Here is a 113,923-nt window from a genome sequence, read left to right on the forward strand (position 1 = left end):
ATTACCTGATCGATTGTTAAAGAGCGTCTCGCTTGCTGTCGGGGCCGTGAGGCCTCGCCAGCGCCCTGCGAGGAAGGCGTATTCTACTGAAGCGCCGGAGTTTGTCAACTCTCTTCGAGGCCGCCACCGAAATGACCCTGGCATCGAAGACCGGCCTGGGCCGGCGACCGCAAGCCCGCTTGCGGACTTGCTTTCGAGTGGGGCGCATTCTACCGAATCCGCCGCGGGCGTCAAGTGCGAATTTTACGAAGCGAATCGTAAAACTCAAAGCAAGACAGCCACTTACCACTCTTCCCACCGCCTGCAACGTTGCCCGTCGCCGGCAGCGGATGCGTACTTTACGGGCTGCCCAGTAATGACGCAACCCTTTGCGTCAAAAAAATATAGCTCAGGTTTCTGACAGCAGCCATGACTGCGATCAATTTTCTCACCTTCAGACGCAGGTAACGAGATGCATCAGATGATGAAGAGTTCGACGAATCGATGTACCGGCGTGGCTTCCAGCTGTGCTTGATTGCTGCACAACGAGAATATTCGCTCGCAGCGACCGTCGGGGAAGCGCGTGGCCAGGTTGCGCCGAAACTTCTCCTCTAGCATGGGAATGCCTTCGTCGCGACGTCGTCGATGTCCGAGTGGATACTCCACTTCGACGCACTCCGTAGCGCTGCCGTCGCGGAAGAACACCTGGATGGCGTTGGCGATAGAGCGCTTGTCGGCAGCCAGATAGTCTTGGGTGTAGCGGGGTTCCTCTCTTACTTTCATCTTCCCGCGCAGGGTATCTATCAGCGGATGCTGATGATGAAAATCGTCTTCGTAGTGCTCGGCGGTCAGGTCACCAAAGATGAGCGGCACAGCCACCATGTACTGCAAGCAGTGGTCACGGTCCGCCGGGTTGGCCAGCTTGCCCTCCTTGGAGATGATGCGGATCGCCGACTCATGGGTGGTGATGACGATACGCTCGATCTCATCGAGGCGGTCCTTGACCTGGGGATGCAAGCGCACTGCAGCCTCGCAGGCAGTCTGGGCATGGAATTCTGCCGGGAAGGCGATCTTGAACAGGATGTTTTCCATCACATAGTTGCCGAACTCACGCTGGAAGCGAAACTTCCTCTCCCCTTCAGGTTTGATCGCCTGATCCTTGTTGGTCTTCGAGAAGAGCACGTCGTAGAAGCCCCATTGTGGCGCACTGAGCACCCCGGGTATGCCCATCTCACCACGCAGGGCAATATCGGCCAGGCGCACGCCACGAGAAGTGGCATCTCCCGCCGCCCAGCTCTTGCGTGAGCCGGCGTTGGGCGCATGGCGATAGGTACGCAGACTCTGACCGTCAGCCCAAGCGTGCGACAGAGCCGACATCAGTTGATCCCGACTCGCCCCCATCAGATGGGCGGCCACCGCTGTGGATGCCACCTTGACCAGGACCACATGATCCAGGCCAACCCGGTTGAAGGAGTTTTCGAGCGCTAGCACTCCCTGGATCTCATGAGCCTTGATCATGGCCTCGAGGACGTCGCGCATGGTCAACGGCGCCTCGCCCTGGGCGACTCGCTTTTGCGAGAGGTGATCCGCCACGGCGAGAATGGCACCCAGGTTGTCGGAGGGATGCCCCCACTCGGCGGCAAGCCAGGTGTCGTTATAGTCGAGCCAGCGCACGATGCAGCCGGTATCCCAGGCAGCCTTGACAGGATCCAGGCGGAAGGAGGTGCCCGGCACCCGGGCACCATGGGGCACGACGGTGCCTTCGACGAGCGGCCCCAGGTGCTTGGTGCATTCCGGGAAGCGCAACGCCAACAGGCCACAGCCCAGGGTATCGATGAGACAGTTGCGTGCGGTATCCAGCGCCTCGTCGCTCTCGATCCGATAGTCGAGAACGTAGTCGGCGATCATCTGCAGTTCAGGGTCGTAATCGGGACGGACGTTGCGTTCGACGGTGGCGCTCATGCTCCCTCCTGTCGCAGGCTCGATGTCGTCTCCTCACTATAGAAAACGCCCCAAGCCTTGCGACCCGGGGCGAAGCCTATAAGGCTAATGCCTAGAACGAATCGCCGGGCACACGCACCCAGCCTTCCATCAACACCCGGGCGCTGCGGCTCATCACCGCCTTGGTTGCCGTCCACTGGCCGTTGGGCTGAGAGGCTTCCGCCCCCACTCGCAGCGTGCCCGATGGATGCCCGAAGTGAACCGAGTTGCGTTCGCCGCCGCCCGCCGCCAGGTTGACCAGGGTGCCGGGCACCGCCGCCGCCGTGGCGATGGCGACCGCTGCCGTGCCCATCATGGCGTGGTGCAGCTTGCCCATTGAGAGCGCGCGCACCAACAGGTCGATGTCACTGGCCTTGATCGCCTTGCCGCTCGAAGCGACATAGTCGGACGGCGGCGCAACGAAGGCCACCTTGGGCGTGTGCTGCCGCTCGGCCGCCTCGGCAACGTCAGAGATCAGTCCCATGCACACCGCGGCATGGGCGCGAATCGACTCGAACATCGCCAACGCCCTGGTGTCGCCGTTGATCGCCTCCTGCAGCTCGGTACCGCTGTAGCCAATCGCTTCCGCATTGACGAACACGGTGGGAATACCAGCATTGACCATTGTTGCCGAGAGGGTGCCCACCCCCGGCACCTCGAGTTCGTCGACGAGATTGCCGGTAGGGAACATCGCACCTTCGCCGTCGGCCGGATCCATGAACTCGACCGCCACCTCGGCGGCCGGGAAGGTCACGCCGTCGAGCTCGAAGTCGCCGGTCTCCTGCACCTCGCCGTTCGTGATTGGTACACGCGAAACGATGGTCTTGCCGATGTTGGCCTGCCAGATCCGCACCGTGGCCAGGCCGTTCTCGGGGATTCGCGACGAATCCACCAGGCCATTGCTGATGGCAAAGGGACCCACTGCCGCCGAGAGATTGCCGCAGTTGCCGCTCCAGTCGACAAAGGGCTTGTCGATGGAGACCTGGCCGAACAGGTAGTCGACATCGTGCTCGGGGCTTTCACTCTTCGACAGGATCACCGTCTTGCTCGTGCTGGAGGTGGCCCCGCCCATGCCATCGATCTGCTTCTGATAGGGGTCGGGGCTACCGATAACGCGCAGCAGCAAGGCATCACGGGCCGGGCCGGGCTTGCGTGCCTCCTCGGGCAGGTCGTCCAGACGGAAGAAGACGCCTTTGCTGGTCCCGCCGCGCATATAGGTGGCGGGAATCTTGATTTGAGGGACATGTGCCATGAGGTTCATTTCCTGAAGGGAGGAGCGCCCGGCAAGAACCGGGGCGCTCACATTACGCATGGGTCAGGCCGTCGCTTCGGTTTCGGACTCGAGGAAGTCCTGGGCGAAGCGCTGCAGCACGCCGCCGGCCGAATAAACCGTGACCTCCTCGGCGGTATCCAGGCGGCAGATCACCGGCACCCGATCGACTTCGCCGGTCTTGCGATGGATGACCAGCTCGAGGGTCGCCCGGGGAGCAGGCTTGCCCTCCACGTCATAGGTCTCGGTGCCGTCGAGCTGCAAGGTGTGACGCGTGGTGCCTTCCTCGAACTGCAGCGGCATCACACCCATACCGACCAGGTTGGTGCGGTGGATGCGCTCGAAGCCCTCGGCGACGATCGCCTCCACTCCGGCCAGTGCCACGCCCTTGGCTGCCCAGTCGCGCGAGCTGCCCTGACCGTAGTCGGCCCCGGCGATGACGATCAGCGGCTGGCCGCGCTCCATGTAGGTCTCGATGGCCTCCCACATGCGCGTCACCTTGCCTTCCGGCTCGATGCGCGCCAGCGAGCCCTGGATCACGTCACCGTTGTCATCGCGCACCATCTCGTTGAACAGCTTCGGGTTGGCCAGTGTGGCGCGCTGGGCTGTGAGGTGGTCGCCGCGGTGGGTGGCGTAGGAGTTGAAGTCCTCCTCCGGCAGGCCCATCTTCGCCAGGTACTCGCCCGCCGCGCTGTCCAGCAGGATGGCGTTGGAGGGCGACAGATGGTCGGTGGTGATGTTGTCGGGCAGGATTGCCAGCGGACGCATGCCCTTCAGCGCTCGCTCGCGCGCCATGTTGCCCTCCCAGTAGGGCGGCCGGCGAATGTAGGTACTCTGCGGGCGCCAGTCGTAGAGCGGGCTCTTGGCCTGTTCCACCTCGTCGAGGTTGAACATCGGGATGTAGACCTGCTTGAACTGCTCCGGCTTGACGTACTCGCCAACGATGGCATCGATCTCCTCGTCGCTGGGCCACAGATCCTTGAGCGTGACCGGCTTGCCGTCCTTGTCATAGCCCAACGCGTCCTTCTCGATGTCGAAGCGCACGGTACCGGCAATGGCGTAGGCCACCACCAGCGGTGGCGAGGCGAGGAAGGCCTGCTTGGCATAGGGATGTATGCGTCCGTCGAAATTACGGTTCCCGGAGAGCACCGCCGTGGCGTAGAGGTCGCGGTCGATGATCTCCTGCTGGATCTCCGGGCGCAGCGCGCCGGACATGCCGTTACAGGTGGTGCAGGCATAGGCCACGATGCCGAAACCGAGCTTCTCCAGCTCGGGCAACAGCCCGGCCTCTTCCAGATAGAGACGCGCAACTTTCGACCCTGGAGCGAAGGAGGACTTCACCCACGGCTTGCGCAGGAGGCCCAGTTCGTTGGCCTTCTTGGCCAGCAGCCCCGCCGCCACCACGTTGCGCGGGTTGGAGGTGTTGGTACAGCTGGTGATGGCGGCGATGATCACCGCGCCGTCGGGCATTCGGCCAGCCCTCTCTTCGGCCAGCGCCTGCTCGAGGTTCGTGGCGATGCCGCGCTCGGCCAGCGCCGAGGTCGGCAGACGACGATGCGGGTTGGAGGGGCCGGCTAGGTTGCGCTCGACGCTGGAGAGGTCGAAGGTGAGTACGCGTTCATACTCGGCGCCTTTCAGGTTGTCGGCCCACAGCCCCACGGTCTTGGCATAGTGCTCCACCAGCGCCACCTGCTCCGGTTCGCGTCCGGTGATGGTCAGGTAGTCGAGGGTCTGCTGGTCGATGTAGAACATCGCCGCGGTGGCACCGTACTCCGGCGTCATGTTGGAGATGGTGGCCCGGTCGCCGATGGTCAGGCTCTCCGCACCTTCGCCGAAGAACTCCAGGTAGGCGCCCACCACCCGCTCCTGGCGCAGGAACTCGGTAATGGCCAGCACGATGTCGGTGGCGGTAATGCCCGGCTGACGCTTGCCGGTCAGCTCCACGCCGACGATGTCGGGCAGGCGCATCATCGAGGGACGGCCGAGCATCACGGTCTCGGCTTCGAGCCCGCCGACGCCGATGGCGATCACGCCCAAGCAGTCGATGTGCGGGGTGTGGCTGTCGGTGCCCACGCAGGTATCGGGATATGCCACACCGTCGCGCGCCTGGATCACCGGCGACATTTTCTCCAGGTTGATCTGGTGCATGATGCCGTTGCCGGCAGGGATCACATCGACGTTCTTGAACGCGGTGCGCGTCCAGTCGATGAAGTGAAAGCGATCCTCGTTGCGGCGATCCTCGATGGCACGGTTCTTGTCGAACGCCTGAGGGTCGTCGCCGCCGCACTCCACGGCCAGTGAGTGATCGACGATCAGCTGGGTCGGCACCACCGGATTGACCTTGGCCGGGTCGCCGCCCTTCTCGGCAATGGCATCGCGCAGTCCGGCCAGGTCGACCAGCGCCGTCTGGCCGAGGATGTCGTGGCACACCACCCGCGCCGGGTACCAAGGGAAGTCAAGGTCGCGGCGCCGCTCGATCAGCTGTTTGAGCGCATCGGTCAGCAGTTCCGGCTCGCAGCGGCGCACCAGCTGCTCGGCCAGCACGCGAGAGGTATAGGGAAGCGTGTCGTAGGCACCGGGCTGGAGCTCCTCGACGGCCGCACGCACGTCGAAATAGTCCAGCTCGGTACCGGGAAGCGTTTTACGATATTGAGTGTTCATGTCGACGGTCTTCGCGTGGTAGAGGGTAAAGCAGCGTAAAAGGCGGCCCTCAGGCCGCCTTGGATAGGTAGAAGCTCAGTCGCGCTCCTCGATTGGCACCCACTCGCTCTTCTCCGGGCCGATATAGTCGGCGCTGGGGCGAATGATGCGGTTGTTGGCACGCTGCTCGAAGACATGGGCACACCAGCCGGTCACGCGCGAGCAGACGAAGATCGGAGTGAACAGCTTGGTGGGAATATCCATGAAGTAGTAGGCGCTGGCATGGAAGAAATCGGCGTTGCAGAACAGCTTCTTCTCGCGCCACATGACTTCCTCGACTCGCTCGGATACCGGATAGAGGACCGTGTCGCCCACGTCCTCGGCCAGTTTTTTCGACCACTGCTTGATGATGGCGTTGCGCGGGTCGGATTCGCGATAGATCGCGTGCCCGAAGCCCATGATCTTCTCCTTGCGTTCGAGCATGCCCATGATCTTTTGCTCGGCCTCTTCCGGCGACTGCCAGTTCTCGATCATGTCCATGGCCGCCTCGTTGGCACCGCCGTGCAGCGGGCCACGCAGCGAGCCGATGGCACCGGTCACGCAGGAGTGCATGTCGGAGAGGGTCGAGGCACACACCCGAGCGGTGAAGGTCGAGGCATTGAATTCGTGCTCGGCATACAGGATCAGCGAGACGTTCATCACCCGCGCGTGAAGCTCTGACGGTGCCTCACCGCGCAGCAGATGCAGGAAGTGAGCGCCCACCGACTCGTCGTCGGTCTCGGTCTCGATGCGCACGCCGTCGTGGCTATAACGGTACCAGTAACAGATGATCGAAGGCAGCACAGCGAGCAGTCGGTCGGAGACGTCCTGCTGCTCATCGAAGCTCTCCTCGGTCTCGAGGTTGCCAAGCATCGAGGCGCCGGTGCGCATCACGTCCATGGGATGGGCACTGGCCGGAATCTGCTCGAGCACGGTCTTGAGCGCTGCCGGCAGGCCACGCAGCCCCTTGAGCTTGCTGACGTAGGCATCGAGCTCGGCCTGGTTCGGCAGCTTGCCCTTGAGCAGCAGGTAGGCCACTTCCTCGAAGCGCGCCTTCTCGGCCAGCTCCTTGATATCGAAGCCGCGATAGGTCAGGCCGGAACCGGTCTTGCCGACGGTACACAGGGCCGTACTGCCGGCGCTCTGGCCGCGCAGGCCGGCACCACCGATGGGTTTGTCTGACATGTCGTGTCTCCTTGATATGGCGTGTTGTTGTCGGCGTGACTGGTCGGACTCAGGTGTCCGCGCCTTTTTCGGCAAACAGTGCATCGAGCTTCTGCTCGAAAGCGTGGTAATTGAGGAAGTCGTAGAGCTCGTCGCGGGTCTGCATCAGCTCGACCACGTCACGCTGATGGCCATTGTCGCGGATGCTCTGGTAGACCTTGAGGGCTGCAGCATTCATGGCGCGGAAGGCCGACAGGGGATAGAGCACCATGCGACAGCCCACCTCGGCGAGCTCCTGCTGGCTGAACAGCGGCGTGGCGCCGAACTCGGTGATGTTAGCCAGAATCGGTGCATCGACTCGCTCGCAGAACGCGCGGTAATCGTCCAAGGTATGCACCGCCTCGGCGAAGATGGCATCGGCCCCCGCCTCGATGCAGGCATTGGCACGGTCGATGGCGGCGTCCAGCCCCTCCTTCTGGAAGGCATCGGTACGCGCGATCAGGTAAAAGTCAGCGTCGATGCGTGCATCGGCAGCCGCCTTGATGCGATCGACCATCTCCTGCCTGGAAACGATCTCCTTGTTGGGGCGGTGCCCGCAGCGCTTCTGCGCCACCTGATCCTCGAGGTGCACGGCAGCCACACCGGCGCGCTGCATCTCCTTGACGGTGCGGGCAATGTTGAAGGCTCCGCCCCAGCCGGTGTCGATATCCACCAGCAGTGGCAGGTCAGTAGCGCCACAGATGCGGTGCGCGTCCTGGGCCACGTCATTCATGGTGGTCATGCCCAGGTCGGGTAGGCCGAACGAGGCGTTGGCCACGCCGCCGCCGGACAGGTATATCGCCTGGTGACCGACCCGCTCGGCCATCATCGCGGTGTAGGCGTTGATGGTGCCGACGATGGGCAGCGGACGATTGGCTTCGAGGGCGGCGCGGAAACGAGCGCCGGGGGTGGGTTGCGTCATGGTAGGTTCCTCTGTGATCTGCTCGCTGGCCTCAAGCGGTCGCCTCGGCCTGCTCCTTGAGAATCTCGGCATAGCGGTCGGCCACGTTGGCCCGCGAGGCGCTGACGTGGCGGCGCATCAGCAACTCGGCCAACTCGGCATCGCCCGCTTCGATGGCATCGACGATGCGATGGTGTTCGACGAAGGCGCGCTGAGGCCGGGTGCCGCTGGCACTGAACTGGGTGCGATAGAGCCTGACCAGGTAGTAGAGGTCGTCGCACAGCATCGTCATCAGCATGCGATTATGGCTGCCTAGGACGATGCGGTAGTGGAAGTCCAGGTCGCCCTCGCGCTGATAGTAGGCCTCGCCGCTCTTGAGGTCGGATTGACGCTCATGCAGCGCCAGCACTTCGCGCAAGCCGGCGATTTCCTCGCGGGTCATGTGCTCGGCGGCAAGTCGAGCTGCCATGCTCTCGAGCGCCTCGCGCACATCGAACAGCTCGAGCAGCTCTTTCATCGACAGCTTGACCACCCGCGCCCCGACGTGCGGCACGCGCTCGATCAGGCGGTGAGCTTCCAGGCGGCGCATTGCCTCGCGCAGTGGACCGCGGGAAATTCCGTAGGCCTTCGACAGGCCTGGCTCGGTGATCTTGCTGCCCGGTGCCAGTTCGCCGCGGACGATGGCGTCCTGCAGCTGGTGAAAAACCCGTTCAGCCAAGGTCCGGACTTCAGGAGAGGTTTGTTCTGGAGCAGCTGAGTTCATGATAATTGTCGACAATTGGGGAATAAAGTGACTTTAGACATTGCCTTCCCGTCGGTCAACCACCCATTTACTGGGATGCGCTACGCCTTTGGTTGTAAGCTCTGGGAAAAGCATCTTACTTGCTGTCGACAATCTTGACAGCATTGGTGAAAAAAACCATTAGCAGACCAACGCCTCTCACGACAAAATACACTCTGCCCCCTAGAATGGATGGCCGGTTCTGAAAGGCCCCCTCATGAAAGCCAGACTTCACATTACTCCACTCCCCTATCAGGACGATCCGATCGTCTATTTTGGAGCGCTGCGTCAACGTCCGGGAGCCGTTCTCCTCGATAGCGGAAGACCCGTCGCCTCCGGCGGACGTTACGACATCATCTCGAGTGACCCCGTGTCGCTGCTGTACGTCGACGAGCAAGGCAGCGTTCGGGTCGACGGCATCGTTTGCGATCAGCCCAATCCCTTCGTCGCCCAGCAGGCGTTGCTGGACAGCCTCGCTCTCGAACTCCCCGACAGCGACCTGCCTTTCCTCGCAGGCCTGATCGGATACTGGGGCTACGACCTTGGGCGCGCGCTGGAGCCGGTAGGAGCTTCCACAAACCATACGGTGGGTCTGCCCTCCAGCCGCACCGGGCTCTACGACTGGGCCTTGATCCAGGATCATCGTCAGAAGGAGAGCTGGCTGGTCGCCACGCATGCGAGGCGTGAGCAGGTCTTGGGCTGGCTGGACTCACCCGCTTTCACGGGCCCCGAATTTCAGTTGCAGTCTCCCTTCGCCGGAGAATTGGACCGGGCCGGCTACGCCCGCCGCTTCGCCGCCGTGCAGGAATACATTCGCGCAGGCGACTGCTATCAGATCAATCTGGCGCAGCGCTTCAGCGCACCCTATGTCGGCGATCTATGGTCGGCCTATTTGCGCCTTCGCCAGGCAACGCCGACTCCGTTTGCCGGCTACATGGCGTGGCCATCGGACCGGGGTGAACAAGCCATCCTATCGCTCTCCCCGGAGCGCTTCCTACACTGCCGGAGCGACGGTCATGTCGAAACACGACCGATCAAGGGCACCCGTCCGCGCGGGGCCACACCAGAGGAGGACCGGCATCTGGCCGAGGCGCTGAAGGCCAGCCCCAAGGACCGGGCCGAGAACGTGATGATCGTCGATCTGCTGCGCAACGATTTGGGTCGGGTATGCCGGCCCGGAAGCGTGCGCGTGCCGCAACTGTGCGGTCTGGAAAGCTATGCCAACGTGCATCACCTTGTCAGCGTCGTGTGCGGTGAACTGGAGGCGGGGCGACGCCCTCTGGACCTGTTGGCAGCCGCCTTTCCCGGCGGCTCGATCACCGGGGCGCCCAAGGTGCGAGCGATGCAGATCATCGACGAGCTCGAACCGAGCCGTCGCAGCGTCTACTGCGGCAGCCTCGGTTTTGTCGACGTACGTGGCAACATGGATACCTCGATCGCCATTCGCACGGCATTGGCCGACGGTGAACGCCTTCACCTGTGGGGCGGCGGCGGGCTGGTAGCCGACTCCGAGGTCGAGGCAGAGTACGTCGAGACGCTGGACAAGATTCGCCATCTCATGGCGGCACTGGGCGAGCCAAAGCACAAAGTGGAATAAGAAGAGAAATTTTTCTCTCTTTTGGATATATCAATCCAATGAAACGATATTGGGGGCCGATCCGCTGCCTTTGTTAGGGTATGAGCATGATGCCATCAACGACCCTGGAGCCCCCATGGCAGACCTCGACGCTATCAATCAAGAACTCGGCAACGACCCAGATGCTCTGATTCGCTGGGCCCTGGAGCAAGGCCAGCGCCCCATCGTCACGACCAACTTTCGCCCCTTCGAAGCCGTGATTCTGCACATGGTGACGCGCCATCAGCCCTCGATCCCGGTGGTGTGGATGGACCATGGCTACAATACGGAAGCGACTTATCGCTTCGCCGATGCGCTGGTCCAGCGACTCGACCTAAACCTCATCACCTACCTGCCGAAGCGCACCCGAGCGCACCGCGAGGCGGTGGAAGGCCCCATGCCGGGTATCGATGACTCGCGCCATGATGCCTTCACGCGTGAAGTCAAGCTGGAGCCATTCGAGCGTGCGCTGCGCGAGATGGCTCCGGACGTCTGGTTCACTGCGCTACGCGCCGAGGATACTGCAGAGCGCGCCCGTATGGCGCCCCTCAGCAAGAACGCCGATGGTCTGCTCAAGGTCTCGCCGGTGCTGGGCTGGAGCGCCAAGGACATGTACCAGTACCTGCAGCTGCACGACCTACCCAACGAGTTCGACTACTTTGACCCTACCAAGGTGGAAGAGAAGCGTGAGTGCGGGCTTCACTTGCAGCATTAAGCCTCATGGCAAAGTCGCTGCAGATCGCAAGGGGGCGAGTGAAAACTCGCCCTCTTTGGTTTTCTCGCGATGGAGCGCTCTGGCACAACGGCTTTCCTAGCGCACCGGCAACTCGATGTGCTCGAACAGCTCCGCCTCGTGTCGTGGTCCGGCAGCAAGTGCCGCATCGACCAGGTCGCGCTCGAGGTGGCTGGCAAAACCCTTGACGAAGTCGTACATGTAGCCGCGCATGAAGGTGCCGCGACGAATGCCGATCTTGGTCACCGAGCTTTCGAACAGATGACCCGCTTCGAGGGCGACCAGATCGTCGTCGAGCTCGGGATCGTAGGCCATGTGCGCTACGATGCCGACCCCCAGGCCGAGCCTGACGTAGGTCTTGATCACGTCGGCATCGGCGGCGGTGAGCACCACGTTGGGCGTGAGTCCCTTGGCCCGGAAGGCGTCGTCGAGCTGTGAGCGGCCGGTGAAACCGAATACATAGGTCACGATCGGCTGCTCGGCCAGGCGCTCGAGGGTCAGCCCGCCACTCTCCGCCAAGGCGTGGCCCCGCGGCACCAGCACACAGCGGTTCCAGCGATAGCAAGGCAGCAGCACCAGGTCGGTGAACAGCTCCAGCGACTCGGTGCAGATCGCAAAATCGGCCATACCATCGCTGACCATCTGGGCAATTTGCTTGGGCGTTCCCTGCTGCATGTGCAGCGCCACATCGGGATACTTGCCAGTGAACTCACTGATGACCGGCGGCAGCGCGTAGCGCGCCTGGGTATGGGTCGTGGCAATGGACAGGCTACCCCGGCGTTCGTCACTGTGCTCCTGGGCCACCTGCTTGATGTTGTCGGTGAGACGAAGTACCTGGCCGGCCAGCTCGACGATGGACTCACCGGCCGGAGTGACCCGGGTCAGATGCTTGCCGCTGCGGGCGAAAATTTCTACGCCCAACTCATCTTCCAGCAAACGTATCTGCTTGGAAATGCCGGGCTGCGAAGTGAACAGGCTCTGAGCCGTCGCCGACACGTTGAGGTTGTGGCGGGTCACTTCCCAGACGTAGCGTAGTTGCTGTAGCTTCATGATCGACTTGGCTCCCTTACGCCCGGCAAGACAGAGGCAATGGTGATTAGACAACGCTGGCTAATCACGAAATAGCATAACGTTTAACACGTATTCAGGCCATGGGATCGATGCAAACGAAGCAGCTGGGTATCGCACTTGAGATGACGGCGCTTCGCATCACGAGGCAGATCATTGCCTGCCATTTGCCAGACACCCGGCCGGCGGCTAACATCTGCCGACCGGACATGCCGATGCATGTCACCTGATCCGCTCGATGTAGCGCAACGTAACTGGAGATTCACATGGCCAATAACGTCGATGTCACCAATGCCAACTTCGAGCAGGAAGTCCTCAAGGCAGAGCAACCCGTGCTGCTGAAGTTCTGGGCGCCCTGGTGCGGCCCTTGCAAGGTCATGGCCCCGGTGATCGACGAGGTTGCCGACGAACGCTCCGACAGCCTCAAGGTAGTCAGCATCAATGTCGACGATGCCCCCGAGATCGCTGCCGAGCAGGGTGTGAGAGGCGTTCCCACCGTCATGCTGTTCAAGTCGGGTTCAAAGGTCGCTTCCCTGGTGGGCGCCCAGTCGAAGTCGCAGCTGGTACAGTTCATCGACCAGAACGCCTGAGACGACGGGACCAGACATCATCGTACGCGTCGCCCCGGCTTTGGCCGGGGCGCTTGCGTTTCAGGAGGGAGCGGGCCCGGCTCTGCGTCGAGCGGGAGCGACCTCACTTCATCGACTCCCTCATCGGCAAATGACCGCTTGCCCGGCCCCAGCAGGTCGGCAATCCAGCGCGTCTGCGGGTGGCTGTCCAGGGCGATCTTTAGGGTCATGGTCAGCACCACCGAGAGCAGCATACCGACCACACCCAGCAGCCAACCCCAGACCACCAGCGAAAGGAAGGCGACGAAGGCGGAGAGTCCCAGCGCGCGGCCCATCAGGCGAGGCTCCACCAGATTGCCGAGAACGAAATTGATGACCAGGTAGGCCATGGCCAGAGTGAAAGCCTGCAACAAGCCACCGTCCTGGGCCACCAGCAGCAGCAGAACCGGCGGCAGGGCGGCAATGGCCGAACCGATGTTGGGGATGTAGTTGAGAGCAAAGGCCAGCACGCCCCATAGCAGCGGAAACCCCACCCCCGTCACCAGACAGGCCAGCCATGCCATGACTCCGGTGAGCAAGCTGACGAACGTCTTGACCGCAAGATAGCGCTTGAGCGTCTGACTGAACTCGTGGAAACGTTGCAGGCTGGCTTCCGGATTGTCTAGCGCCTGAGCCACCTTGCGCCGAAAGTTCAGCGTCTCGAACAGCATGAAGATGACCAGCAGCGCGACGACCACGCTCTGCATCAACAGGTTGCCCAGCCCCCCCAGAAAAGCGGTGAGCCAGCCGTCCTCATCCTCGGGCTCGACCAGGCCGGCAAGTGTATCGGGGTTGATGGCCAAGCCCATGGCAGCCAGGCTGTCGAGTATGTTGAGGTAGTGCTCGTAGAGGCGCCCTTCGATGCCCGGTAGTGCCTCGATGAAGGTGCCGAAGGCGTTGACCACCAGCAGGCCGATCAGCGAGAGAAAGCCGCCGATCACCAGCAGGGTCACCACCACCGCCGTACGCAGCCCAAGGCCGCAGCGGTGGAGCCAGTGCACCGGAGACGTGCAGATCACGGCAATGAACAACCCAAGCAGGATCGGGACGATTAGGTCGGCTCCGGCATGAATGCCGGCAATGATCACCACCAGCGCCGCCAGGGCCAGCGTCAAGGTGAGCGGGCGACCGTATCGCACGTTGTCATCGCGGTTAAGCATGCCATCTATCCCTGCTTGGCGTGTCCTGCTTATCATGACCCTTAGCGGGCGAGCACACAAACCTGCCGACACGATGACGATGGAATCCGATACCTTCCGTCATGGGTAGGCACCCTCAGCCCAGTCTGACGCGATCTCGCGTAATTTCGCATGCTTAACGCAAGGAGGCCTACCCAATGCCCTCGATTCGTCTTCATTACCTGCTGCTGGGAGGCCTGTTGGCCGCGATCCCCCTCTCTGCGGCTGCCACCACGAACGAAGAATCCCGCGCCAGATTGGATGTACAGGCCGAAGCCCAGCTCGACGTGGCGCCGGATCGCGCGACGCTGAGTGCGAGACTGTGGGAGCGTACGCCGGCCGTGGCGCGCCACGACGACGATACCGGCCCCGACGCCCTGCGTCAGGCTCGTGATCGACTGGAGGAGCGCGCCGCCTCCCTGATCGCCGCGCTGGAGGAAGCCGGTGTGAAGCGGGACGACATCAGCGCCGGCTCGCTCAGCGTGCAGCCCGAGTATGTTCCCGCCCCGCGGCGCAGCGACGCCGATCAGGAAATGCTGATGCGCACCCGGCTCGAGCGACCCTTCCAGGTCCACGTCGACGACCTGGAACGCCTGCCGCGCTTGCTCGACGCCCTGACCACGGCCGGGGTCAACGTCATGGATGGCATCAGCTACGACCTCGCAGATCGCGATGCCGCCACCGACGAGGCACTGGTCATGGCGCTGGAGAAGGCTCGCCACAAGGCTGAGCTGATGGCGCGCACGATGAACGTCACGCTGGGATCGGTGGTATCGATCAGCGAAACGCGCTCTCCCGTTTACCAGCCGCGCATGATGGCAATGAGCGCTGACGCCAGAGAGAGCGCAGGTCAGGCCGAATACCGTCCCGGCACTATCGTCATCGAGGCGGGCGTCAGCGTCAGCTGGGAGATCGAGAATTGAGGGTGGTGACGCCGCCCAGGTAGGGGCGAAGCGCCTCGGGCACGGTGATGGAGCCGTCGGCGTTCTGGTGGTTCTCCATCACCGCGATTAGGCAGCGCCCTACCGCCAGGCCCGAACCGTTGAGGGTATGCAGCAGCTGGGGTTTCTTCTGCTCGGGATGGCGGAAACGCGCCTGCATGCGCCGTGCCTGGAAATCCTCGCAGTTGGAGACCGAGGAGATCTCGCGGTAGGTCTGCTGGCTCGGCAGCCACACTTCGAGATCGTAGGTCTTGGCCGCGCCGAAGCCCATGTCGCCGGTACATAGCGTGACCACCCGATAGGGTAGTTCCAACGCCTGCAGGATCGCCTCGGCGTGGCCGCGCATCTCTTCGAGCGCCGCGTAGCTTTTCTCGGGCTCTACCAACTGCACCATTTCGACCTTGTCGAACTGGTGTTGACGAATCATGCCGCGGGTGTCGCGGCCGTGGGAGCCCGCCTCACTGCGAAAACACGGCGTATGGGCGGTAAGCTTGAGCGGCAGAGCCTTATGCTCGATGATCTCGTCACGGGCGAAGTTTGTCAGCGGTACCTCGGCAGTGGGGATCAGGTGATAGCGGCGCTCGTCGTCCAGCCGGAACAGATCCTCGCCGAACTTGGGTAACTGTCCGGTGCCGAACAGCGAGGCCTCGTTGACCATGTAAGGGACGTAGCACTCCTCGTAGCCGTGCTCGAGGGTCTGCTTGTCGAGCATGAACTGCGCCAGCGCCCGGTGCAGGCGGGCGATCTGACCACGCATCACGGCAAAGCGCGAGCCGGTCAGCTTGACGGCGAGTTCGAAGTCCAGCTCTCCCTTGAGCGCGCCGAGGTCGACATGGTCGCGCACCTCGAAGTCATATTCACGCGGCGTACCCCAGCGGTGCAGCTCGACGTTATCCTCCTCGCTCTGCCCCACCGGCACGCTGTCGTGGGGCAGGTTGGGAATGCCACTGGCCAGCGCCTCCCACGACTCCTGTACTTCCGCGAGTTGACGCTTGGCGGCATCGAGGCGGTCGCCGAGATCACTCACCTCGTCGAGCAGCGGCTGAATGTCCTCGCCGGATGCCTTGGCCTTGCCGATCGCCTTGGAGCGGGTGTTGCGCTCGCTCTGCAGGGACTCGGTCTCGGTCTGCAACTCGCGACGCCGGGATTCCAGCGCCTCGAGTCGCTCGGTGTCGAGGGCGAAACCCCGTTTGGCCAATCGTTGGGCAACCGTATCGAGGTCGCTGCGCAGCAGTTTGGGATCGAGCATGGCATCCGGTCCGTAACAGTCGGTGAATCGGAAAATCGAGCCGTCCATTGTAGGCAAAAGGCCATGAGGGCGCCACGCGCTCACGGCCCGGGATGCGCACCACCGCCCTCTCGCGGTAAAGTAGCGTCACCCCTGCCGCCCTGCTCTTCGGCGGCATCAAACGACCGAATACGACTAGCCATGATCGCCAGACTGGACACCGCCGCCTCTCCCGTCATTAAGGGTTTGGGCGCGCACTACCTGCGTTTTCTCGAGGCACTGAAGGCCGCCGGGTTCGAGGGTGAGATCGCGCCCGACTACGCCAGCCGCACGGTGCTGGCCACCGACAACTCCATCTACCAGCGCCTGCCCCAGGCGGCGCTGTTTCCGCGTCACGCCGAGGACCTCGAGCGCATTGCGCGGCTTGCCGCCACCCCCGCGCATCGCCAGGTGATCCTCACGCCCCGCGGCGGTGGTACCGGCACCAACGGCCAGTCCCTCACCGACGGCCTGGTGGTGGATGTGTCGCGGCACATGAACAAGATTCTCGAGATCGACGTCGAGAAGCGCCGGGTACGCGTCCAGGCCGGCGTGGTCAAGGATCAGCTCAACGCGGCATTGAAGCCTCATGGGCTGTTCTTCGCCCCCGACCTCTCAACCTCCAACCGCGCCACCATCGGCGGCATGATCTCCACCGACGCCAGCGGACAGGGCAGCTGCGAGTACGGCAAGACCCGCGATCATGTGCTCGAGCTCGACACCGTGCTGCTAGGCGGTGAGCGGCTGGTCAGCCGCCCGGTTGACGACACCGAGCTGGAGGCGCTACGCCATCATCGCGGCGTGATTGGCGACGCCTACCGTACCGCCCACGAGATCATCGACACCCAGCGCGAGCTGATCGCGGCCAAGTTCCCGCCGCTCAACCGCTGCCTGACCGGCTACGATCTGGCGCATCTCAGGGACACGGAAGGTCGTCTCGACATGAACAGCCTGTTGTGCGGCTCCGAAGGTTCGCTCGGACTGCTCAACGAGGCCGTGCTCAACGTACTGCCGATTCCCGGACACTCGACCCTGGTCAACGTGCGCTACGCCGGTTTCATGGACGCCCTGCGCGACGCCAAGGCCTTGATGGGGTCTGAGGCGAAACCCACCTCCATCGAGACGGTGGATGACAGGGTGCTTTTGTTGGCCATGGAGGACTTCGTCTGGGACAGCGTGGCGGAGTTCTTTCCCAGTGAGGCGGCCGTCAACCCTGGCGAGGGCGATACCGCAACGGCCGAACGCCAGACGGTGGCCATTCGCGGCATCAATCTGATCGAGTTCAACGACGACGACCCCGAGCGGCTCGCCCAACGAGTCGCCACTTTCTGCCGCCATCTGGAAGCGGATGAGAGCGTGCCGCGCCTCGGCTACACCCTGGCCGAGGGTCGCACTCAGATCCAGCAGGTCTACGGCATGCGCAAGCGCGCGGTAGGCCTGCTGGGCAATGCCAGGGTCGACGAGAAGGGCGAGAAGCGCCCGATCCCCTTCGTCGAGGACACCGCGGTGCCGCCGGAGCACCTCGCCGACTTCATCGGTGAGTTCCGCGCCGCGCTGGACGCCCGCGGACTCAGCTACGGCATGTTCGGCCACGTCGATGCCGGTGTGCTGCACGTGCGACCGGCCATCGACATGAAGGATCCGCAGCAGGAGCGGCTGATCCGCGAAGTCTCCGATGAGGTCGCCGAGCTGACCCACAAGTATGGCGGTCTGCTATGGGGCGAGCACGGCAAGGGCGTGCGCTCCGAGTACGCGCCCAGGTTCTTCGGCGAACTCTACCCCAGCCTGCAGCGGGTCAAGGCCGCCTTCGACCCGCACAATCAGCTGAACCCGGGCAAGATTGCCACGCCGCTTCCTGTTTCCACCCCACCCGAAACCGTGGGGAGCCTGCCCGACGCCGCGGTAGCCTCCGCGGAGGAGCCGGTGAAGTGGGTAGACCCGGGGCTGCTGACCATCGACGGCGTGCCCACCCGCGGCCAGCTCGACCGCCAGATCGACGAGCGCGTGTGGCAGGCCCATGCCGCCACGGTGTACTGCAACGGCAATGGCGCCTGCTACAACTACGACCCCGACGACGCCATGTGCCCCTCATGGAAGGCGACCCGCGATCGCATCCACTCGCCCAAGGGTCGCGCCAGCCTCGTTCGCGAGTGGCTGCGCCTGCAGGGCAACGCCGGGGTCGACCTGGTGGAACAAGCACAGCAGCAGCGCCACGAGGGGGTCTGGGACTTTCTCAAGCGCCTGCCAACTCGGGTGCGCAACACCTGGCGCCGCCGCGACGAGGCCGATTTCTCCCATGAGGTCTACGACGCCATGGCGGGCTGCCTGGCCTGCAAGTCCTGCGCCGGACAGTGCCCGGTAAAGGTCAACGTACCGGACTCGCGCTCGCAGTTCCTAGAGGCGTACCACGGCCGCTACCTGCGTCCGCTGCGCGACTACCTGATCGGCGGCATGGAGTTCTTCGTGCCCTATCTCGCCCACGCCGCGCCGTTGTACAACGCCGCGCTGAATCAGCGCCTGGTGGACCGGCTATTGACGCAGCACATCGGCCTGGTCGACAGCCCCCGTCTCTCGCGCGCACGGCTGGCCAAGCAGCTGCGTGCCTGGGGCGTCGCCGAGGCCACGCCGATCTCGCTGGGCCTGCTAAGCGAGGCGCAGAAGGCCAGAAGCATGGTGATCGTACAGGACGCCTTCTCCAGCCACTTCGAAGCCGAACTGGTGATGGACATCATCGAGCTGCTCTCGCGTCTGGACATCAAGGTCTTCGTCGCCCCCTATACGGCCAACGGCAAGCCACTGCACGTGCAGGGTTTCCTCGGTGCTTTCGAGCGCACGGCAGCGAAGCAGGCCCGGCGGTTGCGCGCCCTGGCCGAGTTCGGTGTGCCGCTGGTGGGTATCGACCCGGCCATGACCCTCACCTATCGCCAGGAATACTTGAAAGCACTGGGACCCCGCGCCGTGCCCGAAGTGCTGATGTTGCAGGAGTGGCTGGTGGCCCAGGGCCAGCGCCTGGTGCCTCCAGCCCTCGCCCAGGAGCTCAAGAAACTCGACGACCCCAACTTCCGGCTGCTCTCACACTGCACCGAGAAGACCAACGCCCCGGGCAGTCCCAAAGCGTGGCAGCAAGTCTTCGCAGCTTTCGATTTCGAGCTGGAACTCGTCGCCACCGGCTGCTGTGGCATGTCCGGCACCTACGGCCACGAGGCGCGTAACCTCGAGACCTCCAGGACCATCTACGCGCAGTCGTGGCAGCCGGTGGTGGAAGACAAGGCGAACCAGGGCCGGCTGTTGGCCACCGGCTACTCCTGCCGCAGCCAGGCCAAGCGAATCTCCGATCAGGCCCTGCCGCACCCTCTGCAGGGGCTGCTCAGCCACCTGCGTCAGCTAAACTGGTAGACGAGCAAGGGCCGGCGAGGCGCCGCCGGCCTTGCTGGGAAACGAGTCGTACCAGCTTTTACCACGCTGGAAGCTTAGGAGGCTGGATGTCCCGCACCCTGATCCTCATCGGCTTGTGCTTCGTCGCCATTGGTCTATTCTGGCCGTGGCTCTCCAAGCTGCCGCTTGGACAGTTGCCGGGCGACATCGCGATTCGTCGCGAGAACTTCTCGTTCTACTTCCCGATCACCACCATGGTCCTGCTGAGCCTGATCATTAGCGGGCTATTGTGGCTGTTCAACCGCTGAAGCATTTTCTTCCGGGGGACGTCTCACGGGCAGCCAGAGAGTGAAGGTCGTGCCCTCCCCAGGCCGGCTATCGACCTCGATTTGGCCCCCATGCTTCTGCACAATGCCGTAGGAGAGAGACAGGCCGAGACCGGTCCCCTGGCCAACCGGCTTGGTAGTAAAGAAGGGATCGAAGATCCGTGACTGCAGCTCAGTTGGAATGCCAGCCCCGTCATCGGCAAAAGCGAGCCAGACCCGGTCGCCTTCACATCCGGTGCGAAGCGTGATGGTGCCGCGCTCTTCGATTGCCTGGGCCGCGTTGACCAGAAGGTTGAGAAAGACCTGGTTGAGCTGGGCCGGCACGCACTCGACCGCAGGGAGCTGGCCATACTCACGTACGACCGATGCTTTGTACTTGATCTCGTTGGCCGCCACGTTGAGCGTACTCTCGAGGCCCTGATGAAGATCGGCGAATTGCCAATCGGCGGCTCCGGTACGGGAAAAGTCGCGCAGATCCTGAACGATGCGTCGTACGCGAGCCGTGCCGTCGATCGATTCGGCAATCAGCGCCCCCACGTCTTCGCGCAAGTAATCCAATTCGAGCTCGACCTTGAGCTGCGCGATCTGTCCGGAAGCTTCTGGCGTCAATGACGGCTCGACCGCTTCATAGACGTCGACCAGGCGCAGCAGATCCTCGATGTATTGCCTCAGGGTGTTGAGATTGGAATTGACGAATCCGATGGGATTATTGATCTCATGGGCCACGCCCGCGGCAAGTTGGCCGATCGAAGCCAGCTTTTCCGATTGCAGCAGTTGGTTATGCGCCTCCTCCAGCTTGCCGATAAGGATGCGCTGCTCCTCCCTCTCGCGCTCCAGCGCCACGAGGGCCTCGCGCCGCTCGCGAATCTCCCGCGCCATGTCCTCCTGGGCCTGCTGCAGGGCACGGTTGATCTGTTCGTTCTCGCGCAGCGCCGCTTCAAGCTCCCTGGTTCGCGCCCGTACCTGGTCTTCCAGCATCACCGCGGTCTGGAAGAGACTGAAACCCGAGCCCCGGATGCTGGTGCTACGCTCGGCACGATCCATCAGGGCTTGCACCATCTTTTGCAGCTGCTCGGCCTCGATCTGTCGCAGCGGCACCGGCGGGGTCGCGACGGATCCCGGCTCTTGCCTCCCTTGCCAGCCGGGCGAATTCCAGCCACTCGCCGAACCACGCATTTCACCGCGCGTGCCACCGCCAATAACGATGCCGGTCAGCGTCTGGTTCATGTGCACGCCACCGTATTGCTCACCGTAGGTACTGAAGCCGACCGCGTTGTGGCGGCCAAGAACCGCCTCAACCGCTGACTTGGTATTCTTTTGCGTCACCTCCAGATTGCGCAAGATACAGTCGCAGGCGAGAACGAGCTGGGGCGGGCCAAGCTCCTCTCGCAGCTGTGCCATCGTTGTCTCCAGGTCCGAGACCAGGTTCATTCCCTGAGCCACGCGCAGAACCAACCCCTCGTCGATGGCACTGTAGAAGGTCAGGCTGCCGTCCGGCCCGGCCTTCTGTATCGAGCGAACATAGTCGGTGCCATCGATCAGCACCACCACCGGTGCGGCGGCAAAATGGTGCGGCTCCAACTCTTCCACCGTGACGCCGATCAGCTCGGCATAGGCCTGGGCAGCAGGGATGCCATTGATCTCGTGGACGATCCGCTGCTCCGCATCGGCCCGGGTGACCACCAAGCGCTCCTCCAGCGACAGAAAGTGCTGGGTCTTGAACAGGCGAAACGGGAAGTCGGTGTTCAGCAGGGTCAGCACGGCGCTGTCCTGGTGGAAGGCGCCGTCATGGAAAACCCAGGTCTGGGCAAAGCACAGATCATCGCCAGCCGAACCGCCTACCAGTACGATATCGCCCATGGCTGTCTGCAGCGTGCGTGCGACCTGTTCTTCACGCACTGAAAGACCATCAACGAGAAGGAAACCAAAGCTGTTGGCACCACTCGGCTTGGTCGCCCGAGCATCGAGGCTTTGCAAGAGGGCGTCGGTGAAGGCCTGGCCGCGAGCGATGCTGAACTGCTGGAGGGCTTCCAGCCTCCCGGTGACCGCCGTACAGCTGCCAGCCGGGAAACTGACACCGGCGAGCGTGTGGTCGAGGTAACCCAAGGGACCGATTTCACCGGCAGTCGTACAACCCACCACCGGAATGTCGCCGAACAGCCGATTCATCTCGTCAGCCAGTGCGGCCAGGTCGTAGTGGCTGGAGCAGAAGAACAGTACCAGCTCGGTATCGGGCTGAAGTAGCTCCTGATGGAACTCGCGAACGGCAGTGCGGGCATCCTCAGCGCGGGTCTGCATGCTGCGAATCCGGCTCATGGCTGCTTCCTTCATGGATCGTTTTAATCGTTATCGACCCCGGCCGCTGAAAGTTGAGGCCGCTACCCAACGAAAAAGGGCAGCCGACGTGGCTGCCCTTGGGTTCCTGTTTCAATCCGCTCAGTAGAATAGCCGCCGCAGCGCTTCGCCCGGCTCCTGCTCGCGCATGAAGGCCTCGCCAACCAGGAAGCCGTGCACGTCGTGCTCGCGCATGCGCAGCACGTCGGCCTGGGTATGAATGCCGGACTCCGTGACTACGGTGACCTCGGCAGGAAGGCGCGGAAGAAGCTCCAGTGTGGTCTCCAGGCGGGTCTCGAAGGTGTGCAGGTTACGGTTGTTGATGCCCACCAGGCCGATACCGAGCTTGAGCGCACGCTCGAGCTCCAGCGCGTCATGCACCTCGACCAGTACGTCCATGCCCAGAGCCGTCGCCTGCTGGTAGAGATCGGCCATCTGGCTATCGTCAAGCGCGGCGACGATCAGCAGGATGCAGTCGGCGCCGATGGCACGCGCCTCGCTGACCTGATAGCCGTGTACGATGAAGTCCTTGCGGATCACCGGCAGGTCACACGCCTCGCGGGAGGCAATGAGGAAGTCCTCGTGGCCCTGGAAAAAGTCGGCATCGGTCAGCACCGAAAGGCAGGCGGCACCGCCAGCGGCGTAACTCGCGGCAATCTCGGCGGGATTGAAGTCTTCGCGGATGACACCCTTGGAGGGCGAGGCCTTCTTGATCTCGGCGATCACCGCCGGGTCGCCCTCGGCAATGCGCCGGTCGAGGGCGGCGATGAAACCGCGTGGGGCGCTCTGGCGCTGGGCCAGCTCCAGCAGCTCGGCTTCGGACACGGCGCGGCTGCGCTCGGCCACTTCCTCGTCCTTGCGGGCCAGGATGCGGGTGAGAATGGTCGGGGCGTCCTTGGTTGGGCTCATGGTGCTGTCTCGGTGCGGGCGGCGCTGGCCGCGGATGAAGCCGGTAAGCGGCCCATCTTACCTAGCCCCGGCTCGAGTTGGAAAGTCACAGCCCCAAAGTCGTGCATTAAGTGCGAATACCACTTCAGCATGGCACCCATACAGGTGCCCATGCCAGAATCCGCCCATGGACACGTCTCCTTCCTTTATCGGCCCTTTCAGCAACGACTGGCCCTGGGTATCACCTTTGCCTGGCACCCGCCTGATCGTGGCGCGCTTCGACTCCGCGCTCTACGAAGCGCAGACAGGCACGGCGCCCCTTGTAGGTATCCCCCTTCCCCCCCGCCTGCGAGGTGCCATTGCCAAGCGGCGGGCAGAGTATGTCGCTGGGCGCCTTTGCGCCCAGCGAGCACTTTGGCTGCTGGACGGCCGTAGCGCCTGTCCCAGTATGAATGAGGATCGCTCACCCCGCTGGCCCATGGATTGCGTAGGCTCCCTCACTCACAGCGACGGCTGGGCCGCGGCGCTGGTCGCCCACCGGCAAGCCTACCAGGGGCTGGGCCTGGACGCCGAGCGACTGCTGGGTTCCGAGGAGGCCAGGCGGCTGGCCAGACGGGTGCTGACACCGAGGGAGGCCGCTCGTCTGGAACAGTGCGAACCATCGCACGTAGCGCTGATGGTCGGCGCGACATTCTCCCTCAAGGAGAGCCTGTTCAAGGCCCTCTACCCCTTGGTGGGGCGAATGTTTCACTTTCAAGCCGCCGAGCTGGTGGCCTGGCACGGCCTCGGCGCCGTGCGCTTGCGTCTGCTGGAAGACCTGGGCAGCGGCTGGGCGGCAGGCCGGGAGATGTCAGGCATGGTCTGCCTGAGCGGCGGCAGACTCCTCAGCGTGGTAGCACTGCCGGCTACCGAAACGGCGTGAATCATGGCCTTAACAAACAAATCAGCTTGAGACATATTGCCAATCGCACCCACCATGCATACGATAACGATTATCGTATGCATGGAGTGTAGGCCCAATGGCTTCAGTCGCACCGCGCCGACCGCATGTACTGGTTGTCGAGGACGACCGTACGCTGAACGGGCAAATCACCGGGCTGCTGGAGAGCAAGGGATACCGGACTTGCCAATGCTTCGAGGGTGAAGGTGCGCTGCTCTCCGCGTTGGGCCAACATTTCGACCTCATACTGTTGGACGCCATGCTGCCGAAGCTGGACGGCTTTGCGGTGCTCGACCGGCTGCGCAAGACGCGCCAGACCCCGGTGATGATGCTCACCGCCCGCGGCGCGGAAGAGGAACGCATCCTGGGCTACCGCTGCGGCGCCGACGACTACGTGCCCAAGCCATTCGGCTTCACCGAGCTGCTGCTGCGCATCGAGGCCCTGCTGCGCCGCACGTTGGGAGTCACCGACCAGAGAGCCGACCCCGAAGAGCTGACGGTAGGTCCACTGAGACTCGCTCGTGCCAGCCTGGAAGTTCGCCACGACGGCATACCCGTCTCGCTGACCCCGATCCAGTTCCGCCTGCTATGGATGCTGTTACTTCACCAGGGCGAGGTGCTCAGCAAGCCCTATCTTTACCAGTTGGTGCTAGAACGCGAGTTCAGCCGCTATGACCGCAGCCTCGACATGCACCTCAGCCGGGTCCGGCGCAAGCTGGTAACGGCAGGAATGACCGCCGACCGGTTGCAGACGGTACACGGCAAGGGGTACTGCTTCCTGTGACACGACGCCTGTTCTGGAAGCTGTGCGGTCCCCTCACGCTTGGCACCCTGGTCCTGGTCTGGGTAGTCACTTTCCTCGGCTCCGAAACCGAACAGAAGATGAGCTTCATCGCCGAGCCGCACCAGCAGACTCTGAATCAATGGGGAGCGACGGCCGAACGTCTGTATCGCACCGGCGACGAACAGGCCCTGGCCGAGTGGCTGGAGGCATTGCAAATCCGTGAGAACACCTGGGCCGCCGTGGTGCGCTCGGACGTCCAACCCTTGGCGGGAAGCAGGTTGTCCGAGCAGTTTCAGGAGGGTTTCCGGCTGGGACGCCACGTGGAGTGGAAGATACATCTCTACTTCACCGAGAACCCCATCATGGATGTCACCTTCACCGACGGACAAACCCACTTTTTGGTGACCCTGCCCCAGCGCATGCGCCCCGGGACCTACCTGCCGGAGACCAAGCTGCTGCTCAAGGTGGCACTACCACTCGCCGTGCTGGTGCTGCTCGCGGTAGTGATCTACCGCCACCTGATGGGGCCACTGCGCCAACTGGAGCTAGCCACACGCTCCTTCAGCGAGGGCAACCTGGGAGTGCGGGTACGCGCCCTGCTGGGCAAACGCAACGACGAGCTCACCGCCCTGGCGGAGACTTTCGACCGCATGGCCGAGCGCACCGGCGACCTCATTCTCACCCAGCGTCGGCTGATAGCAGACCTCTCTCACGAACTGCGCACCCCGCTGACCCGCATCGACATGGCGGTGAGCTGCGTGGAGGAAGGCATCGACACTCAGCACTTCCTGCCGCGTATCCGCCGCGAATGCCGCCTGATGCGCGACCTGGTGGAGGATGCCCTGACGCTGGCCTGGCTCGAGAACGAACAACCGAGCCTCGATCAGGACAGCCTGGACCTCACCGACCTGCTCGACAGCGTCATCGAAGATGTCCGCTACGAGTACCCCGATCATTGCCTGGAGAGCGACCTTCCCCCTCAGTCGGCGATCAGCGGAAGCAGTCATCGCGCCGTGGCCCAGGCTGTCGAGAACGTGATCCGTAACGCCTGCCACTATACCCCTGTCGGTGGCCACATCCGCATCGGCCTGTGGCCGGACGACGAGGGCTACCGGCTCACCGTCGACGACGAAGGTCCCGGCGTGGCGAGCGACCAGTTGGAACTCATCTTCACGCCTTTTTACCGCACCGACCAGGCCCGTGACGACCGCCCGGACGGCCATGGCCTGGGTCTGCCGCTGGCCCGCCGTCAGGTCGAGGCAGCCGGCGGTTGGGTTCGCGCCGAGAACCGCGCCACGCGTGGCCTGCGCATGACGTTGTGGTTCCCGGCGTCACGTCCGAAGCGGCCATGAAACGCACTTCGTAACAAATGTAAAAGCGGTTCACTTCGGCTTCGAGTTAAACAAGAATGCACTCCAAATAATAACACTTATCACTCACAGGAGCGCAGAAAGAACTCATGAAACATGAATCGCACATCAGCAACACTTGGGCTCGCAACCCATTGTGGCTGGCCATCGCCCTTATCAGCACCTCTACCACTGCCCTGGCCCAGAGCGATCCCCAGCAGCTCGACACGCTACAGGTTACCGCCGAGCGCACCAGCGAAAGCGACCGAAGCGTCGACGCGGACGCACTCGAACGACGCCAGGCTAGCGACCTTCAGGATATCTTTGCCGAACTGCCTGACGTCGCCGTGGGTGGCGGCGCCCCGGCGGCCCAGAAGGTCTATGTGCGCGGCCTGGAAGACACCATGCTCAACGTGACCGTGGACGGCGCCACCCAGTCCGGCAATTTGTTTCACCATCAAGGGCGCCTGCTGGTCGAGCCCGAGCTACTCAAGCAGGTCGATGTCGTGGCTGGTGCCGGCGAGGCAACCAACGGCCCCGGCGCTCTGGGCGGTGCCATTCGCTTCGTGACCAAGGATCCCGAGGATCTACTGCGCCCGGGCCAGAACGTCGGCACACTGCTCAAGGGCGGCTATTTCAGCAATACCGATGGTTACAAGGCCTCCACCTCTCTCTACGGACGCTTGACCGACAACTGGAGCGCCCTGGCCACACTGACCCAGACCAACCACGGCGACTACCAGGACGCCGAAGGTGACACCCAGCCCTATACGGGCACCGAAAGGTTCACAGGCTTCGCCAAGCTGATTGGCCAGCTCACCGACGAACAGCGTGTCCGGTTGAGCTACGAGCGCAGCGAGGACGAAGCGTATCGCCTGCATCGACCCCACTGGCACCCCAGCGCACGCAACGCTCCCCTCGATCAGGAAGTGGTGCGCGAAACCGTGACCGGCCAGTACGGCTTCACCTCCGACACTAATGACTGGCTCGACCTGGACCTGACGCTCTACCACACCGAGGCATCGCTCGAGCATGTCGATGGTCCCTACGGTGACTATATCGGCGCCATGCAGAGCCACGGCGGCGACCTGCGCAATCGCAGCCAGATCGGCGACCTCACCCTGACCTACGGCGTCGACTACCGCAAGGACGAAGCCAGCCTGGGCAGCCCCCTCTACGGCACCGACCGGGAAGAGGGCAGCGTGGTGGGGCTCTACCTGCAGAACCACTATCAGCTGACCGACCGCCTGCGACTCAGTGCCGGCGCACGCCACGACTGGTTCGAGCTGGACGAGCACTTGACCGACAACAGCTTCAGCGAATCCGGCTGGAGCCCCAATCTGGGCCTGCGCTTCGACGCCACCGAACAGCTTACCCTGCACGGCGGCTGGGCACGCGCCATTCGCGGCACCCAGGTCAAGGAACTGTTCGTCCTCGATTACTATCGCAACGCGGAAGATCGCACAAAAGAAGTCGCCGACAACGTCGAGCTGGGCGCCACCTATCGCCAAGGCAACCTCTACCTGGCGGCGGAAGTGTTCGAGACGCGCATCGACGACGTGGTGGGCCAGGTCGAGCGTGGCGTGCTCGGCAACCTGGGCGAACTGAAGTCCCGCGGCTTCAACGCCAGGATCGGCTACGAGTGGGAGCGCCTGGACGCTTCGCTCGCCTATAGTCGGGCCAGACCCGAGATCGACGGCGAGCCGCTCAGCGACGATGACATGGCCATCGGCACCAGCATTGGCGACACCTGGGTGGCCAACGTCAATTTCCAGGCGACCGACGCCATCGACCTGGGCTGGACCGGACGTTTCGCCGAGCGGCTGACCCACGTCGCCGAAGACTACCCGCAGAAGGCCGGCTACGGGGTCAACGACCTCTACGCCAGCTGGCGGCCGCTGGCCGGCGATGAGCTGACGCTGTCGCTGCGGGTCAACAACGTCTTCGACAAGCAGTATTTCGATCACGCCAGCTACGGCGATGCCGGCGACGTCGCTCACGGCCTGCCTGATCCCGGACGCGACATCCGCCTGAGTGCTACCTATCGCTTCTGATCGAGCAGAGCACAACGATAGCGTCGTAACGAGAAGGGGCGCCGCGTGGCGCCCCGATCATCACGAAACCAGCACGCGAGTGAAGTCGGCCAGTTCCTTCATTTTCTCCAGCGGCAGCTTGGAGGCCTGGGCATCCTGGGCCATCATCACTCCCTCCTTGAGGGTGTCGGCGATACCCGCGCAGTAGAGTGCCGCTCCGGCATTGAGGGCGACGATATCGGCCGCCGGTCCCTCACCTATCAGCGCCTCGCGTACCAGGCGCAGGCTGTCCTCGGCGCTGACGACCTTGAGCGGGGCCAGCTCCTGTCGCTCGATGCCGAAGTCTTCGGGCGCGATGGTATAGCAGCGAATCTCGCCGTCCTTGAGCTCCGCCACCTGGGTAGGAGCGTCCAGCGAAATCTCGTCCAGGCCGTCCTCGGCATGCACTACCATGACGTGGCGGCTGCCAAGCTGGCGCAGCACTTCGGCCATCAGCGGCACCAGCTCGGCAGAATAGACGCCCAGTACCTGATTGGGTGCGCCAGCAGGATTGGTCAACGGACCGAGGATGTTGAACAGGGTGCGTACGCCCATCTCGCGACGCGGGCCAATGGCGAAACGCATGGCGGGATGGTGGTTGGGAGCGAACATGAAGCCGACCCCCACCTGCTCGATGCAGCGTGCGACCTGCTCCGGTTTGAGGTCCAGATGGATGCCAGCCATGTCGAACAGGTCAGCGCTGCCGGAAGAGGAGGAGACACTGCGGTTGCCATGCTTGGCCACGTGGGCACCGGCCGCCGCGGCGACGAAGCTCGAGGCGGTCGAGACGTTGAACAGGTTGGCGCCATCGCCACCAGTGCCGACGATGTCCACCACGTTCTCGGCCACCAAGTGCACTCGTTTCATCAGCTCGCGCATGACCTGGGCAGCGGCACCGATCTCCTCGGCGGTTTCCCCCTTCATGGCCAGACCGACCAGCAGGCCGCCAATCTGGGCATCGGTGGCCTCCCCGGTCATGATCTGCTGCATCACCGAGTGGGTGTCGTCGAAGCTCAGGTTATCGTGGCGCATCACCGCGGCGATGGCTTCTCGCATCTGCATGGACAGAAACTCCTCTCTCTTGCGGTTCAGCGGCGCTTCAGGAAATTGGCCAGCAGCTCGTGCCCCTGACGGGTCAGTATCGATTCCGGATGGAACTGCACGCCCTGGATGTCCAGCTCGCGATGACGCAGACCCATGACCAAGCCAGGCGTCACGTCATCTTCATCGGTCCAGGCGGTAACCTCCAGGCAGCTGGGCAGGGTCTCGGCCTCCACCACCAGGGAGTGGTAACGGGTGACCTCGAGCGGATCCTCGAGGCCGGCAAAAACGCCCTGGCCGGTATGGCGAATCCGCGAGGTCTTGCCATGCATCACCTGAGGCGCCCGCACCACCTTGCCGCCATACACCTGGCCGATGGCCTGATGACCCAGGCAGATGCCGAGAATCGGCAGGCGTCCGGCAAAATGTTCGATGGCGGCCAAAGAAATCCCCGCCTCGTTGGGTGTACAGGGGCCCGGCGAGATCACCAGGTGGCTCGGCGCCAGCGCTTCGATCTGGGCCAGCGTGATGGCGTCGTTACGATAGGTCGCCACCTCGGCTCCCAGCTCTCCCAAATACTGCACCACATTGAAGGTGAAGCTGTCGTAGTTGTCGATCATCAGCACGGACATGGCGTAAGGTCCCGTTCAATCTCTGCATTGTTTCGTAGGCTCGGCCAGCCGTGCAGGGCCTGCTTCGGACACAAAAAAGCCGCCCCAACGGCGGCATTTTCTTCAGTCGTCAGCGTGCCGCCCCCTCGCTCAGGAGCGCCACCACTGGATCATGTTCGGCATGTAGGCGTTTGCGTTCATGTCGCAATAGTGCCGTCGTAGCCGCGTGGCTGTCAACGCACGATGGCGGCGAGGCACACCGCAGACGAGCTGGTCGGGCCGCTGGCCAGCCTAGGTTCCAGTCTCTATCATCGGGGCACGTGCGCTACGTAAAAAGGAGATTGACGATGCGCTTTATCCGCCGTGCCTGTACCTGGCTGGCTCTCCCCCTCGCTGCCATGGTCGGCGGCGTTTCGGTCGCAGCCGCCAATCCCAAGGTTGTCGCCAGCTTTTCGATCCTTGGCGATCTGGTCAATCAGGTCGGCGGTAACGATATCGAACTGGTCGTGCTGGCGCCTGCTGGTGCCGAAGTGCACGACTGGGAGCTGACACCGGACAGTTTCATCGCGCTGGAAGATGCCGACCTCATCTTCTACAACGGTTACCAGTTGGAACAGTGGATGCGCCAGGTCCACGCTACCGTAGGCAACCGGGCACCGCTGGTGGCCCTCGCCGAGGCATCGGAGTATTCGACCCAGCCGATCATCACCGGTGAACATACTGGCGAGCCCGATCCTCATCTCTGGATGGACCCGCGTGCCGTGGCGGCCTACCTCCAGGTCATCGCTGACCATCTCGCCGAGTTGCACCCGCCGGCTGCCGATAGCTTCCAAGCCAGAGCCAGTGCCGCCAAGGAGAAGCTCGCCGCGCTGCATGAGGAAGTGGACAACATCCTGGCGCAGATCCCCGAAGAGCAGCGGGTCCTGATAACTACCGAAGCGGCCTTCGTCTACTTCGCCGAGGCCTACGGCTTTCGCCATGACGGCATCTGGGGCAGTAACGCCGAGACGGCGGGCTCGCCTCCTCAGGCCAAGCGCATAGCGGATCTGATCGAAGCGCTGCAGCCGGCTGCCATATTCTGGGAAAGCACCCTGTCGGACCGAGACATTCAGAGACTTACCACCGATAAGGCCATCCCCGCTGTCGCCGGACCGCTCTACGTCGATTCGCTCAGCGAAGCCGATGGCGACGCCTCCAATTACGTGGCCTTGATGCGCCACAATGCCAACCTGATCCGCAGCGCCCTGATGCAGGAAGAGGAAACCGGCCAGGAGAACGCGGACAGCCAAGGGCGGGAAGGCAGCGCGGACAGCGAGTAAAAGCTCGCTTGCCTCAGGTGAGGCGAATTCGCCTTCGATGCGCCAGCCTGCCTCCACCGAGAGAGCGGCCGCCCGGCCCCAGGAGGCGCAGGCGACCAAAGCTCCCTAGAGGTTGTCCAGCCCCTTCTCGGCCATCGCCACGGCGCGGAAGATGGCGCGCCCCTTGTTGAGGGTCTCCTGCCACTCGAGCTCGGGCACCGAGTCGGCGACCACGCCGGCGCCGGCCTGAACGTGCAGCTCGCCATCCTTGATCACCGCGGTGCGGATGGCGATGGCGGTGTCCATGTTGCCGTGCCAGGAGAGATACCCCACCGCGCCGGAATAGATGCCTCGCTTGACCGGTTCCAGCTCGTCGATGATCTCCAGCGCGCGGATCTTGGGTGCACCGGAAAGCGTGCCGGCCGGGAAGGTGGCGCGCAGCACGTCCATGGCGGACAGCCCCGGTTTCAGCTTACCGGTGACGTTAGAGACGATGTGCATGACGTGGGAGTAGCGTTCGACGGCCATCTGGTCGGTCACCTGCACCGACCCCGTTTCGCTGATGCGCCCCACGTCGTTGCGCCCCAGGTCGATCAGCATGAGGTGCTCGGCGATCTCCTTGGGATCGGCCAGCAGCTCGGCCTCGAGCGCGCGGTCCTCCTCTTCGGTCTTGCCGCGCACCCGGGTGCCGGCGATCGGGCGCACGGTGACCTCGCCCTCCTCCAGCCGCGTGAGGATCTCGGGAGACGACCCCACCACATGATGGTCGTCCAGGTTGAAGAAGAACATGTAGGGCGAGGGGTTGAGGCTGCGCAGCGCGCGGTACAGATCGAGCGGCGAGGCCTGGTAGGGGATCGACATGCGCTGCGAAGGCACGCACTGCATCACGTCGCCAGCCAGCACGTACTCTTTGATCTTCTCCACCGCGGCTTTGAAACCAGCCTCGGTGAAACCTGAGGTGAAGTGCCCCTCCTCCACCGCGCTGCGCCCGGTGCCGGGACTGGCGGCCTGCACGCCGGCGCTGCGCAGGCGCCGCTCCAGGCTCTCGAGGCGCGCCACCGCCGTGGCAAAGGCGTCCGGCATGGTCGGATCGGCATGGGTCCATAGCGTCAGCCGCCCCGATAGGTTGTCGAAGACCACCAGCTCGTCGCAGACCATCAGCAGAATGTCCGGCACGCCGAGCGGGTCGGGTTTCTCGACGCCCCGCAGGCGCGGTTCGATGTAGCGGATGGTATCGTAGCCGAAGTAGCCCACCAGGCCGCCGTCGAAGCGCGGCTGGTCGTCGAGGTCGGGCACGCGGAAACGCGCCTGGAACTGCTCGATCCAGCTCAGTGGGTCCTCCACCTCCACGCGCTCGAGGCATTCACCTTGGCGAAAGCGGCTGACAGTGAAGCCGCGCACTTCGATGCGCTCCTGGCACGGCAGCCCGATGATCGAATAGCGCCCCCACTTCTCGCCGCCCTGTACCGATTCGAGCAGGAAGGTCCAGGGTTCGTCGGCCAGCTTGAGATAGGTCGAAAGCGGCGTATCGAGATCGGCCAGGACCTCGCGGGTGACCGGAATACGGTTATAGCCGGCCTCGGCCAGCGCATGGAAACGTTCGGAAGTCATCATGACCGGTTCCTCGGTGTTACGACAGGGACGCAAGGGAAAAGAACGGAGTTAATGCTCTAGCGAGCGTCACCATCGCCAGCCGGCAGGCTGGGCAGCGAACGGCACCGTCGAGGTGGCAGCCAGGAGAAGGCGACCACGTGCAAAGGAGGGGTCATGCAGCATCATGCTGTCCATCGAAGCGTGTCCCGCAGGATAGGCAAACGGAATGAATCCGAGGTCATTGATAGGGTTCGAAAATCGACCCTAAACGAGTTCCGCCAGTGAATCAACCAGCGCATCGGGCCGGCTGTCGCGGACCGGCTCGCCGTGGTTGTAGCCATAGGAAACCGCCAGGGTGCGAAAACCGGCGGCGCGCCCTGCCGCCACGTCGTGACGCGAATCCCCCACCATAAGGCATTGCGAAGGCGGCAGGCCGAATTGCGCCGCCACGTGCAGCAGCGGCGCCGGATCGGGCTTCTTCTGCGGCAGGCTGTCGCCGCCCAGGCAGAGTGCGAAATGGTGCTCGATTCCGAACTGGATCAGGATAGGTCGAATGAAGGCGAACGGCTTGTTGGTGACCAGCGTCAGGACCCAGCCGCCGTCACGCAGGCCATCCAGCGCTTCGCTCACGCCGGGATAGAGCCGTGTGCGCGAGCCGGGATCGCGTCCGTAACATTCGAGAAAGGCCTCGTGGGCACGCCCTAGCAGCGCCTCATCGGGAGGCGCGTTTCGGGCAAAGGCCAGCGCGCGCTCGACGAGCTTCAGCGAACCGTTCCCCACCCAGTCACGCACCCGTGCCTCACCTGCTGCAGGCAGACCGAGCTCGCCCAGGCTGGTATCTACCGCCACCGCCAGGTCGGGCACGGAATCGACCAGGGTGCCATCCAGATCGAAGCTGATCAGGCGAATACCGTTCAAGATGGGATGCATGGTGCCTCCTCGTGGCCCTGCCGTTCCTTCAGCCAGATCCGTTTGCGTGCAGCCGAGAGACGCTTGATCTCGGCCTCGAGCCGCAGCGCGGCGCCGTGACTGCCCACCCGCTCCTGATGCACCAGCACCAATGGCCCGCGCCCGCGCAGAGCCTTGGCCCCACGACCGGCTTCGTGCTGCGTCAAACGCCGTGCGACATCGGTGGTGATGCCGGTATAGAGCCTTCCCTGTCGAGTTTCGACCATATAGAGGAACCACTCGGGTGATGGGTGCTGCATCGCTGTTGACCTATGCCGTCGCCAGTTGCTTGCGAAACGCGCGAATGACGCTGTCGTAGCGGTTCGGGTCACTGTCGCTGCCCGCCTTGAATACCGCCGAGCCGGCAACGAAGGTATCGGCCCCGGCCCGGGCGATCTCAGCGATGTTGTCGACCTTTACCCCGCCATCGATCTCGAGGCGAATATCGAGACCCGACGCATCGATGCGACGTCGCGCCCCACGCAGCTTGTCGAGCGTCGCCGGAATGAAGGACTGGCCACCGAAGCCTGGATTGACGCTCATCAGCAGGATCATGTCGACCTTGTCCATGACGTAGTCGAGGTAGGAGAGCGGCGTGGCGGGATTGAACACCAGCCCAGCCTTGCAGCCACCGCTACGGATCAGCTGCAGCGAACGGTCGATGTGTTCGGAGGCCTCCGGATGGAAGGTGATGTAGCTGGCCCCGGCATCGATGAAGTCGCCGATCAGCCGGTCCACCGGCTTGACCATCAGGTGCGCGTCGATGGGGGCAGTGACCCCGTGCTTGCGCAGCGCCTCGCAGACCATGGGGCCGATGGTCAGGTTGGGGACGTAGTGGTTATCCATGACGTCGAAGTGGACGATGTCGGCCCCGGCGGCCAGTACGTTGTCCACCTCCTCACCCAGCCGGGCGAAATCGGCGGAGAGAATGGATGGGGCTATCAGGAAGTCGCGGTTCGCGTCGCTCATCGGGTCAACCAGTCATCGCACGGAAATAAAGCCGCTATGTTACCAGACCCACTTGTTTCGTGAGCGGAGACGGGCATGTTTCGTCAATGAACCATATAGATAAAAAGAATAAGAGCGGAGATTGTAATTCCACATCAGCAATCATACTCTTGCTAACAAAGTTCCATTTGCCGGAGACACCAATGCGACTTACCTCTCTTCGCCGCACGCTTCTCGCCGCCGCCCTGGGCATTGGTCTGGCGACGCCGGCGCTCGCCGCCGAGCGCGAGCTGCTCAACTCCTCGTACGATATCGCCCGCGAACTGTTCAGCGCGATCAATCCCGAGTTCATCACCCACTGGCAGGCGGAAAACGGCGAGGAGGTCGAGATCCAGCAGTCCCATGGCGGCTCCTCGGCCCAGGCTCGCGCGATTCTCCAGGGACTGCGTGCCGACGTGGTCACCTACAATCAGGTCACCGATGTCCAGGTGCTGGCCGATGCGGGCCTGGTCGCCGAGGACTGGCAGCAGCAGTTGCCCAATAACGCTTCGCCCTACTACTCCACTACCGCCTTCCTCGTGCGCAAGGACAACCCCAAGGGCATCGAGAGCTGGGACGACCTGGTAGAAGAAGGCGTGCAGATCGTCTTTCCCAACCCCAAGACGTCGGGCAACGGTCGCTATACCTACCTGGCCGCCTGGGGCTTCGCCGACCAGGAATACGGGGGCGACGAAGAGCGGGTCCACGACTTCATGCGCACCTTCCTGCGCAACGTGGCGGTGTTCGACACCGGCGGCCGTGGCGCCACCACCAGCTTCATCGAGCGCGGTATCGGTGACGTGCTGATCAGCTTCGAGTCCGAGGTCAACAACATTCGCCAGGAGTACGGCAGCGACGACTATGAAGTCATCGTGCCGCCGGTCAGCATCCTGGCCGAATTCCCGGTGGCGGTCGTCGAGTCCAATGCCGAACGCAACGGCAACCAGGACCTGGCCCAGGCTTACCTGGAGTATCTCTACAGCGAGGAAGCGCAGCGCATGCTGGCCGGCTTCAACTACCGTGTGCATCACGAAGCGGTAGTGGAGGAATTCGCCGAGAACTTCCCCGCAACCGAGCTGCTCACCGTCGAGGAAATCGGTGGAAGCTGGGACGAAGTGATGGACACGCACTTCGGCAGCGGCGGCCTGCTCGACCAGCTGCAGCGCCGCTGATGGCAGCAGCTGAGACACACGCCAAGAGCGAGGTTTCATGAGCACTCGGTCCTTCGCCATCGGTCTCGGCAGCACCCCCAAGCGGGTGCTGCCGGGTTTCGGCTTGTCGCTCGGCATCAGCCTGACCTTCGTCTCGCTGATGCTGCTGCTGCCCATGACCGGGCTGTTCGGCCAACTGGCGGGGCTGAGCCTGGCCGAATACTGGACGATCATCACCAACGACCGGGTGGTGGCAAGCTACGTGGTGACCATCGGCGCCGCCGCCGTGGCGGCCATCGTCAATGCCGCCTTCGGCCTGCTGCTGGCTTGGGTGCTGGTACGCTACGAGTTTCCCGGCAAGCGCCTGCTCGATGCACTGATGGATCTACCCTTCGCGCTGCCTACCGCGGTGGCCGGCATCACCCTGGCCACCCTCTACGCCAGCAACGGCTGGATGGGGCGGCTACTCGAGCCGCTGGGGCTGCAGGTGGCTTATACCTGGGTCGGCATTGCCCTGGCCATGGCCTTCACCAGCATCCCCTTCGTGGTGCGCACGGTGCAGCCGGTACTCGAGGACATGCCCCACGAGATGGACGAGGCCGCACTGACACTCGGCGCTTCGGACATCACCGGTTTTCGCCGGGTGATCCTGCCGCACCTGTGGCCGGCCCTGGTAACCGGTACCGGGCTCGCTTTCGTGCGCTCGCTGGGTGAATTCGGCGCGATCATCTTCATTGCCGGCAACATGCCCTACGAGACCGAGATCACCGCGCTGATGATCTTCGTGCGGCTGCAGGAGTACGACTATGCCGGCGCCTCGGCCATCGCCTCGGTGGTGCTGTTCGCCTCGCTTGCGCTGCTGCTCGTCATCAATATCTGGCAAGGCCGCTTCATCAAGCGCCTGCATGGAGGACACGGTTGATGCAACGGATCGGTGACGCTCCCGCCGTCAGGCGCCTCTTGATCACGGCCGCCGTGCTGCTGGCGGCGCTGTTCCTGCTGCTACCGCTGGTGGCGATCTTCGCCCAGGCCTTTGCCCGGGGCGTCGATGTGTTCTGGGCCAACATCACAAACACCTATACCCTGGCGGCGATCCAGCTGACGTTGGTCATCGCCGTGCTGACGATTCCCGTGTGCCTGGTATTCGGCGTCGCCCTGGCCTGGCTGGTGACCCGTTTCCGCTTTCCGGGGCGGCGCATCCTGCAGACACTGATCGATATTCCTTTCGCTGTCTCACCCGTAGTGGCAGGGCTGGTCTACCTGCTTCTGTATGGCCGAACCGGCTGGCTCGGCAGCTGGCTGGATGGACACGACATCCAACTGATGTTCGCCTGGCCCGGCATCCTGATGGTCACCATCTTCGTCACCTGCCCCTTCGTGGCCCGTGAGCTGATTCCATTGATGCAGGCCCAGGGCTCGCGCGAGGAAGAGGCCGCGGTCACCCTGGGCGCCCCCGGCTGGACCATCTTCCGTCGGGTGACGCTGCCCAACATCCGCTGGGCACTGCTCTACGGCGTGATCCTGACCAACGCCAGGGCGGTGGGCGAATTCGGCGCCGTCTCCGTGGTTTCAGGCGCCATTCGTGGCCAGACCAACACCCTGCCGCTGCACCTGGAGCAGCTCTATCAGGACTACAATACCGTGGGCGCCTTCGCCAGCGCGTCGCTGCTGGCCCTCATCGCCCTGCTCACGCTGGTCGCCAAGGCCAGCCTGGAATGGCGCGCCGCGCGCCGGGAGGATCACGCATGAGCATCCGCCTTCATGCCATCGGCAAGCACTTCGGCAAGACCCAGGCGCTGGAGCCGGTCGACCTGGACATCGCAGAAGGCGAACTGGTCGGCTTGCTCGGCCCCTCCGGCTCCGGCAAGACCACGTTGCTGCGCATTATCGCCGGACTGGAAACGGCTGACCGCGAGCCCGGGGGGCGTATCCTGTTCGGCGAGCGCGACGTGACCCACCTGCACGTGCGCGATCGGCGCATCGGTTTCGTGTTCCAGCACTACGCCCTGTTCCGCCACATGACGGTGTTCGACAATGTAGCCTTCGGCCTCACGGTGATGCCACGCAAGCAGCGTCCCTCGAGCGGCGAGATCCGCAGCCGAGTGCACCGCCTGCTGGAGATGGTCAAGCTCGAGCACATGGCCCAGCGCTACCCGGCCCAACTCTCCGGCGGTCAGCAGCAGCGCGTCTCGCTGGCTCGCGCCCTGGCCCTGCGCCCCGACGTGCTGTTGCTCGACGAGCCCTTCGGTGCGCTCGACGCCAAGGTGCGCCAGGAGCTGCGCCGCTGGTTGCGCCATCTGCACGACGAGCTCAACTTCACCAGCCTGTTCGTGACCCACGACCAGGAGGAGGCGCTGGAGCTCTCCGATCGCGTGGTGGTGATGAGCGATGGCCGCATCGAGCAGATCGACACGCCCGACGTACTCTATCGACGCCCCGCCAACCGCTTCGTGTTCGAATTCCTGGGTGACGTCAATCACCTGGAGGGCAGCGTACGCAACGGCGTGCTGACCTGCGGAGACGCCAGGCTGGCCGTGGACCTTGCCGACGGACCGGAAGAGTTGCTGCTGCGCCCCCATGAGGTGGAGCTGGCAGAGAAGCCTGCCGCTCATGCTCACATGCCAGTCACCGTGACCGCGATCTCGCCGGTAGGCGCCGAAGTGCGCGTGGAGCTGGCAGCCGACTGGCTGGGCGAGCCGTGGCTGGCAACGATTCGCCACGCCGACTACGAGCGACTGGCGCTCGCTCGCGGCGTACGCCTCTATGCCCTGCCCCGGCACTGGCATCGCTTTCCCGCCGAGCGAGACCATCAGCCATCGAAAACGGTAGCGACCACGAGTTGAGCGAGCGATCGGCTACGCCTGACCCGCTGTGCCCTCCGGCCGCTGCGTCCACAGCATCAGGGTTTCGCTTTCACCGCTGTGCGGGTCCAATCGCTCCTCAACGGCCCGAAAGCCCAGCCGGCGGTAGAAGGAGACGGCGCGCACGTTGCGCGAGTAGACGCACAGGGTAATGCGCTGCCGCTCGCCCATGGCGTGGGCCATCAGGTGGGTGCCGTGGCCGAAGCTCTGCAGCTCGGGATCGATGAACAGCGCTTCGAGATGGTCGCCGTTGAGCGCGGCGAAGCCTATGGCGCGACCGGCCACCTCCAGCACATAGGTTTCCGCCCCAGGCAGATAGATACGCGCCATGTCGTCGGCACGCTCATGCCAGAATGTCGCAGGTATGAAATCATGGGCCAACTGCGAAGCCCGCAGCCAGATGTCAACGAGCTGCGGTATGTCCTCGGCAACGGCAGGACGAATCATGAAGCATCTCCCTCACTTGAGAGAGCCAGTGTAACCGCTTCCATTGTCCCGAGTGTAACGCTGTCGTCATCCAGCGCACGGCGATATACTGCGCAAGTGCCTGAATCCAGTGAATGGAGGTGCCCAATAAAACAACGGGTACCAAACGTTCCGGGCCATGATCTACCCAGCAGACGACTTCCGGGAGGGAGAATGAACCGACGTCATGTCCTGCGTGCCGCAGCCGTGCTGTTTGCCACCGCCCTGCTGGCCGGCTGCGCCAGCCCCCACTACCTGCAGCTGAACCCCCAGCGTAGCGTCTCGGTGCCGCAGGCCGGAAATGGCCAGGCCGTGACGGTGGCCGCCGTGGATCAACGCGAGGACGATGTGGTCGGCACTCGAACCGGCAGCGCCATGTCTACCGCGGTGATCACGGTCAGCGCTCACGAACTGGTACCGAACCTGCAGCGCGAAGCCGAGCGCGCCGTACGCGACATGGGTTTCTCGCCGACCACTCAGCCCGGCAACGACCGCCCTAGCCTGACACTAACGCTGCAGCATCTCGGCTACGAGCGTGGCGACAGCCAGCCGGTCATCGACGAAGCTCGCCTTGAAGCCGTGCTCGAGGTCAAGGTGACCAACCAGGGCACCACCTATACCGGCACCTACACCTCGCGACGCACGCAGAGCTACGCCCTGCGCCCCGGCCGGGACGCCAACCGACGCATGCTCAACGACCTGATCGCCGACGCCCTGGACCGTGCCTTCAGCGACCCGGAACTGGCCCGACTGCTGGCCCGCTGAGACTCTCGGCGCTTCAGCGTAGTGGGACCAGGCAATGCTGGACGCCCCGTCCGGTGTATTTTGCTAAGTCAGCGGACCACGGCGGACCAATGCCCAGACGCTCTCGCGAAAGCCGCTGCCCGCTTCCGGCGCTCCGTCCTCGAGGTGGGTGACCTGGAAATTGGGGGTGAACAGCTCGCGAACCTCCTCGGCCGATACATGGTAGGGCGGTCCGGCGGCTTCATCCCCGGACGCCCTTGTCAGCGATACCAGCAGACCGCGGCAACCGGGGAGGATCAACTGGGCAAGATGGAAGGCGTAGCGCTGCCGCGTGGCGGGCGGGAGCGCGATCAACGCCGCCCGATCATAGAAAGCGCCAATTTCCGCCGCCTGGTCGATATGGAAATGGAAGAAATCTCCGCACCATAGCTCCACGCTACCCTGGCGACAGATCGAGAACGGCCCTTGCTGGTAGCGCGAAACGTCACCCGCCCCCTCGGCAACGAACTGTTCGATAGCCTCCTGGGCCAGTTCGATACCCAGCACCGGATGGTCGTGGCGGGCCAGCCAGCGCATGTCGAGGCTCTTCCCGCACAGCGGGACCAGCACCTTGGTGCCGGGGCGTACGCCGAGCAGCGGCCAATGGCGCACCAGCGCCGGGTGAGCCTCGGGGCGATGAAAACCGATACGCCCCTCGCGCCAGCGGTCGAGCCACTCGTGTGCCATGCCACTTCCTCTACTAGAACCAACGATCGCGCTTGCGCCGCTTGCGCGGCAAGTGCGGAACGATCAGGCCCACCAGCAGGCCGGCACCGGCCACGCCACCGCCATACATGAAGTAGCGCATCAGCAGATCCTCTTCCTGAGTATCTAGGCGCGCCTGCAGTTGGCGGATGGTGCGGCGCGACTGCTCGGCTTCACTGTCGAGCTGATGATTGCGCGCCTCGAGTTCGGCTATGCGCCGCTCACGTGCCTCGAGCGTCTCCGTCATGGCCGAGACTCGTCCCTCCCAGGTCTCGTTGATACCGTCGAGCTCCGCTTCGAGCTGGGCGACCTGCTCCTCCATCTGCGGCAGTCGCTCATGCGAGCTTGGCGTTTCCTGAAGTTCGGCACTGAGCACCCACACCCGTTCGCCCTCAGCGTTCTCGACCCGGCTGTAGTCGCCGCTGGTCTCGAGCAGGGTAACCGGCTCACCAGCCGTCAGGGTCCCGACGATGCGATAGCCGTCGGTCGGCCCGCTGCGCACATAGGTCGTCAGCTCTTCGGAGACCCAGTGGCTGGCGTCCTCTGACTGCTGGGCGTGCAGCGGGGAGGCCATCAGGCCCAGCGCCACACCCGCGAGCAAAAATTCGAATCGATGCTTCATGCCGTTGTCCTGCTCATGTCGTTCAGCGACCTATCCACAGAATCTGTGGATAAGCCCCGGGAAAACCGCTGGAAAGGCAGCCTCATGCTACGCCGGCACCGACCCGGTCCAGGCTGATCGTTTCCTGAACAGCCCGTCGCCGCCTCTTCGGCCGCTCAGGTCTCGCGCCTCGGGGGCGGCATCGGGCCACGCGGAAATTCGGCGATGCGCCCCTCGCTCTTGACCGCTCTTGCCGGCCCCTCGCGCTCCACCTCGTCGATACGTACGATGGCGTTCAACGGCAGATAACTGCGCTTGACACCGTCGAAGGTGTGTCGCAGACGGTCGGCCGAAGGGTCCACCACCAGCTTCGAACCATCTTCGAAGACGAACTCCTCGACCTCGATGAAGCCCCAAAGTTCGCTCTGGTAGATCTCCCTGGCGTAGAGCTCCCAGATTTCGCCCTGCTGGTGGAAAACCACCCGATAGATCGGCTTGGCCGCCATAAGGCCGTCTGTCCTCAACGTTGGGTTACGCTTCGAGCCCCCACTGCGGGGCCTGCCAAGGCGCAAGCGTACCACAGTCACACACCGCCGCGGTTGCCCCTCTGGCCCCGGTGGTCGGGCTTACGTATAATGCGGCCACCTTCGAGAACGGCTTGAACGAGCCCATTCCCGCGACACTCCACTCACCGGTGACGCACGCGTCGGATAACCGACCTTCAATTCTTATGGCGAAGAAACTCTTCATCAAGACCCACGGCTGCCAGATGAACGAGTACGACTCCGCCCGCATGGCGGACCTGCTCGGCGAATCGCACCAGCTCGAGTTGACCGACGACGAAGGCGAGGCCGACGTCATCCTGCTAAATACCTGCTCGATTCGCGAAAAGGCCCAGGAGAAGGTATTCCATCAGCTCGGCCGCTGGAAGAAGTTCAAGGACGCCAACCCCGATCTGGTGATCGGAGTCGGCGGCTGCGTAGCCAGTCAGGAAGGCGAGGCGCTGCGCAAGCGGGCGCCCTATGTGGACATGGTGTTCGGCCCCCAGACCCTGCATCGCGTGCCGTCGATGCTCGATGCCCGCCGCCAGAATCAGATCTCGGTGGTCGACGTCACATTCCCCGAGATCGAGAAGTTCGATCACCTGCCCAAGCCGAGCTCCGACGGGGCGACGGCGTTCGTCTCGGTGATGGAAGGCTGCTCCAAGTACTGCACCTTCTGCGTGGTCCCCTACACCCGCGGTGAAGAGGTCTCGCGCCCGTTCGAGGCGGTGATGGACGAAGTGATCCATCTCGCCGACCAGGGGGTGCGCGAGATCAATCTGCTGGGTCAGAACGTCAACGCCTACCGCGGCGAGAACCAGCTCGGCGACGAGATCGACCTGGCCGAACTGATCGCCTGCGTGGCGGCAGTGGATGGCATCGACCGCATTCGCTTCACTACCTCGCATCCAGTGGAGTTTTCCGACAGCCTGATCGACGCCTACGGCGAGATCCCGGAGCTGGTCAGCCATCTGCACCTGCCGGTACAGGCCGGCTCCGACCGTATCCTCACCGCCATGAAGCGCGGCCATACCGCCGAGGAGTACGTGGCCAAGATGGAGCGGATTCGTGCGCTGCGTCCCGACATCAGCTTCTCTTCCGACTTCATCGTCGGCTTCCCCGGCGAAACCGCGGAGGATTTCGAGGCGACCATGGACCTGATCCATCGCATCGGCTTCGACCACTCCTTCAGCTTCGTCTACTCGGCGCGCCCCGGAACCCCGGCAGCCGCCCTGCCCGACGACACTCCAGAAAGTGTCAAGAAGCAGCGCCTGGCGATCCTGCAGGAGCGCATCAACCAGCAGGCGATGCAGATATCGCGGCGCATGGTGGGCACTAACCAGCGCATCCTGGTCAGCGGTTTCTCGCCCAAGGATCCGGGACAGCTGTCGGGACGCACCGAGAACAACCGGGTGGTCAACTTCCGCGCCGCCAACCCTACCGAGTTGATCGGCTACTTCGTCGACGTGACGATCACCGAGGCACTGCCCAATTCTCTACGCGGCGAGCTGGCTTCCCCGGCGCTACACTGACCACAGGAAACCGTCATGGTCGGTCGTGGCATCGCGGGCCGATCCTTCGTTTTCCCCAAGGATTGCCCTGCCAAGAGGCGGGGCAGTAAGCTGGTGCCAAACCACGCAACGCAGGAACTTCGCCACCTTGAGTCAACACGCCGCACAGGCCAACCGCATCATAACATTGAGCCTCGAGCCCAATGATCCACAGCGTCTCGCCAACCTCTGCGGTCAGCGGGACGAGCATCTTAAGCTGGTCGAATCACGCCTCGGCGTCACCCTGCGCAACCGCGGCAACGTCTTCCAGCTGGCAGGGCCAGGCCACCGGGTCAAGGCCGCCGCCAACGTGCTGGAGCACCTCTATCGCGAAGCTGAGGCCAGCGACCTGTCGCCGGATACCGTGCACCTGTTCCTGCAGGAGTCGGGGCGCGAGGCAGTCGACGACGACGAGGGCCCCAGCGATGATGAGGTACTGCTGCGCACGCCCAAGGTGTTGATCAAACCGCGCGGGCAAAACCAGCAAAATTACGTGGCGAGCATTCGCCAGCACGATATCAACTTCGGTATCGGCCCGGCCGGTACCGGCAAGACCTACCTGGCCGTGGCCGCGGCGGTGGAGGCGCTCAATCAGCAGGAAGTGCGCCGCATCCTGCTGGTGCGACCGGCCGTCGAGGCGGGCGAGAAACTCGGCTTTCTGCCCGGCGACCTGGCGCAGAAGATCGACCCCTACCTGCGCCCGCTCTATGATGCCCTCTACGAGATGCTCGGCTTCGAGCAGGTGGGCAAGCTGATCGAGCGCCAGGTGATCGAGATCGCTCCGCTGGCCTACATGCGCGGCCGCACCCTGAACAACGCCTTCATCATTCTCGACGAGAGCCAGAACACCACCCGCGAGCAGATGAAGATGTTCCTGACCCGCATCGGCTTCGGCTCCACCGCGGTAATCACCGGCGACGTGACCCAGGTCGATCTGCCCCGCGGCCAGAGCTCCGGGCTGATCCAGGTCCTGGAAGTGCTCAAGGGAACCGCCGGTATCGGCGTGACCCACTTCGCCGCCAAGGACGTGGTGCGCCATCCGCTGGTGCAGCGCATCATCGAGGCCTACGAAAGCTTCGAGGCCGAGCAGGAAGTCCAGGAACGCGCCCGCAAGGAAGCACGCGAGCGTGAGCGCGAGGCGCTGCGACAGGAGCGCGAGCGCAACCGGGAAGATGACAGGAAATGACCTCGACACCGGTGGTCGATCTCCAGCTTGCCACCTCCGCCGAGGGGATGCCGGCACCAGCCGATCTGGAAGCCTGGATCCACGCCGTGCTGGCGCGCTTTCCGCATGAGACGCGCCACGAGGTAACCGTACGCATCGTCGGCATCGAGGAGGGGCAGGCGCTGAACCGCGACTATCGCGATCGCGACAAGCCGACCAACGTGCTCTCCTTTCCCTTCGAGAGCCCGCCAGGCATCGTCCTGCCTCTGCTCGGCGACCTGGTGTTGTGTCACCCGGTGGTGGTACGCGAAGCCCACGAGCAAGCCAAGCGTCTCACGGACCACTACGCCCACTTGGTGATACACGGTATGCTGCATCTGCTCGGACACGATCACCTCGAGGAAGACGAGGCTGAGGTGATGGAAGCGCTGGAGCGGGAGATGCTGGCGGATTTTTCCATCGCCGACCCCTATTCACCGAGCCCGGACGACGAGCAACAACAAGACGACCGCAAGGACGAGAGACACGATCGATGAGTGACGACCGAACGACCGGCCAGGGCGGAAGGTCCTGGCTCGACAAGCTGCTCGGCGCCCTCTCGGGGGATAGTGAAGGCCCCAGCTCGCGCGAAGAGCTGATGGAATTCCTGCGCGAGGCGGCCGCCCGGCTCAAGCTGGACCAGGACGCCATGATGATCATCGAGGGCGCCCTGCAGATCAGCGACCAGCAGGTACGCGAGGTGCTGATCCCACGCTCCCAGGTAGCCGCCATCGCCGTCGACCAGCCGGCCGAGGAATATCTCTCGCTGATTTACGAGACCGGACACTCGCGCTATCCCGTGATCGGTGAGAATCTCGACGAGGTCAAGGGACTACTGCTGGTCAAGGACCTGTTGCAATTGCTCAACCGTCCAGAGGAAGAACGCGAGCGCTTCCGCTTGGAAGACGTGCTGCGCCCTGCCATGTTCGTGCCGGAGTCCAAGCGCCTCAACAGTCTGCTCAAGGAATTCCGTGATACCCACAACCACATGGCGGTGGTGGTCGACGAGTATGGCGGCACCGCCGGGATCGTCACCATAGAGGATATCCTCGAGCAGATCGTCGGCGATATCGAGGACGAGCACGACACCGACGAGGACGACGATATTCGCGACCTGGGTGAAGGCCGCTACGCCATCCGTGCGCTGACCCCCATCGAGGACTTCAACGAACGCTTCGGCACGCGCTTCTCCGACGACGAATTCGATACCGTGGGTGGCCTGGTGATGCAGCGCTTCGGCCACCTCCCCGGCCGTGGCGAACATGCCGAACTGGGCGGCTGGCGCTTTACCGTGCTCAATGCCGACAACCGCCGCATCCGCCTGCTCGAGGCCGTGCTGCAGGACGAGTCGACTCTGTCCCAGGACTGACCGCGGCCACCTCAGGAAACGACACGCCATGACCCACTCTCGCCTGCCGTCGTCGCTTGGCTATCTGTCAGCGCTCGTTGCCGGGGTGCTCACCACCCTGACCGCTTCGCCCTATGAACTCTGGTGGCTCGGCCCGCTGGCGGCGGGCCTCGTCTACTGGGCGGTCAAACCGCTGCATCCACGCCGCGCGGCGCTGCTGGGCTGGTGCTACGGCGTCGGCCTGTTCGGCTCAGGCGCCTCTTGGGTTTACGTCTCGATCCATGACTACGGCTATACCGGTGTGCCCCTGGCGCTGTTCCTGACCAGTCTGTTCGTTGGCGCCCTGTCGCTGTTCCCTGCCGCGACGCTATGGCTTTACCGCCTGCTGTGCGGACCGCGCCTCGCCTTCCTCAGCTTCGCCGGCGCCTGGGTACTGGGCGAGTGGCTGCGCACCTGGCTGTTCACCGGCTTCCCCTGGCTGCTGTTGGGCAGCTCGCACGTCGACTCGCCCTTGGCCCTCTGGGCGCCGGTCGGCGGAGTCTACCTGTTGTCGCTGATCGTCGCGCTGTCCGGCACGCTGGGCGTGGAGTTCCTGCACCGCCGCTGGTGGGCACTCCTACCCATTGCCGCGCTTTGGCTCGCGCCGTTGTCACTGCCCGCACAGTGGACCGAGCCTGCCGGCGAACCACTGCAGGTAGCGCTGCTTCAGGGCAACCTAGATCAACTGATCAAATGGACACCGGAAGGTCAGCGAACCGCTGCCAACACCTATCTGGACATGACCCGTGAGCATGCCGACGAGGCCGATCTCATCATCTGGCCAGAGGCGGCGCTACCGATGTTCGAGGACGAGGCCGAGCCGCTACTGGCTCGCGCCCAGGTCCACCTGGCACCGGACAGCGCCCTGCTAACCGGCATCCTCCAGCGCGAGGGGCGTGGGCTCTACTACAATAGCGTGATCGCCCTGGGTAACGCCGAGGGCGAATACCGCAAGGAGCATCTCGTGCCCTTCGGCGAGTACCTGCCGCTGGAGCGCTGGCTGCGGGGCACCATCGCCTTCTTCGACCTGCCCATGCCGGCCATGACACCCGGGCCAGCGAGCCAGCCGCCGATTCGCGCTGCAGGTACCGTGATCGGCAATGCTATCTGCTACGAGATCATCTACGCCGACCTGGTAGCCGAACGGGCCCGGGATGCCGAGCTGCTTTTGACGGTATCCAACGACACCTGGTTCGGCGCATCGATCGGTCCGCTTCAGCACCTGCAGATGGCCCGCCTGCGCGCGCTGGAAAACGGCCGCTACGTGATCCGCGCCACCAGCAATGGCGTGACGGCCGTGGTCGACCATCACGGCCACATCGTCGCCAGCGCGCCTCAGTTCGAGACCGTGACGCTGCTGGCCGAGGCCGTGCCCATGCAGGGTCTGACCCCCTTCACCCGCAGCGGCAGTTGGCCGGTGTGGCTGCTCAGCGCACTGCTGGTACTACCTGGACTGCAGCTGCCACGGCGTCAGCGACGACACTTCTAGCCCCCGGCGCATGCGACGAGGCCCGCTTGCGCGGGCCTCGTCGTTCCACTGGCATGGACCTGAAAACTCAGTCGGCCTTGGCCGGCACCTCGCCCAGCACCTCGGGGATGGTCATGCGCACGTAGCGCCCCGGCGCCTCCTCCAGCAGCTTGAGTTCGCCCTCGCCGGGCTGACGTGCCGGCACGCGCTTGTCGGCATCGGCGTAGCCGTTCTCGGTCATCCACTGCTGCCAGTGCGGCCACCACGAGCCTTCGTGGAATTCGGCACCCTCCTTCCAGGCCTCGTGATCGTCCGGCAGCGTGTCGTTGGTCCAGTACCCGTACTTGTTTCGCGCCGGAGGATTGACGATGCCGGCGATGTGGCCGGAGCCGCCCAGCACGAAGGTCACCGGCCCCTTGGGCAGCAGCGCACCATAGTAGGTGCTGTTCCACTTGGCGATGTGGTCCTCGCTGGTGGAGACGAAATAGCTCGGCGTCGAGATCTTGCGCAGATCGATGCGCACGCCGTCGAGCTCGATTCCACCCGGCTCCACCAGCCGGTTCTCGAGGTACATATGACGCAGGTACCAGCCGTGGGTACCCGCCGGCAGGTTGGTGCCGTCGGTATTCCAGTAGAGCAGGTCGAACGGTGCAGGATTCTCGCCCTTCAGGTAGTTACTGACGTAGAAGGACCAGAACAGGTCATTCTCGCGCAGCAGGTTGAAGGTATAGGCCATGGAGCGGCCATCCAGGTAGCCATCCTCCTCCATGCGCGCCTCGATGCCTTGCAGGATCGGCTCGCTGAGCAGTACGCCGAGTTCGCCGGGATCACGGAAATCCTGCAGCGTGGCCATGTACGTCACCGACTTGACCTTGCGTCCGCGGCGGGTGCTGGTGAGATAGGCCACGGTGGATGCCGCCAGGGTACCGCCGATGCAGTAGCTGAGCAGGTTGACCGACTTCTCGCCGCAGGCCTGCTCAATGGCCCCCATGGCGGCGATGGGCCCCATCTGCATGTAGTCGGCCCAGGTCAGGTCGCGCTGCTCGGGTCCCGGGTTGCGCCAGGAAACCAGGAACACCGTATGCCCCTGATCGACCAGCCACTTGACGAAGGAGTTGTCCTGGCGCAGATCGAGAATGTAGTACTTGTTGATCCACGGCGGCACGACCAGCAGCGGCGTCTTGAACACCGTGTCGGTGGTCGGAGTGTACTGGAGCAACTGGATCAGTTCGTTCTCGTAGACCACATAGCCGGGCGTCACGGCGATGTTGCGTCCGATCTCGAAGGCGCTGCGATCGGTCATGGCCACGTTGAGGCCGTCGGCCGAATTGCCCAGGTCGCGCCGTAGCTGAGCCAGCCCCTCGACGAGGTTCTGGCCTTTCGTTTCGAGGGTCCGGCGCATCACCTCGGGATTGGTGGTGACGAAGTTGGTCGGCGCCATGGCGTTGACCAGTTGACGGGCATAGAACGACAGGTTGCGTTTCTGCCTCTCGGGCAGGCCGTCGAGCTGCTCGATCAGCTCCTCGACCGCGCCGGAGAACAGCAGGTACTGCTGCATGATGGCACGGTAATAGGGCTCCTGCTGCCAGGCTTCGTCCTTGAAACGCCGATCCCCCTTGGGCGGATTCACCAGCGGCTCGCCCGGCGTGCCGGTCAGAGCCTGCAAGCCCTGCTGCCAGAGCTGGTACTGGTCCTGAATCAGTCGCGCCTGGGTCTGCCACAGCAACTGGGGGTTGCGCATCAGCGACTCGGCGCCGGCCTGGAAGGCTTCGCGCATGTCGGCCTGGATCGAATCGGCGGCTGCATCGGGTGCCATGCGTTCGAGCAGATCCTGCAACAGGCCTTGGTAATGCTGGCCCATCTCCTGTAGCTGTTCCTTCCACTCTTCCAGTTCGACCTGGGAGAAAACCGCATCCCCTGACTGCATCGCCCTCTCCTGTTCTCGGACCCTTGACTTAGTTCACCGCATGCCATCGAGCCATGCGCAAGGCATGCCCCGCTCGACGACACCAAGCCACCGCCTGACCGGCACCTGCCGGTTCGGCGGTGGCTCATCATGACAGCCAAAGCCGCCCGTACCGCGACGGGCGGCCCTATGGGATCAGCTCTTGCGCGAGGCCTGGCTGCTGGCCTTGGCCGGGGCATCGCTCTTGCTCGTTGCGGCCGGCTTGGCACTCGTTTCGTTCGGCTGGGCCTGCTTGGCCTGATCGCTCAGCTCCTGGCTGACTTCGCCAAACAGTTGCTCCAGCTCGGTACGGAATTGCTGGCTCATCTCGCCGAGGGTCTGCGCATCCTCCATCATCTGGCGCGAGAGTTCGTTCATCATTTCGGCCTGCTGCGCCCCGAAGGCCTGCAGATCCTGAGCGTCACGAATCTCGGAAGCGCTGCGCATGCGCTCGGTACCCATCTGGCTGTAGCGTTTCATCGCCTCGAGCTGGTACTCGGTCATTTTCTCCATGTTACCGAGCATCAGCGAGTTCAGCTTGCGCATGGGTTCGAAGAAACGCCGCGTCTGCTGGTTGAATTCATCGAGCATCTTGTCCTGCATGGGGTAGACCTCCTGTGGACCGGAAACATGCGGGGCGGCGCCAGCGCCACTATCGTCGACTTGCCTGGCGACTTCCCTGCGCCTTGCGATGCAGGCCGACGCCATGGCGCGGCCCGGCGGCATTCATGCTGCACCGCACAAAGCGTAGCTTGACAGGGCCTTCGCTGCAATACCCTTCCACTTCCACAGGGCGATGCCCCGGCAACCGTCACTCCGAGCGCCGTGAACGAGAGCGCGCACTGGCCGAGCCAGTCTTGCCCGAGCCCTTCGGTGCGGCCTCGGCCTCGCCCGCCTCGGCGGGCTCCCGTGACTTGCCCATCGAGCTCCCTGCCTGGCGCAGCATGTCGAGCATCATCTGCTGATAGGTACCGAAACTGGCCAATCCCTGAGAGAGCCCCTGACTCATGTCCTGGGGGAAGCCCTGCTGCAGGAAGGGCTTCATCAGGCTCATGGGGTCGTAGCCCTCGACCCCGGATTCCATCTGCTTCTGAATCCGGCCCAGCAGCTCCTGCTGGAAGGCTTCGACATCGGGTAGGCCCAGGGCCCGCCGGAACTCCTCGGGGGTCAGATCGAACTCGACGTTTATCTTCATGGCGTTTCCCTGCTTCAGTGTGTCTTCAGTGTAGCAACTCGGCGCCAGACTCAACGCCTCGGGCCAGGCTCAGCGCAGCACCGGTGTCGCCACCCTGACGGCGGCATTCTGCGCACGATGACGCAACAGGTGGTCCATCAGCGTGAGCGCCATCATCGCCTCGGCGATCGGCGTGGCACGAATGCCCACGCAAGGATCGTGGCGACCCTTGGTCACCACCTCGACCGGGTTGCCGTAAACGTCGATGCTGCGTCCCGGGATGGTGATGCTGGAGGTTGGCTTGAGCGCCAGGTGAGCGATCAACGGCTGCCCCGAGGAGATGCCGCCGAGTACGCCGCCGGCATGGTTGGAGAGAAACCCGTCGGGCGTCATCTCGTCACGGTGTTCGCTGCCGCGGCTCGCCACAGCGGCGAAGCCGTCGCCGATCTCCACGCCCTTCACCGCATTGATGCTCATCAGGCCATGGGCCAGCTCGGCATCCAGCCGATCGAAGACCGGCTCGCCCAAGCCCGGAGGCAGCCCTTCGGCCACCACGGTGATCTTCGCACCCACCGAATCCTGATCTCGGCGCAGCTGGTCCATGAACGCCTCGAGTTCGGGCACGCGCTCGGGATCGGGGCAGAAGAAGGGGTTCTCGTCCACGGCCGCCCACTGCTTGAAGACGATCTCGAGCGGGCCGAGCTGGCTCATGTAGCCGCGCACGGTGATGCCCTGGGACGCCAGGAACTTCTTGGCGATGGCGCCGGCGGCCACCCGCATGGCGGTTTCACGGGCGCTGGAGCGACCGCCGCCGCGGTAGTCGCGGATGCCGTACTTGTGATGGTAGGTGTAGTCGGCATGAGCGGGGCGGAACTGATCTTTGATGTTGCCGTAGTCCTTGGAACGCTGGTCGGTGTTCTCGATCAGCAGGCCGATGGCGGTGCCGGTGGTCACGCCTTCGAACACACCGGACAGGATGCGTACTCGATCGGGCTCGCGGCGCTGGGTGGTATGTCGCGAGGTACCGGGGCGGCGACGATCGAGGTCCCGCTGTAGATCTTCCTGGCTGAGCGCCAGCCCCGGCGGGCAGCCGTCGACGATGGCGCCTAGTGCCGGGCCGTGGCTTTCGCCGAATGTGGTAACGGTGAACAACTTGCCGAAGGTGTTGCCGGACATGGGCGTGCCTCCCGATATCTAGAGGAATGGATCAGGCGAAGGACGCCGCATGGGCGTCGAGTTCCGCGGCAGTGAGGGCGAACACGCCCTGGCCGCCGCGCTCGAAGTCGAGCCACAGGAAAGGGACCTCGGGGAAGGCGGCCTCCAAATGGCGGTCGGAGTTGCCGACCTCGACGATCAGCACGCCGTCGTCGCTGAGATGGTTGCGCGCCTCGCGCAGGATACGCCGCACGATGTCGAGCCCATCGGTACCGGCGCCCAGCGCCAGCTCTGGCTCGTGGCGATACTCGGCGGGCATGGTCGCAAGATCCCGGGCATCGACATAGGGCGGGTTGGAGACGATCAGGTCGTAGCGCTGCCCGGCCAGACCTTCGAACAGATCCGAGAGCACCGCCCGCACCCGCACGCCAACGTCGTGACGCTGGATATTCTGCTTGGCGACGGCCAGGGCATCGGTGCTGACGTCGGAGAGGTCGACCTCGCAGGTCGGCAGATAGAGCGCCGTGGCGATACCGATGCAGCCCGAACCGGTGCACAGGTCGAGCACCCTGGCGGGCGGCTCTTCGGGAAACCAGGCGGCAAAGCCGGTCTCGATCAGCTCGGCAATGGGCGAGCGCGGAATCAGCACACGTTCGTCGACGTCGAAGGCAAAGCCGGCGAAGAACGCCTCGCCGAGCAGGTAGGGCAGCGGCCGACGCGAGGCGATGCGTTCGCGCACCAGGCCGACGATGCGCGCGCGTTCCATCGGCAACAGTCTGGCTTCGAGCACCGCCGGGTCGACGTTCCAGGGCAGATGCAGCGCACCCAGCGTCAGGGCGACGGCTTCGTCCCAGGGCGAGTCGGTACCATGGCCATGACACAGCCCGGCCAGGTGGAATTCGCTGGCGGCCCAGCGCAGGTAGTCGCGCAGGGTAACGAGGTCGCGACACAGCGCCTCGTCATCCAGGGTAAGGGTCGAACGGGAAGCGGTGGAGTTAGCCACGTCAGGTCCTGCGGGTCGATGATGAGCGATGTGCCGATTGTACCCGTGGCGGCAGGCGGTTCACAGCCACGCCAAGGCCGCTATACTGGCCGCTCGACGACACCACGCGAGACCTCATGAGCCAACGCCACCCACCCGATGACGACGATGATGACACCAACGCCTTTCGCCAGGCGCTGCGCGAGGCCGGCGTGCGTCGCCTCGCCGTCAACCGCGCCGACCCGGGACGCCCCAGGCGGCGGGATCCCGCGACGGCCGAACGGCGCGCCGCCGCAGTGGCGGCGGAGACTTCGGGCAGCACCAGCCGCACCAGCGACGGTCGCGTGGCGCCTGTCAGGCCGTCGGAATTTCTCGACTTCGCCCTCCCCGATCTGCCCTACCGGACCCGCAGCCAACTCAAGCGCGGCCAGATCGTGTGGGAGGCGGGATTGGACCTGCACGGCTACAGCCTCGACGAGGCGCGCCTGGAATTCGAGAGCTTCCTGAAGGAGGCGGTCGGCAACCGCATGCGCTGCGTGCTGGTGGTTCATGGCAAGGCCTGGGGCAGTTCGGCGGACTATCCGGTGCTCAAGAGCCACGTGAATGCCTGGCTACGCGAGTGGCCGACGGTACTGGCCTTCTGCTCCGCTCGGGAGATCGACGGCGGCACCGGCGCCGTCTATGTCCTGCTTCGACGTCGCGGTCAGCCCCTCTAGCCCTTCCCCGTCTCGCTGTCGGCCGGCATTTGTGGTGGCTCGACGATAGTGCCGGCGCTGCCACCATCGCCGCTGTGACTGCGCCCCTCATAGCGATCCAGCGCCTCCATCGCCAGATGACGCCCCAGGCGGACCAGTGCTTGGGCACGATGAAACTCGAAGGCACCGCACACCGTCTTGGGCACTTCGATCAGTACATCTGGGGGATAGCCGGCGATCTTGTACTTGGCCAGGGAGGCCTGGGTGATGTCAAAGGAGGCCAGGATCATGTCCATCCGCCCCCAAGCGCGTCTTCCACCCGGCGCCGGCACCGCCTTGGCATCCTCCTCGGCGGCGTCGGTCTCGGGACCGCCGAGGCCTTCGAACAGCCAGCGCGTTGCCCCGCGCACGTCCATCCACTTGCGCGCCACGGCTTCCGCTTCAAAGTCGGCTTCCTCATAAGCCTCGGCCGGCAGCAGGTCGTCGAGTGACACCGGCCGGGCGCTGTGGGCGGTCACGTTGACGGCCAGCATCATATCAGCGTGGGCCGAAACGGTAGGGGTGATCGGCAGCGGGTTGAGCAGCCCCCCGTCGACCAGGGTATTTTCACCAATGTGAACCGGCGTGATGACGCCCGGAATGGCGATGGACGCCCGTATCGCGCGCAGCAGCGGCCCGGACTGGAACCACACTTCACGCTGACGCACCAGGTCGGTGGCCACCGTGGTCAGCGGAATCGGCAGATCCTCGATCAGAATGTCACCGACCAGCTCCTCGAGCTTGCTCATCACCTTGCTGGCACGCATCGCTCCCATCGGGCTCCAGGTGACGTCAACCAGCTTGAGCACGTCGAAGTAGTCCAACTGGCAGACCCAGTCGCGGTAGGCCTCGAGCTGCCCCGCGGCGTATACCCCGCCGATGACCGAGCCCATCGAGCAGCCGGAGAGGGCAACGATCTCGTAGCCTCTCGCCTCCAGCACTTCGATCACGCCGATATGGGCGTAACCGCGTGCGCCACCGCTACCCAGGGTCAGCGCCACCCGCTTGCCCGTTTTCGCCGTCTGCCTGCTGCTCATCACGCCTCCCCGGAAGGTCGTTCTCCGCTACGGTGCCACTTGCCAGTTCGCGATGGCCTCTGCCACGGCGTCCACACTCTCGGGTTCCAGATGCAGATGGTGCCCTCCCGGCAGTACCTCGCGCCTCAGCTGCGGCACGGCCGCCCGGGCCGCCCGGGCCATGTCGCGCTCGCCGAGGATCCCGCGCTCGCCCTCGATCAGCAAGAGCGGCGCCTTGATCGCGCCCAGCAGCGCCAGCGCCTGCTCGGGGCTCAGCCGTACCGGCGAGGGCCACAGCAGCCGGCCGTCGGTGCGCAGGCGTACATGGCCATCGGCCTCTCGTATTAGGTTACGCTCGACCAGAGGCGTCGCCGTATCGGCGTCGATCGGCGTCACGCCCCCCGCGACGCGAGCCGCCACTGCGGTCTTGCTATCAGGATAGCGCGGCGCCACCGAACGCGTGCGCCGGGCCGCTAGCAGGCCCTTGCGCAGCTGGACGGCGCTCTCCGCCGCCGGGGTGGTCACGGCGCCCAGGCCGTCGATCAACACCAGCTGCTCGATGCGCTCCGGGAGCGCCGCTGCAGTGAGGCAGGCCACCCCCGCGCCCATGGAGTGGGCCAACAGCGAAACCCGCTCCAGGCCCAGCTCGTCGGCGGCGTCGAGCAGGTCGTGGCAGTAGTCCCACAGCGCGTAATCACCCTCGCAATGTTCCGAGTGGCCGTGCCCGACGAAATCCAGCGCCACGAGGCGAATGCCGAGGCGCTCGACCAGCAGGGGCGCCAGCCGGCTGAAGCTGGCCGCGTTATCCAGCCAGCCGTGCAGCGCCAGCCAGGTGGGCACATCCTCGCGCCCCCAGGCGAGCGCAGCCAGTCGCCCCTCGGCCAGGCTCAGCGAGTGTGCCGGGTTCATACCTCACCTCCCAGCAGGTCGTCGAGCATGGCCAGCAGGGCCTGGCGGGTCTCTTCGGGATGCTCCATGGGAAACATGTGGGTGCCCGGCACCAGGGCCAGGGGAATGCCATGGCTGGCCAGGCGTCGTCGGCGCCTGGGCGTGATCAGGTCGGAGTCGCCGCCCACCAGGACACCGAAGGGAATGTGCAGCCGGCGCGGCAGACGGGCCAGGTGATCGGGCAGGTTGCGAAAGATCTCGGTCTCGATGGCCGGGTCGTAGATCAGCTCGGCGCTGCCATCATCGCGCAGCCGGGTACCGCCCTCGACGTAGTCGTGCAGGGCATCGGGCGTAAAGCGACGGAACAGCCCCCGGCGGCGCAGGTGGTTGGCCATGGCCTCACGGTCTGGCCAGCTGGCACGGCGCGCCCTGCTCTTGCCCGCGGGCGTCACTCGGTCAACGAAGCCGAAGCGCTTGGCGACCTTCATGCTCCAGGCGTCGAGGCCCAGCATCAGCGGAGGATCGAGCATCACCACGCAGCGAAAGCGCTGCGGTGCATGCTCTGCGGCCATGGCCATCAGCACCCCGCCCATGGAGTGTCCGACGCCGATGACGGGACCGTCGGCCTCCGGCACATGCTCGAGAAGTTCATCGCGCAGCGCCAGCCAGTTGGCTCCCACGGGATAGGCGGGATGGTGACCGAGACGATCGACGGGGTGAATGTCGAAACGTTCGTGCAGTGGCGCCAGCAGGCTGCGATAGCTCATGCCCGGAAAGCCGTTGGCGTGGGCGAAGACCAGCCGCGGCCGCATGGAGGGGTGACGTTCGTTCATGGCGGGGTCCCATATCAGTCTGGCAAGCCGCTAGTGGCGATAGCAGGCTAACGGGTTTACTCTATCTCGCCAAGTCGACCTCCGGCCCATGCCGTCCGCTTCTCTGGAGTCCATCATGCCTCGCCCCACCCGGCCCCGGCGCGACACTCGCTTACGCAACCGCCTATTCTGGATCACCGTAACCGCCGCCATCGTGATCGGCCTGTGGCTGGTGCGTGGATGAGCCTGCTCGACCTCTTCTTCGCCACCCTTGAGATCACCTTGCCGGTTTTCGCCATGGTCTTTCTCGGTCTGGGCCTCAAGCGTCTGGGCTGGATCGATCATGCCTTCGTAACGACCGCCTCGCAGTTGGTTTTCCGCGCCACCATGCCGACGCTGATCTTCCTCAGCATCATCAAGGCCGACCTGGACGCCACGCTGAATCCCGGCATGCTGGGATACTTCGCCCTGGCCACGCTGGCCAGCTTCCTGCTCAGTTGGGGCTGGGCCATCCTGCGCGTGCCCCATGCCGAGCGGGGCGTCTACGTGCAGGGCGCCTTTCGCGGCAACTGCGGCATCGTCGGCCTGGCGCTGGCCGCCGGCATGTACGGCGACTACGGGCTCTCTGCCGGCGGGCTGCTGCTCGGCGTGGTGATCCTCACCTACAATGCCTTCTCGGTTGTCGTGCTCGCCACCTACCAGAAGGGCAAGCGCACCAACTGGCGCAGCATCGCCGGCCACATTCTGCGCAACCCGCTGATCCTGGCCGTGGTGGTCGCCGTGCCGGTGGCCGCCCTGGAACTTCGCCTTCCCGGCTGGCTGATGACCTCGGGGCAATACTTCGCCTCGCTGACCCTGCCGCTGGCATTGATCTGCATCGGCGCCACCCTGTCGCTGGGCTCGATCCGGGCCTCGGGCCGGTTGGCAACCGGCGCCAGCCTGATCAAGATGGTCAGCCTGCCGCTGGGCGCCACCCTGGGCGCCTGGCTGTTCGGCTTCGAGGGGCGCGAGCTGGGGGTGCTGTTCCTGTTCTTCGCCAGTCCCACCGCCGCGGCCAGCTTCGTGATGGTCAAGGCCATGGGCGGCAACGCCGCGCTGGCGGCCAACATCATCGCGTTGACCACGCTGCTGGCCAGCCTGACCGTCACCGGCGGCGTGTTCGCGCTGAAGGTGATCGGCTGGATTTGAGGCTCAGCCGGGCTTCGATCACCCTGGCTCAGCGAATGTCAGCGGGTGCCCTGAAACGCAGCAGCCTGGCGCAACCCGCCGCCCAGACTTCGCCCTCGAGTTCGGCCACGGCGGCCGTGGGAAAGCCTAGACCGCGAAGCGCCCTGCCCTCCGTCAGCAGCTCGGCGAGCAGCCCTACCAAGGGCATGTGGCTGACCAGCACGATGGGCGTATCGCTGGCATGGGCAATCAGCCAGTCGCATACCGCCGCCGGCGAGTCGTCGGGTGTGATGAGTGGCAACACCTCGGCTTCGATACCCAGCGCCTCGGCCACCGGCGAAGCCGTCTGACGCGCCCTCACGAAGGGGCTGGTATAGAGTCGGGCACCTGCCAGCGCCTGCCGACCGAACCAGCCGGCCATGCGTTCGGCCTCGGCCTGTCCGCGGGTGGTCAGCTCGCGCTCACTGTCTGGATGCCCTGCAGCCGCCTCGCCGTGGCGCATGATAAAGAGTTGCGCCGTCATGCCCCGCCCTCATCCGCCTCGATTCGGCGATGAGCCTGTTGCACGGCTTCGCGTGGCAGGACGAACTCCACGTCGCTGCTTTGCTCGCCGCGCATCAGCATGCGCGCCATCTCGCGCGCCGGCACACCTTCGAACAGGACCTGGTAGAGCCCCTCGGCCAGCGGCATGTAAACACCATCCGCACGTGCCTTGTCACGCACCAGACGCACCGTATTGACACCCTCGGCGACCTGACCCAATGCCTCGACGGCCTCGTCCAGCCCCTTGCCCTGGCCCAGGGCGTAACCGACCCGGTAGTTACGCGACAGCTGCGACGAGCAGGTCACGATCAGGTCGCCCACCCCGGCCAGCCCGAGGAAGGTCATGGGATTGGCGCCCAGGCTGACGGCGAAGCGGCCCATCTCGGCCAGCGCCCGGGTCATCAGCATGCTGCGGGTGTTCTCGCCCATGCCCAGGGCCGCGGCCATGCCGGCAGCAATGGCATAGATGTTCTTGAGCGCTCCGCCCAGCTCGACGCCATAGCGGTCGTTGCTGGCATAGACGCGGAAATAGTCGCAGCCCAGCGCCTGTTGCACCCGGGTGCGTGTCAGCGCATCGTCGCTGGCCACCACGGTGGCGGTGAGCTGTTTCTGGGCGATCTCGGTGGCCAGGTTGGGCCCCGAGATCACGCCGATATGGGTGAAGCCCGTTTCCTCCTCGAGGATCTGGCTCATCAACTTGAAGCCCTCTTCCTGGATCCCCTTGGTGGTGCTCACCAGAATCTGGTCGGGATGGAGCCAGGGCCGGGCCTGGCGCACCACGTCACGGAAGGCCTTGGAGGGAATCGCCACCAGTACCAGCTCGGCGCCTTCGAGCGCTTCCTCCATGTTGCTGAATGCCCGCACTGCCGGGTTGATGGCATAGTCCGGCAGGTAGCGCGGGTTGCGGTGTTCGCGGTCGATCTGTGCCGCCAGCTCGGGGTCGCGCAGCCACTGGCTTACCCTGGCGCCATTGTCGGCGGCGATGCTCGCCAGCGCGGTGCCGAAGCTGCCGCCGCCCAGTACTGCTACCCGCATGGGATCGTCTGACATGTCTGCCCCGTGAATCGAACGAAGTCTCAGGAGATTCCGTCAAGAGTGTAACGAAGAATGCCCCCTTGCGGGGGCATGTCTCGTCATTGGACGGCGGGCCCAAGCCCGGACTGCCTCAATCGATCTGCGACAGCAGCGAGTCGATGCTCTGCCGGGCATCGCCGTAGAACATGCGCGTGTTCTCCTTGAAGAACAGCGGGTTCTCGATGCCCGAATAGCCGGTACCCTGGCCGCGCTTGCAGACGAATACCTGCTTGGCCTCCCACACCTTGAGCACCGGCATGCCGGCGATGGGGCTGTTGGGATCCTCCTGGGCAGCAGGGTTGACGATGTCGTTGGAGCCGATGACGATCACCACGTCGGTGCTGGCGAAGTCGTCGTTGATCTCGTCCATCTCCAGCACGATATCATAGGGCACCCGGGCCTCGGCCAGCAGCACGTTCATGTGGCCCGGCAAGCGCCCCGCTACCGGGTGGATACCGAAGCGAACCTCCTTGCCCGCCGAGCGCAGCTTGCGCACCAGCTCGCTCACCGCGTTCTGGGCCTGGGCCACGGCCATGCCGTAGCCCGGCACGATGATCACGCTGTCGGCATCGTTGAGCGCGCTCGCCACCCCGCCGGCATCGATCGCCACCTGCTCGCCCTCGATCTCGGCCGCCGGTCCCTGGGTGCCGCCGAAGCCACCGAGGATGACGTTGACGAAATTGCGGTTCATCGCCTTGCACATGATGTACGACAGAATGGCACCGGAAGAGCCCACCAGTGCGCCGGTGACGATCAGCAGGTCGTTGGAGAGCGTGAAGCCGATGGCCGCCGCGGCCCAGCCGGAGTAGCTGTTGAGCATCGACACCACCACGGGCATGTCGGCGCCGCCGATGCCCATGATCAGGTGGTAACCGATGAAGAAGGCCAGCGCGGCGATCAGCAGCAGTGTCCAGAAGCCGGCGCCGTTGAGGTAGAGGATGGCCAGCAGCAGCGAAAGCGCGGCCGCCCCAGCGTTGAGCAGGTGGCCACCGGGCAATTGCTTCGGCTTGCCGTCGACCTTGCCGGCGAGCTTGCCGAAGGCAATCACAGAGCCGGTAAAGGTCACCGCGCCGATGAATACGCCCAATACCACCTCGATCTGCAGGAACATCAGCTCATCCGGGGCCTTGGTGGCGACGAGCGCGGCGAAGGCCGAGAACTGCTCGGCGCCCGCATCGAGGGCCCGGGCCGCCAGCACGCGGCGCCGCTCGAGGTCCGCGCTCCAGGCCACGAACACCGCGGCCAGGCCGACGAAGCTGTGCAGCGCCGCCACCAGCTGCGGCATCTCGGTCATCTCGACCTTCTTGGCCACGTAGGCGCCGACTACCGCGCCGACGATCACCATCGGAATCATCAGCCAGTAGGCGCCGATCCCCGGCCCGAAGGCGGTGAAGAAGACCGCCACGGCCATGCCGACGATGCCGTACCACACGGCCCGCTTGGCCTTTTCCTGATTGCTCAGCCCTCCCAGGGAAAGGACGAACAGTACGCTTGCCGCTATCGCCGCGGCAGACACGAATCCTTGACTCAGCATGTGTTGTCTCCGCGCTTACGATTTCTGGAACATGGCGAGCATCCGGCGTGTCACCAGGAAGCCGCCCACGATATTGATGGTGGCGATCAGCACCGAGATGGCCGCCATCAGCACGACGAGCCAGTTCCCGGAGCCGATCTGCAGTACCGCCCCGAGCACGATGATCCCCGAGATGGCATTGGTCACCGCCATCAGCGGCGTATGCAGCGAGTGGCTGACGTTCCAGATCACTTGGAAGCCGACGAAGCAGGCCAGCACGAAGACGATGAAGTGCTGCATGAAGGAGGCAGGCGCCACCTGGCCGAGCACCAGCATCAGCAGACCACCGGCACCCAGCAGGGTCGCCTGGCGCTTGGTCTGCGCCTTGAAGGCAGCATGTTCGGCCGCTCGCCGCTCCTCGGGAGTGGGCTCCTTCTCCTTGGGCTTGGGCTTCGCCGCGGCGATCGCCTTGACCTTGGGCGGCGGCGGCGGAAAGGTGATCTCGCCCTGGTGCGTCACCGTGGCGCCACGGATGACGTCGTCCTCCATGTCATGGACGATGCTGCCGTCCTTCTCCGGTGTGAGGTCGGTGAGCATGTGACGGATGTTAGTGGCATACAGCAGCGAGGCTTGCGTCGCCATGCGCGAGGGGAAGTCGGTATAGCCGACCACCACGACGCCGTTGTCGCTGACGATCCGCTCGTCCGGTACGGTCAGGTCGCAGTTGCCGCCCTTTTCGGCGGCCAGGTCGACGATCACCGAGCCGGGCTTCATCGCCTTGACCATGTCCTCGAGCCACAGCTTGGGCGCCGGCCGCCCCGGGATCAGGGCAGTAGTGATGACGATGTCGACCTCGGGCGCCTGCTCACGGAACAGCGCCAGTTGCTTCTCGCGGAACTCGGGGCTGGAAGGCGCCGCGTAGCCGCCGGTGCCGGAACCGTCCTGATTCTCCTCGAAGTCGAGGAACAGGAACTCGGCACCCATGGACTCGATCTGTTCGGCCACCTCGGGGCGCACGTCGAAGGCACGCACCACCGCCCCCAGGCTGGTCGCGGTGCCGATGGCGGCAAGCCCCGCCACGCCGGCACCGACGATGAGCACCTTGGCCGGAGGCACCTTGCCGGCGGCGGTGACCTGGCCGGTGAAGAAACGGCCGAATTGATTGCCCGCCTCGATCACCGCGCGATAGCCGGCGATATTGGCCATCGAGGAGAGGGCATCCATCTTCTGGGCCCGCGAAATACGCGGCACCATGTCCATGGCGACCACAGTCGCGCCCTTGGCCCGGCAGCGCTCCAGCAGGGCCTCGTTCTGCGCCGGCCAGAAGAAGGCGATCAGGGTCTGGCCTTCGCGCAGGAGGTCGGCTTCTTCATCCGTGGGCTCGCGTACCTTGATCACGACCTCGGCCTCGCGCCACAGCGCCTCGGCGCTCTCCACCACCGTGACACCGGCGGCGCGATAGGCGTCGTCATCGAAACCGGCGGCGATACCGGCCCCGGATTCGATCAAGCATTCGTGTCCTAGCTTCTTGATGAACTGCGCACTGTCAGGGGTCAGCGCGACACGCGCCTCTCCTTTGGCGAGCTCCTTGGGTGCACCAATCTTCACGTTGGATCTCCCTTATGGTTATAGAAAGGTCGAATAGGGCAAACAGTTATTCATACCTGACCATGCCGCGATGCACAACCGCTGCGCAGCTTTTCCAACACCTTCGAATGTAAAACTATGCAGCTGAAATATCGGAAAAAAATGAACGATGACGTTGACGTCAAAGATACATGGCGGGACGCATATGGACATGAACAAGCCGCCTGCAGGCGGCTTGAAAACGCGTAGGCATGCGGCCATCAAGCGACGGGCCTCGCCGTGACGACGCCCGTCGTACGCCCTAGGTTGTCAGCAGCGTATTGAGCCGCTTGACGTAGGCTGCGGGGTCGTCGAGGTGGCCACCCTCGGCGATGATCGCCTGGTCGAGCAGTACCTGGGCCAAATCGGCGAAGCGCTCGCCTTCGGCGCCCTCGAGCCGCTCGACCAGCGCATGGGTCGGGTTGAGTTCGAGTATCGGCTTGACCTCCGGCATCTTCTGGCCGGCGGCTTCCATGATGCGGCGCATCTGGAAGCCCATCTCATGCTCCGGCAACACCACGCAGGCAGGAGAATCGGTCAGTCGATGGGTCACCTTGACCTCCTGCACGGCGTCGCCCAGCGCTTCCTTGACGCGCTTGACCAGCGATTCCTTGGCCTTGGCGGTCTCCTCCTGGGCCTTCTTCTCTTCCTCGCCCTCGATCTCGCCGAGGTCGAGCTCGCCCTTGGCCACGTCGACGAAGCGCTTGCCCTCGAACTCGTTCAGGTGGCTCATCAGCCACTCGTCGATGCGGTCGTGGAGCAGCAGCACCTCGATGCCCTTCTTGCGGAAGATCTCCAGATGCGGGCTCGACTTCGCCGCGTTGAAGCCGTCGGCGACGATGTAGTAGATCTTCTCCTGGCCCTCCTTCATGCGCGAGACGTAGTCGGCCAGCGACTGATCCTGGGTGGCGCTGTCGGTGTGGGTGGTGGAGAAGCGCAGCAGTGCGGCGATCTTCTCGCGATTGGCGAAGTCCTCGGCCGGGCCCTCCTTCAGCACGCTGCCGAAGGTGTTCCAGAAGGTCTGGTAGGCCTCCTGGTCCTTGGCCAGCTTCTTGAGCATGTCCAGCGCCCGCTTGGTCAGCGCGCCCTTGATCTTCTCGACCTTGGGGTCCTGCTGCAGCAGTTCGCGGGAGACGTTGAGCGACAGCTCGCGGGTGTCGAGCACGCCCTTGATGAAGCGCAGGTAGAGTGGCAGGAACTGCTCGGCGTCGTCCATGATGAAGACACGCTGGACGTAGAGCTTGACTCCGCGGGAGCCATCGCGCTCATAGAGGTCGAAGGGCGCGCGCCCCGGTACATAGAGCAGACTGGTGTACTCGAGCTTGCCCTCGACCTTGTTGTGGCTCCAGGTCAGGGGATCGCTGAAGTCGTGGGCCACGTGCTTGTAGAAGGCCTTGTACTCGTCGTCGGAAACCTCGCTCTTGGGCCGCACCCACAGCGCGGTGGCCTCGTTGACGGTTTCCCAGGTGGTGACCTCGCTGCCTTCGATCTCGTTGCCTTCGTCGTCCTTGGCCGTCTCGACCTTCGGCATGCGCACCGGCACTTCGATATGGTCGGAGTACTTTCGCACCAGACTGCGCAGGCGGAAGTCGTCGGCGAACTCCTTGGCTTCCTTCTTCAGGTGCAGGACGATCTCGGTGCCGTGTGCCTCGCGCTCGAGGTCGGCGACGGTAAACTCGCCCTCGCCCTTCGAGCGCCATTCGACACCCTCGCTCTTGTCGCTGCCCGCCTTGCGGGTACGCACCGTGACTTCGTCGGCGACGATGAAGCTGGAGTAGAACCCCACCCCGAACTGGCCGATCAGCCGCGCATCCTTCTGCTGCTCGCCGGAGAGCTGCTTGAGGAACTCGGCGGTGCCGCTGCGAGCAATGGTGCCCAGGTTCTGGATCACCTCGTCACGGCTCATGCCGATGCCGTTGTCGCGCACGGTGACGGTGCCAGCCTTTTCGTCATGCTCGATCTCGATGCGCAGCTCGCTGTCGCCTTCGTACAGCGCATCGTTGTCGAGCGCGGCATAGCGCAACTTGTCGCAGGCGTCGGCGGCGTTGGAAATCAGCTCGCGCAGGAAGATCTCCCGATTGGAATACAGGGAGTGGATCATCAGGTGCAGCAGCTGCTTCACCTCGGTCTGGAAGCCGAGGGTTTCCTCGTGAGCGGTCGTGGACATGGATCGGTTACCTCATGGCTTGAACCCGCGGCGGCGCATGACGCGACGCCGTTTTTGAACTGTTCAGCGATATGGGGGCCGGCTCCAGGTTTTCAAGCGTCGCTTGGTTCCGGCACCCCCAGGACCAGATGCAGGCGAGCCGTGGCCACCGGTTGATCCTCCGATTCCTGCCAGGCCGTGACCTGCACGTTGGCCAGGCGCCGCCCTTCGCGCAGCAGGCGACATCGCGCAAAGGTCGGCACGACGCGCGCCGTGCGCAGATAATCGATGGAGAAATCGACGATGCGTGGCAGTCGCGGCTCGCGCGCGGATAGCATGAGGTCCAGCGTACCTGCGGTTTCCATGAAGGCGGCCACCACGCCGCCATGCAACGCCGGCAGCAGAATATTGCCGATATTGTGCTGGTGCGGCTCGAGGCGAAAGACAAGGCCATCGCCACCGGCGTCGGGGCTCGCCGTAACGCCGATGTGGCGGGCATAGGGCAGCCGTTCGAGCCAGGCAGCCACGTCCCCCTGGGCCCGGGTTCTGGCCAGCCAGGCCGCGTCGTGGAAGCCCTCAGTCATGATTCACCTCCTCGAATAGCGCCTCGGCGAAGCCTTCCGGCGTATTGCGCTCGCCCAGACGGACGAAATTGCCGATGCCGCGGGCAACGGTGCATCCCGGCTCCTGCCATACCCTCCCCTCGGTGAAGACCATCGAGGCCGTGACCTGCAGCACCCGAGCCTCGACCCAGATCGGCTTGCCGGCCACTGCCGGGCGGTAGTGGTCGACGCGCAGGTCCAGGGTCGGGCAGACCTCGGGGCGCGGCAGGCCGCAGAGCACCGCCGAGCCGCAAGCCGTATCGAGTAGCAGGCTCAGCACACCGCCATGAACGAGTCCGCGCTCGACGTCGCCGAGCAGGTCGTCGCGCCACGGTTGGCACATGGTCACCGTCGGCGGAGCGACGGAAACGACCTCGAGACCCAATTCTCGAGTGTGCGGTATCACAGTCACGAAGCGCGCCAGGGCGGCACGCCACTCATCCACGGTGGGGGAAGGTACGTCGGGCATCTCGCGGCCTCACACAAGTCCAGGGGCAGGAATCAAACGAGCGTATCAAAACTCCCCCTCGTCGTCCCCCTCTTCCATGACGGGAAAACCTCGCCAGCCGCGGTACGCGTCCAGGCTGCGATCGACCTTTGTCAGCAGCCAGCCGACGACGACCATGTCATCGACGACTCCGAGCAGAAGCAGCCAGTCGGGAATCAGATCCAACGGCGAGACGAGATAGGCCAGCGCCGCCAGCATCCAACCGAAGGCCGGCCACGGCGGTGGCCGGTAGCGGCCCTTCACCACGTCGCCACACATGGGCACGAACAGCTTGAGCGCGCGTGTAATCCGTCCCAATGCCCGCGAGCGTCGGCGCAGCCGACCCACGATATTCCACGGTTTCACTTCGTACTCCTCGATTCTCCGTAATCGCCAGTGAGCCCCTTCACCATAGGCGTTCCCCGGCACGACACCTACCTCGTAGTTCCGCTGATTTAGTGCGACACTACTCCCATCGTGCCTGCTGACCATCTCACCACCCATGCCGCCCGCGAACCGAACGAGGTCGTTACCATGTCGCCGATGCTCACCTTGAGGCAATGCCTGAGGCACTGCCGCTTCCTGGTCGCCACCTCCTTTCTCTGCCTGCCGCTGGTCGGCCAGGCCGATGACGCTGCCATGCGCGAAGCGCTAGAAGCCGCACGCCTTCATCAGTGGCAGCGTATCGACGAGGCCGCCATCAGCGGCCATGTGCTAGAGGGTTATGTCGAGTATCACCGCCTGCGCAGCCGCCTGCCACAGGCCGAGCCGGGCCAGATCCTGGAATTCATCGAGCGTCATCGTGGGGCGCCCGTCGCCGACTGGATGCGCGGCCAGGCGATCGCCCGCTATGGCGCCGCCGGCCGTTACGGCAGTCTGCTCGCCGTGGCCGACGGCGAGCCCAGCGGTACCGAGCGTCAATGCTACTACTACACGGCGCTGCTCGGCAGCGACCCCCAGGCCGCGGCCGAAGGGGGACGCGCCCTGTGGCGCGTCGGCCGCTCGCAGCCGGATGCCTGCGACACCCTTTTCGACCACCTGCGCGCCAGCGGCGAGATCAGCGAGTTCGATATCTGGGAGCGCATGATGCTGGCCTGGGAGCAGGGCGAGAGCGGTCTCGTCAGTTACCTGGGTCGACTGCTCGGCAGCCGCTGGCAGGAGGGCCGCGACGCCGTGGAGCGACTGCAGCGCAGCTATGCCGACATCACCCGGATTCCTACCTGCATCGGACCCGAATGCCGCGGCAGCGGACCACTCTTCGTTGCCGCCATGCAGGGGTTCATTCGTGCCGACACCGAGGCCGCCATGGAGGCCTGGCGCAAGATCGCACCACACCTGCCGATCGAACAGGACCATCGCCACGCCATCGAGGAAGAACTCGCCTTCTACTCGCTGGTGCGTAACGTCGAACACAACCTGGGCTGGGTCGACGAGGCCTTGCCGCGGATCGGCACCGCACGCGTGCTTGAACTGCGCATCCGCCACGCGCTGACCCAGCGCGACTGGAACGACGTGCTGCGCTGGGTCGAGCATCTGCCCGAGGATGTCGCCGCCGACAGTCGCTGGCAGTACTGGAAGGCTCGCGCCAACGAGCAGTTGGGTAACCAGGAGCTAGCCGAGGTGGCCTATGCGCGAGCAGCACAGGAACGCAACTTCTTCGGCTTTGCCGCTGCCGATCGTATCGGGCGTCCCTACTCGCTGAACCTGGAACGCAGCACCTTCAATGACGATTTCCGCGATCAGGTAGCCCAGTGGCCTACGGTACAGCGCACCGAGGCGTTGCTGCGCATCGGCGAGGAGGGGCTGGCCAACAGCGAGTGGCTGCATGCCGCGACCAACGCCACGCCACGCGAAGTCAGAGCGTTGGCCGACTATGCCGCGCATCGCGGCTGGCACGCACGACTGGTGCAGACCACCATCGCTGCCGAGCTCTGGGATGCGCTGGACTGGCGCTTCCCGGAGGCCTACCGCGAGCATTTCCTGCACTGGGGACAGCAGACCGGCGTGGATCCTTACCTGCTGATGGGCATCGCCCGGCGAGAGAGCGCCTACAATCCGGAGGCGCTGTCGCCGGCCGGCGCCCGCGGCCTGATGCAGCTCATGCTGGGCACCGCCTCACTGCTCAGCCGCCAGCTCGGCATCCGCGACCCCGGGCCGTACGGTGTGCTCGACCCCGAACTCAACATCCGCCTTGGCAGCACCTACATTCGCGACATGACCCACCGCTACCGCGGCAACCGCCTGGCCGCAGCGGCGGCCTACAACGCCGGCCCCGGCCGGGTGGACCGCTGGCTGCGCGACGCACCGGAAGAGTTCGACCTGTTCGTCGAGTCGATCCCCTTCCGCGAGACCCGCGACTACGTGCAGGCGGTGCTCTCCTACCGGGTCATTTTCGAGAGCCTGGCCAACGGCGGCAGCAGCGAAGGCGTGGCGATGCTCAGCCAGGCGGAGAAGACAATGCGCTACGATGCCTCGCTGCTCGCCAGCAACTGACACTCTTCTCAGCCAGGCTGGCGCTCCAGTGCCAGCCTGATGCCGAACAGTATCAACACGGTGCCGGTCGCTCCGTTCAGCGTGCGGGCGAAGCGCCGGCTGCCAAACCAGCGCCCGGCGCTGCCCACCATGAACACGATGGCGATCTGCCACAGGTTGGCGATCACGAAGTGGACCCCGGCAAGCCACAGCGATTTGAGCAGTGCCGGGTCGGTCGGCGCAATGAACTGGGGCAGGAAGGCCATGTAGAAGACTATCGTCTTGGGGTTGAGCACGTTGGAAAGCAGCCCCTCGCGCAGCGGGCGCCACAGCGGAACGGCCTGACGCTCGCTCTGCATCGCATCTACCGGCAATCCCCTGCCGCGCCAGGCTGACACCAGGCCGTTTATGCCCAGCCAGATCAAGTAGGCAGCCCCTGCCAGCTTGAGCGCGTTGAACGCCCAAGCCGACTGCAGCAGGATCAGCGAGATGCCCAGCGCCGAGATGGTGGCATGCACGAACAGGCCGCAGCAGATCGAAAGGCTCGTGATCACACCATCGCGCACCCCGCCGCGGGTGGTATTGCGTATGACCAGCAGGGTATCGACCCCTGGGCTCATCGACAGCAGGGTAATGGCGATCAGAAAGGGCCAGAACTGAGCATCCAGCATGAGGGACCTCCGGTTGAGTAGGGGCATGACAGACCCGGCATGGCGAGCGCCTGAGCACCGCGAGGTTGACGGTGTGCCATATGAAGTATTGCCAATTTAAGACGACGGATTCGCTGGACGCTCGGTTTTTTTCTAACTACAGTGGATTGAGCGGAAGGCACGGGTGACGTTGCTTCCGCGGCGTTGGTCAGCAAGTGGAAAGTCGTCCCGTCGTATGTCGAGCCTTTCGATGCACCCGAAGCGCACTTTTCCCCTCTAGCCCACGCAGTTTGGGCCCGGTATCGCCGGTGCCCGGCACGATCAATCAGTAAGTAAGGAAAATCGACAATGGCAACTGGCACTGTCAAGTGGTTCAACGATACCAAGGGCTACGGCTTCATCTCTCCGGACGACGGCGGTGATGACCTGTTCGCGCATTTCTCCGAGATTCAGGCTGAAGGCTTCAAGACCCTGCAGGACGGTCAGAAGGTGACCTTCGACGTGACCCAGGGCAAGAAAGGCCTTCAGGCCTCCAACATTCGGGTTTCCAACTGAGGCTTCCCCCTCGGTAGACCCGGTGCCGGGTATAGTAGAATGACTCGGCGAAGCGCCGAAAGGCCCACTCGAGAGAGTGGGCCTTTTTCCTTGCTGCACGAGTAGGCGATGGCGCCAGCAAGGCCTAGGTCCCCGAACCGGGCTCGTCCTGTGACCGGTTCTCGGGCTGGGACTCCTTCTCGCTGCCTGCCTCGGCCTGCTGCTCGGACTCGATTCTGGGCAGGCCGCTGCTCGGCTCACTCTTCTCCGCCTCTTCGAACTGCCGGTCGAGCTCGCGCTGCGCCTCCTCGAAGCGCCGCTCGGTCTCTTCGAGCCAGGCGTCGACATCGGACTGAGATACCTCGCCGGAGCGCTCCGCCTCTCGCTCTATGTCAGAGACCGCGCTTTCTTCGCCACTCTCCATCGGCTCGAGTTCGGGCCGACTCTGCTCCGCCTCTTTGAACTGCTGGTCGATCTTGCGCTGGGCCTCCTCGAAACGCCGCTCGGTGTCCTCGAGAATCGCCTCGATGTCATCGCGGGTCGGCTCTCCCGGGAGCGCGCCGCCCTCTTCCAGGGTCTCGTCAGGGGTTTCAGCCAGCGTCTCGGCGCCAACTTCCTCCTCGTCGCCAGGCGCAGGCTCGTCCGCCGCCGATGACTCCGCATCCTCCGAGGGCGGCGAGGCCGCGGACTCGTTCGCGGTGACTTCTTCTTCGGACTCGGGCTCGGGCGCAGGCGCTGTCTCGGTCGGGGGCTCGCCATCCTGGGCTGGCGCTGACGCTTCCTCGCCGTCGTCGCCACAGCCCGCGAGCAGCAGGGCAAGGGTCAAGGCCGCGGCGGCCGGGATCCAGGGTGTCTTGGCCATCGGTTTTCTCCCATCCATATGAGACCCGCAAAGGGGCTTATTCCAGCAGAGCCCGACGAGCGCTGCAAGCCGCCGGGGCAGTCACCCTACTGCTTGGACACCAAGCGGGGAAAACGATCCATTCCCGCTCTCATTCAGAGCGGCCAGCGGTAACGGACAGCCTAACAACCAAGCCACGGCCCGCAGCGGGTCCGCCTGCTCGGGATGGACGAGGCCAGGTCACCTAGCGCCTTGGCCAGGGCAGCACCTCCGATCAGCAGCCTGGCAAGCGCGACCACCGCTACGGCGGCAGCGAACATGCCCAACACGGCGACGATGAGCAGCACGACCAGCCACAGGGTGAGGCGTTTCGCGCGCGCCTGGGCGCCAAAGAAATCCATCGCCATGTGCCGTCAGAAGTTGATGCGCGGTGCCGCCTGAATATTGGCGCTGTCGTCAAACTCCAGCAGCGCCGCGTCCGGGCTATGTCCCAGTGGCCCCGCCAGCAGCACCGGCGGGAAACTCTGCTTGTAGGTGTTGTACTGCATGACCGCGTCGTTGAAGGCCTGACGGGCAAAGGCGACACGGTTCTCGGTGCTGATCAACGTCTCGGAGAGCTGGCGCATGTTGTCGGAGGCCTTCAGATCCGGATAAGCCTCCATTACGACATTGAGGCGCCCCAGGGCAGCCCCGAGCGCTCCCTCGGCACCGGCGAGCTCGGCCATGGCACCGGGCTCGCCCGGCCGGGCGGCGGCCGATTTCAGCCCACTCAGGGCGACGTTGCGCGCCTCGATCACAGCGGTGAGGGTGTCGCGCTCGTGAGCCATGTAGGCCCTGGCGGTTTCGACCAGATTGGGAATCAGGTCGTAGCGGCGCTTGAGCTGCACCTCGATTTGGGCAAAGGCGTTCTGATAGCGGTTCTTCAGCGCCACCAAGCGGTTGTAGATGCTGACGGCATAGATAACCATCAGCACCAACACGACCAGTAGCACGATTGTCGTGAGTTGCATGTTATCTCCTCGTTGCCGGCGCCGGGCGACGACTCCGCCAGTGCCATTTGGGCAGCAAACTTTTACACTCAGCCTCGGACACATTATCAGAGCATTGGGGTTAGATGATCGACGCCGCCTACATAATTGCCGCTTTTCTCGGTGGCGTAGCCGCCATGCTCGTGCGCCTGCCGCCGCTCGTCGGATTCCTGGCGGCCGGTTTCGTCCTCAATATGCTGGGCTACGAGTCGACGCCACTGCTCACCACGATCGCCGACATCGGCGTGACCCTACTGCTGTTCAGCATTGGCTTGAAGCTCAACGTACGCCAGTTGCTCAAGAGTGAGGTGTGGGGCAGCGCCTCGTTACACATGCTCGGCTCCAGCCTGCTCTTCGTCCTCGTCCTCGGCGCGCTCAAGTGGCTGGGCCTGGGACTACTGGAGAAAACCAGCGCAGCCACACTGCTGATGCTGGGCTTCGCCCTCTCTTTTTCCAGCACGGTGTTCGTGGTCAAGGTGCTCGAGAAGCGCAGCGAGACCCAATCCGCACATGGCCGCCTGGCCATCGGCGTGCTGATCATGCAGGACGTGTTCGCCGTGGTGTTCATCTCGGCCTCGAGTGGCGAGCTGCCGAGCCCCTGGGCCCTCGGCTTGGTCCTGCTCATCCCGCTGGCCCCGCTTCTGCGCCAGACCCTGGACCGCTTCGGACACGGCGAGATGCAGATGCTGTTCGGCATGTTCCTGGCGCTGGTCCTGGGCTATGGCCTGTTCGACTTGCTGGGGCTCAAGGGCGACCTTGGTGCTCTGATCGTCGGCCTGCTGCTGGCGCCACACCCTGCCGCCGGCAACCTCTCACGCTCGATGTTCAACCTGAAGGAGCTGCTGTTGGTGGGCTTCTTCCTGAGCATCGGCTTTACCAGCACGCCGACTTGGGAGATGCTCGGTCTGGCGCTGCTGCTGGTGATTGCCCTGCCGTTGAAGAGCCTGCTCTACCAGGCGGTCTTCATGGTCTTTCCGATGCGTCACCGCACTTCGCTGCTGGCCACGCTGGCGCTCACCAATTACTCCGAGTTTGGCTTGATCGTGGGCGCCCTGGCCGTCGCCACCGGCTGGCTGACAGCAGAATGGCTGGTCGTGCTGTCACTGGCGGTCGCTCTGAGCTTCGCCTGCTCCGCCGTGCTCAACGCGGTCAGCGAAAGCGCCTACCGTCGCCTGGAAGCGCTCTTGCCCACGGCACCGGCAGAGGCGTTGCCGACCCGCGAGCGGCCGATAGAGATAGGCGATGCCCAGGCGGTGGTGCTCGGCATGGGGCGAATCGGCCGCAGCGTCTACCGTCGGCTGCGCAAGCACTATGGCCTCAGGGTGCTGGGCATCGACAGCAACCCCAAGACCGTCACTGAGCTGAGCGAGCGCGACTTCAACCTGCTCGAAGGGGATGCGGTCGATTCAGAATTCTGGGATAAGTTGCTGATGTCGAGCGAGGTGCAGATGGTGGTCCTGGCCATGCCGCATCACTCGGGCAACCTCTTCGCCCTGCAGCAGCTCCGCAACCGGCAGTTTCCAGGTCGCATCACCGCCGTCGTCGAGTATCCCGAGGAGATCGAACCGATACGCGAGTTGGGGGCAAATGCGGTCTTTCATGTCTACGACGAGGCGGGGCGAGCCCTGGCAGACAGCGCCGCCGAAACCGCCGGCGTCGCGCCTGTGGCGCAGCAGATCGGCTGAAACGAGCTTCATCCATTGACGCGAGATTGTACATGCAAGATTTCTTTTCCTGGCTGGGCAAGACCCTGGGCGAGATCATCCGCTTCGTGGTCGACCTGCTGCTCGTCTTCTTCCAGAACCTGGGCGCCTCCGCCCGCGGCTTCTTCGACGGCCTGGCCAGCTCGCTTGGCATACCTGCCACCGTGGTCAGCCTGGCGGTGCTGCTGCTCGGGCTGTGGCTGCTCTATCTCGCCCTGCGTGCCCTGCTGCGCCGCAGCCTGTTCGCCACGCTGATCTGGGCGGTGCTCGGCGTGACGGTGCTTAGTTGGTTGATCTATTAAGCCCAGACAAAACGAAATGCCGCCCTTGGGGCGGCATTTCGTTTGATACAAGGAAAGGCGAAATACCCGATTATCATTTCCTCAGGCAAGGGCCTTTTCGATCACCTCGTATACATTCGGCGAGAGCTTCTCGGCGCGAATGCGTTCGAGCTCGCCCTTCATCAGCTCCTGGCGCGATTCGTCGAAGCGCTGCCAGCGGGTCAGCGGCGTGACCAAACGTGCGGCGATCTCGGGGTTGAGCCGGTTGAGCTCGATTACCACATCGGCGAGCAGACGGTAGCCTTCGCCATCGGCGCGGTGGAAGTTGATCCGGTTCTGGTTGGCGAAGGTGCCGATCAGGGCACGGACCTTGTTGGGGTTCTTCAGCGAGAAGGCCGGATGCGCCATTAGATGCTTGACCCGGTCCAGCGCGTCCGGCTGAGGCCGGGTGACCTGAATGGCAAACCACTGGTCCATGACCAACGTATCGTGCGCCCACTTCTCACCGAAGGCACGCAGTGCCGGCGCCGCAAGGTCGTCACGGCTGCTGTGGGTCAGCAGCGTGAGCGCGTGCCGCACGTCGGTCATGTTGTGGTCGGCCTCGAACTGCCGACGGGCGATATCGATACCCTGCTCGTCCTCGATCGCCATCAGGTAGGAGAGCGCCACGTTCTTCAGGCTGCGACGGGCAATCTGATCGGGCTCGGGGGCATAGGGTGCCTCGCTCACGTTCTCCTCGTAGACACGCAGGAAGTCCTCGCGCAGGGTCGCGGCCAGCGACTGCTTGACGAAATCACGTGCGGCGTGGATCGCCTCGACGTCGACCAGCGGCTGCTGCTCGGCGATGTAGGCCTCGCTGGGCAGCGTCAGCATCTCGGCCAATACCGCCTTGTCGTCGCTGCCGCGTTCCAGCAGGGCACGGAAGGCCTCGACCACGCGCGTGTCCATGACCTTTTCGACGCCATTACGGTGGGCGGCAATCAGGTCATCCAGTGCCAGCATCGCCAGCCGCTGGCCGGCGTCCCAGCGATTGAAGCCGTCGGAGTCATTGGCGAGCAGGAAGGCCAGATCTTCGCGGCCGTAGGGGAAGCGCAGCTGAACCGGTGCCGAAAAGCCGCGCAGCAGCGAAGGTACCGGGGCCTCGGGCACATCGGTGAAGACGAAGGTCTGCTCCGCCTCGCGCAGGTGGATCACACCATCACTGCCGAGCGACTCCCCCTCCAGCGTCAGGGCAAGGTCGCGGCCTGTCTTGGTGCCCACCAATCCCAATCGAACGGGAATGTGCAGCGGCTGCTTCTCGGGCTGGCCGGGCGTGGCCGGCGTGCGCTGGCGTAGCGTCAGGTGATACTCGGCATTGGCGTAGTCGTATTCGCCGTAGGCATCGATCTCCGGCGTGCCGGCCTGGGAGTACCACAGCATGAACTGCGACAGGTCCTGGCCGGAGGCTTCGGCCATGCAGTCGACGAAGTCCTCGATAGTCACCGCCTGGCCGTCGAAGCGCTCGAAGTAGAGATCGCTGCCACGGCGGAAGGCCTCCCAGCCCACCAGATTGCTCAGCATGCGGACCACTTCGGCGCCCTTCTCATAGATGGTCAGGGTATAGAAGTTGCCGATCTCGATGTAATGATCTGGGCGCACCGGATGAGCGGTGGGACCGGCATCCTCGGCGAACTGCGCGGTACGGAAGAAGGCGACATCCTCGATGCGCTTGACCGGAGCCGAGTTGACATCGGCGGAGAAGCACTGGTCGCGAAAGACAGTGAAACCCTCTTTCAGCGAGAGCTGAAACCAGTCGCGGCAGGTGACGCGATTGCCTGACCAGTTGTGGAAGTATTCATGGGCGACGATACCCTCGACCCGCTGGAAGGCAGCGTCCGTGGCGGTATGCGGGTGGGTCAGCACCGCCGCCGAGTTGAATATGTTGAGCCCCTTGTTCTCCATGGCGCCCATGTTGAAGTCGTTGACCGCCACGATCATGAACAGATCGAGGTCGTACTCGCGACCATAGGTCTCTTCATCCCACTGCATGGCGCGCTTGAGCGAGGCCATGGCATGCTCGGTCTTGCCTAGGTTCTCCTCCTCGACCCATAGCTGCAGCGTGACCTCGCGCCCGCTCATGGTGACGAAGCGATCCTCGACCTTCTGCAGGTCGCCAGCCACCAGGGCGAACAGGTAGCTGGGCTTGGGGAAAGGGTCGCGCCAGGTGACGAAGTGACGCCCGCCGGGGAGCTCACCCCGCTCCAGCGGATTGCCGTTGGAGAGCAGCACCGGCAGGCTTGCCCTGTCGCCGATTACCGTGGTGGCAAAGGTCGCCATCACGTCCGGACGGTCCGGGTAGTAGGTAATACGACGGAAACCCTCGGCCTCGCACTGGGTACAGTACATGCCGTTGGAGAGATAGAGCCCTTCCAGCGCCGTGTTCTCGCTTGGCGCGATTTCCACCACCGTGTCCAGACGGAACTGGCGGGGCGGGTTGTACACGGTCAGCCCGGTGTCGCTGAGCGCGTATTCGTCGTTGGCCAGCGACTGTCCATCGATGGCGATGTGCTTGAGTGTCAGTTGCTCGCCATCGAGTTCCAGCGGCGCATCGTCCCCGCTCTGCGGATGGCGCTCCAGCTGCAGGCTCGCCTTGACCTGGGTCGCGGCGGGGTCCAGTTCGAAGGTCAGCTCGACATCGGTCACACGGTAGGCGGGCGGCCGGTAGTCGTGACGATGGATCGGCTTGGGTTCAGACATCGGGGGAGACTCCTGTCCATGATCGATGCCCATTGTACGGTTGCCGACTCCCCAACCTCAAAGGCCGCTGTCGCTAACGCCGAACCAGACGTGCCATCGAGCCCGCTGCCACGCCCGCGGGCTCGGGTCGTGTGACGATCCACACCCCCAGCAGCGTCAGGCCCGCTACCAGCAAGAGCTTTAGCCAGACCAGGCTGAGGGTCACGAGGAGTACCATGATCGACAGGGACAGCATGATGCCGGCTACCCATTTGGCATGGCGTGGAATGGCGCGCTCACCCTCCCAGGCCAGCACGGTCGGACCAAAGCGGGGATGCTCGCGGATCCACAGGGCGAAACGCGGCGAACCGCGCGATGCCGCCCATACCGCCAGCAGCATGAAGCAGGTCGTCGGCATCAACGGCATGAAAACGCCCACCACGCCGAGCGCGAAACTGACCCAGGCCAAGGCAAGGTAAAGGGCACGGCGAAGCGAATGCATTCAAGAACTCCCATTCAGGCTTTCCCTGCTGTGTTCATTGAAGCCCATCTCGCCGCGGCAGGCCAATCGACCATGCCTATGGCATCGTTAGAAAAGGAAAAAGCCCGCCCGAAGGCGAGCTGAGTGACGTGCACCACGCTTACTGGATGGGGATCTCCCGGCGATTTGATCGCACTTCGCCGCTGCGCGGCACCCTGATCTTGAGGATGCCATGGGCGAAGGACGCCTGGATCTCCTCGCGCTGGGCGTCGGCAGGAAGGTCCAACACCCGGCGGAAACTGCCGTAGGATCGCTCTATGCGCTGGTAGCGGTCTTCCTGGGTGCTGCTCTCCTGCCGTTTCTCGCCTTCGACGATCAGGCGATTGTCGTCCAAGGTGAGCTTGATGTCCTTCTCTTCCACGCCAGGCACTTCGACGCTGATTACATACTCGTCATCGCGCTCGGCAATGTCGAGGCGGGGCCTCAGCAAGCTCGGCATCTCGCCGAAGCGACTCTCCAGGGCGGGCATGCCGAATTGACGCATGACGTCGTTCATCCAGCGATCGAGTTCCTGGTGCAAGCCGGCAAACGGCGTCAGCTCACCCTGTCGGGGCTCCACGGGTATCGGCGCCTCGGCATCACCGCGCTCGCTCTTGAACCAGTTCCACGGAGAAAGTTTCTGCAGGTTCATACGCCACCTCCTTTCGTGACAAGCCAATCTCGTGACAAGCCAATCTCGTGACAAGCCAACGTGACGCATCGGGCAGGCCACAGCGGCACTGCGCTTGCACAAAAAGGATGGTGGCGCCCAGCCACTTTTCAAGAGGAGTTCGACCGACTCTTGCGCTGGGTCAAATTTGCCATCGACTGAGGGGGAGCCGATGGCAAGCACAGCATGTCAGTCGCGGAAGTTATCGAACTGCAGCGCCAGGTCGGGGCCGCCTTCACCGCGCAACATGGCGATGACCTCCTGCAGGTCGTCGCGCTTCTTGCCGGTGACCCGCACCTTCTCACCCTGGATCTGGGCCTGGACCTTGAGCTTGCTGTCCTTGATCCGCTTGACGATGTCCTTGGCCTCCTTCTGCTCGAGCCCCTGCTTGAGCTTGACCTCCTGACGTGCCCGCACGCCGGAGAGTTCGGGCTCCTGCTCCTCCATGCAGCGGGCATCGATGCCTCGCGCGATAAGGCGATTACGCAGCACGTCGAGCATCTGCTTGAGCTGGAAGTCGACTTCGGCTTCGAGCAGTACCGTGTCGCCGTTCAGCTCGAAGCTAGCCTTGACGCCCTTGAAGTCGAAGCGACCCTGTATTTCACGGTTCGCCTGGTCGACGGCATTGCTGGCCTCGTGTTTGTCGTATTCGGAAACGATGTCGAAGGAAGGCATGGCGATGTCCTTGTTTGCCCAATCATGCCGGGAAGTCTACCAGCCCGGGTCGATCCCTGCGCGTCCGCGGTCGTCTGCCCCGTATGCAACCTCTCAAGTCAAGCCGATGCGGCAAGCGGCTTGCTCATCTGCCAGCCGGCACAGCCATCCTCGTAGTAGTCGTCGAGCCAGCGCTCCAGCCGAAAGCCCATGCGTCGATAGAGGCCCAGCGCGATGCGATTGTCCGCCCGCACCTCCAGCCCCAGCGCCTCGGCATCGTGGTGAATAGCGACCCGCTCCAGCGCCTCGAGCAGCTGACGCCCCAGCCCGCTGCCGCGGGCATCGGGATGCACGCAGAACGAGTAGAGCCGGGCACGACGGCTGCCGCGCCGGAATAACAGGGTGCCATAACCCATGAGCCGCTCCCCGTCGTCGGCAACGAGGGTTTCGGCATGAGCACGATTCAACAAGTGCCAGAGCTGTCGACGGCTGAAACGGTCACCGCTGAAGGCTACCTGCTCAAGGCGGTGGAGCGCATCCAGATCCTGCGGCTGGGCCTGGCGCAGAGTGGCGGTCATGGGTTCTCCGGAGCCGACGCTAGCAGCACGGATGCTGACGATAAAGGCGAACCGACGAGCATTGCCCCGTCGGAATCATGAAATCATTTCACCTGTCGAAGCGCTTGTCGACAGGAAGTTGCAGCGGCATGCTGGCCGCAACCTGCGCAATGTCGCGCCTAGCTCACCAAACGGATCTTGCCCATGTGCCCCTTGCGTATCGTCGTCGATCGACAGGAAGACTGGCGGCCCTACTATCCCTCCGAGGACCTTATCAGCGCCGACGATTTCCTGGCCCTGGACCGGCGCCATCGCAGCGCCCCCGACCAGGATCGCAGCACCCATGTGATCAATCTGTGCAGTGAGCTCGACTATCTAGGCACCGGCTATTACGTTTCGCTGCTTGCCCAGGCGCGCGGTCAGCGCGTCCTGCCAAGCGTGGAAACCCTCAATGAGCTGTCGCGCAAGGCCCTGGTCGACCTGCAGTTGGATACGCTGGCTCCGTTGCTCGGTGAGCTGGCACGTCAGGGTCGCCTGGCGGGCGACAGTGTGACGCTGCGTGTTCTGTTCGGCGAGTGCCGTGAGCCCGAACTGGCAAGGCTCGCCCGCAAGCTTTTCGAGCGCCTGCCCTGTCCGTTGCTCGAGGCACGCCTGGTACGGCGCCACGATCTATGGCGGCTGGCCCGGCTCAAGCCGATCCATCTTCGGGATCTCAGCGCCGACGAGCAGGACCTGTTCGCCTCCGCCCTCAATCGGCACTCGCGCAAGGTGTGGCGTACCCCAAAGGCACGTCGCCGCTACCGCTTCGACCTGGCGATCCTGGTCGATCCCAAGGAAGTCATGCCACCCAGCAACCGCAGCGCACTGAAGGCATTCATCCGTGCCGGCCGCAAGCTGGGTATCGACGTCTCACTGATAACCCGCCGCGATGCCGGGCGACTAGCGGAGTTCGACGGCCTGTTCATCCGCGAGACCACGGCGCTGGACCATCATACCTATCGCATGGCCCGGCTCGCCGAGCATGAAGGACTGGTCGTCATCGACTCGCCGCGTGACATCCTGCGCTGCACCAACAAGGTCTACCTGCATGCGCTATTGCGTGCTCGCGGGGTGCCGGCACCGGAAGGCGTGCTGCTGAAGCGACGCGATCGCCGGTCGCTGGCGGAGCGAATTGCCGGCCTGAGCTTCCCCATGGTGCTGAAGATACCCGACGGCGCTTTCTCACGCGGGATCGTCAAGATCGGCTCGCTTGAACAGCTCGAACTCGAAACCCGGCGCCTATTCGAGGATTCCGCCCTGCTATTGCTGCAGGAATGGCTGCCGACCGAGTACGACTGGCGCATCGGCGTTTTGGATGGCCAGGTGCTGTTCGCCAGCCGGTACTACATGGCGCGAGGCCACTGGCAGATCTACGACCACTCCGGCGCCCGGGTCAAAAGCGGCGGCTTCACCACCCACGATCCGGCCGAGGTACCGCCCGCCGTGATCAAGGCGGCGCTGAAGGCCACCCGCCTGATCGGCAATGGACTCTACGGCGTCGACCTAAAGCAGGCCGGGGATCGCGTGGTCGTCATCGAGGTGAACGACAATCCCAACGTCGATGCCGGTATCGAGGACACCGTGCTGGGCCGCCAGCTCTACGAGCGCATCATGGGCATCTTCCTGTCTCGCATGGAAGCGCGCGTCTCGGCCAGATCGGCGGATGGATGAGGCGCAGAGGGAGCCGGCCGCCCTTCTTACCGAATAAAACAAATCGATTCATAAGGTTACCGCCTTACCTTCTACCATTGTCGCCAATAAGAGACATTCCAAGCCCTTGATCTACAAGGCTCAGGGGGCTTAGGCTCACATATGTCGCGAATCCGCGACGCTCTTCGGATGTCCGGCTCGCGACACTTCTTCCTAGATCACGCCAACTTACTGACAGCAAAAGAACTTTTCGAGTTGGCGTGAATGTTGCGTAGCACAAGGCACGCTAATTACACGAACCCGGCCCTGCACGCCATCGCCCGTCGGCCACTCCGGCACCGGCGCGATGGCGTTGATCGGATGACAGGGCATCATTGCAAGGAGCGACGACGATCATGAGGATTACAATCTTCGGTTCTGGCTACGTAGGACTGGTCACCGGTGCCTGCCTGGCCGATGTCGGCCATCGGGTCATGTGCGTGGATATCGACGAGGACAAGGTGGCTCGCTTGAACGCGGGTGAGGTTCCCATCTACGAGCCCGGCCTGGAGGAGCTGATCCGCAAGAACAAGAGCGCGGGACGACTCGAGTTCACCACCGACGCGGCCCAGGCGGTGGAGTTCGGCCTGCTCCAGTTCATTGCCGTGGGCACGCCGTCCGACGAGGATGGCAGTGCCGATCTCAAATACGTGCTGAAGGTCGCCGAGACCATCGGTCAGCACATGAACGACTACAAGATCGTCGTCGACAAGTCGACCGTGCCGGTGGGCACCGCCAGCAAGGTGGAGCGCACCGTGGCCGCGGAACTGGAAAAACGCGGCCTCGAGCTGGCGTTCGACGTTTGTTCAAATCCCGAGTTCCTCAAGGAAGGCGCTGCTATCGAGGACTTCTCACGCGGCTCGCGCATCATAGTCGGCACTGACTCGGAGCGGGTCAAAAAGGCCATGCAGGAATGCTACGGCCCCTACAATCGTCAACGCGACAAGCTCATGTTCATGGGCGTGCGCAGCGCCGAGCTGACCAAGTACGCCGCCAACGCCATGCTGGCGACCAAGATCAGCTTCATCAACGAAATCGCCAACCTCGCCGAGCGTCTCGGCGCCGACGTCGAGGAGGTCCGCCACGGCATCGGTTCCGATCCGCGTATCGGCTACAGCTTCATTTACCCCGGCTGCGGCTACGGCGGTTCCTGCTTCCCCAAGGACGTCAAGGCTCTGGCCCACACCGCCGAGGAGATCGGCCATCCCGCAGAGATGATCAAGGCCGTGGAGCGCGTCAACGGCCGGCAGAAGAACAAGCTGTTCGAGAAGCTCTGTCAGGCCTTCGATGGCCAGCTCGCCGGAAAGACCATCGCCGTCTGGGGGCTCGCCTTCAAGCCCAATACGGATGACATGCGTGAAGCCCCCAGCCGCGCCTTGATGGAAGCGCTGTGGGAGGCCGGTGCACGGGTTCAGGCTTACGATCCGGAGGCCGCCGACGAGTGCCGTCGCATCTACGGTGAGCGCGACGACCTGACGCTGAGCGAGCAGCGTGACGATACGCTGGAAGGGGCTCATGCCCTGGTCATCTGCACTGAATGGAAGGCCTTCCGCACCATCGATTTCTCCGAACTCTACGAGAAGCTCGAGGAGCCGGTGCTGGTCGACGGCCGCAACCTGTTCCAGCCCGATACCGTGAAGGCTGCCGGACTCGCCTACTATGGCATCGGACGAGGGGATTCCGTGCGGCCCGTGTTGGCCTGAGGAGAGACCAATGTCTGCGACTCCCCGCGACCCGTCTACCGCCAGCCGAGTCACGGAGGTCACCACTTTCCTGTTCGGCTTGGCACTGATGGTGGTCATCCTCAGCGAGCTGCCGTCGGAGGTGTTCTCTCCAGAGTCGGAGAGCTTCATCTTCGTCATCGGCTGGATCGCCATGTGGCGCTACTCCTGGTGGGCCGTCCAGGCGGTCCGCTCGGTATGGTACAACCGCCGCGTCTTTCCTCGGATGCGGGCCGAGGCGGACGCGATCGGCGAGGAGGATAAGCCCCCCGAGCTGTTCGTGCTGTGCACCTCGTTCCGGATCGAGCCGACGGTGAACTTTCAGGTCTACGACGCCCTGATTCGCGAGGCTCGGGCTTACGGCGTGCCGACCACCATCTTCGCCTCCGTCTCGGATCGCACTGACGTGGATGTCATCACCCACGTCATGGACGACCATGGCTGGCCGAAGAACGTCGAAGTGCGCTACATGTTCCAGAAAGGGGACGGCAAGCGCTCGGCCATGGCCGAGGTGCTGCGCGCGATCTCCCGGCGCCTGCCGGCGCCGGGGTCGCTACTGGTTTCGATGGATGGCGACATCCGGCTCGAACCGGGCACGCTGTCTCGCTCGCTCTCCTTCTTCCAGTCGCAGGAGGATCTGGGCGCCCTGACCACCAACAACCGTGCCGAAGTGACCGGCAACGATGCTACCCGAGAGTGGTACGACCTGCGCTACGCACAGCGCCATCTGATGATGAGCTCCATGTCACTGTCACGCCGCCTGCTGGTGCTGACCGGTCGCTACAGCGTCTTTCGCGCCGATCTCGCGACTCAGCAGGACTTCATCGAGCTGATCGAGAGCGACCACGTCGAGCACTGGCGCTTCGGCAATTTCAAGTTTCTGTCAGGCGACGATAAGTCCTCATGGTACTGGCTGCTGAAGAACGGCTGGCGGATGCTCTATATTCCCGACGTCTTCGTCACCGGATTCGAGGAGTTGCCCGACCGGCGCCGCTTCTTCGCCTCGACCACCGACCTGATGCGCCGCTGGTACGGCAACATGCTGCGCACCAGCAATCGCGCGATTGCCCTCGGGCCACGGCCGATGGGCATGTTCACCTGGTGGAGCCTGGTGGACCAGCGCCTCTCGATGTGGACGACCCTGGTCGGGCCCACGGTGGTGACGCTGGTCTCGCTGTTCGTGAGACCGTCGTTCTTCTTTGCCTATGTGCTGTGGATCCTTTTCACCCGCGGCATCGCCACCTCGATCCTCGCCTGGCAGCGCGGGCGCTTCAGCCTCTTGTGGATCCCGCTGATCTACTATAACCAGGTGTGGGGGGCGCTGCTGAAGACCTATGTCAGTTTCCGCTTCAACCGCCAGAAGTGGTCGCGGCAGGGCATCTCGGCAGGCGAGCCGGACGATCCTGTCGCAGCCAGAAGGCAGCGCCGCATGGGCCATGTGCTGCACGGCTTCGCCTATGGCGTCATGCTGTTCGGCCTGCTGCTGGCCACCGGTGTCATGGCGCCGCCGGATCGGGTCTCGCTGCACATCGCCCACAACGAGACCTGGGGCCACCAGGATCCCGAGCGGATCGACCGCTGGCTCGGCGCGGCCCTGAGCGACAAGAGAGGCGACTCGGTGCAGCTCCCTCCCGGCTACTTCCAACTCGAGGGAGAGTTGATCGAGACCCTTCAACAGAACACGCTGCCGAGCGACAAGCGGATCCACGGCAACCACGAAGCCACCACGCTGGCGGTCTCCCCTGCCGTGGCGAAACTGATGCAAGGCCCGGATGGCGCCCCCATCCAAGAGGCTGCCGAGTGCACCGTGGATGCGAACTGCCAACTGGCCCTTGGCGAACATGACCTGACCCTCGTCAACGTACGACTCAGGGTCGAGCCCACTGCACCGCCCGAAGTAGCAGTGGCCCAGCCCTGACGCAAGGAGCACCAACGGATGGCTGACAACTTTTTCAACGACGACTCCAAGCGGCACGAGCCTACCCTGGGAGGGAGCCGACCGAGCGGACAACCGGATACCCGCAGCGAGCCGAAAGACGCCGACCAGGGCAGCGAGCGGTTGACCCGGGGCGACCGGCTGCAGCACGAACGCCGCGACGAGCGTGGCTATATTCGCGTAACCCTGCCGTTTCGCGTCGACCTCGACGACAGCGACGCGGAGCTGAGCGGTAACGACGTTTCACTGGGAGGTTTTTCCGCCCGCAGCTCGCGCCGCTTCGAGCCAGGCGACCGCATCTCCGCCTCGCTGCTGATGATGGCTGGCGCGACCGAACTGATCGTTCCGCTGAAGGCGGAGTCCCTGCGCTCGGTCCCCGCGGAACAAGGCAGCGGCTACGACACCAGCTTCGAGATAACCGAGATCGAGCCGCAGCACCGCGAGCTACTGCGTCAGATCATTCGCAGTGCACTCAGTGGCCGTACCCCCAACGTGGAGGGTCTGATCGGCGGCGAGGACCCGCAGACCCCGCGCAAACGCCAGGCGGCCCGCCCTACCCCACCATCCCGCCCGCCCAAGCCGATGGGGCGCTACATTCTGTTGTTCGCGGCCATCGGCCTGCTGGTTCTGGTGGGGGCCGCCACGGCCTATCGCAACTTCATGCTGATCGAACCGAGCTTCGCTGCCGTCACCGCGCCGCGCATCGACATCCGGGCCCCCGGACCAGGGATTCTCGGTGAACACGAGTTGACGGCCGGAGAGCAGGTCGAACGAGACCAGCTGCTGACCAAGGTGATCAACAGCGAGCTGGAATCGGACCTGATCCTGGCCGAGGCGGCGCTCGACTACAACAACCGCCTGATCGAGAACCTGCGCGAGCACATCCAGGGCGGCATGCAGGAGGTCAGCCTGGCCAACTCGGCGCAGCCGGCCAGCGGCGACACCATGACCTTCGAATCGGTCTCGCCGGAGATCGCCCAGGCCCGCGTCGATCAGTTCGAGACCGTGCGCGACTATGAGAGTTCTCGGATTGCCGCTCTCGAGGCGCGCATGGCCAGCAACGACATCTACAGCCCCTGCGATTGCCTGGTGGCATGGGCCTTGAGCAGCGCCGACGGGGTCTACATCAACGAAAGCGAGCGGATCATGACTCTGATCCGCACCGACGAGGACGACGTGCTGGTCGAAGCCCTGGTGCACATGAACGACATCAGTCGCATCGAGCCCAACCAGCAGGCGTACGTGACCCTGGCCAACTCCAACCAGCCGATCCGAGCGCGGGTACGCAACGTCGCGCTGGACGTCGAGCGCCAGCCACGCGCCGGCTTTCCTAGCTGGGTGCGCCAGCAGCAGAACGTGGCCAGCGTGCTGCTGGTTCCCGAGGAACCGCTGCCGGCCGAAAGCGTCGGCCAGCCAGTGGATGTGCGCTTTACCGAAGCACCGCTGCTGGGGGCCGCCTCGGAGCGCATCTGGCAGGGGGTGCGTACAGTCATCCAGTTCGGCGATCAGATCTATCGTGCGGCCGTGGAAGACAGTGGAACCAACCCGGAGGAACCCGATGACACAAGCGATGAAGGCTGAACGCCACCAATCGCGCCCTGCCACCCGACACGCGTGTCTGGTGGCAGGCGCGCTGACGCTGCTGCCGTTCGCCGCCGGTCACGCTGACGAGGCCGAGGATGCTCGCGTCGGCATTCCCCAGGTGACGCCCTGCTCGCAGCGCTACGCATTGGCCGACACTCCCCGCCCCCCGTCAGCCGAGAACGGCCATGCCGCCGTGAGACAGGGCTTCGACACCACTCGCCACTGGGGAACCAAGGAGAACGTGGAGCGCTTGGATACCGGCCGTACCGGCATCGATGAACCTGGGCTGCGCGTGCACTATCCCGCCGGTAGCTCGTCGCCGGGCGACGATCCCCGCGGGGGGGCCGGCTTCTACAGCGCTCCCGCTTCGCTGCAGGGAGCCGAACGCGCCTGCTTGAGCTACATGGTCCGCTTCCCGTCCGACTTCGATTTCGTCAAGGGAGGCAAGCTCCCCGGGCTGTATGGCGGTGAGGCTCCCTCCGGCGGTGAGGACGTCAGCGGCAAGGAGGGCTTCTCGATGCGCCTGATGTGGCGCGAAGACGGCCAAGGGGAACTCTATCCCTACGTGGTGGGGTTCGAGGGTAAATCGGTGGGCCGCGGCTTCTGGCACTTTCCGGTCGGTCAGTGGGTTACCGTCGAGCAGGAAGTGGTGCTGAACGACCCCGAGCAGGAGAACGGCATCGCGAGACTATGGATCGATGGACGCCCGGTGCTGGAACAGCAGAACATCGTCTATCGCACCTCGCCTTCGGTCACCATCGATGGACTGATGTTTTCCACCTTCTTCGGCGGCAGCGGCGAAGGATGGCGCACGCCCCGCGATCAGTACGCGGACTTTGCCGCCTTCCGCTTCTTCACACCGCAACCTTGACCCTTCCGCGTTCGAGCGCCAATGGAGCGACGCCGATCATGCCCCTTGCCGTAGCCAAAGGATTCACTGCAAGACTGTTGCGCACGCTTCCCTTCGCCCTGCTGGCGATGGGGGGCAGCGCGGCACTGGCCGACACCCTCTCGCGAGAGGAGCGCATGGAACTCGACCTCTCGGAGTATCGCGTCACCGATACGGATGCCGGCTACTTCGATGTCGAAGCGCGCATGGCCCTGCTGGACGAAACCGACAACTCGATCCTGCTGCAGCTGCAGGATGAGCTCGAGACGGGACCCAGCTGTCGCCAAATGCTCAACTTCAAGCCCATCACCACGCGCGGCGGTATCCCCGGCTTTTATCCCAGCCCAGAGGAATGGGAGCTGGCCACCGAACCGCTGTTCGCCTTCGAGGACAGCGTGTCGGTACTTGCCGGCAGCTTCGTTGCCAGTGGTGATACCTTTTATGCCGACTGTCTGGTGCGCTTCCTGCACCGCTGGGCCGAGGCCAAGGCACTGACCACCTTCGTCTTCGACCCGAACGATCCTCAGGCCTGGTTCGCGGCGGAGTCGATGATCTTTGCCGCTGCCATGGCCTACTCCATCGTGCGCCCCCACGTAGACGGCCTGCAGGAGGAGCGCGCAGAGGTCGAGCAGTGGCTCCACGGTCTCGCCCTGCAGCACTCGGCGTTTCCCGGGCAGCCGGAGGAGAGCTGCTGCAACAACCATTTCTACCGGCGTGCCCTCTACGCCAGCATGATCGGCGTGCTGGTGGAAGACGACGACCTGTTTCGCTTCGGCGTCAGCGCCGTCTATTCGGCCCTGCACGACATGACCGAGGAGGGTGCCCTACCGCTCGAGGTGAGTCGCGGCCGCCGCGCGACTCACTACCAGAACTACGCGCTCAACTACCTCATCACCAACATGCAGATCATCCAGCGTCAGGGTTATGACATCTTCAACCTGGAGTACGAGGGCAACGACATACACGAAGCCGTCGACTATCTGTTCCAGATTCTGGACAACCCTGCGGCGCTGGGGGATTACGCACCGCTGGAACAGTACACGGGATTCCTGCGCGACCCGCAGTACTTCACCTGGATGGAGATCTACCTCACTCACTTCGACCATCCACCGATGGAGCGTTTCCTCACCCGGGTGCGACCCACGTACAACCGCAGTGCCGGCGGCTACATTACCCTCTACTTCATGGACCCAGAGGCCCAGCAACACGTTTATCTGAATGAGAAGCGACGTCGCACCGAAGCCTTCCGCGGCCTGAACAACTGAGCACGCGGCCAGACAACCACACACCACAGAGGGGAACACATGGAACGCACCAAGGTTAGGACTCGACTCATCCCCTCGCTGCGACTGGCAACAGCGATCGGCATCACGGTCGCACTCGTCGGCTGCGCAGCGACCGGCGGCTCGGCCCCCGGCGAGCATGTCCCTCCCGTACCCCAAGCCTATCAAGGCTGGTTCGGCGGCGTCATCGACGCCGACATCTCGGGCCGGGACTGGGACACCATCGACTACAGCCAGCGTTTGATCGAAGAGGAGCGCTACGAGGAGGCCCTCGAGCACCTCGACGCGTTGATGGCGCGCAATATCATGCCGGCCTTCTACGAGGTCGGGAAACTGTACGAGCGCGGAACCGGCGTGGAGCAAAACCCCGCCAAGGCAGCTGAGCTGTACGGCAAGGCGCTGGATCTACAGTCGCCTATTCATGGCAACGCTTCACTCAACCTGGGGCGCCTCTACCAAGAGGGCCGCGGGGTCGAGCGCAACGACGTTCTCGCCTACCACCTGCTCTGGCAAGCCATGGAGGAAGGGGTCGAGCAGGACGCAGAGACCCGGCTGGCCGAGATGCTGGCCAACGGCACCGAAAACATCAAGGCCGACCCGGACATGGCCAAGCGCTTGCTGGAGCGTGCCGCCGGCCGCGGCGATGCCAAGGCGCTGGAAGCGCTAGCCAAGGCGCACTCCCCTGGTGGCTGGCTGGAAGAGGATCCGGCCCTGGCCATGGACTATGCGCAGCGCTTCGCCGAAACCCTCGAGGCAAAGGCCAGCCAAGGGGATACCGGCGCCATGCTGCAACTGGCATCGATGTACTCGGCGGAGGGGCTGCTCGGCGATCAGCCCGAGCAACGCATCCGCTGGATGCGCCAGGCCGCCGAAGCCGGCGACATCGATGCCCTGGCTCGCACCGGACGCCAGATGATCGATGCCGGAGAGAGCGCCCGCGGCCTCGAACTGCTTGCCGAGGCCGCCGGAGAAGGCCATGTCGACGCCATGACCTATTATGGCGAGGCGCTGCTCGAGGGTACCGCCGGCCAGCCGCAGCCGGTACAAGCCGAGCGCTGGCTGCGCGAAGCGATCGAGGCGGGCTCGGTGGATGCCAAGGTCATCCTCGGCCGTGCGCTGGTCAACGGCCAGGGCGGGCTCAACGACCTGCCCCGCGGCATGAATCTGCTCGAGCAGGCGGCCGAACAGGATCATGCGCTGGCACTGGCCCAACTGGGCGCGCTCTATCTCGACGATGAACGCATCGCCGGCCAGCCCTACATCGCCGTCGATTATCTCGAACGTGCGCATGAACTCGGCCATCCGTGGGCGACCCAGCAGCTGGGCGAGGCCTATCTCAAGGGTCGTGGCGTACCTCAGGATCCCGCCCAAGGCGAACAGCTGCTGCGCCAGGCCGCCGATCAAGGGCAATCGGGCGCGATGCGCCTGCTCGGTGAAGCCTACCTGGACGAGAAGAACCCCAACTTCCAGCCCAGTCGCGGCGAGGAGCTGCTGCGTCAGGCCGCCCAGGCCGGCGACACTACGGCCATGACCCTGCTCGGCGAAGCCTATCTGGAAGGGCCGCTGCCGGAGAACCCCTCCCAGGGCGTCCGCCTGCTGACCCAGGCTGCCCAACAGGGCGACGCCTACGCCATGGTGGTCCTCGGCCGCGCCTACCGCAACGGCAGCGGGGTCGAGCGTGACCTGAGCGAAGCCAACCGCTGGCTGACCCGGGCCCAGGAGGCCGGTCACGAATCCGCCGACGAAGCGCTGACCTACCTGCAGCGCGACCTCGGCGCCCAGGGCAACATGGAAGCGCTGGTCGCGGCGGCAGAGGACGGCCACCCCGGCGCCATGGCCGATCTGGGTCGTGCCTTTCTTACCGGTGAAGGGGTCCAGCGGGACCAGGGGCGAGCGGAATATTGGCTAGGACAAGCCCACCAGGCCGGCCATGCCGGCGCCGCAGCAAGCCTTGGGCGCATGTACCTGGACCGGGGCGCCACCGGACGCGGCATAGACTACCTCGAAGCTGCCGTGTCCCGGGGCCATGCCGGGGCCCGTGCCGACCTGGGCGAAGCCTATCTGGCCGGAGACGGCGTCGAGCGTAACGTGGAGCGCGGCATGGAGCTGCTCAGGGCTGCCGCTCAAGCAGGGAATGCACAAGCTGCCTTCCATCTGGGCGAAGCCTACCAGCACGGCAACGGCGTCGAACAGGACGCCGAGCAGGCCGAACGCTGGTACCGTCAGGCCAGTGATGCCGGTGCCCTTCATGCACGAGTGGCGCTGGGGCTCGCCCTGATGCGTGGAGAAGGCGCCATCGACCAGGACGTCGAGCAAGGCCACGAACTGCTGCTTGCCGCCGCCGAGCAAGGGCACCCCGGTGCTCAGGCCACCCTCGGTCGCGAGTACCTGCGCGGCGAAAACGTCGAGCGCGATCCCGAGCGTGGTGCCGACTACCTCTACCAGGCGGCCAGCCAAGGCCATCGCAGTGCGCGCCTCTCCCTGGCCCAGGCCTATCTCACGGCCCGCGGGCTGGAGCACGCCAACCAGCAACAAGCCCTGCTGTGGCTCGACGACGTCTTCGAAAGCGAAGGACAAATGGCCGTCGAGACGCTGCGTCAACTGCTCACCGATGAGGCCGCCATCGCCGCTGCTGCCAACGGCAGCGCGGAGTAAGTAACCGAAGCTAGCGGCTCCCCCGCCTGATGGGGAGTCGCTAGCGCACGCCTGTCTACCGAGGAGGCACGGATGTCGCAATCCACACGCCGCCTGACGCAAGCCACCCTACTCACCCTGCTGCCCCTGATCGGGGGCCTTCCCACCAGCGCCGACACATCAACTGGCGACCATCATCGCATGCCACGCCTGACGCCCTGCTCCGAACGCTACCCCCTGGTGGCCACCCTGCGACCGCGACACGTACTGCAGACTGCCAAGGAGGCGATTCGCGAGGACTTCGCCTCGACCCGTGACTGGGGCACCGAGACCAACGCCGAGTTGCTCGGTGCGCTGACCAGCGGGTTGGTCGAGCCTGCCCTGCGTGCCCACTACCCCCAGCACAGTTCCTCTCCCAGCGATGCCGACCAGCAAGACGTACCCCGTGGCGGTTTCGGCTTCTACACCAAAGAAAAATCCTTGCAACACACCGACCGGGCATGTCTACACTATCGGTTACGTTTCGAAGCAAACTTTGACTTTGTTAAAGGAGGTAAGCTCCCCGGCCTGTACGGCGGTGACGCCCCCAGCGGCGGTGAGGAAGTGACGGGCGAGAACGGCTTCTCGCTGCGCCTGATGTGGCGCAAGGACGGCCAGGGCGAACTCTACCCCTATACGGTCGGCCACGAAGGCGACTCTATGGGCCGCGGCAGCTGGCATTTCCCCACCGGCCGCTGGGTCACCGTCGAGCAGGAAGTGATCCTCAACGAACCCGAAGGGCGCGATGGCATCGTCCGGCTATGGATCGATGGCTGGCCCGTGCTCGAGCGCAGGGAGATGGTGCTTCGCACCACGCCGACGCTCGGCATCGACGGCGTGATGTTCTCGACGTTCTTCGGTGGCACCGGCGAGGAGTGGCGTACGCCACATGATCAGCACGCCGACTTCTCCGTCTTTCGCCTTTACGCACCCGAGCCAAGGTAGCGGCTAGATCGTCAGCCGCTGCCGCATCGAAGCAGGAGGCTGACCTAAGATGAGCTACCAAGGAAAGCACGCTCGCCAACGTACCATTCCCTCATGGATCGCTGGGTCGCTGATCGCGACGCTGCTAGGGGTTGGTACCACGACTCAGGCCCTGACGCTGGAGGAGCGCCAGGAACTGGATCTCTCCGATTACACGGTGCGCGCCCCGGACGCATCCTATTTCAACGTCACGGAGCGCATGATGCTGCTCCAGGAGACCAACAACAGCCTGCTGATGCAGCAACGCGAGGAACTGACCAATTACGCGCCCAGTTGCCAGCAGCGGCTGGAAATCCCCACCATTACAAACCAGTTACGCATTCCCGGCTTTTACCCCACTCCCGATGCCTGGAGGCTCGCCACCGAGCCGCTGTTCGATTTCGAGGATACCGTCTCGGAACTGGCCGGTTCCTTCGTCGCCAGCAGCGACGACTACTACGCGGAGTGTCTGGTCCGCTTTCTGGACAAATGGGCCCGGGACGATGCCCTGCTCAGCTTTTATTACCACTGGAACCAGCCTCAGGCTTGGTTCTCGCTGGAGTCGATGATCTTCGCTGCCGCCATGGCCTATTCCGTCGTGCACCCCCACGTCGAGGGACTGGAGGAAGAAAAGACCCGGGTCGAAGCATGGCTCAACGAGCTGGCCAACGTGCATATGGCGATCGAAGGCGCAGAAAGCAGCTGCTGCAATAACCATTTCTATCGCCGCGCGCTCTATGCCGCGATGATCGGTGTCCTGACCGAAGACGACGACATGTTCCGCTTCGGCGTCAGCGCGATCTACTCCGCCCTGCACGACATGACCGAGGCAGGAGCGTTCCCCCTCGAAGTCAAACGCGGTCGGCGCGCCACCCACTACCAGAACTATGCGCTGCTCTATCTGATACCCATCATGGAGATCACCGAGCGCCAGGGATACGACGTCTATGACCTGGAGATCGATGGCAACACGATGCACGATGCGGTGGACTTCGCCATGGCCATTCTCGAGGATCCCGCCGAGCTGGGCGACCTGGCGCCACGGGAACAGTACACGGGGTTTTTGAAGGACGACCAGTACTTCGCCTGGATGGAGATGTACGGCGCCCGCTTCGGTGAAGCGCGCTTCAACGATATCGTGGCGCCCATGCGGCCCATCTACAATCGCGGCGCCGGTGGCTACGCCACCTTGTATTTCATGGATCCCGACGTGCAACAGCACCTGGTAATCGACGACGAGGGCAGGCGCGAGACGCAGGCATTCAAAGGGCTGTCGAGCAACTGACAATCAGCAACGAAAAGGCCGGCGACGAAGCCGGCCTTGAGTGTCAGGGCGCACCAGGTCGTGCTCAGCCCTCGAACGGATTACGCAGTACGATGGTCTCGTTACGATCGGGACCGGTGGAGACGATGTCGATAGAGGTACCCACCTTCTCCTCGAGGAAGCTTATGTAGGAGCGGGCATTGGCCGGAAGGTCCTCGATACGCTTGGCACCCAGGGTCGATTCGCTCCAGCCCGGCAGGTCCTCGTAGACCGGCTCGACCGCCTCGTAGCCCTCCGAATCGACCGGATTGTCGAGCACATCACCGTCCTTGCTGCGATAACCCACGCAGACCCGGATGTTCTCCAGCCCATCGAGCACGTCGAGCTTGGTCAGGCAGATCCCCGAGACCGAGTTGATTTGCACCGCGTGGCGGAGGGCCACGGCATCGAACCAGCCACAGCGGCGCGGGCGCCCGGTGGTGGCGCCGAACTCATGGCCCCGCTCGGCCAGGTGGCGGCCATGCTCGTCGAACAGCTCGGTGGGGAACGGACCGGAGCCGACACGCGTGGTGTAGGCCTTGGTGATGCCGAGGACGTAGTCGAGATAGAGCGGCCCTACGCCGGAACCGGTGGCGGTGCCACCCGCCGTGGTATTGGAGCTGGTGACGAACGGATAGGTGCCGTGGTCGATATCGAGCAGCGAGCCCTGTGCCCCCTCGAACAGAATGTTCTCGCCGGCGCGGCGCAGCTCGTGCACCAGGCTCACCGTATCGCACACCATGGGGCGCAGCTCCTCGGCCATTTCCATGGCCTCGTCGAGGATCTGCTGGAAGTCCACTGCCTTCTCGCCGTGGTAGTTGACCAGCACGAAGTTGTGATAGTCGAGCACTTCGCCCAGCTTGGAGGCAAAGCGCTCGCGGTGCAGCAGGTCGCCCAGGCGCAGGCCACGCCGTGCCACCTTGTCCTCGTAGGCCGGGCCGATGCCACGCCCGGTGGTGCCGATCTTGGCCACGCCACGAGCCTTCTCGCGGGCCAGGTCGAGGCGCACGTGATACGGCAGGATCAGCGGACAGGCCGGCGACAGTCGCAGCCGCTCGCGCACCGGCACGCCCTTGGTCTCGAGTTCGCGGATCTCCTTGATCAGCGCCTCCGGCGACAGCACTACGCCGTTGCCGATGACACACGTCTTGCCCTGGCGCAGAATGCCGGACGGAATCAGGTGCAGCACGGTCTTCTCGCCGTCGATGACCAACGTGTGTCCGGCGTTGTGCCCGCCCTGAAAGCGAACCACCGCGGCCGCCGATTCGGTCAACAGATCGACTACCTTGCCCTTGCCTTCGTCACCCCACTGGGTACCCAGTACGACTACGTTCTTGCCCATTGCGTCTCGTCTCTCGTGTCGGCGCCGCGTATGTGCGCGTCGATGATCCGGCCCTGCGGGCCGCGCTCGTCATCCGGCCCGCTTGCCGGTATCGTCCCATTCGGGCCTTGGCTGGTTCGCCAGCCTAGAGTGCCTGCGTCTGCCAGCGGCCTTCGACCAGCACCAGCCGCCGGCTGCAGCGGTGCGCCTCTGGCGGCGTAGTTTGCCCCGGCAGTGCCTGCACGACCCGGTGTCCGCCGTCGCGCAGCGAAGCGATCGCCTCGGTCACGCCTTCGCCATCGGCGGGTGCCCAGATGCCGTCGCTGGCCGGCTCGCTCTGCACCAGCGTGGCAAGCAGTTTCAGGTCCATCGAGAAACCGGTGGCGGGGCGCGCACGACCGAAGGCGCGCCCGGTATCGTCGTAGCGCCCTCCCTTGGCCAAGGCCTGACCGTAGCCCGGCACGAAGGCCGCAAACATCATGCCGGTGTGGTACTGGTAGCCGCGTAGCTCGGCCAGGTCGAAGTACAGCTCGACCTCGGGATGCTCCTCAGCCACACCACGATGCAACGCCTGAAGTTGCGCCAAGGCGTCGGCCACGGCCACCGGCGCGCCGGCCAAGGCATCCCTGGCACTATCCAGCACCTCGGGACCACCATGCAGTCTACCCAACGCGCGGAACATATCCGCCAGGACAGGATCGGCCACGCTCGCCTCGACCTGCTGGGCCAAGGCCCCGGGCGACTTCAGCTCCAGGGCTTCGAACAAGGCGCGTTCCTGGTCGGGTGCCAAGGCGGCAGCCTGTACCAGGCTACGGTAGATGCCGATATGACCCAACGCCAGGTGCAGTTCGCCGGCCCCTGCCGCCTTGAGGCTCAGCAGCGCCAGGCGCAGGATCTCGAGATCCGCCTCCAGCCCGGCATGGCCGAACAGCTCGACGCCGACCTGCACCGGGCTGCGCCCCCCCTGATGCTGATCGGCCTTGGCCCGCAGCACGTTGGTGCAGTAGCACAGCCTGGCCGGTCCCTGATGATGCATGGAGTGGGCGTCCATGCGCGCCACCTGGGGCGTCACGTCGGCGCTCACTCCCATCAGGCGACCGGTGAGTTGATCGGTCAACTTGAAGGTCTGCAGGTCCAGGTCGGTGCCGGTGCCGGTCAACAGAGAGTCGAGAAATTCCACCGGCGGCGGCATCACTTGATCGTATCCCCAGCGATAATAGAGGTCGAGCAGCGTACGACGCAGCTCTTCCATGCGGCTCGCCTGGGGCGGCAGCACCTCATCCATGCCGTCGGGCAGCAGCCAGCGGTCAGCAATGGTCATGTCGTCAATCCTGCAAGGCAAATTAGGCGGGCAAAAAGGATACGATGGCGAAAAAGGCCCACAAAAAAACCGGGCCACGCCCGGTTGACCGATTCTACCACGTTTGACGGCCGGTTGAACCCCGACTGCCAACGCGAGCAAGCCGGCCGCACGGCGGGCCGGCTTGCTCCGGACTCACTCCTCGTCCTGGACTGCCGGACTCCGCAGATAGCGGAAGAAATCGCTGGTCGGATCGAGTACCAACATGTCCCGTTCGCCGTCGAAGCTGTCACGATAGGCGTTGATACTGCGCCAGAAGCTGAAGAATTCGGCGTTCTCACTGTATGCCTCGGCGAAGATCGCCGCCGCTTCGGCATCCCCCTCGCCACGCAGGGTCTCGGCCCGCTCGGAAGCCTGGGCCAGCAGCACCTGGCGGCGCCGGTCGGCGTTAGCGCGGATGCGCTCAGCTTCCTCCTGCCCCTGGGCACGCCATTCACGAGCCTCGCGTTCACGCTCGGAGCGCATGCGTTCATAGACGGCAGCCGACACGTCGTCAGGCAGGTCGATACGCTTCACACGCACGTCGAGAATCGCCACGCCCAGCTCATCACGGAGCAGCTCATCGAGTTCTTGGGTCGGCCCCGTCATCAAGTCATCGCGGCGTTCGGCAATGATCTGCTGCAGGTCCAGGCGACCGAATTCGTTACGCAAGCTCTCGTCGACTCGCGGCTGGATCAGGCGAATCGCCATGGTCTCGTCCCCGGCCGTAGCCTCGTAGTAGCGCGTGGGGTTGATTACCTGCCACTTGACGTAGGAGTCGACGATCACCGCCTTCTGCTCGAGCGTCAGGTAGCGGCTGGCATCGGTATCCAGCGTCAGTACCCGAGTGTCGAACTTGCGCACCGTTTGCGTGATCGGCACCTTGAAGTGCAGTCCGGGCTGGATATTCTCCTCGACGATCTCACCGAAGCGGAGCTTGACCGCCCGCTGAGTCTCGTCGACCACGAAGAGGCTGTTGCTGGCCAACCAAGCCACGGCAGCGAGGCCGCCCACGATGATCAAGGAACGGTTATTGATCATTTAGCGACCCTCCCTGCGGATACCACCATTGTTGCTGCTCTGCTGCGTCGAGGAAGAGGAACGCAAGCGCTCGAGCACACGCGGGTCAAGCTCACCGTTCTCTCCACGAGCTTCGTCGCCGCCGCCTTCGGTGCTGGCTTGGCCGGGACGCTGATCGAGGGGCAGGTACATCAGCGGCGCATCGTCGCTCACGTCGACCAGCACCTTCGGCGTACGTCCGAAGACATCGGCCATGGCATCAATATAAAGCCGCTCACGCATGATATCCGGCGCATTGCGGTACTGAGCCAGCAGCGCGTTGAAACGGTTGACCTGCCCCTGTGCCTCGGCCACCACCGATTCGCGGTAACCTTGGCCCTGCTCGACCAGACGCTGTGCCTGACCCTGGGCGGCCGGAATGATGGCATTGGCGTAGGCCATGCCCTCGTTGATGGTGCGCTGGCGGTCTTCGCGGGCTCGAATCACATCATCGAAAGCGTCAATGACCGGAGCCGGTGCCGAGGTCGATTCGATGTTGATGGTCTGCAACCGAATGCCGGTGCCGTAACTGTCCAGATAGGTCTGCAGGCGGCTCGCTACGGAGCTGCCGAGAATTTCACGCCCGGAGGTCAGGATTTCGATCATGTCGGTGCCGCCGACCACGTGACGCAGGGCACTGTCCAGAGCATTCTCGATGGAGAGTTGCGGATTGCGCACGTTGAGCACGAAGTCGCGCGGGCTCGCCACCTGGTACTGCGCCGAGATCTCGACCTCGACGATGTTCTCGTCGCGGGTCAGCATCGACTGGGTCTGGGTCAGCGAGCGTACGCGGGTCACGTTGACCATGCGCACGTCGTCGATCAGCGGCGGGTTCCAGTGCAGGCCGGGACCCACCACGGACTGGTACTCACCGAAGCGCAGCACCACGCCACGCTCGGCCTGGTCGACCAGATAGAAGCCCATCGCGCCCCAAATACCCAGGGCAATAATGAGCAACAGCCCTGGCAGCGCGAAGGTGTTGCGTGGACGCCCGCCGCCCTTGCCGCCACGACCGCCGCCCTTGCCGCCACGCCCGCCAAGCATGCTGTTGAGCTTGTCCTGGAACTTCTTCAGCGCCTCGTCAAGGTCGGGTGGTCCCTGGTTCCCCCCACGGTTGCCACCGCCGCCGCCGTTGCCACCGCCGCGCCGGCCCCCGCCACTCCAGGGGTCATGCTGGTTCCCGCCACCCGGCTCATTCCAAGCCATACGTCGTCTCCACTCTGCGTTACCCCCCGCCGACGTTTCACTCGGCCGTGCGGGGAGGTCGGTTGCTATCCTGTCGGGACACCCGAGGGCGTCTGATGCCGTCGTTATCAGGGGAAGCCGATTTTGCCGGCCATGACAACCATTGCTGTCATGCGTCCCAGACCGGCCGCTGGTGCAGGTCGGACGGCAGGTAATCCTCCGCCCGTTCTCCCAGCCGAGCCATCAACTGCAGGAAGTCGCGGCGAGGCAGACGGACCTCGAGGCGCACCTTCCCCCCCTCTTCGTACTGTTCTTCCCGGACGGCGCCAAGCTCGTGCAGACCCGCCCTCAGCCGGCCCTGCTGCGGCGCCAGTTGCATGCTGAAATCGATGACGTCCTCCGCCAGACACTCCGACAGCGCCTGGCCGAGCAGATCGAGCCCGCGACCATCGCGCGCCGACAGCCATACCGTTTCGGGACGCCCCTGACCGTCACGCTCGATCCGCGGGGCGCTATCCAACAGATCGATCTTGTTCATCACCTTGAGCATCGGGACGTCGAGCGCACCGATCTCGTCGAGCACGCCTTCGACCTGCGCCACGTTGAGCTCGCGGTCGGGATCGGCGGCATCGATCACGTGCACCAGCAGCGAGGCCTCGGCCGCCTCTTGGAGGGTGGCCTGGAAGGCTTCCACCAGCTTGTGCGGGAGATGGCGAATGAACCCGACCGTATCCGCCAGCACCACCGGACCGACATCGCCGACTTCCAGCCGGCGCAGAGTTGGATCGAGCGTAGCGAACAACTGGTCGGCCGCATAGACCTTTGCTTCGGTCAGCGCATTGAACAGGGTCGACTTGCCGGCGTTGGTGTAACCGACCAGCGACACACTGGGGATCTCCGCCCGCGCCCGGGCACGGCGATTCTGGCTGCGCTGGCTGCGCACCTTGTCGAGGCGCTTGTGAATAGCCTTGATACGTGCCCGCAACAGCCGGCGGTCGGTCTCGAGCTGCGTCTCACCCGGGCCGCGTAGACCGATACCACCCTTCTGACGTTCCAGGTGAGTCCAGCCACGTACCAGACGCGTGGACATGTACTCCAGTTGCGCCAGCTCGACTTGCAGCTTGCCCTCGTGGGTACGTGCTCGCTGAGCGAAAATGTCGAGTATCAGTCCCGTGCGATCCAGCACTCGGCACTTGAGCTCCCGCTCCAGATTGCGCTCCTGGGAAGGGCTCAAGCCGTGGTTGAAGATGACGAGCTCGGCACCGTGCACCCTCAGCGCCTCACGCAGCTCCTCAACCTTGCCGCTACCGATGAAGGTGCGCGAATCGGGCCGATGCCGGCTGCCGCTGAGCAGCATGGCCGGCTCGGCACCGGCGGAACGAACCAGCTCCATGAACTCGCCAGGGTCCTCGCGCTCGCGCTCGTCCTGGAAGTCGACATGCACCAGTACTGCCGTTTCACCGGCGTCGGGTCGTTCAAAAAACAATCAATACCTCACGCGTTGCTGTCCGGCTGGGCCGCAGGGTCCTGCGGCGGTAGCCGCACGTTGCGCGAAGGCACCACGGTGGAGATGGCGTGCTTGTAGACCATCTGACTGACGGTGTTGCGCAACAGGATCACGAACTGATCGAACGACTCGATCTGTCCCTGCAGCTTGATGCCGTTGACCAGGAAAATCGAAACCGGAATGCGCTCCTTGCGCAGAATGTTCAGGTACGGGTCTTGAAGGGACTGCCCTTTGGACATGTTACCTCTCCCTAATACGTTCTCATGAGGGGTGGAAGTTGTGTTCTTTCTCGGCTGGTCACCCGGCCACTCGAAGCCAACATCTTACGCTAAGAGCCCGATTCACGCACGAATTTCAGGACCGTGTCCAATGCATGCCGGCTTTGACTATCGACCCAGTGTAGCGCCGTCCAGCTCCGCAGCCAGGTCAATTGACGCTTGGCCAGCTGCCGGGTCGCCACCACGGTGCGTTGACGCAGTTGTTCGAGATCGCCCCTGCCGTCGAGGTATTCCCAAGCCTGGCGGTAACCCACGCTTTTCATCGATGGCAGACCGAGATGCAGGTCATCACGCACCTTCAGCGCCTCGACTTCGGCAATGAGGCCGGCCGCCAGCATGATCTCGAAACGTGCGCCGATGCGCTCATGCAGGACACGACGATCAAAAGGCGTGAAACCTATCGACAACACTTCCCAGGGGAAGGTTTCAGGACGTTGCCGACGCCACAGCTCGGTCAGGGTCGTGCCGCTCGCCCGATAAACCTCCAGCGCTCGCATCAGGCGCTGCGGATCGTTGGGATGAATGCGGCGGGCAGCATCGGGATCGACCCTGGCGAGCTCGGCGTGCAGTCCAGCCAGACCGCTACGCTCGAGCTGCCGCGCCAGTTCGGCGCGTATCGCCGGATCGGCCGCCGGCAGGTTGGCCACCCCCTCTAGCAGGCGCTTGGCATACATCATGGTGCCGCCGACCAGCAGCGGGGTGCGACCGGCTGCGGTTATTCGCCGCATCTCGCGGCGCGCATCCTCGCGGAAATCCGCCGCCGAATAGGGTTCAGCCGGATCACGGATGTCGATCAGCCGGTGCGGGGCGCGCGCCAGCTCCTCCGGCGACGGCTTGGCGCTGCCGATATCCATGCCGCGGTAGACCATCGCCGAGTCCATGCTGATCAGTTCGCAGTCGAGCCGCTCATGCAGCGCAATGGCCAGGTCGGTCTTGCCGGCGGCAGTAGGGCCCATCAAGAGGATGGCGAGCGGACGTCTTGGAGACATGAACTTGGCGCTTCCTTACTGCCCACGCAGGAAAAGACGGTCGAGTTGCTTGAGCGACATCTCGGTCCAGGTGGGCCGGCCATGGTTGCACTGGCCGCTGCGCTCAGTGCGCTCCATGTCGCGCAGCAAGGCATTCATCTCGGTCGTGGTCAGGCGACGGTTGGCACGAACGCTGCCGTGACAAGCCATCGTGGCTAGCAGTTCGTTGATCCGAGCCTCGAGCCGGTCGGAGCGGCCATAGCGCTCCAGGTCGCCGAGCATGTCGCGGATCAGCGGCTCGACGTCGGCATCGGCCAGCAGCGCCGGAACCTGACGCACCAGCAGGGTCTCGGGCCCCGCCACGTCGAGCTCGACGCCCAGGCGGCTGAATGCATCGCGTTCGGCCTCGGCGGTCGCCACCTCGGCGTGGCTGGCAGCCATCGACACCGGTACAAGCAGCGGCTGCGCTTCCAGTACCCCCTTGTGTACCTGATCCTTCATGCGTTCGTAGACGATACGTTCATGAGCGGCGTGCATATCGACGATGAGCAGCCCCTGTGCCGTCTGCGACAGGATGTAGATGCCGTGCAACTGGGCGATGGCAAAGCCCAGCGGCGGTATGCCGCTGCCCTCCTCCGCCGGCGGCAGCTGGGAGGATGCCGCCGTGGCCGCCAGTGCCGCAGAGGAGGGCGACATTCCGGCGCCAGCCGGCTCGTCACCGACCGGCTGCGGCGTCAGCAGGCGGTCTTCATGGTCGGGATGCAGCGCGCGATAGCCGCTCATGAAGGCGCGCACGCGATCGGCCGTGACCCTCTCTGCCGACTCGCTGGCGTGATGCAACCCGATGGGCTGCTGTTGCCAGCGCCCGGCCGGCTCCTGCACCGCACTTTCGCCACCCTGACTCGCAACGGGGAGTGTCGTGTCGGTGTCGCTCCCATCACCCTCCTCATGCGAGCCAGGGCGCGTCTCGGCCAACGCCCGGTGCAGGCTGGAGAAGAGAAAGTCGTGCACCAGCCGGCCGTCACGGAAGCGAACCTCATGCTTGGTGGGGTGGACGTTGACGTCCACCACCGTGGGATCGACCTCCAGGTAGAGTACGAACACCGGATGGCGGCCGTGGAAGAGCACGTCGCGGTACGCTTGGCGGATCGCATGTGCCACCAGTCGGTCGCGAACCACCCGGCCGTTGACGAAGAAGTACTGCTGATCGGCCTGGGCACGGGAATGCGTCGGCAAGCCCACCCAGCCCCACAGGCGCAGCCCGCCGGCCGCCAGGTCGAGATGCAGGGCGTTGTCTAGGAAGCCCTTGCCCAGCAGCGCGGCGATACGGCGCTCGCGACGAGGAGCGTCGTCACCCGGCGGCAACTGATGCACGGTCTTCTGGTTGTGGCGCAGCACCCAGGCGATGTCGTAGCGCGAAAGTGCGAGCCGGCGGAAGGCTTCCTCCACATGCCCGTATTCGGTCTTCTCGGTGCGCAGGAACTTGCGCCGTGCCGGCGTGTTGAAAAACAGGTCGCGCACTGTGACCGAAGTGCCCCGCGGGTGGGGCGCCGGAGTGACACGGGGCTCCATCTGGCGCCCTTCGGCCACCACGCGCCAGCCGCTGCGCGGTTCGTCCTCAACGTTGGCGACGAGTTCCAGGCGCGAGACCGAGCTGATGGAGGCCAGCGCCTCGCCACGGAAGCCGAGGCTGGCCACGCCCTCCAGATCCTCCAGCGAGGCGATCTTGCTGGTGGCGTGCCGCGACAGCGCCAGCGGCAGGTCGTCCTCAGCGATTCCACTGCCGTCGTCGCGCACGCGGATCAGCCGTACCCCGCCGGACTCGAGCTCAACTTCGATACGCGTGCTGCCGGCATCGATGGCGTTCTCTACCAGTTCCTTGACCACCGATGCCGGGCGCTCCACCACCTCACCGGCGGCGATCTGGTTGGCCAGCCTGGGATCGAGGACGCGGATGCGTCGTGTTTCTTCGACTACCGTCATGAGCGCGGAATCCGTAGTACCTGTCCGACGCGGATCACGTCGCCATTGAGTTCGTTGGCCTGTTTGAGCTGCGCCACCGGCACGCCGTGGCGGGCGGCAATCTGCGACAGCGTGTCGCCCGGCTGGATGCGGTATTCGTTGCCCGAGGGCGTACGCTGATTGTCGCGCTGCCAGGCCAGCAGACTCGCCGGGGGCGGGTTGCTGCGGAAGTGAGCCCGGATTCCCTCGAAAATGGACTCCGACATCCGCTGCTGATGACCCGAGTCGCGCAGGCGACGCTCTTCGTCGGGGTTCGAGATGAAGCCCGTTTCGATCAGCAGCGAGGGGATGTCAGGCGACTTCAGCACCATGAAGCCGGCCTGCTCGACTCGCGACTTGTGCAGGCGGTTGACGCGACCCAATTGATCGAGTACCTGCCCGCCGATGGCCAGAGAGTCGTTGAGAGTCGCTGTCATGGTCAGGTCGAGGAGCACGCCGCGCAGCACCTCGTCCTTGTCGTTGAGCGAGAGATTGCCGTCCACACCGCCGATCAGGTCGGCCTGGTTCTCGCTCGCCGCCAGCCACTGAGCGGTCTCCGACGTGGCACCGCGCTGGGACAGGGCATAGACCGAGCTGCCATTGGGGCGGGGGCTATTGAAGGCATCGGCATGGATCGAGACGAAGAAATCGGCCTTCTGCTCACGGGCAATACGAGTACGCTGGCGCAGCCCAATATAGTAGTCGCCATCACGAATCATGACGGCACGAAAGCCCTCGGTATCCTCGACCAGGCGCTGCAGGCGACGGGCGATCTCCAGCACCACGTCCTTCTCTCGCGTGCCGCTGGGGCCGATGGCGCCCGGATCCTCGCCACCGTGGCCGGCATCGATGGCAATGATGATGTCGCGACGCGGATGAGGTGCCGCCGGCTGCTGTGCCACCACCTCGGGGTCGACCCGCGGTGCATCCGCCTCGGCGGCTCCGCTGCGATGCCGATTGGCCGCGATTTCCTGCTCGCGGATCATCGACTCGATCGGGTCGATGGGGTTCTGCACCGCACTCTCGCCCGGATACTCCATGTCCACCACCAGACGGTGACCGTACTGCTCGTTGGGCGGCAAGGTAAAGTGGCGCGGCTCCACCTCGCGGGAAAGATCCAGCACCACGCGCAGACCGCCGCCGTCGCGCCGCCCGCTGCGCACCGCCGTGATGGCGCTGCCCTCCAGCTCCAGGCTTGCCAGATCGGTGTCGAGCCCGCTCTGGTCGAGGTCGATCACCAGACGTCGCGGGTTGTCCAGGGAGAAGACATTGGCCTCGGCATGGGCGGAGAGGTCGAATACCAGTCGCGCATGGTCAGGTGCCGCCCACAGGCGAATATTGTCGACCTGGGCCGCCTGTACCGGTGCGACCGGTACGATCTGCAGCCCCCAGGCCACCAGCAGGCAGCAACGTAGCGCTCGACCGACACGCCCCATGGGCAGGTTTCGCATACTCATCACGGCGTTTCACGCTCTCCGTCGCTGATCATGTCGGCAAGAGCGGCCTCCATCGCCAGTGCCTCGAGCACTGACCGGCCATGTTCGGTATGCGCCTCGAGCCTTGCCTCGCGTCCGGCACCGTCCAGCGATAGCGTCACGCTCAGATCGGGTGGCGGCAGCCAGCCTTCGCCCCGGCTTGGCCACTCGACGATACTCAGGGCATCGTCGGCGAACAGATCACGCCCTCCAATGAACTCCAGCTCTTCGGCGTCGCCCAGGCGGTAGAGGTCGAAGTGGTAGACTCGATAGCCCTTCAGCTCATAGGGCTCGACCAGCGTGTAGGTGGGGCTCTTGACCGCCCCCGTATGTCCACACGCACGCAGGATGCCGCGGGTCAATGTTGTCTTGCCCGCGCCCAACTCCCCCTCGAGATAGATGCGTCCTCGCCCCTTCATGGCCGCTCCCAGGCACTGCCCGAAGATGACCTGACGGTCTTCATCAGCGAGTCTTATGCGCATCGCGCCCCCCTGCAAGCGAATGAACCCCCGGTTCGAAATCGGGGTTGACGATGACTCGGGCATAGGATGCCAGATCGGCAGCCAGCAGACCACGCTCCCCCGCGTCGCGCACGGCCGTGTCAGCGGCCATGGCGTGCACCATGACCCCCAGCCGGGCCGCCACCTCCAGCGGCAGGCCTTGGGCCAGCAGCGCCCCGAGAATCCCCGAGAGCACATCGCCCATGCCACCGGAGGCCATGCCCGGATTGCCGTAGGGACATACTGCCGTGCCGTCCGGCCCCGCTATCAGACTACCGGCCCCCTTGAGCACGACCACTCCGCCATAGCGGCGTTGCAGCTCGCGCACCGCCGCGGGGCGGTCAGTCTCCACCTCCGCCGTGGAGCAGCCCAGCAACCGCCCCGCCTCGCCCGGGTGGGGCGTCAGAACCCAGTCGTCGCGCTGCTTCCCGCAAAAACGGGAGGCGAGCAGGTTAAGCCCATCGGCATCGACAACGAGCGGCTTCGACTCGGCCAACGCCGCCTGCAGCATGCCCTCCCCCCAGGCACCCTGGCCTAGTCCCGGACCGACCACCAGCACATCGGCCTTGCCGGGAAGCTCGCCAAGTTCAGCGGCCCCGCGCAAGCCGTGCACCATCACCTCGGGACGGTAGGTGAGGCAGGCCGTGACATGTTCCGGCGCCGTGGCCAGGCTGATCTTGCCAGCACCCAGGCGCGCCGCCGCCTCGCTGGCGAGCAGCGCCGCACCGCCGAAGCCCGGCGCCCCGCCCAGAATCAGCACATGACCCATGGCGCCCTTATGGGCGTCGCGCGAGCGGGGCGGCAACCACGCCTCGAGCAGAGCCTTGTCCAACAGCTCGGCGGCCGGTACCAGATCGGCATGACGCCGCCCATCGACGCCCAGGGCACGAAAGTGCACCTCGCCGGTACGGGCGGGCGCGCGCCCGGTGTGCAGGCCGACCTTGTCGCCGATGAAGGTCACCGTACGCGTTGCACTTACCGCCACGCCGAGCACCGCCCCGGTATCGGCGGCCAGCCCCGATGGTATGTCGATGGCCAGAACCGGCAGGCTGCTGGCATTGATCGCCTCGATCGCATCGCGGAACTCACCGCGCACCTCGCCGGTGAGGCCGGTACCGAGCAGGGCATCGACGACCACCTCGCCGGTGAACTCGATTCCCTTGCGCCACGGCTCGAGACCCACGCCTGCGGCGGTGGCCATTTCCGCGGCGCGTGCTGCGTCGCCCTCGAGCGCATTCGGCGGCTTCAGCGCAATGCGCTGCACCTCGACACCCGCCACTGCCGCTAGCGCCGCCAGCACGTGGCCGTCGCCGCCATTGTTGCCACCGCCACACAGTACGCTGATGCGCTTCACACCCGGCCAGCGTGCCTTGAGGCTCTGCCACGCCGCCGTGGCCGCCCGCTGCATCAGCGCGAAGCCTTCGATCCCGGCTGCAATGGTGCGACGATCGAGTTCGCGTACCTGCTCAGCACGGTACAGTGGACGCAACGCTACCTGCTCTTGGTCGGAACGATTGCCAGACATCCGGTGTCTCCCTGCCGGCATTGCTTTATCATGGGAGTTTAAGCACCACATCGTTGACGCCAATCCCCCCGCTGTGTTTTTGCCCGGTTTTTTCTCGATCATGCCTCTCCCTGCGACCCTGGACGACAAAGCACTGGCCGAACTGGCCACGACGATCAAGACCTGGGGCCGTGAACTCGGCTTCCAGCAGGTGGGCATCGCCGATGTCGACCTGGCCGCGGACGAGTTGCATCTGCAGCGCTGGATCGATGCCGGCTACCACGGCGAAATGAGCTTCATGGCCAAGCACGGCAGCAAGCGCACGCGCCCCGAGGAGCTGGTACCCGGCACCCTGCGCGTCATCAGCGTGCGCCTGGACTACCTGCCTGCCGAAGTCGAAAGCGCCAAGGTGCTTGGCCAGCCGCAGAAGGCCTATGTCTCGCGCTATGCGGTGGGTCGCGACTACCACAAGCTGATGCGCAAGCGCCTGGCCACCCTGGCCAAGTGGATCGAGGAACGCATCGGCCCGTTCGGCTACCGTGCCTTCGTCGATTCGGCGCCGGTGATGGAGCGCGCCCTGGCGCGCAAGGCCGGGCTCGGCTGGGTGGGCAAGAATGCCATGCTGCTCAACCCGCGGGCGGGCTCGCTGTTCTTTCTCGGCGAACTCTACGTGGACCTGCCGCTGCCCGTCGATCCCCCCTTCGACAGCGAGCACTGCGGCAGCTGCAGCGCCTGCCGCACGGCCTGCCCCACCGGGGCCATCGTCGAGGACAAGGTGGTCGACTCCAGGGCCTGCATCTCCTACCTCACCATCGAGCTGTTCGGCAGCATACCCGAGCGCTTTCGCGAGGCCATGGGCAACCGTGTGTTCGGCTGCGACGACTGCCAGTTGGTTTGCCCGTTCACCCGCTTCACCCGCGCCACGGCAGAGGACGATTTCGCCCCGCGCCACGATCTGGATCGCGCCAGCCTGGTATCGCTGTTCGCCTGGGGCGAGGAAGAGTTCCTCGACAAGACCGCCGGCAGCCCGATCCGTCGCATCGGCTACGAGCGCTGGCTGCGCAACCTGGCGGTGGGGCTGGGCAACGCCCCCTGGAGCGAAGCCGTGGAGGCAGCCCTGCGCGCCCGCCTCGCCTACCCCTCCGATCTGGTGCGTGAACACGTGCGCTGGGCGCTCGGGCGGCAGCGCGAGAAGCGTGGCAGAGTCATCGCCAGTGTCTGATTGTTGGCTGAACCGCGGCTCAAGATGCCAACGCTAGCGGCGCCGGGGACAGGGCGAAGCGGAGGTCTTTTGCCATGGATGGCAAAAGTAGCGCCCAGGGATGGGTTCACAGCGCCTCCGCGCAGCCCTGTCGACGGAGTAGCCGCGGGATCAAGCCCGCTGCCCTCATTGTCAGCGCTCGTCTCCCGTTGCCGCAGGATCACTCCTCCTCGTCACGCTCGCTGCCGGCCAGGCGCAAGAAGGTATTGCGGTAGTGCGCCAGCTCGTCCAGCGATTCGCGAATGTCATCCAGCGCCTGATGGGTGTTGCGCTTGTTGAAGCCGGCCAGCGCGCCCGGGTTCCAGCGCTTGGCTAGTTCCTTCAGGGTCGAGACGTCCAGGTTGCGATAGTGGAAGAAGGCCAGCAACTCGCGCATCTCGCGCTCGAGGAAGCGCCGATCCTGATGCACGCTGTTGCCGCACATGGGCGAGGTGCCAGGCACCACGTATTGCTTCAGGAACTCGAGGGTCTGCCGCTCGGCCTCGGCGGTGTCGATACGGCTCTGCTTGACCCGCTCGACCAGGCCAGACTCGCCGTGGGTCTTCTGGTTCCACTCGTCCATGGCGGCGAGCAGGCTGTCGGGCTGGTGCACGGCGATCACTGGTCCTTCGGCGATCAGATTGAGATCGTTGTCGGTAATCAGCGTTGCCACTTCGATGATGCGCTCACGCTCGGGCTCGAGTCCGGTCATCTCGAGGTCGATCCATACCAGCAGATCGTCGCGTGGCGCAGGCATGTTGGGCATGGGTCAGGCTCCTGGGTTGAAGGGCGCGGCAGGACAGGCCGAGCCACGCTGGGTACAATGCCGCTATTGTAACGATCTTCGGGCGCTCATGAGCAAACGCAAGCTGAGTCGCCAGCAACGCTGGCGGATCGAAAAGATACAGGCCGAGCGGTCTCGGCGCGCCGAGCAGCGCGACGCCAAGGAGTCGCAAAAGCTCGCCGCCGGCGAGTACGGGCCCGAACGCCCGGGCCGGGTCATTGCCCATTACGGCCGCACGCTGGATGTCCAGAACGACGCCGGCGAGGCCAGCGTACGCTGCCACCTGCGTGCCAACCTTGAGGGCCTGGTCACCGGCGACAGGGTCACCTGGCGCGCGGCCCAGGATGCCGAAGGCAACATCGTCGAGGGCGTGGTGGTGGCTCGCAGCGAGCGCCAGAACGTGCTCGAACGCCCGGATGCCCGAGGCCAGCTCAAGCCGGTGGCGGCCAACATCGACCAGATCCTGATCGTCTTTGCCGTGGAGCCGGCGCCGCACCCCAATCTGATCGACCGCTACCTGGTGGCCGCCGAGGCCACCGGCATCGCCCCGGTGCTGGTGCTCAACAAGATCGATCTGCTGCCCGAAAATGGCGGCGAGCTGCGCGCGCTGCTGGCGCGCTATGAAGCGCTCGGCTATCCGGTGGTGACCACCACCACCGCCCGCGAGACGGGCCTTGATGAGCTGCTGGAACGCCTGGCCGGGCGTACCTCGGTGTTCGTCGGCCAGAGCGGCGTGGGCAAGTCATCGCTGATCGACCGCCTGCTGCCCGATGAATCGCTGCGCATCGGCGAGCTGTCGAAGGATTCACGCAAGGGCACCCATACCACCACCACGGCCCGCCTCTACCGCTTGCCCACCGCCGACGACGCCGAGCTGATCGACTCGCCGGGTATTCGGGAATTCGGCCTGATTCACCTGGACGAACGGCAGGTTGCCGAAGGCTTTATCGAATTTCGCGACTTCCTCGGCCGCTGCCGCTTTCGCGACTGCCGCCATCGTCAGGAGCCGGGCTGCGCCCTGCTCGAGGCAGTCGAGCGCGGCAAGATCCACCCCGCGCGTTTTGCCAGCTACCGCCATATCGTCGATAGTCTCAGCGAGACCTGATTCGGCCCGCACGAGCAAGAGGAGAGCGCCATGAGTTCCGAAGAGAATCTGCTACCGCTGATCGTCGAGCCAGAACAGCTCGCCGCGCACCTGGACGATTCACAGTTGTTGATCGTCGATGTGCCACTCAAGGCCGAAAGCTACCAGGAGGGGCACGTGCCCGGCGCGGTCTTTCTCGACTATCGCCGCCTGCTGCGCGGCGAGGGCGAGGTGCCCAACGAGGTGCCTAGCCCCGAGGCACTGTCGCAGCTGTTCTCGTCGCTTGGCCTCACCCGCGATACCCATGTGGTCGCCTATGACGACGAGGGCGGCGGCTGGGCCGGGCGTCTGCTGTGGACGCTGGAGCTGATTGGCCACACCCGATACTCCTATCTCAACGGCGGCATCCACGCCTGGCATCAGGCCGGCCTGCCGGCCTCCCGTGAGTCGACCTCGCCGACGCCCAGCGAGTACGAGGCCGAGGTCCTGCACCCACAGGTCGCCATCGACCGCTTCGAGCTGCAGGAACGCCTGGGTGAGAAGGGTTTCGCGGTATGGGATGCCCGCTCAGCGGCGGAATACCGCGGCGAGAAAGGCGAGAACAAGCGGCTCGGGCACATTCCCGGTGCGGTCAACATGGAGTGGACCGAAGCCATGGACAGGGAGCGTGCCCTGCGCATTCGCGACTACGCCGAGCTGATCACCGAACTCGAGGCGCTGGGGCTCACGCCGGATATGGAAGTAGTCACTCACTGCCAGAGCCACCATCGCAGCGGCTTCACCTGGCTGGTGGGCAAGGCACTGGGTTTCGAGAACATTCGCGGCTACGCCGGTTCCTGGAAGGAGTGGGGCAACCGCGACGATACGCCGATAGAGAAGTAAACCAACTACACGACAGCCAACCGGGCAGGCAACGACGCGACCTTAGCGGGGCCGCTGCCATGAGCGAGCCGAGTAGCGCAAATCGACAGGGATGTCGATTTAGGACGTGTGCGTCGCGACAGGCAAGAGGTACCTTGATCCTGCTCGGCGCATCACTCGGCTCGCGAGTGCCAGGGTTTCGGCACCGATTGTCGCGAATCGCCTTGTCCGGTTGGCTCAACCAGACCGCTACGGAACCGTTACTTTGTCTCTTTCCAAGTTCTTCGCCCTGATCCAGTATCCGCTTCCCCATCACCTGCTCTCGCGGCTGGTGGGCTATCTTGCCGAAACCCGCATCGCCTGGCTGAAGAATGCGCTGATCCGTGCCTTCATCAAGGCCTTCGAGGTCGACATGCGCGAGGCCGCCGAGCCTGACCCCACCGCCTACGCCACCTTCAACGACTTCTTCACCCGTGAGCTGAAGCCCGATGCCCGCCCCCTGGGCGAGGGCCTGCTCTGCCCCGCCGACGGTAACCTGTCCCAATTCGGCCCCGTCGAGGCCGACAAGCTCTTGCAAGCCAAGGGGCACCGCTTTTCGATGGTCGACCTGCTCGGCGGCGACGCCGAGGCGGCCAGGCGCTACAGTGGCGGCAGTTACGCCAACGTCTATCTCTCGCCCAAGGATTATCATCGAGTGCACATGCCGCTGGCCGGCACCCTGACCGAGATGGTCTACGTGCCGGGGCGGCTGTTCTCGGTCAACTCGGCGACTACCGACCACGTACCCAACCTGTTTGCCCGCAACGAGCGCCTGGTGTGCCACTTCGATACCGAATACGGCCCCATGGCGGTGGTGCTGGTCGGGGCGATGATCGTAGCCGCCATCGAGACGGTGTGGGCCGGTCAGATCACGCCGCTCTCGGGCCAGGTGCAACGCATCCGTTTCGATCAGCCGATTCGCCTGGAGCGCGGCGAGGAGATGGGCCGCTTCAAGCTCGGCTCCACCGTGGTGATGGCCTTCGCCGGCAAGGTCGATTATGACTCCCACCTGGCGCCCAAGACCAAGGTCAGCATGGGCCAGTCGCTGGGCGGCTTTCCACAGTCAAACACGCCCGACTTCGTCTAGGCGCCCTCAGCAGCGCGGCGTGGCAAAGGCCATCACCTCCGCCACGCTCGATTTTTCCAGAGCCAGCTGAATCAGCCGGTCGATACCCAGCGCCACGCCGCTGCCGGTCGGCATGCCGTGCTCCAGTGCGGACAGCAGGCGCTGGTCCACGGCCACCTCGGGCAGGCCCAGCCGTCGGCGGGCGGCGTTGTCTTCGGCGAAACGGGCGCGCTGCTCGGCGGCATCGGTGAGTTCGTCGTAGCCGTTGGCGAGCTCCAGCCCTTCGAGGTAGACCTCGAAGCGCGAGGCGACCCACTCGCCGTCCTCCGGGTCGCGATGGCGCCGCGCCAATGCTGCCTGGCTGGCCGGGTAGTCCACTACCACGTCGAGCCCCTCGCGCCCAAGCGTAGGCTCGATGGCCAGGCTCATCAGCAGGTCGAGGCAGTCGTCGCGTGCGGCATCGCGCATGTCGAGCCCGCCGCGCTCGCCGGCCAGGCGCCGTAACGTATTGAGATCGACGCTGAAGGGGTCGAGCCCCAGCCCCTTGCGGAACAGCTCGCGGTAGCGGCGCCGCCGTAGCGGCCCAGGATCGCAGTCGAGCACCTGACGAATCAGCGCCACGACCTCCTCGATCAGCTCGTCGAGGGAAAAGCCCGGTCGATACCACTCCAGCATGGTGAACTCGATGTTGTGGCGGCCGCCCACCTCGCCGTCGCGAAAGCTTCGCGCCAACTGGAAGATAGGCCCGCTGCCGGCGACCAGCAGTCGCTTCATGTGGAACTCAGGCGACGTCTGCAACCACAGCCGCTCACGCCCCGCCGGTGTGGTCGCCTCGAGCGACAGCGAGGCCAGGTGCACGTCGGTGCTGCCGCCGTGGCCCAGCACCGGCGTCTCCACCTCCAGCACGCCGCGCTCGGCAAAGAATGCCCGCACCGCGGCCAGCAGCCGCGCCCGCTCGTGCAAGGTCGCCATGGTGGCAGTGGGCTGCCAATCGATCTCTTGCATGGTTGTCACCATCGAAAACGCCGAGCCCAACGGGACTCGGCGTTGAAACAGCTAGGCACCCGGTCAGGCGCGTGACACATATTCGCCGGAGCGCGTATCGACTTTAAGCACTTCGCCCTGGTTGATGAATAGCGGCACCCGCACCACGGCGCCAGAAGAGAGCGTGGCCGGCTTGGAGCCGCCCTGGGCGGTGTCACCCTTGAGGCCCGGGTCGGTCTCGACCACCTCCAGCTCGATGAAGTTGGGCGGTGTCACGCTGATGGCGTTGTCGTTCCACAGGGTCACGGTGTATGCCACCTGCTCCTTGAGCCATTTGAGAGTGTCGCCCAGCGCCTTCTGCTCCACGGCGTACTGCTCGAAGGAACCGTCGGTCTTCATGAAGTGCCACATGTCGCCGTCGGTGTAGAGGTATTCCATCTCGAGGTCTACCACGTCGGCGCCTTCCAGGGATTCGCCCGACTTGAAGGTACGCTCCCACACGCGGCCGGTGATCAGGTTGCGCAGCTTCACGCGGTTGAACGCCTGGCCCTTGCCCGGCTTGACGAATTCGTTCTCGACGATCGCGCAGGGGTCGCCGTCCAGCATCACCTTCAGACCGCCCTTGAATTCGTTGGTAGAATAGCTAGCCATGTTGCCTCTCGAATGATCGGGCGCGCCGCAGCAGGCTCTGAGCGCGCAAAAAAAACCGAATCGACGAGGATTCGAGCCCTCGCCCCTTTGTGACTGGTGTGCCGCATGATAACCCGAAGCTCCGCCCTTTTGCAGAGACCGGAATCGCCAAGCGCTGACGTGACGCCCTTGTCGCTGCCAAGCGCCTGGCAGACCCAGCTGTCGCGGGCGGTCCGCGCCCCGCATGAGCTGTGTCGGCGCCTGGGCCTGGATGATTCCTGGCTGCCCGGCGCCGAGGCGGGCCATGCCCTGTTCGAGGTGAGGGTACCCGAGGCCTTCCTGGCCCGCATGCGCTACGGCGATCCGCGCGATCCCCTGCTGCGCCAGGTACTGCCGCTGATCGCCGAGAACGAGAACGTACCCGGCTACGTGATCGATCCGCTGGAAGAGGCCGAGCACACGCCGGGGCCGGGGCTGATCCATAAGTACGCCGGCCGCGTACTGTTGATCGCGAGCCCCGCCTGCGCGGTGAACTGCCGCTACTGCTTCCGTCGCCACTTCCCCTATGACGACAACAGCCCCTCGCGAGCCCAGTGGGAGCGCTCCCTCGACACGCTGAGGCAGGATGCATCGATCCACGAGGCGATCCTCTCCGGCGGCGACCCGCTGGCCGCCAACGACCGCCAGCTCGCCTGGCTGGTCGAGCGCCTCGAGGCAATTCCTCACCTCAGGCGCCTGCGCCTCCACACCCGCCTGCCGGTGGTTATACCGGATCGGGTCGACGACGCCCTGCTCGGCTGGCTCGGCGCCACGCGACTGCAGAAGGTGATGGTGCTGCATATCAATCACGCCCAGGAGATCGACGAGGCCGTGATCGAGGCTTGCACGCGGCTGAAGGCCGCTGGCGTGACGCTGCTCAACCAGAGCGTGCTGCTGCGCGGCGTCAACGACTCGGTCGAAGCGTTGGCCCAGCTCTCCGAACGGCTGTTCGAGGCCGGCGTGCTGCCCTACTACCTGCACGTGCTCGACCCGGTGGCCGGCGCAGCCCACTTCGATGTGCCCGACGAAGAGGCCCGCGAACTTGTCGCGGGCCTGCGCGAGGTGCTGCCGGGCTTTTTGCTGCCGCGCCTGGTGCGCGAGGTACCGGGAGAGTCTAGCAAGACGCCGCTGTAGCCCCATGTCGCGCTCGCTTCATGCGGTCCCTTTGTTGCAAGCGTACGTCAGCGTGCCACCGCCGTGTCATGCGCGCGCTTGGCCAGCCGGCGGCTGGCCAAGCCAAGGCACGACCGCATCAGCGGTGTCAGCAGCCACAGCAGCGGGGCGAGCAACCAGCGATGGGCAAGACGGGCGGCGACAAACACCGGCAACAGCACGATCAGCCATAGCAAAAACTGGCCCAACCAGGTAGGCCAGCCGAGCCGCTCAGCGAGCGTGGCACCGAGCGCACTGATCAGGCTAGGGTGGCGAACCAGCACATAAGCCGTGCCAGCCACCGCGGCCACCTTGGCCATGCGCGGCAGCGCGGCGAAGCGTCCGCCGCCGGCGACGACTTGCCGCATTCCTGACCGAGCACCCTGTGCCTCGAGACCACCCACCCGTGCACCACGCGCCACCCGCCCGGCCTTGAGTACCTTGACGGTACTGGCCATCACCAGCAGATCGAGACCCGCCCAGCCCAGATCGCTAGCACCGATTGCTTCACCGCGGCGCCACTGGCCCTCCAGGTCGCGCAGACCGCGAGTGAAGAAATCCCCCAATCCCGCCACTACGCGCTCGCCCTGCAGCCACTCCACGCGCCCCTCGTCGCCGACCACGAACTGGTTGAGCAACCCGTGCCCATGCGTCTCCAGTAGCGCAATGCCCATCTGGCCGCGTCGATGAGGTGTCAACGCCACCGTTTCAGGTTCGGCGCCCGCCTCGTCGCCCCACCAACCACTGGCTTGCCGATAGCGCTCGCCGAGCCAGTGCCGTGCTCGCAGAGTGGCAACATCATGATCGCGGAAGTAGCTCACCGGCAGTACCGCATCTGCACCGTAGCGCACCAGTACCTTCTGGAATGCCGG

General features: G+C 64.5%; 102 protein-coding genes (1 of these 102 cut by a window edge). 41 read left to right on the forward strand and 61 right to left on the reverse strand.

Going from position 1 to position 113,923, the window contains the following annotated elements:
• Positions 1–456: 456 nt before the first annotated feature.
• From prpD to KPL81_RS00030, 6 genes are all read right to left on the reverse strand, one after another.
• Positions 457–1,941 (reverse strand): 2-methylcitrate dehydratase, encoded by a 1,485-nt coding sequence (gene prpD, locus KPL81_RS00005; RefSeq protein WP_219790189.1) that lies wholly within the window; start codon positions 1,939–1,941, stop codon positions 457–459.
• A 91-nt stretch (positions 1,942–2,032) separates the two neighbouring features.
• Positions 2,033–3,211 (reverse strand): 2-methylaconitate cis-trans isomerase PrpF, encoded by a 1,179-nt coding sequence (gene prpF, locus KPL81_RS00010; protein WP_219790190.1) that lies wholly within the window; start codon positions 3,209–3,211, stop codon positions 2,033–2,035.
• A gap of 63 nt (positions 3,212–3,274) precedes the next feature.
• Positions 3,275–5,890: a Fe/S-dependent 2-methylisocitrate dehydratase AcnD gene (gene acnD, locus KPL81_RS00015; protein ID WP_219790191.1), complete on the reverse strand. Its 2,616-nt coding sequence runs from the start codon at positions 5,888–5,890 to the stop codon at positions 3,275–3,277.
• A gap of 75 nt (positions 5,891–5,965) precedes the next feature.
• Positions 5,966–7,093: a bifunctional 2-methylcitrate synthase/citrate synthase gene (gene prpC, locus KPL81_RS00020; protein WP_219790192.1), complete on the reverse strand. Its 1,128-nt coding sequence runs from the start codon at positions 7,091–7,093 to the stop codon at positions 5,966–5,968.
• A 49-nt stretch (positions 7,094–7,142) separates the two neighbouring features.
• A complete protein-coding gene (gene prpB, locus KPL81_RS00025) occupies positions 7,143–8,033 on the reverse strand; it encodes a methylisocitrate lyase (RefSeq protein WP_219790193.1) in 891 nt (296 codons plus the stop codon).
• 31 nt (positions 8,034–8,064) lie between these two features.
• Positions 8,065–8,775, reverse strand: a complete 711-nt coding sequence (locus KPL81_RS00030; protein WP_209473362.1) for a GntR family transcriptional regulator — start codon at positions 8,773–8,775, stop codon at positions 8,065–8,067.
• 235 nt (positions 8,776–9,010) lie between these two features.
• Between KPL81_RS00030 and pabB the strand changes: the two genes are divergently transcribed.
• The gene (gene pabB, locus KPL81_RS00035; protein WP_219790194.1) at positions 9,011–10,390 is read left to right on the forward strand and encodes an aminodeoxychorismate synthase component I; all 1,380 of its coding nucleotides are present in this window, start codon (positions 9,011–9,013) and stop codon (positions 10,388–10,390) included.
• A 115-nt stretch (positions 10,391–10,505) separates the two neighbouring features.
• On the forward strand, positions 10,506–11,123 hold the full coding sequence (locus tag KPL81_RS00040) for a phosphoadenosine phosphosulfate reductase domain-containing protein (protein WP_219790195.1): 618 nt from the start codon (positions 10,506–10,508) through the stop codon (positions 11,121–11,123).
• A gap of 96 nt (positions 11,124–11,219) precedes the next feature.
• Here KPL81_RS00040 and cysB read toward each other — a convergent pair whose 3' ends face one another.
• Entirely contained in the window at positions 11,220–12,191 is a 972-nt protein-coding gene (gene cysB, locus KPL81_RS00045) for an HTH-type transcriptional regulator CysB (protein WP_209473368.1), read from the reverse strand.
• Between the two features lie 284 nt (positions 12,192–12,475).
• On the opposite strand from cysB, the gene trxA reads away from it, so the two are divergent.
• Entirely contained in the window at positions 12,476–12,799 is a 324-nt protein-coding gene (gene trxA / locus KPL81_RS00050) for a thioredoxin (protein WP_219790196.1), read from the forward strand.
• 17 nt (positions 12,800–12,816) lie between these two features.
• Here trxA and KPL81_RS00055 read toward each other — a convergent pair whose 3' ends face one another.
• Positions 12,817–13,977, reverse strand: a complete 1,161-nt coding sequence (locus tag KPL81_RS00055) for an AI-2E family transporter (RefSeq protein WP_219790197.1) — start codon at positions 13,975–13,977, stop codon at positions 12,817–12,819.
• Positions 13,978–14,153: 176 nt separating this feature from the next.
• Here KPL81_RS00055 and KPL81_RS00060 point away from each other — a divergent pair, with 176 nt between their 5' ends.
• A complete protein-coding gene (locus tag KPL81_RS00060) occupies positions 14,154–14,918 on the forward strand; it encodes an SIMPL domain-containing protein (RefSeq protein ID WP_219790198.1) in 765 nt (254 codons plus the stop codon).
• Here the strand turns inward: KPL81_RS00060 and serS are convergent.
• Positions 14,896–16,185, reverse strand: coding sequence for a serine--tRNA ligase (serS, locus tag KPL81_RS00065; RefSeq protein WP_219790199.1), 1,290 nt, complete (start codon positions 16,183–16,185; stop codon positions 14,896–14,898). The genes KPL81_RS00060 and serS overlap by 23 nt on opposite strands.
• A 180-nt stretch (positions 16,186–16,365) precedes the next feature.
• On the opposite strand from serS, the gene KPL81_RS00070 reads away from it, so the two are divergent.
• Positions 16,366–19,599, forward strand: a complete 3,234-nt coding sequence (locus KPL81_RS00070) for an FAD-binding and (Fe-S)-binding domain-containing protein (RefSeq protein WP_219790200.1) — start codon at positions 16,366–16,368, stop codon at positions 19,597–19,599.
• Between the two features lie 86 nt (positions 19,600–19,685).
• The gene (locus KPL81_RS00075) at positions 19,686–19,886 is read left to right on the forward strand and encodes a DUF2905 domain-containing protein (RefSeq protein WP_219790201.1); all 201 of its coding nucleotides are present in this window, start codon (positions 19,686–19,688) and stop codon (positions 19,884–19,886) included.
• Here KPL81_RS00075 and nosP read toward each other — a convergent pair.
• Together nosP and trpC are read right to left on the reverse strand one after the other, a co-directional pair.
• Positions 19,863–22,220 (reverse strand): nitric oxide-sensing protein NosP, encoded by a 2,358-nt coding sequence (gene nosP / locus KPL81_RS20540; protein ID WP_276314004.1) that lies wholly within the window; start codon positions 22,218–22,220, stop codon positions 19,863–19,865. The two genes, KPL81_RS00075 and nosP, sit on opposite strands and share 24 nt — an antisense overlap.
• A 120-nt stretch (positions 22,221–22,340) precedes the next feature.
• Positions 22,341–23,147 (reverse strand): indole-3-glycerol phosphate synthase TrpC, encoded by an 807-nt coding sequence (trpC, locus tag KPL81_RS00085; protein ID WP_219790202.1) that lies wholly within the window; start codon positions 23,145–23,147, stop codon positions 22,341–22,343.
• 166 nt (positions 23,148–23,313) lie between these two features.
• Here trpC and KPL81_RS00090 point away from each other — a divergent pair, with 166 nt between their 5' ends.
• From KPL81_RS00090 to KPL81_RS00105, 4 genes are all read left to right on the forward strand, one after another.
• Positions 23,314–24,048, forward strand: a complete 735-nt coding sequence (locus KPL81_RS00090; RefSeq protein WP_219790203.1) for a 4'-phosphopantetheinyl transferase family protein — start codon at positions 23,314–23,316, stop codon at positions 24,046–24,048.
• A gap of 97 nt (positions 24,049–24,145) precedes the next feature.
• Entirely contained in the window at positions 24,146–24,850 is a 705-nt protein-coding gene (locus KPL81_RS00095; RefSeq protein ID WP_219790204.1) for a response regulator transcription factor, read from the forward strand.
• Positions 24,847–26,202, forward strand: a complete 1,356-nt coding sequence (locus tag KPL81_RS00100) for a histidine kinase sensor domain-containing protein (protein WP_219790205.1) — start codon at positions 24,847–24,849, stop codon at positions 26,200–26,202. The genes KPL81_RS00095 and KPL81_RS00100 overlap by 4 nt, the downstream gene beginning before the upstream one ends.
• A gap of 107 nt (positions 26,203–26,309) precedes the next feature.
• The gene (locus tag KPL81_RS00105) at positions 26,310–28,253 is read left to right on the forward strand and encodes a TonB-dependent receptor domain-containing protein (protein WP_219790206.1); all 1,944 of its coding nucleotides are present in this window, start codon (positions 26,310–26,312) and stop codon (positions 28,251–28,253) included.
• Between the two features lie 60 nt (positions 28,254–28,313).
• Here KPL81_RS00105 and trpD read toward each other — a convergent pair whose 3' ends face one another.
• Together trpD and KPL81_RS00115 are read right to left on the reverse strand one after the other, a co-directional pair.
• Positions 28,314–29,333, reverse strand: a complete 1,020-nt coding sequence (gene trpD / locus KPL81_RS00110) for an anthranilate phosphoribosyltransferase (protein ID WP_219790207.1) — start codon at positions 29,331–29,333, stop codon at positions 28,314–28,316.
• A 26-nt stretch (positions 29,334–29,359) separates the two neighbouring features.
• Entirely contained in the window at positions 29,360–29,944 is a 585-nt protein-coding gene (locus KPL81_RS00115) for an anthranilate synthase component II (protein WP_219790208.1), read from the reverse strand.
• 326 nt (positions 29,945–30,270) lie between these two features.
• On the opposite strand from KPL81_RS00115, the gene KPL81_RS00120 reads away from it, so the two are divergent.
• Positions 30,271–31,242, forward strand: a complete 972-nt coding sequence (locus KPL81_RS00120) for a metal ABC transporter solute-binding protein, Zn/Mn family (RefSeq protein WP_219790209.1) — start codon at positions 30,271–30,273, stop codon at positions 31,240–31,242.
• 105 nt (positions 31,243–31,347) lie between these two features.
• On the opposite strand, the gene trpE is transcribed toward KPL81_RS00120, so the two are convergent.
• The 4 genes from trpE to rpe all read right to left on the reverse strand — a co-directional run bounded on the left by trpE (position 31,348) and on the right by rpe (position 34,731).
• A complete protein-coding gene (gene trpE, locus KPL81_RS00125) occupies positions 31,348–32,832 on the reverse strand; it encodes an anthranilate synthase component I (protein WP_219790783.1) in 1,485 nt (494 codons plus the stop codon).
• A gap of 246 nt (positions 32,833–33,078) precedes the next feature.
• Positions 33,079–33,744, reverse strand: coding sequence for a phosphoglycolate phosphatase (locus tag KPL81_RS00130; protein WP_219790210.1), 666 nt, complete (start codon positions 33,742–33,744; stop codon positions 33,079–33,081).
• The gene (locus KPL81_RS00135) at positions 33,729–34,022 is read right to left on the reverse strand and encodes a GIY-YIG nuclease family protein (protein WP_240548987.1); all 294 of its coding nucleotides are present in this window, start codon (positions 34,020–34,022) and stop codon (positions 33,729–33,731) included. Before KPL81_RS00135 ends, KPL81_RS00130 begins: the two co-directional genes overlap by 16 nt.
• A 10-nt stretch (positions 34,023–34,032) precedes the next feature.
• Entirely contained in the window at positions 34,033–34,731 is a 699-nt protein-coding gene (rpe, locus tag KPL81_RS00140) for a ribulose-phosphate 3-epimerase (protein ID WP_219790211.1), read from the reverse strand.
• Between the two features lie 182 nt (positions 34,732–34,913).
• On the opposite strand from rpe, the gene cysP reads away from it, so the two are divergent.
• The 4 genes from cysP to KPL81_RS00160 are packed head-to-tail and all read left to right on the forward strand — an operon-like array spanning position 34,914 to position 38,743.
• On the forward strand, positions 34,914–35,921 hold the full coding sequence (cysP, locus tag KPL81_RS00145) for a thiosulfate ABC transporter substrate-binding protein CysP (RefSeq protein WP_219790212.1): 1,008 nt from the start codon (positions 34,914–34,916) through the stop codon (positions 35,919–35,921).
• Positions 35,922–35,958: 37 nt separating this feature from the next.
• Positions 35,959–36,822: a sulfate ABC transporter permease subunit CysT gene (gene cysT, locus KPL81_RS00150; RefSeq protein ID WP_219790213.1), complete on the forward strand. Its 864-nt coding sequence runs from the start codon at positions 35,959–35,961 to the stop codon at positions 36,820–36,822.
• Entirely contained in the window at positions 36,822–37,649 is an 828-nt protein-coding gene (gene cysW / locus KPL81_RS00155; RefSeq protein ID WP_209473405.1) for a sulfate ABC transporter permease subunit CysW, read from the forward strand. The genes cysT and cysW overlap by 1 nt, the downstream gene beginning before the upstream one ends.
• A complete protein-coding gene (locus KPL81_RS00160; RefSeq protein WP_219790214.1) occupies positions 37,646–38,743 on the forward strand; it encodes a sulfate/molybdate ABC transporter ATP-binding protein in 1,098 nt (365 codons plus the stop codon). Before cysW ends, KPL81_RS00160 begins: the two co-directional genes overlap by 4 nt.
• 12 nt (positions 38,744–38,755) lie before the next feature.
• Here KPL81_RS00160 and KPL81_RS00165 read toward each other — a convergent pair whose 3' ends face one another.
• Positions 38,756–39,208: a GNAT family N-acetyltransferase gene (locus KPL81_RS00165; RefSeq protein WP_219790215.1), complete on the reverse strand. Its 453-nt coding sequence runs from the start codon at positions 39,206–39,208 to the stop codon at positions 38,756–38,758.
• Positions 39,209–39,400: 192 nt separating this feature from the next.
• On the opposite strand from KPL81_RS00165, the gene KPL81_RS00170 reads away from it, so the two are divergent.
• Entirely contained in the window at positions 39,401–39,991 is a 591-nt protein-coding gene (locus KPL81_RS00170) for a YajG family lipoprotein (RefSeq protein WP_209473411.1), read from the forward strand.
• A gap of 63 nt (positions 39,992–40,054) precedes the next feature.
• Here KPL81_RS00170 and KPL81_RS00175 read toward each other — a convergent pair whose 3' ends face one another.
• The 3 genes from KPL81_RS00175 to KPL81_RS00185 form a co-directional block, all read right to left on the reverse strand.
• A complete protein-coding gene (locus KPL81_RS00175; protein WP_219790216.1) occupies positions 40,055–40,696 on the reverse strand; it encodes a class I SAM-dependent methyltransferase in 642 nt (213 codons plus the stop codon).
• Positions 40,697–40,709: 13 nt separating this feature from the next.
• On the reverse strand, positions 40,710–41,336 hold the full coding sequence (locus KPL81_RS00180) for a TIGR04211 family SH3 domain-containing protein (protein ID WP_209473413.1): 627 nt from the start codon (positions 41,334–41,336) through the stop codon (positions 40,710–40,712).
• Positions 41,337–41,491: 155 nt separating this feature from the next.
• Positions 41,492–41,821, reverse strand: a complete 330-nt coding sequence (locus tag KPL81_RS00185; protein ID WP_209473414.1) for a DUF1820 family protein — start codon at positions 41,819–41,821, stop codon at positions 41,492–41,494.
• A gap of 224 nt (positions 41,822–42,045) precedes the next feature.
• On the opposite strand from KPL81_RS00185, the gene miaB reads away from it, so the two are divergent.
• The 5 genes from miaB to lnt all read left to right on the forward strand — a co-directional run bounded on the left by miaB (position 42,046) and on the right by lnt (position 47,487).
• The gene (miaB, locus tag KPL81_RS00190) at positions 42,046–43,389 is read left to right on the forward strand and encodes a tRNA (N6-isopentenyl adenosine(37)-C2)-methylthiotransferase MiaB (protein ID WP_219790217.1); all 1,344 of its coding nucleotides are present in this window, start codon (positions 42,046–42,048) and stop codon (positions 43,387–43,389) included.
• A gap of 127 nt (positions 43,390–43,516) precedes the next feature.
• Positions 43,517–44,593 carry a PhoH family protein gene (locus KPL81_RS00195; protein ID WP_209473416.1) on the forward strand — a complete coding sequence of 359 codons (1,077 nt, stop codon included), beginning with the start codon at positions 43,517–43,519 and terminating at the stop codon, positions 44,591–44,593.
• Positions 44,590–45,108, forward strand: coding sequence for an rRNA maturation RNase YbeY (gene ybeY / locus KPL81_RS00200; protein WP_219790218.1), 519 nt, complete (start codon positions 44,590–44,592; stop codon positions 45,106–45,108). Before KPL81_RS00195 ends, ybeY begins: the two co-directional genes overlap by 4 nt.
• Positions 45,105–45,980: an HlyC/CorC family transporter gene (locus KPL81_RS00205; RefSeq protein ID WP_219790219.1), complete on the forward strand. Its 876-nt coding sequence runs from the start codon at positions 45,105–45,107 to the stop codon at positions 45,978–45,980. Before ybeY ends, KPL81_RS00205 begins: the two co-directional genes overlap by 4 nt.
• Positions 45,981–46,008: 28 nt before the next feature.
• Complete coding sequence (gene lnt, locus KPL81_RS00210) at positions 46,009–47,487, forward strand: apolipoprotein N-acyltransferase (RefSeq protein WP_219790220.1); 1,479 nt, start codon at positions 46,009–46,011, stop codon at positions 47,485–47,487.
• A gap of 67 nt (positions 47,488–47,554) precedes the next feature.
• Here the strand turns inward: lnt and phaC are convergent, their stop codons facing one another.
• The 5 genes from phaC to prmB all read right to left on the reverse strand — a co-directional run bounded on the left by phaC (position 47,555) and on the right by prmB (position 52,743).
• Complete coding sequence (gene phaC, locus KPL81_RS00215; RefSeq protein WP_219790221.1) at positions 47,555–49,393, reverse strand: class I poly(R)-hydroxyalkanoic acid synthase; 1,839 nt, start codon at positions 49,391–49,393, stop codon at positions 47,555–47,557.
• A gap of 174 nt (positions 49,394–49,567) precedes the next feature.
• The gene (locus KPL81_RS00220) at positions 49,568–50,014 is read right to left on the reverse strand and encodes a phasin family protein (RefSeq protein WP_219790222.1); all 447 of its coding nucleotides are present in this window, start codon (positions 50,012–50,014) and stop codon (positions 49,568–49,570) included.
• A 208-nt stretch (positions 50,015–50,222) separates the two neighbouring features.
• Complete coding sequence (locus KPL81_RS00225) at positions 50,223–50,606, reverse strand: DUF6489 family protein (protein WP_219790223.1); 384 nt, start codon at positions 50,604–50,606, stop codon at positions 50,223–50,225.
• A 69-nt stretch (positions 50,607–50,675) separates the two neighbouring features.
• A complete protein-coding gene (aroC, locus tag KPL81_RS00230; protein WP_219790224.1) occupies positions 50,676–51,761 on the reverse strand; it encodes a chorismate synthase in 1,086 nt (361 codons plus the stop codon).
• 31 nt (positions 51,762–51,792) lie between these two features.
• Positions 51,793–52,743 (reverse strand): 50S ribosomal protein L3 N(5)-glutamine methyltransferase, encoded by a 951-nt coding sequence (gene prmB, locus KPL81_RS00235; protein WP_219790225.1) that lies wholly within the window; start codon positions 52,741–52,743, stop codon positions 51,793–51,795.
• A gap of 116 nt (positions 52,744–52,859) precedes the next feature.
• Here prmB and KPL81_RS00240 point away from each other — a divergent pair, with 116 nt between their 5' ends.
• Positions 52,860–53,438 carry a Smr/MutS family protein gene (locus KPL81_RS00240; RefSeq protein ID WP_219790226.1) on the forward strand — a complete coding sequence of 193 codons (579 nt, stop codon included), beginning with the start codon at positions 52,860–52,862 and terminating at the stop codon, positions 53,436–53,438.
• On the opposite strand, the gene KPL81_RS00245 is transcribed toward KPL81_RS00240, so the two are convergent.
• From KPL81_RS00245 to KPL81_RS00255, 3 genes are read right to left on the reverse strand one after another with little or no spacing between them, the layout of a single operon-like run.
• Complete coding sequence (locus KPL81_RS00245; RefSeq protein WP_219790227.1) at positions 53,435–54,493, reverse strand: patatin-like phospholipase family protein; 1,059 nt, start codon at positions 54,491–54,493, stop codon at positions 53,435–53,437. The two genes, KPL81_RS00240 and KPL81_RS00245, sit on opposite strands and share 4 nt — an antisense overlap.
• Before the next feature lie 27 nt (positions 54,494–54,520).
• A complete protein-coding gene (locus KPL81_RS00250; protein WP_219790228.1) occupies positions 54,521–55,381 on the reverse strand; it encodes an alpha/beta fold hydrolase in 861 nt (286 codons plus the stop codon).
• A complete protein-coding gene (locus tag KPL81_RS00255) occupies positions 55,378–56,193 on the reverse strand; it encodes an alpha/beta fold hydrolase (RefSeq protein WP_219790229.1) in 816 nt (271 codons plus the stop codon). Before KPL81_RS00255 ends, KPL81_RS00250 begins: the two co-directional genes overlap by 4 nt.
• 219 nt (positions 56,194–56,412) lie before the next feature.
• Here KPL81_RS00255 and KPL81_RS00260 point away from each other — a divergent pair, with 219 nt between their 5' ends.
• Complete coding sequence (locus tag KPL81_RS00260) at positions 56,413–57,360, forward strand: AEC family transporter (protein WP_209473429.1); 948 nt, start codon at positions 56,413–56,415, stop codon at positions 57,358–57,360.
• A gap of 28 nt (positions 57,361–57,388) precedes the next feature.
• On the opposite strand, the gene sixA is transcribed toward KPL81_RS00260, so the two are convergent.
• The 8 genes from sixA to KPL81_RS00300 all read right to left on the reverse strand — a co-directional run bounded on the left by sixA (position 57,389) and on the right by KPL81_RS00300 (position 65,696).
• Entirely contained in the window at positions 57,389–57,862 is a 474-nt protein-coding gene (sixA, locus tag KPL81_RS00265; protein WP_209473430.1) for a phosphohistidine phosphatase SixA, read from the reverse strand.
• Positions 57,859–58,932, reverse strand: coding sequence for an NAD(P)H-dependent glycerol-3-phosphate dehydrogenase (locus tag KPL81_RS00270; protein WP_209473431.1), 1,074 nt, complete (start codon positions 58,930–58,932; stop codon positions 57,859–57,861). The genes sixA and KPL81_RS00270 overlap by 4 nt, the downstream gene beginning before the upstream one ends.
• A gap of 115 nt (positions 58,933–59,047) precedes the next feature.
• Positions 59,048–60,490, reverse strand: coding sequence for an NAD(P)(+) transhydrogenase (Re/Si-specific) subunit beta (locus KPL81_RS00275; protein ID WP_219790230.1), 1,443 nt, complete (start codon positions 60,488–60,490; stop codon positions 59,048–59,050).
• Between the two features lie 15 nt (positions 60,491–60,505).
• A complete protein-coding gene (locus KPL81_RS00280) occupies positions 60,506–62,077 on the reverse strand; it encodes a Re/Si-specific NAD(P)(+) transhydrogenase subunit alpha (protein WP_209473433.1) in 1,572 nt (523 codons plus the stop codon).
• 280 nt (positions 62,078–62,357) lie between these two features.
• Entirely contained in the window at positions 62,358–64,262 is a 1,905-nt protein-coding gene (htpG, locus tag KPL81_RS00285; RefSeq protein ID WP_209473434.1) for a molecular chaperone HtpG, read from the reverse strand.
• Positions 64,263–64,354: 92 nt separating this feature from the next.
• Entirely contained in the window at positions 64,355–64,825 is a 471-nt protein-coding gene (locus tag KPL81_RS00290; protein ID WP_219790231.1) for a PaaI family thioesterase, read from the reverse strand.
• Positions 64,818–65,312 carry a PaaI family thioesterase gene (locus KPL81_RS00295; protein WP_219790232.1) on the reverse strand — a complete coding sequence of 165 codons (495 nt, stop codon included), beginning with the start codon at positions 65,310–65,312 and terminating at the stop codon, positions 64,818–64,820. Before KPL81_RS00295 ends, KPL81_RS00290 begins: the two co-directional genes overlap by 8 nt.
• Before the next feature lie 45 nt (positions 65,313–65,357).
• Positions 65,358–65,696, reverse strand: a complete 339-nt coding sequence (locus KPL81_RS00300) for a YkvA family protein (protein WP_338035577.1) — start codon at positions 65,694–65,696, stop codon at positions 65,358–65,360.
• A gap of 168 nt (positions 65,697–65,864) precedes the next feature.
• On the opposite strand from KPL81_RS00300, the gene KPL81_RS00305 reads away from it, so the two are divergent.
• Complete coding sequence (locus tag KPL81_RS00305) at positions 65,865–67,823, forward strand: transglycosylase SLT domain-containing protein (protein WP_422674091.1); 1,959 nt, start codon at positions 65,865–65,867, stop codon at positions 67,821–67,823.
• Between the two features lie 8 nt (positions 67,824–67,831).
• Here KPL81_RS00305 and KPL81_RS00310 read toward each other — a convergent pair whose 3' ends face one another.
• On the reverse strand, positions 67,832–68,473 hold the full coding sequence (locus KPL81_RS00310) for a LysE family translocator (protein ID WP_209473437.1): 642 nt from the start codon (positions 68,471–68,473) through the stop codon (positions 67,832–67,834).
• A gap of 327 nt (positions 68,474–68,800) precedes the next feature.
• Here KPL81_RS00310 and KPL81_RS00315 point away from each other — a divergent pair, with 327 nt between their 5' ends.
• Positions 68,801–69,007 carry a cold-shock protein gene (locus KPL81_RS00315; RefSeq protein ID WP_111413787.1) on the forward strand — a complete coding sequence of 69 codons (207 nt, stop codon included), beginning with the start codon at positions 68,801–68,803 and terminating at the stop codon, positions 69,005–69,007.
• 124 nt (positions 69,008–69,131) lie between these two features.
• Here KPL81_RS00315 and KPL81_RS00320 read toward each other — a convergent pair whose 3' ends face one another.
• The 3 genes from KPL81_RS00320 to KPL81_RS00330 form a co-directional block, all read right to left on the reverse strand.
• Positions 69,132–69,848, reverse strand: coding sequence for a prolipoprotein diacylglyceryl transferase (locus tag KPL81_RS00320; RefSeq protein ID WP_219790233.1), 717 nt, complete (start codon positions 69,846–69,848; stop codon positions 69,132–69,134).
• Between the two features lie 161 nt (positions 69,849–70,009).
• The gene (locus tag KPL81_RS00325; protein WP_219790234.1) at positions 70,010–70,234 is read right to left on the reverse strand and encodes a hypothetical protein; all 225 of its coding nucleotides are present in this window, start codon (positions 70,232–70,234) and stop codon (positions 70,010–70,012) included.
• Between the two features lie 6 nt (positions 70,235–70,240).
• Positions 70,241–70,837: a LemA family protein gene (locus KPL81_RS00330; RefSeq protein WP_219790235.1), complete on the reverse strand. Its 597-nt coding sequence runs from the start codon at positions 70,835–70,837 to the stop codon at positions 70,241–70,243.
• Between the two features lie 104 nt (positions 70,838–70,941).
• On the opposite strand from KPL81_RS00330, the gene KPL81_RS00335 reads away from it, so the two are divergent.
• Both KPL81_RS00335 and KPL81_RS00340 read left to right on the forward strand, forming a co-directional pair.
• The gene (locus tag KPL81_RS00335) at positions 70,942–72,540 is read left to right on the forward strand and encodes a cation:proton antiporter family protein (protein ID WP_209473441.1); all 1,599 of its coding nucleotides are present in this window, start codon (positions 70,942–70,944) and stop codon (positions 72,538–72,540) included.
• A gap of 32 nt (positions 72,541–72,572) precedes the next feature.
• Positions 72,573–72,860, forward strand: a complete 288-nt coding sequence (locus KPL81_RS00340) for a hypothetical protein (RefSeq protein ID WP_209473442.1) — start codon at positions 72,573–72,575, stop codon at positions 72,858–72,860.
• Positions 72,861–72,941: 81 nt separating this feature from the next.
• On the opposite strand, the gene pepN is transcribed toward KPL81_RS00340, so the two are convergent.
• The 5 genes from pepN to KPL81_RS00365 all read right to left on the reverse strand — a co-directional run bounded on the left by pepN (position 72,942) and on the right by KPL81_RS00365 (position 77,976).
• The gene (gene pepN / locus KPL81_RS00345) at positions 72,942–75,575 is read right to left on the reverse strand and encodes an aminopeptidase N (protein WP_219790236.1); all 2,634 of its coding nucleotides are present in this window, start codon (positions 75,573–75,575) and stop codon (positions 72,942–72,944) included.
• Positions 75,576–75,648: 73 nt separating this feature from the next.
• Positions 75,649–76,056 carry a YbaN family protein gene (locus KPL81_RS00350; RefSeq protein WP_219790237.1) on the reverse strand — a complete coding sequence of 136 codons (408 nt, stop codon included), beginning with the start codon at positions 76,054–76,056 and terminating at the stop codon, positions 75,649–75,651.
• Positions 76,057–76,195: 139 nt separating this feature from the next.
• Positions 76,196–76,726: an Hsp20/alpha crystallin family protein gene (locus tag KPL81_RS00355; RefSeq protein ID WP_219790238.1), complete on the reverse strand. Its 531-nt coding sequence runs from the start codon at positions 76,724–76,726 to the stop codon at positions 76,196–76,198.
• Positions 76,727–76,933: 207 nt separating this feature from the next.
• Positions 76,934–77,419: a YajQ family cyclic di-GMP-binding protein gene (locus KPL81_RS00360; RefSeq protein WP_111413798.1), complete on the reverse strand. Its 486-nt coding sequence runs from the start codon at positions 77,417–77,419 to the stop codon at positions 76,934–76,936.
• Between the two features lie 98 nt (positions 77,420–77,517).
• Complete coding sequence (locus KPL81_RS00365; protein ID WP_219790239.1) at positions 77,518–77,976, reverse strand: GNAT family N-acetyltransferase; 459 nt, start codon at positions 77,974–77,976, stop codon at positions 77,518–77,520.
• A 183-nt stretch (positions 77,977–78,159) separates the two neighbouring features.
• On the opposite strand from KPL81_RS00365, the gene KPL81_RS00370 reads away from it, so the two are divergent.
• The 9 genes from KPL81_RS00370 (at position 78,160) to KPL81_RS00410 (ending at position 92,017) form a co-directional block, all read left to right on the forward strand.
• Complete coding sequence (locus KPL81_RS00370) at positions 78,160–79,665, forward strand: RimK family protein (protein WP_219790240.1); 1,506 nt, start codon at positions 78,160–78,162, stop codon at positions 79,663–79,665.
• A gap of 374 nt (positions 79,666–80,039) precedes the next feature.
• Positions 80,040–81,386 (forward strand): UDP-glucose dehydrogenase family protein, encoded by a 1,347-nt coding sequence (locus tag KPL81_RS00375; protein WP_209473448.1) that lies wholly within the window; start codon positions 80,040–80,042, stop codon positions 81,384–81,386.
• A gap of 10 nt (positions 81,387–81,396) precedes the next feature.
• Entirely contained in the window at positions 81,397–83,322 is a 1,926-nt protein-coding gene (locus tag KPL81_RS00380; RefSeq protein ID WP_219790241.1) for a glycosyltransferase, read from the forward strand.
• Between the two features lie 18 nt (positions 83,323–83,340).
• A complete protein-coding gene (locus KPL81_RS00385; RefSeq protein ID WP_219790242.1) occupies positions 83,341–84,921 on the forward strand; it encodes a PilZ domain-containing protein in 1,581 nt (526 codons plus the stop codon).
• Positions 84,899–85,795, forward strand: a complete 897-nt coding sequence (locus KPL81_RS00390; protein WP_240548988.1) for a polysaccharide lyase — start codon at positions 84,899–84,901, stop codon at positions 85,793–85,795. The genes KPL81_RS00385 and KPL81_RS00390 overlap by 23 nt, the downstream gene beginning before the upstream one ends.
• 38 nt (positions 85,796–85,833) lie before the next feature.
• Positions 85,834–87,078: an alginate lyase family protein gene (locus KPL81_RS00395; protein ID WP_219790243.1), complete on the forward strand. Its 1,245-nt coding sequence runs from the start codon at positions 85,834–85,836 to the stop codon at positions 87,076–87,078.
• A 39-nt stretch (positions 87,079–87,117) separates the two neighbouring features.
• Positions 87,118–89,751, forward strand: a complete 2,634-nt coding sequence (locus KPL81_RS00400; protein WP_219790244.1) for a tetratricopeptide repeat protein — start codon at positions 87,118–87,120, stop codon at positions 89,749–89,751.
• Positions 89,752–89,823: 72 nt separating this feature from the next.
• A complete protein-coding gene (locus KPL81_RS00405) occupies positions 89,824–90,714 on the forward strand; it encodes a polysaccharide lyase (protein WP_240548989.1) in 891 nt (296 codons plus the stop codon).
• A gap of 49 nt (positions 90,715–90,763) precedes the next feature.
• A complete protein-coding gene (locus tag KPL81_RS00410; RefSeq protein ID WP_209473453.1) occupies positions 90,764–92,017 on the forward strand; it encodes an alginate lyase family protein in 1,254 nt (417 codons plus the stop codon).
• Positions 92,018–92,081: 64 nt separating this feature from the next.
• On the opposite strand, the gene KPL81_RS00415 is transcribed toward KPL81_RS00410, so the two are convergent.
• The 11 genes from KPL81_RS00415 to KPL81_RS00465 form a co-directional block, all read right to left on the reverse strand.
• The gene (locus KPL81_RS00415; protein ID WP_209473454.1) at positions 92,082–93,377 is read right to left on the reverse strand and encodes an adenylosuccinate synthase; all 1,296 of its coding nucleotides are present in this window, start codon (positions 93,375–93,377) and stop codon (positions 92,082–92,084) included.
• 124 nt (positions 93,378–93,501) lie between these two features.
• Entirely contained in the window at positions 93,502–94,677 is a 1,176-nt protein-coding gene (locus KPL81_RS00420) for an ATP phosphoribosyltransferase regulatory subunit (RefSeq protein WP_219790245.1), read from the reverse strand.
• Between the two features lie 174 nt (positions 94,678–94,851).
• Positions 94,852–95,736, reverse strand: coding sequence for a protease modulator HflC (gene hflC, locus KPL81_RS00425; protein WP_209473456.1), 885 nt, complete (start codon positions 95,734–95,736; stop codon positions 94,852–94,854).
• A complete protein-coding gene (gene hflK, locus KPL81_RS00430) occupies positions 95,737–96,960 on the reverse strand; it encodes an FtsH protease activity modulator HflK (RefSeq protein ID WP_209473457.1) in 1,224 nt (407 codons plus the stop codon).
• 148 nt (positions 96,961–97,108) lie between these two features.
• Positions 97,109–98,425 carry a ribosome rescue GTPase HflX gene (gene hflX, locus KPL81_RS00435; protein WP_219790246.1) on the reverse strand — a complete coding sequence of 439 codons (1,317 nt, stop codon included), beginning with the start codon at positions 98,423–98,425 and terminating at the stop codon, positions 97,109–97,111.
• A gap of 8 nt (positions 98,426–98,433) precedes the next feature.
• Positions 98,434–98,685: an RNA chaperone Hfq gene (gene hfq, locus KPL81_RS00440; RefSeq protein WP_103968388.1), complete on the reverse strand. Its 252-nt coding sequence runs from the start codon at positions 98,683–98,685 to the stop codon at positions 98,434–98,436.
• Positions 98,686–98,774: 89 nt separating this feature from the next.
• A complete protein-coding gene (miaA, locus tag KPL81_RS00445) occupies positions 98,775–99,713 on the reverse strand; it encodes a tRNA (adenosine(37)-N6)-dimethylallyltransferase MiaA (protein ID WP_209473459.1) in 939 nt (312 codons plus the stop codon).
• Positions 99,714–99,728: 15 nt separating this feature from the next.
• Positions 99,729–101,675, reverse strand: a complete 1,947-nt coding sequence (mutL, locus tag KPL81_RS00450) for a DNA mismatch repair endonuclease MutL (RefSeq protein ID WP_219790247.1) — start codon at positions 101,673–101,675, stop codon at positions 99,729–99,731.
• Positions 101,672–103,150 carry an N-acetylmuramoyl-L-alanine amidase gene (locus KPL81_RS00455; RefSeq protein ID WP_240548990.1) on the reverse strand — a complete coding sequence of 493 codons (1,479 nt, stop codon included), beginning with the start codon at positions 103,148–103,150 and terminating at the stop codon, positions 101,672–101,674. Before KPL81_RS00455 ends, mutL begins: the two co-directional genes overlap by 4 nt.
• Positions 103,150–103,650 (reverse strand): tRNA (adenosine(37)-N6)-threonylcarbamoyltransferase complex ATPase subunit type 1 TsaE, encoded by a 501-nt coding sequence (gene tsaE, locus KPL81_RS00460; RefSeq protein ID WP_219790248.1) that lies wholly within the window; start codon positions 103,648–103,650, stop codon positions 103,150–103,152. Before tsaE ends, KPL81_RS00455 begins: the two co-directional genes overlap by 1 nt.
• Positions 103,631–105,193 (reverse strand): NAD(P)H-hydrate dehydratase, encoded by a 1,563-nt coding sequence (locus KPL81_RS00465; protein WP_219790249.1) that lies wholly within the window; start codon positions 105,191–105,193, stop codon positions 103,631–103,633. The genes tsaE and KPL81_RS00465 overlap by 20 nt, the downstream gene beginning before the upstream one ends.
• Positions 105,194–105,293: 100 nt before the next feature.
• Here KPL81_RS00465 and queG point away from each other — a divergent pair, with 100 nt between their 5' ends.
• Positions 105,294–106,394: a tRNA epoxyqueuosine(34) reductase QueG gene (gene queG, locus KPL81_RS00470; protein WP_219790250.1), complete on the forward strand. Its 1,101-nt coding sequence runs from the start codon at positions 105,294–105,296 to the stop codon at positions 106,392–106,394.
• A gap of 199 nt (positions 106,395–106,593) precedes the next feature.
• On the opposite strand, the gene orn is transcribed toward queG, so the two are convergent.
• Positions 106,594–107,178 (reverse strand): oligoribonuclease, encoded by a 585-nt coding sequence (gene orn, locus KPL81_RS00475; protein WP_219790251.1) that lies wholly within the window; start codon positions 107,176–107,178, stop codon positions 106,594–106,596.
• 88 nt (positions 107,179–107,266) lie between these two features.
• On the opposite strand from orn, the gene rsgA reads away from it, so the two are divergent.
• From rsgA to asd, 3 genes are all read left to right on the forward strand, one after another.
• A complete protein-coding gene (gene rsgA / locus KPL81_RS00480; protein WP_219790252.1) occupies positions 107,267–108,301 on the forward strand; it encodes a small ribosomal subunit biogenesis GTPase RsgA in 1,035 nt (344 codons plus the stop codon).
• 30 nt (positions 108,302–108,331) lie between these two features.
• Positions 108,332–109,162, forward strand: a complete 831-nt coding sequence (locus KPL81_RS00485; protein WP_209473466.1) for a sulfurtransferase — start codon at positions 108,332–108,334, stop codon at positions 109,160–109,162.
• A 244-nt stretch (positions 109,163–109,406) separates the two neighbouring features.
• Positions 109,407–110,267, forward strand: a complete 861-nt coding sequence (gene asd, locus KPL81_RS00490) for an archaetidylserine decarboxylase (protein ID WP_219790253.1) — start codon at positions 109,407–109,409, stop codon at positions 110,265–110,267.
• A 6-nt stretch (positions 110,268–110,273) separates the two neighbouring features.
• Here the strand turns inward: asd and epmA are convergent, their stop codons facing one another.
• Positions 110,274–111,251: an EF-P lysine aminoacylase EpmA gene (epmA, locus tag KPL81_RS00495; protein WP_219790254.1), complete on the reverse strand. Its 978-nt coding sequence runs from the start codon at positions 111,249–111,251 to the stop codon at positions 110,274–110,276.
• Positions 111,252–111,314: 63 nt separating this feature from the next.
• Positions 111,315–111,881 (reverse strand): elongation factor P, encoded by a 567-nt coding sequence (gene efp / locus KPL81_RS00500; protein ID WP_209473469.1) that lies wholly within the window; start codon positions 111,879–111,881, stop codon positions 111,315–111,317.
• Between the two features lie 105 nt (positions 111,882–111,986).
• Between efp and epmB the strand changes: the two genes are divergently transcribed.
• Positions 111,987–113,033 carry an EF-P beta-lysylation protein EpmB gene (gene epmB, locus KPL81_RS00505; protein ID WP_219790255.1) on the forward strand — a complete coding sequence of 349 codons (1,047 nt, stop codon included), beginning with the start codon at positions 111,987–111,989 and terminating at the stop codon, positions 113,031–113,033.
• Positions 113,034–113,080: 47 nt separating this feature from the next.
• On the opposite strand, the gene KPL81_RS00510 is transcribed toward epmB, so the two are convergent.
• Positions 113,081–113,923: the 3' portion of a hypothetical protein gene (locus KPL81_RS00510; protein WP_338035578.1), read on the reverse strand. 279 nt of this gene lie beyond the right edge of the window; only the last 843 of its 1,122 coding nucleotides appear in the window; its start codon lies off the right edge, out of view; it ends in the stop codon at positions 113,081–113,083.

The sequence above is a fragment of the Billgrantia antri genome (assembly GCF_019430905.1).
Classification (GTDB): Bacteria; Pseudomonadota; Gammaproteobacteria; order Pseudomonadales; family Halomonadaceae; genus Halomonas; species Halomonas antri.

Bases quoted from the DNA above. Each gene is read 5' to 3' on its own strand.
- KPL81_RS00465 (WP_219790249.1), bottom strand. From the start codon at position 105,193: ATGTCTGGCAATCGTTCCGACCAAGAGCAGGTAGCGTTGCGTCCACTG.
- KPL81_RS00105 (WP_219790206.1), top strand. From the start codon at position 26,310: ATGAAACATGAATCGCACATCAGCAACACTTGGGCTCGCAACCCATTG.
- KPL81_RS00355 (WP_219790238.1), bottom strand. From the start codon at position 76,726: ATGAACCTGCAGAAACTTTCTCCGTGGAACTGGTTCAAGAGCGAGCGC.
- KPL81_RS00360 (WP_111413798.1), bottom strand. From the start codon at position 77,419: ATGCCTTCCTTCGACATCGTTTCCGAATACGACAAACACGAGGCCAGC.
- KPL81_RS00380 (WP_219790241.1), top strand. From the start codon at position 81,397: ATGTCTGCGACTCCCCGCGACCCGTCTACCGCCAGCCGAGTCACGGAG.
- KPL81_RS00165 (WP_219790215.1), bottom strand. From the start codon at position 39,208: ATGATTCGTCCTGCCGTTGCCGAGGACATACCGCAGCTCGTTGACATC.
- KPL81_RS00290 (WP_219790231.1), bottom strand. From the start codon at position 64,825: ATGACTGAGGGCTTCCACGACGCGGCCTGGCTGGCCAGAACCCGGGCC.
- cysB (WP_209473368.1), bottom strand. From the start codon at position 12,191: ATGAAGCTACAGCAACTACGCTACGTCTGGGAAGTGACCCGCCACAAC.
- KPL81_RS00310 (WP_209473437.1), bottom strand. From the start codon at position 68,473: ATGCTGGATGCTCAGTTCTGGCCCTTTCTGATCGCCATTACCCTGCTG.
- KPL81_RS00410 (WP_209473453.1), top strand. From the start codon at position 90,764: ATGAGCTACCAAGGAAAGCACGCTCGCCAACGTACCATTCCCTCATGG.
- KPL81_RS00350 (WP_219790237.1), bottom strand. From the start codon at position 76,056: ATGCATTCGCTTCGCCGTGCCCTTTACCTTGCCTTGGCCTGGGTCAGT.
- trpC (WP_219790202.1), bottom strand. From the start codon at position 23,147: ATGAGCCCAACCAAGGACGCCCCGACCATTCTCACCCGCATCCTGGCC.
- mutL (WP_219790247.1), bottom strand. From the start codon at position 101,675: ATGACGGTAGTCGAAGAAACACGACGCATCCGCGTCCTCGATCCCAGG.
- phaC (WP_219790221.1), bottom strand. From the start codon at position 49,393: ATGCAGTCAGGGGATGCGGTTTTCTCCCAGGTCGAACTGGAAGAGTGG.
- KPL81_RS00250 (WP_219790228.1), bottom strand. From the start codon at position 55,381: ATGAACCCGGCACACTCGCTGAGCCTGGCCGAGGGGCGACTGGCTGCG.
- pabB (WP_219790194.1), top strand. From the start codon at position 9,011: ATGAAAGCCAGACTTCACATTACTCCACTCCCCTATCAGGACGATCCG.
- KPL81_RS00095 (WP_219790204.1), top strand. From the start codon at position 24,146: ATGGCTTCAGTCGCACCGCGCCGACCGCATGTACTGGTTGTCGAGGAC.
- acnD (WP_219790191.1), bottom strand. From the start codon at position 5,890: ATGAACACTCAATATCGTAAAACGCTTCCCGGTACCGAGCTGGACTAT.
- KPL81_RS00295 (WP_219790232.1), bottom strand. From the start codon at position 65,312: ATGCCCGACGTACCTTCCCCCACCGTGGATGAGTGGCGTGCCGCCCTG.
- lnt (WP_219790220.1), top strand. From the start codon at position 46,009: ATGACCCACTCTCGCCTGCCGTCGTCGCTTGGCTATCTGTCAGCGCTC.
- prpF (WP_219790190.1), bottom strand. From the start codon at position 3,211: ATGGCACATGTCCCTCAAATCAAGATTCCCGCCACCTATATGCGCGGC.
- KPL81_RS00135 (WP_240548987.1), bottom strand. From the start codon at position 34,022: ATGCAGCACCCATCACCCGAGTGGTTCCTCTATATGGTCGAAACTCGA.
- KPL81_RS00130 (WP_219790210.1), bottom strand. From the start codon at position 33,744: ATGCATCCCATCTTGAACGGTATTCGCCTGATCAGCTTCGATCTGGAT.
- miaA (WP_209473459.1), bottom strand. From the start codon at position 99,713: ATGTCTCCAAGACGTCCGCTCGCCATCCTCTTGATGGGCCCTACTGCC.
- KPL81_RS00395 (WP_219790243.1), top strand. From the start codon at position 85,834: ATGCCCCTTGCCGTAGCCAAAGGATTCACTGCAAGACTGTTGCGCACG.
- hfq (WP_103968388.1), bottom strand. From the start codon at position 98,685: ATGTCCAAAGGGCAGTCCCTTCAAGACCCGTACCTGAACATTCTGCGC.
- KPL81_RS00365 (WP_219790239.1), bottom strand. From the start codon at position 77,976: ATGACCGCCACTCTGCGCCAGGCCCAGCCGCAGGATCTGGATGCGCTC.
- KPL81_RS00485 (WP_209473466.1), top strand. From the start codon at position 108,332: ATGAGTTCCGAAGAGAATCTGCTACCGCTGATCGTCGAGCCAGAACAG.
- KPL81_RS00420 (WP_219790245.1), bottom strand. From the start codon at position 94,677: ATGACCATTGCTGACCGCTGGCTGCTGCCCGACGGCATGGATGAGGTG.
- KPL81_RS00375 (WP_209473448.1), top strand. From the start codon at position 80,040: ATGAGGATTACAATCTTCGGTTCTGGCTACGTAGGACTGGTCACCGGT.
- epmA (WP_219790254.1), bottom strand. From the start codon at position 111,251: ATGCAAGAGATCGATTGGCAGCCCACTGCCACCATGGCGACCTTGCAC.
- KPL81_RS00340 (WP_209473442.1), top strand. From the start codon at position 72,573: ATGCAAGATTTCTTTTCCTGGCTGGGCAAGACCCTGGGCGAGATCATC.
- KPL81_RS00245 (WP_219790227.1), bottom strand. From the start codon at position 54,493: ATGAGCAGCAGGCAGACGGCGAAAACGGGCAAGCGGGTGGCGCTGACC.
- KPL81_RS00390 (WP_240548988.1), top strand. From the start codon at position 84,899: ATGACACAAGCGATGAAGGCTGAACGCCACCAATCGCGCCCTGCCACC.
- KPL81_RS00240 (WP_219790226.1), top strand. From the start codon at position 52,860: ATGAGCCAACGCCACCCACCCGATGACGACGATGATGACACCAACGCC.
- KPL81_RS00040 (WP_219790195.1), top strand. From the start codon at position 10,506: ATGGCAGACCTCGACGCTATCAATCAAGAACTCGGCAACGACCCAGAT.
- trpD (WP_219790207.1), bottom strand. From the start codon at position 29,333: ATGCAGATGCGAGAAGCCATCGCCGCGGTGATGCGCCACGATAACCTG.
- KPL81_RS00225 (WP_219790223.1), bottom strand. From the start codon at position 50,606: ATGAAGATAAACGTCGAGTTCGATCTGACCCCCGAGGAGTTCCGGCGG.
- KPL81_RS00060 (WP_219790198.1), top strand. From the start codon at position 14,154: ATGCCCTCGATTCGTCTTCATTACCTGCTGCTGGGAGGCCTGTTGGCC.
- prpD (WP_219790189.1), bottom strand. From the start codon at position 1,941: ATGAGCGCCACCGTCGAACGCAACGTCCGTCCCGATTACGACCCTGAA.
- KPL81_RS00205 (WP_219790219.1), top strand. From the start codon at position 45,105: ATGAGTGACGACCGAACGACCGGCCAGGGCGGAAGGTCCTGGCTCGAC.
- KPL81_RS00120 (WP_219790209.1), top strand. From the start codon at position 30,271: ATGCGCTTTATCCGCCGTGCCTGTACCTGGCTGGCTCTCCCCCTCGCT.
- KPL81_RS00075 (WP_219790201.1), top strand. From the start codon at position 19,686: ATGTCCCGCACCCTGATCCTCATCGGCTTGTGCTTCGTCGCCATTGGT.
- hflC (WP_209473456.1), bottom strand. From the start codon at position 95,736: ATGATCAATAACCGTTCCTTGATCATCGTGGGCGGCCTCGCTGCCGTG.
- miaB (WP_219790217.1), top strand. From the start codon at position 42,046: ATGGCGAAGAAACTCTTCATCAAGACCCACGGCTGCCAGATGAACGAG.
- KPL81_RS00330 (WP_219790235.1), bottom strand. From the start codon at position 70,837: ATGCAACTCACGACAATCGTGCTACTGGTCGTGTTGGTGCTGATGGTT.
- KPL81_RS00400 (WP_219790244.1), top strand. From the start codon at position 87,118: ATGGAACGCACCAAGGTTAGGACTCGACTCATCCCCTCGCTGCGACTG.
- cysT (WP_219790213.1), top strand. From the start codon at position 35,959: ATGAGCACTCGGTCCTTCGCCATCGGTCTCGGCAGCACCCCCAAGCGG.
- KPL81_RS00030 (WP_209473362.1), bottom strand. From the start codon at position 8,775: ATGAACTCAGCTGCTCCAGAACAAACCTCTCCTGAAGTCCGGACCTTG.
- KPL81_RS00270 (WP_209473431.1), bottom strand. From the start codon at position 58,932: ATGTCAGACGATCCCATGCGGGTAGCAGTACTGGGCGGCGGCAGCTTC.
- KPL81_RS00170 (WP_209473411.1), top strand. From the start codon at position 39,401: ATGAACCGACGTCATGTCCTGCGTGCCGCAGCCGTGCTGTTTGCCACC.
- epmB (WP_219790255.1), top strand. From the start codon at position 111,987: ATGATAACCCGAAGCTCCGCCCTTTTGCAGAGACCGGAATCGCCAAGC.
- nosP (WP_276314004.1), bottom strand. From the start codon at position 22,220: ATGAGCCGGATTCGCAGCATGCAGACCCGCGCTGAGGATGCCCGCACT.
- KPL81_RS00385 (WP_219790242.1), top strand. From the start codon at position 83,341: ATGGCTGACAACTTTTTCAACGACGACTCCAAGCGGCACGAGCCTACC.
- KPL81_RS00405 (WP_240548989.1), top strand. From the start codon at position 89,824: ATGTCGCAATCCACACGCCGCCTGACGCAAGCCACCCTACTCACCCTG.
- KPL81_RS00275 (WP_219790230.1), bottom strand. From the start codon at position 60,490: ATGCTGAGTCAAGGATTCGTGTCTGCCGCGGCGATAGCGGCAAGCGTA.
- pepN (WP_219790236.1), bottom strand. From the start codon at position 75,575: ATGTCTGAACCCAAGCCGATCCATCGTCACGACTACCGGCCGCCCGCC.
- KPL81_RS00115 (WP_219790208.1), bottom strand. From the start codon at position 29,944: ATGTCCGTGCTGATGATCGACAACTACGACAGCTTCACCTTCAATGTG.
- KPL81_RS00315 (WP_111413787.1), top strand. From the start codon at position 68,801: ATGGCAACTGGCACTGTCAAGTGGTTCAACGATACCAAGGGCTACGGC.
- htpG (WP_209473434.1), bottom strand. From the start codon at position 64,262: ATGTCCACGACCGCTCACGAGGAAACCCTCGGCTTCCAGACCGAGGTG.
- queG (WP_219790250.1), top strand. From the start codon at position 105,294: ATGCCTCTCCCTGCGACCCTGGACGACAAAGCACTGGCCGAACTGGCC.
- KPL81_RS00090 (WP_219790203.1), top strand. From the start codon at position 23,314: ATGGACACGTCTCCTTCCTTTATCGGCCCTTTCAGCAACGACTGGCCC.
- efp (WP_209473469.1), bottom strand. From the start codon at position 111,881: ATGGCTAGCTATTCTACCAACGAATTCAAGGGCGGTCTGAAGGTGATG.
- KPL81_RS00335 (WP_209473441.1), top strand. From the start codon at position 70,942: ATGATCGACGCCGCCTACATAATTGCCGCTTTTCTCGGTGGCGTAGCC.
- KPL81_RS00320 (WP_219790233.1), bottom strand. From the start codon at position 69,848: ATGGCCAAGACACCCTGGATCCCGGCCGCCGCGGCCTTGACCCTTGCC.
- tsaE (WP_219790248.1), bottom strand. From the start codon at position 103,650: ATGCGCATAAGACTCGCTGATGAAGACCGTCAGGTCATCTTCGGGCAG.
- KPL81_RS00305 (WP_422674091.1), top strand. From the start codon at position 65,865: ATGTCGCCGATGCTCACCTTGAGGCAATGCCTGAGGCACTGCCGCTTC.
- KPL81_RS00055 (WP_219790197.1), bottom strand. From the start codon at position 13,977: ATGCTTAACCGCGATGACAACGTGCGATACGGTCGCCCGCTCACCTTG.
- KPL81_RS00160 (WP_219790214.1), top strand. From the start codon at position 37,646: ATGAGCATCCGCCTTCATGCCATCGGCAAGCACTTCGGCAAGACCCAG.
- sixA (WP_209473430.1), bottom strand. From the start codon at position 57,862: ATGACGGCGCAACTCTTTATCATGCGCCACGGCGAGGCGGCTGCAGGG.
- KPL81_RS00325 (WP_219790234.1), bottom strand. From the start codon at position 70,234: ATGGCGATGGATTTCTTTGGCGCCCAGGCGCGCGCGAAACGCCTCACC.
- trpE (WP_219790783.1), bottom strand. From the start codon at position 32,832: ATGACTTCCGAACGTTTCCATGCGCTGGCCGAGGCCGGCTATAACCGT.
- KPL81_RS00070 (WP_219790200.1), top strand. From the start codon at position 16,366: ATGATCGCCAGACTGGACACCGCCGCCTCTCCCGTCATTAAGGGTTTG.
- aroC (WP_219790224.1), bottom strand. From the start codon at position 51,761: ATGTCCGGCAACACCTTCGGCAAGTTGTTCACCGTTACCACATTCGGC.
- prpC (WP_219790192.1), bottom strand. From the start codon at position 7,093: ATGTCAGACAAACCCATCGGTGGTGCCGGCCTGCGCGGCCAGAGCGCC.
- KPL81_RS00180 (WP_209473413.1), bottom strand. From the start codon at position 41,336: ATGAAGCATCGATTCGAATTTTTGCTCGCGGGTGTGGCGCTGGGCCTG.
- KPL81_RS00255 (WP_219790229.1), bottom strand. From the start codon at position 56,193: ATGAACGAACGTCACCCCTCCATGCGGCCGCGGCTGGTCTTCGCCCAC.
- prpB (WP_219790193.1), bottom strand. From the start codon at position 8,033: ATGACGCAACCCACCCCCGGCGCTCGTTTCCGCGCCGCCCTCGAAGCC.
- KPL81_RS00370 (WP_219790240.1), top strand. From the start codon at position 78,160: ATGTGCCCCTTGCGTATCGTCGTCGATCGACAGGAAGACTGGCGGCCC.
- KPL81_RS00220 (WP_219790222.1), bottom strand. From the start codon at position 50,014: ATGCAGGACAAGATGCTCGATGAATTCAACCAGCAGACGCGGCGTTTC.
- hflK (WP_209473457.1), bottom strand. From the start codon at position 96,960: ATGGCTTGGAATGAGCCGGGTGGCGGGAACCAGCATGACCCCTGGAGT.
- cysP (WP_219790212.1), top strand. From the start codon at position 34,914: ATGCGACTTACCTCTCTTCGCCGCACGCTTCTCGCCGCCGCCCTGGGC.
- orn (WP_219790251.1), bottom strand. From the start codon at position 107,178: ATGCCCAACATGCCTGCGCCACGCGACGATCTGCTGGTATGGATCGAC.
- KPL81_RS00175 (WP_219790216.1), bottom strand. From the start codon at position 40,696: ATGGCACACGAGTGGCTCGACCGCTGGCGCGAGGGGCGTATCGGTTTT.
- KPL81_RS00455 (WP_240548990.1), bottom strand. From the start codon at position 103,150: ATGAGTATGCGAAACCTGCCCATGGGGCGTGTCGGTCGAGCGCTACGT.
- serS (WP_219790199.1), bottom strand. From the start codon at position 16,185: ATGCTCGATCCCAAACTGCTGCGCAGCGACCTCGATACGGTTGCCCAA.
- KPL81_RS00185 (WP_209473414.1), bottom strand. From the start codon at position 41,821: ATGGCGGCCAAGCCGATCTATCGGGTGGTTTTCCACCAGCAGGGCGAA.
- ybeY (WP_219790218.1), top strand. From the start codon at position 44,590: ATGACCTCGACACCGGTGGTCGATCTCCAGCTTGCCACCTCCGCCGAG.
- rpe (WP_219790211.1), bottom strand. From the start codon at position 34,731: ATGAGCGACGCGAACCGCGACTTCCTGATAGCCCCATCCATTCTCTCC.
- cysW (WP_209473405.1), top strand. From the start codon at position 36,822: ATGCAACGGATCGGTGACGCTCCCGCCGTCAGGCGCCTCTTGATCACG.
- trxA (WP_219790196.1), top strand. From the start codon at position 12,476: ATGGCCAATAACGTCGATGTCACCAATGCCAACTTCGAGCAGGAAGTC.
- KPL81_RS00415 (WP_209473454.1), bottom strand. From the start codon at position 93,377: ATGGGCAAGAACGTAGTCGTACTGGGTACCCAGTGGGGTGACGAAGGC.
- KPL81_RS00260 (WP_209473429.1), top strand. From the start codon at position 56,413: ATGAGCCTGCTCGACCTCTTCTTCGCCACCCTTGAGATCACCTTGCCG.
- rsgA (WP_219790252.1), top strand. From the start codon at position 107,267: ATGAGCAAACGCAAGCTGAGTCGCCAGCAACGCTGGCGGATCGAAAAG.